This window comes from Vibrio owensii CAIM 1854 = LMG 25443 (assembly GCF_000817815.1).
GTDB classification, from domain to species: Bacteria; Pseudomonadota; Gammaproteobacteria; order Enterobacterales; family Vibrionaceae; genus Vibrio; species Vibrio owensii.
Map to the genome: position 1 here is coordinate 1 of NZ_JPRD01000017.1, position 111,232 is coordinate 111,232.

Genomic DNA, 111,232 nt, shown 5'->3' on the forward strand with positions numbered 1-111,232 from the left:
GTTTAACTGATCGGCATTAACCTCGTTGGCTCCCCTTTCTATTTCTTACATCAAAGATGCGTATATCTTACAGATGCTTAAGCCTTACTGAGCTTTCTTCTGTTCTGATTTGCAAACAACCGCAGTGAAGATAACATCTGTTGAGCTGTTTAGCGCTGTTTCAGCCGAGTCTTGAATCACACCAATGATGAAGCCAACCGCTACAACCTGCATTGCTACGTCGTTTGAGATACCAAACAGACCACATGCTAGTGGGATTAGTAGTAGAGAACCACCTGCAACACCTGATGCGCCACACGCTGATACTGCTGCAACAATACTTAGTAGTACCGCTGTCATTAGGTCAACGTCGATACCCATAGTGTGTACCGCTGCTAGCGTTAGGGTTGTGATAGTGATTGCTGCACCCGCCATGTTAATGGTCGCACCTAGTGGGATAGACACTGAGTACGTATCTTCGTCTAGGTCTAGCTTCTTACATAGGTTCATGTTCACTGGAATGTTCGCAGCGCTTGAACGCGTAAAGAATGCCGTTACGCCACTTTCACGTAGACATTGGAACACCAATGGGTATGGGTTTTCTTTCGTTTTGAAGTACACGATCGCCGGGTTAACCACTAGTGCAATGATAAACATTGAACCCAGTAGTACCGCTAGAAGATGAGCGTAGCTCGCTAGCGCGCCAAAACCAGTTGTTGCAAATGTAGATGCAACCAAACCGAAGATACCGAAAGGCGCAAGACGAATGATAAAGCGAACAATGTGAGAAACACTGTGGCTTAGATCTTCGAATACTGCTTTCGTCGTTGCTGATGCGTGGTGAAGTGCAAGACCAAGACCCACACCCCAAGCAAGAATACCGATGTAGTTCGCTTCTACTAGTGCGTTTACTGGGTTATCAACCAGCTTGAACAGCAAGGTTTGGATAACTTCTGCAATGCCTTGTGGTGGCGTTGCACCTTCAGCGCCCGTTACTAGCGTTAAATTGGTCGGGAAAAGGAAACTTAGTACTACTGCGGTTAGCGCCGCAAAGAAGGTACCCGCTAGGTAAAGAATGACGATTGGACGCATGTAAGTGTGTTGGTTTTTCTTTTGGTTGGCGATAGAAGCCGCAACCAAAATGAATACCAAGATAGGAGCAATCGCTTTAAGAGCACCGACAAACAGACTACCCAACATACCAACGCTTTCAGCGTGGCTTGGTGAGATAGTCGCAAGCAGAATACCCAAAACAATACCGACGAGGATCTGGAGAACGAGGTTACCGCGAGCGTATCGGGCAACGAGACTGTTGTGTTGCATTTGCATACATCATTCCTGCAATTTTTGCCTCAGCAGCAGCGCAAGTTTCAGTCATTACACGGCGTAATGTTCCCTCGTATGAAGGGGCTGAACCTTGTTGTTGTGTTGCTAAGACGTCCTGATTATCAATTATCCTGTTTTTATAAATCCAGCTATTTTCTTGCTGAATATCACATATCTTAGCTTGGTAATATTTTGTGTCTAGTTTTAGTTTGTTCTTAGTTTAAATGTTTGCACAATGTTGCTGTTATTGGTCTTTTATGTTGATTTGTGTCGCCAAGTATGAATGATGGTTTTTCACTAAGTTATTAAAAAAGGAGGCGTTAGCCTCCTTTGTTCTATTGATTACGCAAATGCAACAAGTTAATAACCTCGTTGGTGTTTGCGCTTTTCGCCAACGATACTGCGTACCATTTTTCCGAACTGTTTACTCTGAGCTCGTTGCTCTGCGAGAGTCGCGCCGTTGTGGGCTTGTTCTCGCAGTAGCTTTTGGTAGTTAGTAAAGCGGCGCATCTCTAATGTGCCATCTTCAATTGCGGCTTGAACCGCGCAACCCGGCTCCGTTTGATGCTGACAATCGCTGAATCGACAGTTTTCTGCTAACGCTTCAACATCAGCGAACGTTTCACTTACACCAGCTTCGCAATCTGCCAATTGGATCTCTCGCATTCCCGGTGTGTCCATTAAGATCCCACCGGAAGGCAATAGATGGATTGAGCGCGAGGTCGTCGTATGTCGACCTTTGCTGTCATCTTCACGAATTCCACCAGTTGCTTGTTCTTGCTCGCCAAGTAGGGTGTTGACTAAGGTCGATTTTCCTACCCCAGAAGAACCGATAAAGGCGACGGTTTGACCTTCACCACACCAACCCATCAACTTGGCAACGTCTGATTCGTCCAAGCCATTAACGCTCTCTACCATAAGCAGTGGATCGAGCTTTTGTACCTGAGCTTTGAGCTCGTCAGCGTCGTCACATAAGTCTGCTTTGGTCAGTACAATCACAGGTTCTACATCGGCTTCATTGATGAGTGCCAAGTAGCGCTCAATGCGGCTGAGATTAAAGTCGTGATTGAGTGAACAAACGATAAAGACCGTATCTACGTTGGCGGCAATAAGTTGTTCAGCGACCTTGCTGCCAGCGGCTTTACGGCTGAATAAGCTGCGGCGCTCAAGTAAACGAGAAAACTGCTGCTGGTGGTTGAGTATCACCCAGTCACCAACGGTCATGCTGGGTAACGAGGTATGGATAGGTAAGTGAGTTTCACCTTGTTCGCTAACCACAACGTAACCACTACGATGGTGAGCAATCACTCGCGCGAAAAGCGTGTTCTCGTAATCGTCTAACGTCAGTTGTTGTTGAAAAAACGGTTTCCAGCCTAATAGCTTTAATGGGTTAGGTTGAGTTAGTAGTGTTTCACAAAAAGAATGTGTTTTATTCATTGTTGAATTATCCCAGACGCAACAGAGCGCCTTAATACAAATCGCATTAGGGTCTAATTCGCATAGAGCTGACCCCGGTGAAAACCGGGCAAGGAAGGGAGGAGTTGTGGCTTAGCCACGAGAAAAAGTTGGACGTTTACCCTTTCACTGCCCAGTTAGTGTTATTCATTACAATCATCATATTTCCTCTTAGTTGGTGAGTTAACGGCCGGAGTATAGCGGCTGTGATTCGATTCTTACAACTCCTTCGCGTTTTATATGTGTTTTATTCGACGTTCTTCCATCTCTTGTGAATAGGTATTGGCTTTTACGCCGTAGATGATTTGGATATGGCGTTCATCGATGATCACCACGCCATGTGCTCCGTGTGCTTTCAATGCTTTTTGATTCACGATTGCAGTGTCTTTTAGTGTGAGGCGTAGCCTTGTCGCACAAGCTCCGGTTTCCACCAAATTATCCATGCCACCGATAGCGTCAATGATGGTGTCGACATCTTGTTCCAGATTTGGATTCACGTGCGTCAGCATTTTGAAGACGCGAGAAAGGACTTTTAACATCGCGAGAAACTCGTTTGGCAGCAAAGCCTTGTTTATATCTCAGCTTTGGCTGCTTCGCTCTGATTTAGGACACAAAATCGTGCATTGATAGCTTGGCGAATACTGCTTAGAGAAAAGAGAGAGGAATAAAAAAGCTCCTCACGTTGGAGGAGCTTTGAATCGATGAAGTGAAGAAGCATTAATGATGATGTTCGTGCTTTTTCATTCCAGCCATGACTTTTTTGACCGGAGCGGTAAAGCTTTGCTTTTGGCCGTTGTCGTAAGTCACTGTCACCTCGATTTCGTCGCCTTCATTAAGCGGCTTTTTAAGGTCGAATAGCATGATATGCAGGCTGCCCGGTTTTAGCTCGGTAGTCTCTTTTGCAGCTAGCGTGATGTGGTCTACCTGACGCATCTTCATCACATCGCCTTCTTTAATTACATCGTGCAGCTCGACTTTGCCTGCAGCAGTGGTTTCTGCTGCAACGATATTGATGTCTTCTTGGCTTCGGTTAGCAAACGTCACAAACACTGCGCTTGTTACAGCACCTGGCGCCATGGCTCGTGCATACGGCTCATGTGGCATGACATTGAGGTTTGCTTGTGCCAGAGGGCTTAGAAGTAGGGCGGAGAGGGCTAACGTTTTGATTGCATGCTTAGCTTTCATTGGTTTTTCCTTCTGCAGTCAGTTTGGTTATCGCCTCGACAATTGGCGCAGGCGTTAAGGTATGTGGCACTTTAGTGATGAGTGTGCCGTCAGGCTTCAAGAAATAAAAGTAAGAGCTGTGGTCGAGTGTGTATTTTAGCTCTGAGCCTTCTAGCTCCGTTTTACGGAAAATGACACCGTACTTGTGAGCAAGTGGGGTGGTCACATCAAGTGGCGCTGACAGACCTTCAATCATCGGGTGGAAGTAGTGGGCGTACTTGGCGGATGCATCTGCTTCGTCGCGTTCTGGATCAAGCGAGATGAACATCGGGCGCAACTGTGCTTTTTGCGCATCGTCGATTTGATTGAGTGCGCCTGCTAGCATGGCTAATGAGGTCGGACACACGTCTGGGCAACGCGTAAAGCCAAAGTAAACAATGCGAATGCGATCATCGCTGGTATCGAAGATATCGACAGGTTTATCGCCTTCGCCGAACAACACGCTTTGTTCGGTCGCGACTTGTTGTTTTTTCTCTACGTCTTTTTGTCCATCTAGATACGTTTTGGTACCAAAGCCGAGGACAAAAGCAACCACGAGAAAGAGAGACCAATTACGGCTCATATCAATTCCTTATCTTTGCATTTTGAGGGCTGGGTAGATGGTGTCTTTACCGTCGGAAAGCTCACCAACCCACGTCATCGAATCTTGTGTACAAACGGGCAATGTCACATCGCCCACGAATTTACCCGGCGCCACTTTCTTCAGCATGAATTTTGGCTCGCCCATTTCCATTTCTCGACCAACCAAACTTAATACAAGCTGATCGGCTTCGCTGTCTTGCCATTCGACTTCGAGCTGAGCTGGGATCAGAGGTTGAGCAGTATCGACGCTAAGCGTCATCGCAACATCATGTTGGATGCAAGGTTCAGTAGAGAGGAAACAGTACTCATCGAGCGACTTAGGCTCGGGCGCTGAAGAGAAGTTTTTGATCAGGGTAGGCGCGTAAAAGCCTGCAACCAGTGCAACGGCTATCCCTGCGATTTGTAACACTTTCATTAAGATTCAGTATTTATCACTTAACATTGTCTGCATCCTAGCACAGATGGAATGTACGAAAACTCGTAACTTCAACAAATTGTGCACTATACCCAAGTAACCTCGAGATGCTTGGTTCAGCGAGAATGATTTGGTTTGTAGACGCGGCGCCGATTTAAAGGTTTGGTGGGGCTAAATCAAGAATCGACAACAAAGTATACAAGCCAAAGCAACTCGCCCTTTGGGAGCGTGTCATTGACCCGATTGCTGCGTCAAACAACTTGGAAATAGCTGGCTATTACGCTGTGTTGTTTTCCTTGCCCTCGAATCAATGACAACGCTCTGAATCCTGCATCTTGAAGTCACTTGGGTATATTCCTATCTATTTGAAACCTATTGTTTGTAAAGCGTAAATAAAAAAAGCGGAGCCAATGGCTCCGCTTCTTAAATGATGGAATTGTGGTTCAGATTTACTTGTTTGAATCCGCAAACTTTTCTAAACCAAGTACCAGTACGATAGCAGCTAGCATCATGATCACAGCTAACACCAGTTGCGATGGCTGAGATGTGATGTGCTCAAACTCAAACGGTGACAGGTTTTGCTCTAGCAATGGCACTTGCTCGCCTTTCGAGTTCGTACGCCATGTCAATGTTTCCTTCCAAGGCCAGATCTTTGGTAGCGTACCGATCATCAAGCCTGTTAGGAACATCAATGTTAAATCGCGGAATTTGCGCAGTAACCAAGATAACAGGTGAGAGAAAGACAATAGACCAGCCACACAGCCAACAAGGAACAAGGCAAGGATATCAATTTGGAAACCTTTCACTGCGCCTAACACTGGAGCGTACATACCGATCAACAGCAAAATAAAGCTGCCTGAGATGCCCGGTAGAATCATTGCACAAATCGCAATCGCACCTGCAAGAATGGTGTTGATTGCAGTTGGCTCCATGTGAAGTGGTTTGAGTACCGTGATGCTGTAGGCAAAGCCAATACCAATCAAGAGGGCAACAACGCGAATCGCATCGCGTTTTTCTACTTGGCGAATGATGTGGTAGACCGACACCAAAATCAGGCCGAAGAAGAAAGACCAAATTGGAATCGGGTGAGTTTCTAATAGCCAACTGATCAGTTTTGCCAATGTTGCGATACTAGTGAAAATGCCCGCAAACAGTGAAATCAGGAAGAAGCCGTTAATATGGTTAAATGCGGCTTTGAAGCCATCTTTTTTCCAAATCGAGAAAAGTGATGGGTTAATACGTCGAATGCTTTCTAGCAGCGTGTCGTAAATGCCGGTGATGAATGCAATGGTGCCGCCTGATACGCCAGGGACAACATCGGCTGCACCCATGGCCATTCCTTTAAAGTAGGTGATTAGATAGTTCATTTCTCAAGTACTAAGTCATGTTGATGGCAGTGAGTATACAAACATTGATGTCAAAAAAGTATGAAATAGTGTTTCGGAAGATATCGAAATGATTGCTTATCAGAGAAGCAGAAGAGCTTTAGTGATTTCCTACAAATAAAAACAGGGCGATAAACGAGATTTGATAGGGTGAAGAGAGTGAAATATAAATCGCTCAACACTGTCTAAATTAACCTAATTAAACAATAAATCTCGTGAATCTGGCTAATTGATGATTTATTTATCACTTATGTGACTAGATTGCGTCTTGCAACTGCGTTTTGCATTCTGGCTTTGCATAATGCAAAAATTAAGGCTGTAACAAGATTTGATATGAGATCTTGTGCCCAAAAATAATGCTTTTCAAATTGGCATGATTAATGCATAATTCTTTTCGACCCTTCTTAAGCCGAGGGTCACCTAGCCAACTGACGTTGTTAGTGAATACACATTGTTCACATCATACATAAGCCAATCGCCTTAATTGCGGTTGGCTATTTTTTGTCTGTAATATATGTACAACGTTTCCTACGTGCTTTGCAATTTGCACTTTTCAACGATGAATTAGTAATAAAAAAGGGCTGACGCATGACGCCAACCCTAGTATTTAGCACTAATTTATTTAGCCAGCTCAGTAACCCATCAGCTGCAACAAGTTCTCTGCTGTGACGATTGCTTCCTTACGGTTGGCAATGTTGAGCTTCTGGTACAAGTTACGAATGTGAGTCTTAATCGTTGTGCCTGCGACATCCAGCTCTTGTGCGATTTGCTCGTTACTAAAGCCAGAGTAGATCAGACCAAGCACTTGCCATTCACGTTGAGTCAGTGGGCTAGTACGAACCAGCTCAGGCACATTCGGGTGATTGACTAGCTTCTCGATAAAGTCCTCATCGAAGTGAATAGAGCGGCTACGCTGATTAGATGAAATGTCTTTCATTAACTGCTGAGCACGGTGACGTTCCAAATCGCCTAACTCATGACGAAGGCTTAGCTTCTCTAACAACCCGCCAATGGTTGCACCATCGATTAAGAAGTTACCAACCATACCTGTTTGGTTGGTCATCACTAGTGCTTCTTTTAGCAATGCTTTGGCTTGCTCTTCATCTTTCTGACGCGCAGCAAATACCGCTTCTACGACTAAGTTGCGGTTTGTGTCTGTTACTAGGTTAGTACGTCTCGCTTCGCTTTGTAGGAAGTCCAAAGCTTGGCGTGCTTCGTCGTACTGACCAAGGTTGATATGAGCACGAGCAATGTTACGCCATTGCAGTTGCTGGAAGTGGTTACACGCTGATTCAGGACGAACGGCTGTATTCAACCATTCTTGAATCGCTTCTGTGTTCCCACGTGCTTGCCAGAACAAGATCAGAGAAAGTGAGGCATTGGCTGTCCAATCAACGTGGTAAGTCGATTGCTTCATCAAATGCTGGATGTGCTCAATAAACTTGCCTGCTTTATCCAGTTCACCACGACCAATCGCAATACGAGCCAACATTGAGTAGCTATGTAAGTGCTTGCTCGGCGAGTGGTTTTCTAGAATTTGCAGACCTTTGTACGCACACTCTTCTGCTTCATCCAAACGGTTCCAGCACCACAATACTTGAGCGCGAATGCGTAGCAAGAATTCGTGAAGAGGTACGTGCTGAAGCTGCTGGTCTTCGATCAAACGAAAGCCTGAATCTTGCAGTTCAAATGCTGCTTGAACGTAACCTTGCGCGATCATGATTTCGCTTTGCTGCAAGATGGCCCATAACGCTTGGTGGTAAACTTGATACTGGCGAGCCAGTTTTTCGGTTTGTTGCATCATCGGCAACGCGCGGTCGAGTTTACCCAATACGTGGTTAACTTCACCAACGACCGACGTAGCCACGATACGGCTGCGGTAGACGGTTGGGTCAAGTTGGCTAAGCGCGAGCTCGGCAAGTTCTAATGCGTGCTCTGGTTGGTTGCTGTTGATCGCGACCTGAGCGAGTAGGGCATTAGCTTGTCCTTGGTAACCAGTGTCGAGTTCGATATTACGCTTTTTATGCTCTTCTTCTGCTTCTGCTAATAGCTTACCAACTTGGTTGTAGCGGTGTTGGCTCTGTGCCAGCCAAGCTCTTAGCATCGACAATTTCGGATGGCTGAACAGCAGATCTTTATCAAGTTGGTTGATGGCAGACTCTAGCGTTGTTAACTCGCCTTGGTTGAACATCTTCCAACCGAACTCATTCAAAATTTCAACGATTAAATCGGTGTCGTTAGATTTCTGAGCGTGGTGGATTGCTTGATGTGGTGCTTTCTGCTTTAGCCAAGCAACCGCGGCATTGCGATGAAGGTCTTTTTCTTGTTGAGGAATACGCGCCTGACGCTCATGCGAAAGGAACTCGCCGAACAAGTTGTGGAAACGGAACCAGTTTTGCTCACCTTCCAGTGGGTAGATGAACAAACCGTAGCGGTTGAGTGATTCAATCATGCCCAGAGCGTCTTCACGCTGGGTTAGTGCAAACACTAACTCATCGTTGAAATGATCCAGTACCGAGACCTGCATCAAGAAGTGACGAGTCTCTTTATCCAAGAGATCAAAGACTTCCTCGACCAAGTAATCCCAAAGGTGAGCGTGATTGAATTGAGAAACAGATTCTACGGTTTGCGCCAATGTGCGGTTTTGATGCTGAGCTTGCAGCGCAATAAGCTGCAGCGCTGATGGCCAACCTTCCACATAGGTGCGTAGGTTGTTTGCCATGTCTTCATCGATGCCGTCGGCAATGCGTTGATTGAAGAAGCGCGTAGTTTCTTCAGTATCGAATGCCAACATTTCATTGCCAATTTCGATCATCAAATCGCGTACACGCAGGTTCGCCGTCCCCAGCGGCGGAGCTGCACGGCTTGTGACAACAACAGTTAGGTTGTCTGGCATGTGCTTTAAGAAGAAGCGCATCGATTCATGGATTTCGTCGTTGGTGATCAGGTGATAATCATCTAATACGACGTAACACTCGTGCTGAAAATCCGCCATCTCAGCGAAAACTTCGCTGAATAAAGAGCGTAAAGAAGAGAACTGACGTTTCTCAGCCAATTTCTGAGCGTTAGAGCAGTTGTAGTTGGTGGCTTTGTTTAAAGCTTGCAGCAAATAGTTAACGAAGCGAAAACCGTCGTTATCACTGTCATCAATGCTGTACCAACCTACGTTGGGTTTATCTGACAACCATTGTGCTGCCATGGTGGTTTTTCCGTAACCAGCAGGCGAGCGGAACAATACCAATTTGTAGTAAGGCGCTTGTTGTAGTAAGTCCAACACTCGCGGACGGACGATCGCATTATGCAAGCGGCCAGGGCGAGTAAGTTTAGATGGAATCCACATTATTAATTCTGTCCTTAAATTTTTTGAGCTAGCGAAACTAGAAACTGACTCACACCACTAAATTCTAGTTTGTGTAAAAAGTGTACAGGCTGGTGAGTCGTTTGCGATGTTACGACAACAGAATCGGTTGTTACTTTGATCCACTTCCTAATTCTCAAGGGTTGCTGCAAATGCCACCAACTACGCCCTGTATTTGTGATTTTGGTCACTTAAAAGCCGGTGGTATTGATTCCATGTAGAAAGAGTTGCACATCTATTACGGAAAATTTATCGATGTTAAAAGGCTTAATGTGATCACTAAGACAGTTTTTACATCAGATTAGAGTTGTCGAATAAAAAACGTCATGAACAAAATTTAACCTTTCTCAAAGTTGGCTGTGATCCGAATCACTAAGAATAGGGTTATAGGCTGCTGTGTTGCGATTTGGATCACTAAGTTTGCAACCTTACGCCCTCTACGCCCTACCCCCTCCTCCTTGTAGGGAGGATAAATGGGAGGATGTTTATTCACAGAGGGAAATGCACGATGTATGGCAGATGAATTACTAAAAGACGTGAGAATTTCTTAATGAAACCTACTCAACAGAAACAATTTGACAAGAAGTCGTTCCAAGAAAGCGTAAAGAAACATCTATCTGTGACTTACGCTCACACAGTTGAAAATGCAGATAGCCGCGCATGGTACCTAGCAATGGGTCGTGCATTGGCTGAGTTTACGACTTGTGATTTGCTTGCTACTGAAGCAGACGCTCGCATCCAAGAAGCGAAAAGCGTTAACTACCTTTCACTAGAATTCCTTATCGGTCGTTTGACTGGTAACAACCTAATCAGCATGGGTCTCTACGAAGAGATCACTGAAGCTATGGCTGAGCTAGGTCACAACCTAACAGACCTTCTAGAAGAAGAACGCGACCCATCACTGGGTAACGGTGGTCTAGGTCGTCTAGCAGCATGTTTCATGGATTCATGTGCGGCGCAAGAATTCCCAACTGTAGGTTACGGCCTACACTACGAATACGGTCTATTTAAGCAATCGTTCAAAGACGGCCGTCAACAAGAAGCACCAGACGCATGGCGTGGTGTTGAAGGTTACCCTTGGGAAGTAGCTCGCCCTGAGCTTGCGCAAGAAATCGGCTTCTACGGTCACGTTGAAGTGGTAAACGAGAACGGTAAAGAAGTTCGTAAATGGGTTCCTGGCATGTCTGTAAAAGCAATGCCTTGGGATCTGCCTATCGTAGGTTACGAATCAGACACGGTTTACCCTCTACGTCTTTGGGAATGTCAGGCTATCGCACCATTCTCACTAGAAAGCTTTAACAATGGTGATTACTTCGAAGCTCAGCACGCTCTGATCGACGCAGGCAACATCACTAAAGTGCTTTACCCGAACGATAACCACGAGAAAGGTAAAACACTGCGTCTAATGCAGCAGTACTTCCACTCAGCAGCATCTGTACGCGACATCCTACGTCGCCACGAAGCAGCAGGTTACTCGCTAGCGGATCTACCAAAGCAAGAGACTATCCAGCTTAACGATACGCACCCAACAATTGCTATCCCTGAGCTAATGCGCATCCTAGTGGACGAGAAAGGTCTTTCTTGGGAAGCGGCTTGGGAAATCAGTTCTCAGACATTCGCGTACACTAACCACACGCTACTTCCAGAAGCACTAGAGACATGGCCAGAGTCGCTAATCCAGCGTCTACTTCCACGTCACATGGAAATCATTTTTGAAATCAACCACCGCTTCCTACAAGAAGTTCGTAAGATGTGGCCTGGTGACGGTGAGAAGCAAGCGAAGCTTTCTATCATCCAAGAAGGTTTCAACCGCATGGTTCGCATGGCTAACCTATGTGTAATCGGTTCTTACGCAGTGAACGGCGTAGCAGCACTTCACTCTGAATTGGTTAAGAAAGACCTATTCCCAGAGTTCCACGAGATGTACCCAACTCGTCTACATAACGTAACGAACGGTATCACTCCTCGTCGTTGGCTGAAGTTCTGTAACCCAGGTCTATCTAAGCTAATTACTGAGAAAGTGGGTCCAGAATGGCCTGCGAAACTAGAGCAGCTAGAAGGCATCGCTAAATACGCAACAGACGCGAAATTCCAAAAAGAATTCATGGCTGTTAAGAAAGAAAACAAACAGCGTCTTGCTGATTGGGTTCTAGATAACATGGGTATTGAGCTAGATACTAACGCTATCTTCGACGTTCAAATCAAGCGTCTACACGAGTACAAGCGTCAGCATCTAGATCTGCTACACATTCTATCTCTATACCACCGCATCCTGAACGAACCTGGTTTCGAGTGTGAGCCACGCGTATGTTTCTTCGCAGCAAAAGCAGCACCGGGCTACCACCTAGCGAAAGAAATTATGTTCGCAGTGAACAAGGTTGCAGAGAAGATCAACAACGATCCTCGCATCGGTAACAAACTGAAAGTGGTATTCATCCCTGACTACCGCGTGAGCATGGCTGAGATCATCATCCCTGCGGCAGACGTTTCACAACAAATCTCGCTAGCGGGTAAAGAAGCATCTGGTACAGGTAACATGAAGATGGCTCTTAACGGTGCCCTAACTATCGGTACGATGGATGGTGCTAACGTTGAGATTCGTGAAGAAGTGGGCGACGAGAACATCTACATCTTCGGTCTTGATGTTGAAGGCGTGAAAGCGGTTAAAGCAGCTGGCTACAACCCTTACGACTACTACAACGCAGATCACCTACTGAAAGCGTCTCTAGACCTACTAACAGGTGAAGAGTTTACGCCAGGTCAACCAGGCCTACTACGCGCTACATTCGATAGCCTACTAGATGGCGGTGACCCATACCTATGTCTTGCTGACTTCGCATCTTATGTGAAAGCGCATGAAGAAATGGGCAAACAATACAAAGACCAAGCAGGTTGGGCTAAGAAAGCGATTCTTAACACTGCCCTAGTTGGTAAGTTCACATCAGACCGCTCTATCCGCGACTACGTGAACAACATCTGGAAACTTGAAGCGGTGAAACGCTAATAGAACCCAGTTAAGACCAAGGTAGCCGAGCGCTACCTTTGGTCATTTTCAAAGATTAGTTATTGATAACAATAAAACCCTACATGGAAGGTGTTGGTATTACCTTCGGAGAAAGCGATGAAAGAACAAACAGCACTAAAGAAAGTCGCAGACATGGCGCGATTAGCTGATAGCTACGTCAGCGCGTGGGGAGACGAGGCAAAAGTTTCTGAAGAAACACTGCGCCGCTTGCTCACTTCACTTGGCTACGATACTAGCAGCGATGAGAAGCTATTGGCTTCTGCTGAGAAAAAACATAAGAAAGACGTACTAGCCCCTGTTCTTGTTTTACGCGACGGCGAACCAGTCGAAGTGGAACTAAACCTAGGTACGAGTGCTCGCGAGAGCGAATTTAGCTGGCGTTTAGAAACAGAACAAGGAGAGGTACTTGAAGGCTATCTTCAGTCGCAAATTGTTCGTGATGAACGAGCTGAGGGTGGCCCTCTAGTGTTTGCATTGCCAAAGAACTTGGCATGGGGTTACCACAAACTGATCATCAGCCGTAAGCGTCGCAAGACCCCTTACGAAATGTCGCTGATCATCACACCTAAAGCGTGTTTCAAACAAGAAGACCTAAACCAACACAAAAAGCTATGGGGCCCAAGCATCCAGCTTTACACACTGCGTACTCAGCACAACTGGGGTATCGGTGACTTCGGTGACCTGAAGCAGTTGGTGAGTGACATCGCATCTCGTGGCGGTGACTTCATTGGTTTGAACCCAATTCATTCATTGTTCCCAGCGAACCCAGAAGGTGCGAGCCCATACAGCCCGTCTTCTCGTCGTTGGTTGAACATCATGTACATCGACGTAAGCTCTGTGCCTGAGTTCGCACTAAGTGCAGAAGCACAGCAACGTGTTGGTAGCGCTGAATTCCAACAACGTCTACAAAAAGCACGTGAATCACACTGGGTGAACTACACCGAAGTGTCTGAGCTTAAGATGAGCATTCTTCCGCTGCTATTTAGCGAGTTTAAAGCGCGTCATCTAGACAAGAACACAGACCGTGCTCGTGCGTTCCTAGAGTTCGTAGAAATTGGCGGCGAGAGCCTACTTCACCAAGCAGCATTTGATGCGCTGCACGGTGAGCTACACGCAGAAGATTCAAGCGTATGGGGTTGGCCGGTATTCCCTGAGAAGTTCCGCACGTTCGATGCAGCAGCAACTCAGAAGTACATCAAAGACAATGCAGACCGTGTTCACCTGTACATGTACCTACAGTGGATTGCAGACGATCAAATCAAAGAAGCGCAAGCGCTAGCTGAAGAAAAAGGCATGACAGTTGGTCTGTATCGCGACCTTGCTGTAGGTGTTGCAGATTCAGGCAGCGAGACTTGGGCTGATGACGGCGCGCTAGTATTGGATGCAAGCATCGGTGCGCCACCAGATGTTCTTGGTCCACTAGGTCAAAACTGGGGTCTACCACCGCTAAACCCACAAGTGTTGGAAGCAACTGGCTACGATGCATACATCAAGCTACTGCGTGCAAACATGAAACACTGTGGTGCGCTGCGTATTGACCACGTTCTTGGTCTACTTCGTCTATGGTGGATTCCAAAAGGCGAGAAAGCGACAGAAGGTGCTTACCTGTACTACCCAGTTGAAGACATGCTAGCAATCCTAGCGCTAGAATCTCATCGTCATCAATGTTCTGTAATCGGTGAAGATTTGGGTACAGTGCCTGATGAAATCGTAGATATCCTACGTGACGCAGGCGTTCACTCATACAAAGTGTTCTTCTTCGAAACATCGAAAGACGACGGCGGCTTTATTTCTCCGAAGCACTACGCTGAGCAGTCTATGGCGGCATTGTGTACGCATGATATGCCAACACTACGCGGTTTCTGGCACTGCGACGACTTGAAGATGGGTCGTGAGATTGGTCTGTACCCAGACGAGCAACAACTAGAAGGTCTGTTTGATGACCGTCTGAAGTGTAAGCAAGGCATCCTAGACAGCGTTCGTTGGCACGGTTACCTACCAGAAGGCATCGGCCATGACGCACAGTATGTTCCAATGGATTGCCACCTAAGCGAAGCGCTTCAATTGCACGTTGCTGCGGGTGACTCTGCACTACTGAGTGTTCAGCTTGAAGACTGGCTAGAAATGGACCAACCGGTCAACATTCCTGGCACGGTAGATGAGTATCCAAACTGGCGTCGTAAACTGTCGATGAACCTAGATGAAATCTTCAGCCGCGAAGACGTAAACCGTATTTCTAAGCGCCTCACTGAAGTGCGCGCGAAAGCGAGCAAATAAGGTGGAATGAGTGATGTAGGAATTCGCGAATTTAATTGCGCCAAGGTACGAAAGTACAGCCTAGGTCACTCATTAAATCGGCACAATCCGTTAGGATGAAGTACCGTTATTATGCCCGCAACAATAGCGGGCATTTTTGTTTTTTGACGCCGTTTTATTCAATGTTTGAATAGGATTGGGTCTTTTATAATTGTGTGAATTCACAACGTTTGGCTGAGGAAATCCGATGTTCAAAAACCATAAGGAGAATATCGGTGCTAGGGAGAAAGATTTGAAAACCAAGGTAAAGAAAAAATACGAACGCGCCTACGAATTATTAGCTGAGGCGGCTTACTCAGACCCGTTTGCGTCACTTGGTCCATTCATTGCTGACGGCGAAGGATCGTTACGTGTTTGGATGCCGGGTGCAGACAAAGTTGAATTGGTTATCAGCGGCGAACCTCGAATTGAGCTAGAGCGTGAAGATGAAAGCGGCTTCATCTTAAAAGACAAGCGCGATTTGCATCTAACGCATTACCAACTTGCAGTAGACTGGAATGGTGTAGAACAGCTCATTGACGACCCTTACCAATACCACAACATCTACCAAGAATACGAACACCTACACACACCAAAAGACATGTACCGCTACATGGGTTCACAATTTGTGACCATTGAGCGCGGTGGCGAAAACATCTCTGGTGTGCGTTTCCTTGTTTACGCACCTCATGCATCTGCTATCAGCCTAGTGGGTAGCTTTAACCAGTGGGATGGCCGTCGTCATCCAATGCAACGCCTAGACTATGGTATCTGGGGCCTATTCATTCCTGGTTTGGAAGAAGGCGTACAATACAAATTTGAACTCAAAGGTCCGAATGGGGAAGGGCTTCCTCATAAACAAGACCCTTGGGGCTTCTACTCAGAGCAATACCCGTCATTTGCATCGATCACATACGATCACAACCGTTACCAATGGCAAGACGCAAAATGGCAAAACCGTCCAGTGACGCAGAAACGTGATGAAGCGCTGTCTTTCTACGAACTGCACGCGGGCTCTTGGAAACGCAACGAAGAGGGCGACTTCCTAAACTACCGTGAACTGGCCGCTGAATTAGTACCTTACCTTGTAGACATGGGCTACACCCACGTTGAGCTTATGCCTGTTTCTGAACATCCGTTCTTTGGTTCTTGGGGTTACCAACCTGTTGGCTTGTTTGCGCCGACCAGTCGTTACGGCTCTCCGGATGATTTCAAGTTCTTCGTTGATGCGTGTCACCAAGCTGGCTTGGGTGTGGTACTGGATTGGGTACCTGCGCACTTCCCATCGGATGATCATGGCTTAGCGAATTTTGATGGTACGCCACTGTTCCACGATCCAGATCCTCGCCGTGGTTGGCACCAAGATTGGAACTCTTACATCTACGATCTAGGTCGTGAGCATGTGCGCCGTTTCCTAGTGTCTAACGCACTGTACTGGTTCGAGCAATTCCATATTGATGGAATCCGCGTTGATGCTGTTGCGTCGATGCTCTACCTAGATTACTCACGCAGCCACGATCAATGGATCCCGAACGCAGATGGTGGCAACGAGAACTATGATGCGATCGCAACACTGAAGTGGATGAACGAAGAAGTGTACAAACACTTCCCGAACGCAATGACCATTGCAGAAGAATCGACTGCATTCCCGGGTGTATCTGCGCCGACCTTTATGGGCGGTTTAGGTTTCGGCTTTAAGTGGAACATGGGGTGGATGCACGACAGTCTTTCTTACATCCAAGAAGATCCTATTCACCGCAAGTACCACCACAATACCATCACGTTCCCGCTTGTTTACGCACACAGCGAGAACTACGTACTGTCGCTTTCTCATGATGAAGTGGTGTATGGCAAAGGCTCTATCCATAACAAGATGCCGGGTGATGAGTGGCAACAAACGGCGAACCTACGTGCTTACTTTGGTTACATGTACGGTCAACCGGGTAAGAAGCTAAACTTCATGGGCGCAGAGCTTGGCCAGACAGCAGAATGGAACCACGATGACCAGTTGCAATGGTTCTTACTAGAGTTTGGACGCCACCAAGGCGTACAAGCGCTGATTCGTGACTTAAACCACTTGTACCGTAATGAAGCGGCGATGCACGACCAAGATTGTGTGCCTGCTGGCTTTGAATGGCGTCTGCAAGATGAAGCCGATTCGAGCATTCTTGCACATGAACGTATTAGCCAAGATGGTGAGCGTGTATTGGTGATCAGCAACTTCACACCAGTGCCGCATGAGCGTTTCCGTTTGGGTGTTCCGATGGAAGGTAAATACGAGCTTCTGTTGAATACTGATGATGTGAAATATGATGGAAGCGATTTTGAAGTGCTAACCAGCGTAGAAACAGAAGAAGTAGAGAGCGAATCGCTGCCTCAGTCTCTTGAGCTGCGTCTACCGCCACTATCAACCGTATTCTACAAACTGGCAAAGTAAGTTGAGTTCGTAAAACAAACTTAACTAGCCAAAACACACAATCAATACAAAGCCCGCTTTACAATGTAAATCGGGCTTTTTTTGACCAAGTTTTCACTAACGATAAACAGACTGCATACTCTATACTTGCATCATATTGTTTTATGAAATCAAGCTAGGTCGGACTTTGAGAAAGATTAAATCCCTTCTGTTCAATATCTTATTGGTGCTTTTGCTTTTACCAGTGATGCTCGTTGGCATAGTGAAATACGTCGATCCACCAATTTGGGGATGGAAGATCAGCCGCATGATTTCTCCTCCAGAGGGATTCCCTGAAGAGAGTCAAAATGAATGGGTGCCTTTGAGTGACATTTCTAAGCACATTCAATTGGCCGTGATTGCGACAGAAGATCAAAAGTTCCCGACTCATTACGGAGTGGATTTTGATTCATTATTTAAAGTGATCTCAGAGTCTGGCGAGAACGGCCCTTCTCGCGGTGCGAGCACGATTACTCAGCAAACTGCAAAGAACGTGTTTCTGTTTCCTTCACACTCTTATGTGCGCAAAGCGTATGAACTTTATTTTGCTCTGCTGATGGAAGCGATGTGGAGTAAAGAACGCATTCTCGAAGTGTATTTGAATGTGGTGGAGTTTGGCCCAGGTATTTATGGCGCGGAAGCCGCTGCGCAAAACTATTTTGGTATTCCAGCTAAACAACTTTCAACACGCCAAGCTGCAAGGCTTGCGGTGGTGCTGCCAAATCCGTATCGCATCAAAGTCTACCCTCAGACTTCTTACACCATCAGCCGCGTCAATTGGGCGATGAGACAAATGCGAAACCTTGGTAGCGTTCAGCTTTAAACTCCCTTTTACCCTGCTCATAAATAGAACTACGCCCCAATAAAAGCAAAATGTGAAGCGTCACAAGCTTTAGGGCGTAGCCTTTCAGAATGATGTGCTCAGTTTTTCATCCATTTACTATTAGTGTGAATAAAACTACAACACGAATACTGCGTCTATGCGCAACCAATGGACTGAACGATGAAACTGAATCTGATTACGACTACCTTACTGCTTGCATCGGCAAGTGCCATCGCCGAGCCAAACATCACCATTTCTACCACAACCAACAGCCGTGACTTTCCTTTAAGTACAGAGCAGCCTCTAGTTGTGCCCTTAACCAAAGATGGCTATACGCTTAAAATCACTGGCGTTGAAGGCGACTGTGTCGCGCCTGATGGTCAGAAGGTCAAATTCAACAAACCTATCGCGCTGAACTGCGGAAAACCAACAGAACTGCCGTTAAAAATCCGCTTTACCGGTGATTACTCTTTTGCTTTTGATGCGGAAGCGAAAACACTGCGCTTCAAGCGTGAACCTAAGAAAGCTGCTAAGACTGAATTCAAACGCCCAATCCCACAAGTGCAATGTGAGGTTTACCAAGGTGGTGAAGTCACCATTGCGTTAGGTGACAGTTTCCCCGATGGCACCAAGTTGCGTGATGCCTATTCTGGTCAAATTGTCGAAGTAAAAGATCAGCAAGTATCGCTGACACCAAGCAAAGATTCAGGCGGTTTGGTGCTACTAGAGCCAGTGAAGAAAACCAAAGAAGCAGTACCGTTTGATTACCGTAATGCCAACATTTACTTCGTGATGGTCGACCGTTTCAACAATGCCGATACCAGCAATGACAACAGCTATGGTCGCAAGAAAGACGGTAAAGAAGAGATCGGCACCTTCCACGGTGGTGATCTAAAAGGCGTGATCGAAAAGCTAGATTACATCAAGAGCCTAGGTACAGATGCGATTTGGTTATCGCCAATCGTTGAGCAAGTACATGGTTTTGTGGGCGGTGGCGATAGCGGCTCATTCCCATTCTACGCTTATCACGGTTACTGGACGCGTGACTTTACCAAGATTGATGAGAACTTTGGTAACGAAGATGACCTTAAAGTGCTGGTGGAAGAGGCGCATAAGCGTGGTCTCAAAGTCTTGATGGACGCAGTAATCAACCACACCGGTTACTCAACGTTAGCCGATTTGCAATTTGACGGTATTGAGGTGTTAAAACCAAACGTTGATTTACCGAAGAAGTGGGGCGACTGGCAACCAAAAGCGGGTGAAAATTGGCATAGCTACCACCAGAATATTGATTACCAGAGTTCAAACTGGGCGAAATGGTGGGGCGGTGACTGGGTAAGAACAGGTCTACCGGGATACCCAGCTCCGGGCAGCAGTGATATCACTATGTCATTGGCGGGTTTGCCTGACTTTATCACCGAATCAGACAAAGCCGTGAAGCCTGCGCAGTGGCTATTGGATAACCCTGATACTCGCGTAGAGGCGCGTGACAATTACACCGTCTCCGATTACTTGATTGAGTGGCAAACTGATTGGGTGAAACGCTTTGGTATTGATGGTTACCGTGTTGATACGGTGAAGCACGTTGAAGGCGATGTGTGGAAACGCTTGAAAGAAGAGGCTTCAAGCAGTCTTGAGCAGTGGCGTAAAGAGAACGGTAAGTCAGGTCAGCCATTCTGGATGATGGGTGAAGTATGGGGGCATACCGCTTATCGCAGCCCTTACTTTGACGATGGCTTTGATGCGTTGATTAACTTCGACATGCAGAAGAAGTTAGACAAAGGCGCGGCGTGTTTCAGCCAAATGGCAGACACCTACCAAAGTTACGCAGACACAATCGCCAACGAGAAAGACTTCAACCCAGTAAGCTACATGTCTTCTCACGATACCGAGTTGTTCTTCTCTCGCTTCAAAGACTATGGCATGCAGCGTAACGCCGCGAATGCACTGCTTCTAAGCCCAGGAGCGGTTCAGGTTTACTATGGTGACGAAGTGGGTCGTAACATTGGTCCTTACGCGGATGATTTCCATCAAGGCACACGGTCTGACATGGTATGGAAGCTATCTGATGAGAAGCAAGCGCTGCTCAAACACTGGCAAACTCTTGGTCAGTTCCGTAAAGCGCACCCGGCGATTGGTGCAGGTCAGCATCAAGTGATTGAACAAGAAGGCGCGTACGTGTTCTCTCGTTCGCTTGGCAATGACAAAGTCGTTGTAGCGTTTGTGGGGCGTGACAAGTAGTTAGAACTTCGTTTTAAGCTTAGATAGAAAAAGCCCTTCCTTGAGTTCTCAGGGAAGGGCTTTGTTGTTTTTGATGTTTACTTACTATTTCAATAGCTATCTATTTCGATAGTTATTTCTTTAGCTCTTGGTCGATAACTTTCTCAAGCTCCTCGAAAGGTACATAACCCGGAATGACTTGGTCATTAATAATGATCGCTGGTGTGCCTCGTAGACCTAAGCGAGTGAAGTACTCGTAGTTTTTATCCAACAACGCTTTGGTCTCTTTGTCGTCGACAAGCTGTGCTTCTGTGCCAGTCTTCTTAGCGATTTTTTGTAGTGAACTTGCATCATGTGGCCCCGGCTTCTTCACCAACAAGTCGTGCACTTCTTTGTACTTGTCATGTTGGTTCTGCCAAACATTCAATGCGTAACTTGCCGAGTTGTAACCGTTCTTCTCGTACTGTTCTTTGAACGATACCGTCATGTTCAGCACTTTCACCTGCGGGTATTCTTTCTCTACCTTCACTAACTCACCTTCAAGACGCTTACAGAAAGGACAGCTGTAATCAGTCACGTTGATGATCGTCAGTTCAGGGTTCTCTGCACCGAAGTAAGAGTGCTTGCCGTCGTTAAGATAGGCGCGCGCTTCATCCAAAGTCGCGTTAAACGTCTTTTGATAAGCGACGTAGTCTTGTAGGTTTTGATGCAGTGAATCTAGGATCTGCGGGTTTTCTTTCAGCAGTTGAGTAATTTCTTGCAGCTTCTCTTCTGACGTTTTTTCTGCTGCGTGTGAAAATAGAGGTACCAGCGCGATAGCCACAGTTAATAGTGTGCGTGTGAATTTCATGATATTTCCTAAAACTCTCTTTCTTCGCGGTTTTTGTCGCGAAGTGATTAAAAATAAAACAATTGATTTGGGGATGAATAGCAATCGGGTTTTATTCTCTAAACACACATAACTTGAGGTGCACCCGATATTTGTCGGGTATCGGCTCGGTATGATGGCGGAGAGCATTACGGTCGGTGCTGGTGATAGACAGCAAGACAAACGCAAATAGGAATAAGGGAACAATGAAGCTGTCGAGATGGTTTTGTGAAGCCTGAATCAGCTTTTCAGACAGTTCACACTGCTTAGTCAGCCCTTTCTCGCTCTTTTGTTGCTGCGCAGCAGCGTGTTCAGTTGTCACTTGCACGCCAATCAGAGGGCAAGATTGGTAGAAGCCTGCATTTTTACTTAAACAGATCACGATAACCCAAGCCACAAGGGCGAGTGTCCATCGAGCGATGTTGGATTGTGATCGAAGCAAAAGGCAAACCCTGAGTAAGTCTCTAAGTAATGACCGAACCACCCTAAAATAAATTACACAGAACTTTTGTTAATTTTTGGTCAAGAAATCTCAAATAAGCAACAAACCATGAAGCACGTCGAAGGTGTGGCTAATAACAAACTTGTTCATAATTTTGGTTTGTTTTGTTAACGGATGGGATTCGCTGATAGTTAGATAAATCTACCTTATCTTGGTCATAAATATTTATTATCTTTTAAATGTGATTCAAATCATAAAATAAAACTTCATAATTGAGTGACATGATTGTTCGGTAAATGGATTGATTTTGATCATCTCTCTAGCACGTCGTTCAAGGGATCATCTATGCGTTCTGTTCCACATACATAGGTGAATTTATGACAAGCCCTGTTCATGCTGAACGCAAGGTGACGATCGGGTGTTACATTGCACTCGCGTTTGCGGTTGTGTTCTTTTCTGGTCTGATGCAATCCAACGAATGGTACGGTGTATTCGACTTTACAACGCTTAATGGCTCTTTCGGTAAAGTGGCTTACGGCGTAACGGAAGGTGCGGATGGCGCGGTACAAGCTGCGACTACCTCTTTCCGTGGTACTGGCGGTAGCGGTGCTCGTGACGGTTTCATTTTCGCACTTACTTTGATTCCAACCGTTATGTTCGCATTAGGTATGATCAACGTACTTGAGCACTACGGTGCACTTGAAGCTGCTCGTAAGCTTCTTACTCCTCTTCTACGTCCTCTAATGGGTATCCCTGGTAACTCTGGTTTGGCTTTGATTGCTTCTCTACAAAGTACCGATGCCGGTGCGGCAATGACGCGTCAGCTAAAAGATGAAGGTCACCTAACTAAGCGTGAAACGGATGTATTTACTATGTTCCAGTTCACTGCGGGTGCAACCATCGTGAACTTCTTCTCATCGGGTGCTGTTCTGTTCACGCTGACGATGGCTGACGGCTCTCTAGCGGTAACGTCTTCTATTGGTTTAGCGGTTGTGGTGATGTTCGCATTTAAGATCATCGGCGCGAACCTGTTCCGTATCTACCTAAACATGACGGAAGGTAAAGAAGACAAACAAGACCAAAACAAATCAGAGAACCTAAAAGAGGAGACGGCATAATGGGTGACGTTAAAGCGAAAAAACCAATGGTGACGGATATCTTCGTCGAAGGTGCTAAGAAAGGTTGGGTAATTGCGACGACCTCTACGGTTCCTAACGTATTGATGGCGTTCGTTATCATCAAAGCGCTGCAAATCACTGGTGCGCTGGATCTGATGGGCACTGTGTTTTCTCCAATCATGGCGGTGTTTGGTCTTCCGGGTGAAGCAGCAGCGGTATTGATCGGCGCTTGGATGTCGATGGGTGGCGCGGTTGGCGTAGTAATCACGCTATTTGACCAAGGCATCCTGAACGGTACGCACATTGCGATTCTTGCGCCTGCTATCTACCTAATGGGCTCTCAAGTTCAGTACATGGGGCGTATCATGGGCCCAATTGGTACTGAAGGTCGTTACATCCCAGTTATGATTGCAATCTCAGTATTGAACGCGTTTGGCGCAATGCTGGTGATGAATCTGTTTGTCTAGGAGTGAGTCATGCAATTCTCTCTAAATGAATATCTAGAAGAGCTACGTCCGCTAATCAATGTGGATTGTGGCACTTACACGACTGATGGTATCGAGTTCATCGCTTCTCAATTTGAAGAGAAGTACCAAGCGATGTCAGGTTGGAGCGTAAAACGCATCGACTGTGGCAGGGCAGGCATCGGTCTTGAAGTTCGAAATAAGCCGGAAGCTGAGCAAATCGACGTGATGCTGATTGGTCATATGGATACCGTGTTCCCTGTGGGTACTGCTGAGCTTCGTCCGATGTCTCAAGATGCAGAGAAAGCTTACGGTCCGGGCGTCTCGGACATGAAATCTGGCTTGCTGAACATCGTATACGCGATGCGCAATCTAGACCAAGCGGTGTTGGATAAGCTGTCTATCGCTATCTGCATGAACCCAGATGAAGAAACGGGTTCTCTCGATTCTGTGGATTGGATTCAATCAGTTGCGAAAAACGCAAAGAATGTACTGGTTGCAGAAGCAGCACGTGCAGATGGCGGTTTAGTGAAAGCGCGCAAAGGCATGGCTCGCTACAAAATGACCTTTAATGGCGTTGCAGCTCACGCAGGTAACGAGCCAGAAAATGGTCGCAGCGCAATCACTGAGATGGCGAATTGGATTCTCGCAGTCAATGCAATGACCAACTTTGAATCTGGTACTACGTTGAATGTGGGTATTGTCTCTGGTGGTAACGGTGCGAACATCGTCCCGGAACATGCTGAAGCGATCGTGGATGTGCGTTTCTGGAGCAACGAAGAATACGATGATGTTGATAGCAAGCTAAATGGTATGCTGGAAACACCGTTCGTTGATGGTATGAGTATCGAATTGGTTCGTGAAGCTTATAAGCCTTCTATGGTGCCAAGCCCACAAACAGAAAGCCTGATGATGCTAGTTGAAGAAGCGGCAAGTGAACTGGCGATCGACATCAATTGGAAGGAAGTGGGTGGCGGCTCTGATGCAAACAACACGGCGATTCTTGGCGTTCCAACTTTGGATGGTCTAGGACCTATCGGTGCAGGCTTCCACAGTGACCAAGAGTACTTGTTGCTTGAGTCTATTGAACCACGTATCAAAATGCTGATGCGTGTATTGGAGAAGATTGCTCAATAAGGCATTCTGCTTCTAAAGCTTGGTTCTCAAAGCTGTTGGTTTCCAAGACTTCTGGTTTCAAAACCTTTTGGTATCCAAAGCAATAATCCCCGGACTTCGGTTTGGGGATTTTTTTATCTAGCCATTTTGTTTCCTTTCTTCATTATCATTACTCGCTATTAATCCTACGTTCAGGTTCATCGTCTTAATATCTTTGCCACAGTCATAAATTTAGGAGGCACGATGACCACAAGCATGTCTGTAAATTCGGCGTCCGATGACGTCTTAGACCAAACGATGCAAGCGCCAGATGAGAAAACCTTTTGGCGTAAAATGAAAAACTCCGTCAAGAAAGCAGGTGAAGAGATTGCGGTTATGGGCATTAAATCATGGCTCGCGATGGCAGATTCCAATACCTCCGTTCGCCACAAGGCTATCTTAGGTGGCGCGCTGGCTTACTTCGTCCTACCAACAGATATGGTGCCAGACGTACTCGCTGGTGTCGGCTTTACCGATGACATGGCAGCATTGACTCTAGCAGCGAACTCGGTCGGCAATGCCATCACTGATGAGCATGAAGAACAAGCGAGAGAAAAGCTGAGTTCGATGACGGAATAGGGTTATTACCTATTCTTCAGATTTCAAATAAAACAAAAGCCCCGATGTTTCCATCGGGGCTTTCATTTAGACAGGACAATTGAGTTTGGAAGGTTTAAGCTTCCGCGCGTTTCAGATGCACCTCTTCTTCTGCGACCCCAGCTTTTGGATCGTTGAAGCGAGTTTCATCCAGTGCACCTTCCGATTTCGCAACAATGATAGTCACTGCGCTGTCACCGGTGATGTTAACTGCGGTACGAATCATATCAAGTAGACGGTCAACACCCATGATAAGTGCAATACCTTCTAGCGGCAGACCTACTTGATTCAATACCATTGCTAGCATTACTAGACCAACACCAGGAACACCTGCGGTACCGATAGACGCCAATGTTGCCGTCATGATAACCATTAGGTAGTCACCCATAGTTAGGTCGATGTTGAATGCCTGTGCGATGAACGCTGTCGCCACACCTTGCATGATCGCCGTGCCGTCCATGTTCACGGTTGCACCTAGCGGTACTGTGAACGATGATACGCGGTTCTCAACACCCATGCGGTGCTTAGCCGTTTCCATTGTCACTGGAATGGTCGCGTTCGATGATGCTGTAGAGAAAGCAAACATGATTGCGTCTTCCATCTTACGTAGGAACGTAATTGGGTTTAGACCAGTGAAGCCTTTGAGCATCAGGCTGTAAGTCACAAGGCCGTGCAGTAATAGCGTACCTGCTAGTACAACGAAGTATTCAGCAAGGTTAAAGATTGCGCTTAGACCAAGACCTGTAAACAGCTTCGCCATTAGGAAGAACACACCGTAAGGCGCAAGGTTCATCAGAATCGCAACCAATTTCATGATTACTTCATTCAGATCAGAGAAGAATGCTGCGATACGCTCGCCTGGCTTACCTGCTGCACTGATCGCGATACCGAATAGGACGGCGAACACGATAACTTGCAGGGTTTTACCTTCTGCCATTGCGCTGATTGGGTTAGTCGGGAACATATCAATGATCACCTGACCCAAAGATGGCGCTTCTGCTGATTTGAATGAACTTGCTGCGGTTAGGTCTGCACCAGCACCTGGCTGGAATAGCGTCCCCATGGTTAGAGCAAGTGTGATTGCGATAGCGGTTGTTGCTACGTAGAAAGCAAGGGTTTTACCACCCATGCGACCCAATGTAGATAGGTCTTTTAGAGAGCTGGTACCACAAACTAGCGAAACAAATACTAGCGGTACAACAAGCATTTTTAAGCTGGCAACGAAGATCTGTCCACCAACTTCGAATAATCCATTAACAATGTATGCGTCGACAAATCCGTTGTCGGCAAAAAGTGTGCGAATTGCAAATCCTGTCAAGATACCCGCTACCATACCCAAAATTACGCGGCTGGTGAGCGACATCGGTTTCTTGGTATTCATGAGAACACTCCTTATAGTTATGCACCTTGAGTTCACTTCAAGGCGGCGTGCAGATTAGCAGCGGAGTGCGAAAATACGAAAGAATAATCCTCTGAATGGTCGATAGATGTGAAGTTAGTCACTTTAAAAAATAGAATATTAACCAAATTGTAACGATTTGGCTGGTTAAAAAGTTTGCTGATTAACAAATTTATCGAATTTACAACCGATAGAAATGATTTCTTACATTCTCAAATGGTAGAAAACTGGATGCATAACGATGAGATAAAAGACGCCAAGTGCATAACTAGGCATCTTTTATTCACTTGCTGATTGCGAAATTACTTCAGCGGTGGGCGAGTCTGTTCGTCGATGGCACGAGCAAAATCTGAAATCTGCTGATAATCTGCGGGTGTCCAAATTGATTTTGAGGTCAATGACTTAGGTAGTGCAGAAAACGCTTTTTCATTGTCGCTTGCTCTAAACTCGACACTCATCCATTGGTCGATTGCTTGTTGATCATCAAAGGTGTTAGACAATGAAAGTTCATGGTTTGCGCCTGGGTAGTTTGGCGTCAAACTCAATGCCATATGATAATCGCGGAAACGCACTACCCACTTATCCGGTAGGCGTCTTGAACTGTCCCACCAATCGCCATCAAGCTGCTGAATTTTCTGTTTAGCGACGGATTTCGGCTGTGCTTTTAACTCTTTTAAGGCTTGTTTAAAAGCGCTATCCATGGCTTGAGAAAAGCCCTTTTGATCGAGTTCTGGATTATCCAACAGTACTTGCTTGGCTAAGTTGGCACCAAGCATGTTGGAGTAGAGGTCTTCGGATGAGAAGGCGGACGCCAGTTCTTTAAAGCCACTCACCGACACCATGCCAAACCACTGCGCGATCTCGTGCCATTGAGCAAGACGAAATGCCGTTAGCGCTGCTGCCTGAGCGCTGCGGTCGAGCTTCTCTTCTTCACTGAGCTTCTCTTTTTGTTCATACCAACGAATGCGGCGAATACGAAGTTCTTCTGGTAAATCCAGATGCGCTGCGCGGCCGAGATAATGTTGGTTGAGAGTAAACAAATAGTAGGTGTAATCAGCCGTGTCACGAACGTGTGCCGTATCAATAAACCCACCAAGCTCAGTAAAGATTATTCCATTCGCTTCTTCATTTAATCCAAGCAGACTGCCTGGCACCGATTCACTGCCATCGTTATAGTGGTGAGTACCTACTTCGGTGCTGGACAAGACATTCTCAAGGGAGAAGAAAGGAACAGGTACGCTTCCTAGTTGCGCTTTGAGGTCTACACCGAAGGCACAGCATGGCCTGACGCCAACCGGTGCTTTCAATTCTTGTGCTTGGACAAACCCACTACAAAGGCTTAGTAGTAATAGTGCTGCTTTCTTCAAACCCTACTCCTAGAATGCTTCATTAATTTGGAAATAAAAACCGGTGCTGTCTTTACCTACCCCTAAATCGACGCGCACGTTAATACGTGCCTTAAAGGCAAATCGATAACCAACCCCGACAGTTGGTAGCCAACTGCTTACGAATAAGTCGTGATAAGTTGGTGCGATATTGCCTGCACCCAACCAACCCACAACACCATGACGACCAGCAATGGTGTGGCGGATTTCTATTTGTGTGGAGAGTTGATGTTTGTCGCGATATTGTCCTTGGTAGTAACCACGCATGCGTTGGTCATCACCTAACTGGGCGTAATCAAACCAAGGGGCATTACCAAAAATCGATTGCGAGTAAACTTCCATCGCGATGATGGTACTGTTTGACCATTGTTGATAGAGACGATAGTTGGCCACGAGATTGTCGTAGTCTTCATCACTACCTAGTGAATCGCGGTTGGCAATCCATTCAATATCAAGAAACTGCCCTCGCATTGGGTTCGGCTCGAAATCGCGCGTATCGTATTCCATCCCGAGTAACACACCGCTGCTGGTGGCATTGGTGACTTCTGAAGGCAGAATATCGCCATCGACACCGTCTACTTTATTGAATGATTGCCACTGCCAGCCGAGTTTGGCGTAAGTATTTGGCGCAATTTCTACGGCGACTTTTGGGCTCAGCTGTAATCGTTGGCCTTCGTATTGCACTTTTTTACTGTCGTTCTCAGCAGCTTGGCTGCCGATACCCCAATAGTATCCGGGAGTATGGCTGATCCACGCTTCACCAAGTAGACGTACTTTGTCACCCTTCAAATAGGTGCGGTTGTTTAACCCCAAGCCGTAAGAGCCGGAAGTTGAACCGTAAGATGTGACGGTGACGGTTGAGTACGGATCGCCTTTCTGCCAGTCATAAGGGGTATACAAGCCCACCGCGGCAACGCCGATGCCAAACCCTTGCTCTGGATTGACGAATGGTCCCGGTAAGATGCCCCAGTCGATCAATTTCGATTCATCCACGGTTTCGCTAGAGCCTAGTTTGGTTAGGATGTCATCCACCAAACTGCTTTCGTCTTGCTGCATAGCAAAAACGTGTGGTGTGCAAAACAGTGCTGCAATGACTAGGGGATAAGAAGCTTTCATCTTCTCTTTACCTTAGAAACGGCGATCGAGAGAGAAGAAGATACTTTGACGGTCGCCAAAGCCAGCTTCGCCCAATAAGTACCAGTCTTCATTAATCTGGTATTGCATGCCGGCAAGGGTGTTCCACTCAGATTCCAAGCGTTGCTTAACGTCAAAGCGACCAGAGAGATTGATGCCAGCTTGTTTTAATGTTCCCGATAATTCTTGTTCAACGTTTTGGTACATGGCACCGACCCAGAAACGCAAAGGGATGCCATTTTTATGGAAGTCGTAACCGACTCGTGGAGACACGACTATCGCATCGATAGCGCCATCGATAACATTCAAATTCGTTTGGGTGTAACTGGCATCAACAAGAGCAAACAGTTGGTCGTAGCCTCCCGCTAATACGAAGCCACCACCATAGGTGTAACCATCGAGATCGAGACGGAAAGGGAATTCGCCCAACTGCTTGCCAAGCAGGCTGACTTTAACATTGGTTTCTGAATAGCCATCTAGCGTACCCACCAAGCCATAAACATTTAAGAATGGGAACAACCAAACGTCACCACGAAGTGTCATGACATCGCTGGCTTGTTTACCCCCGCTGGCTTCCATTTTTAATAGTTTTTCTAAGCCATGTAATCCACTCAGAGAAATGGAGTCGACGTTGATGCCTTGTTCCATACTCATATAGCTCAGGTTGACGCCAAAGGGTTTTGGTAAGTCATAACCGAGTGCTTCTGCTTTATCTTTCCAGATTGGCAGAGAAATCGAATCAGCGTTTGCCGCACCACTAAGTATGCAGGAAACGGCAACGAGCAAGGAGCGTAATTTCATAAGTTACTTCATTAAACGTGACGATCACAACAACACCAGGGGCCTTGTAATAAGGGCATCGACTCTGGAGTTTGTGTCACGGAAAAATCACAGCTTTATCTGACAGACAAAGCGCCACAGCGTGAGTTAAGAGTGATTCTATTTTGAAATTTTTCTTAGGATCTTAACTTCGGCGAGCGCATCTTACTCCTAAAATTAAAAAAGTAAACTTCAAAGTATACTTTTGATTATTGTGCGCTATACTCTGCGTCCACTTACATGAGGTTGGTGAATCTAGAGCGATGAAACTGTCAGAAAAAAAACGCTTAGCGCTGATTGAAGCGGCTCAACAGGAGTTTATTGAGCACGGTTTCAGTTGTGCCAATATGGACAGAGTATGTGAGCGAGCAGGGACGTCAAAGCGCACCTTGTATCGCCATTTTGAAAGCAAAGACGTGTTGTTTATCGAGTCTATTCAAACTGTGCTCGAAACTCAGCGTGCGCGTTTACAGCTTAAGTACACATCAGACATTGATGTCGAAACCCAGCTTAGAACTTATCTGCATGCAAAACTGGATTCCATGTATGAGGACTTCGGCTTGCCATTGGCCAAAATGGTCATCAGTGAATTTATGCGCACACCAGAGCTGGCAGAGAACTACTTACATCAACTTCAACGCCAAGATGAGCTGTTGGAGAACTGGTTTACAGAGGCTATTGCGGATAACAAGGTCAAAGCGCTCGACCCAGCATTGATGAGCTGTATGTTGATGTGCTTATTAAAGGGGAACTGCTTGTGGCCACAATTGGTTGCCAATCAAGCAGTGCCTAGTGCCGAGCAGCGCAAGAAAATCGTCGAAGATATTCTCACGCTGTTTTTCGATGGTTACCGTTGCTAGCTTCTACGCTTCATTACCTAAGCCGTGATTAAGTGATGTAACGATGAGAGCTGGATGTGGTTCCATGTCCAGCCGCTATTCACTTGATTATGGATTCCGCCTACCCAGTAATCTTGTAAGAAAATTGAGTGTCCATTAAGGCATTCACGGCCGTTCTCGCTGATATTCACTTGTTGTTCCCACCAATTCTTATCCAATGAATCAACAGTAAACAGTGGGTTTTCTGCTTGCGCGAGTGGTAGCAGTAATGCATAGAACATGACATCACCAAGAGTGGGGATTGGTTCTTGTTGTTGGTACTTATGAAACCAATCTTTCACTTTGATTGGTTCATTTTGCTCGTTCAATATCTGCAAAGCCAAATGTTGTGTGAAGCTTAATCCTGATTCTGAGTGCGGCAGTTCTTGAAGATGTCGTTTCATCACTGCTTTGATGTTCGGCAAACAATCTAGTTCATGTTGTTCCAATAGATTAACGAGTGGTTGTGGTGTTGGCGCTTGCAAGGCTTGCCAGCAGCGTTTGGCTTGGCTAAAAAGCTTCGCTGTCACTGGCTTTCTATGCTGCCAACAGGAGCGAATCGCTTCAGCAGGGAGTTGCCCGAAGCCAATAAACCGCTCAGTTCCCGGAAACTGATTGAATTCGATGATCTCAATGATTTTGCTTTCGGTTTCCTCTAGCAGAGAGAGCCCTCGAAGTAGCATGAATTGGTCGTAGGCATCATGTTCGACCCAAAAAACGATACGTTCGTATTGCTGATCGAGCAGGGTATGGATGTTGCCTTGCTCAAACTGCGCCACCTCTTGCACCGAGTCTTTTCTCCCCATAACAGGCAGTAATGCGTCCACAACATATTGTGCTCGAATAGCGACAAAGCCTTTTTCATTGCTCGGAATGGGACCGATGCACAATGGATCAATCATGGGTAAAAAGTCACCTTCGAACCCACATGTCTTCAGTTGCTGCTGAATGTCGTGCCCCCAGCGGACATGCAGCGTGTTTAGTTCAGCATCAAGTGGATTTGCTTGGTTATTGATGGCGAGCTTGTGACTTTCTAGTTCTTCCACATGAGCTTTTAACTTGCTCCAACTGGGTAAGCCAAGCTCTCTAGCTAGGGCGTGTTGAACATCTGCAAGTTGGATAGACTCTGGCGTGAGGGCCTCTGGTTTGGAATGAAACTGTTTAACCTGTTCAAGCGCGTTGGTGTCATTGTGGCGAATTGCTTTTAAGCGCCTTTTCGCGACAGACTTTTGTTGGTTAAGGTTAATAGAGAAGCTATTGTGAGATTGCATTTTTCACCTTTCTTATCTCTTCCACACTCGCCTTATTAGAAGTTAAAAAGAAGGTAAAAACAGATTGTTCCAGCTAACGAAAGCAGGGAAGTTGAGTTGCCATGAACCGAGTTCTTTCCGCGAGTGTTGGGTGCTTTAGGCTTGAGCTGTTTCAATGGTATGTAATCGAAATGGGGTTCGCAACTTAGAATCATATAAACAAGCAAAACTGCTTTTGATCTCACATAAAAAAGCCCCAACGTTTATGTTAGGGCTTTAAAGGATTGTTTATGCAAGCTCAGTGCAAGCTGTTTGTTGAACTTGCTTGTTTTCGCGCTTATCTAACGCGCCGCTTAAGCGAGTCAATAGAAGTGCAGAGATAACAACTACACCACCGACCCATGGCGTATTCATTAAGCCAGCTCGCTCTACGATCAAACCACCACTCCATGAACCGAGCGCAATACCTACGTTAAAGGCGGCGATATTCAAACCTGAAGCAACATCAACGGCATTAGGTGTGTATTTCTCTGCCAGTTTTACTACATAAACTTGCAGCCCAGGTACATTACCGAAAGCAAATGCACCCCAAACCAAAATAGTAATCACAGCAGCAATTGGGTTGTATGCGGTAAAGTTGAGTACAAACAAGATCGCGGCTAAACCAGCAAAGATGATCGTCAATGCTTTTACGGGGCCAAATTTGTCTGCCATTTTGCCACCTTGGATGTTACCCACCGCTACGGAGACACCATACACCAGCATGATCAAACCAACCGCACTTGCATCAAAGCCCGATACCTGCTCCAAAATTGGCGCAAGATAAGTGAACGCGGTAAAGGTGCCGCCGTAACCTAGCGCAGTAATGGCATAAACCAATAACAAACGAGGTTGGGTGAGTACTTTAAGCTGATCTTTTAAAGAAGCCGTCGCGTCTTGCTTCAAGTTGTTTGGAACAAGTAAAGCGCTACCGACTAAGGCAATCAAACCAAGAATGGCCACAATCAAGAATGTGGTTTCCCAACCAAAATGTTGCCCGATGTAAGTACCCAGAGGCACACCAGTCACTAGAGCAACGGTTAGACCAGTGAACATAATTGCAATGGCACTTGCCGCTTTTTCTTTGGACACCAAACCAGTGGCGATCGTCGAACCGATAGAGAAGAACACGCCGTGAGCCAAGCCCGTTAAAATACGTGCGGCAATTAGAGTGTTGTAACCCGGAGCTTGCCAAGCCAACAGGTTACCGACAACGAACAAGCCCATCACAGCGAGAAGCACATGCTTGCGATTCATCTTGCTCGTAAGTGCAGTTAATACGGGCGCGCCAATAGCCACGCCCAATGCGTACAAACTCACCAGCAAACCAGCAGAAGGTAAAGAAACGTTAAGGTCTGCTGCCATGGTTGGAATTAATCCAACGATAACAAACTCAGTTGTCCCTATTGCAAAGGCGCTTAGGGTTAATGCTAATAATGCGATTGGCATAATTTACTCTCTCATTTTGTTCAAGCGCACGTCTCAGGAGCGCTATCAGTGAGGGAGAGTATGAGGAAGTTAGCCTTTGCGAAAAATAGCACTTAACACAAATGACTTTTGTGGTTTTGACAATAGTTATGTGGCCAGTTAAATGCGGTCTTTTGCACTATCAAGTAGTGTTTGATAGAGGGCAAGAGCGGCTGGTCCACTTTTCGCCCCTTTAGGTAGTGTGAGGTGCAGTGCGACTTGATATTGGTTTGAGTGTTCAAGGTCTAATACCTTAATGCCTGCACTGTGGCGATACTCTACGAGATGTTTAGGGAGTCGGCAGAAGCCAACGCCTTGTTCTACCGCTCTAAAAGCATGGTCGAAATTATCCACCGTGATTCTTTGACGTGCGCGCAACCAGCCCACGTCTCGTTTTGCCTTGTCTGACTCACCTAGATCTCGAACCACAATTTGGCTGGTGGTCGCAAAATCAGCCAGTGAAACGTGCTCTTTCTTTGCCAATGGGTGCTCAACTGCAATAACGGGCACCATGGTTGTTGTGCCAAATGCTTCGGCTGGGTGGTTGGTGATCGGAAGATTGATAATGGCGATATCTGCTAACTCATTGACCACCATATCGGTGGTTTTACTTAGCGAAGTTTCCACGACCTGAACGGAGGTAGTGCTGTTTTGTGCCAAAAATTTACTAAGTGGTGCATAGAGCCAACTTGGATCGCACAGATGATCGATCGCCACTGTAATTTGCGATTCCACACCATTACTTAACTGTTCACTGATCATTTCCAGTTCATGAGCTTGTTCGAGCATAGACTGCGCGCGGCGCAACATAGTCTTACCGTGTTCGGTTAATCCAGCCTTTCGACCCTTCACTTCTATCAGTTTGATGCCCAGTTGGTCCTCGAGCTTTTTCACTGAATAGATCAGCGTAGTGTGGCTTTTATTGAGCGTCACTGCGGCTGACTGAATACTTCCAGCTTGTTCAATCGCTTGTAATGTTTGCCACTGCTCTAGGGTTGTTTTGAGTCTCATTGGTCAGTTTTTTCGACAGGTAATGGCAAAATTATGAACTTTTTTGTCAGTTTTATAAAGGCAATAATCCTCTCATCGAAAGCGAGTCAAAAAAGAAGAGGAGACTCAAGATGGCGAAATTACTGCAAGTTGATTTTGAATTTCATGGCCCATTTGGTGAAGAGATGTCGAACGCACTGGTAGACTTAGCTCAGTCAATTAACCAAGAGCCAGGCATGATTTGGAAGATCTGGACGGAAAGCGAGAAAGACAAACTTGGCGGCGGCATCTATCTTTTTGAAGATAAAGCAACGGCGCAAGCTTATCTCGAAATGCACACTGCTCGTTTGAAACAGATGGGTGTTGAAGAAGTAAGAGGGCAGATATTTGATATCAACGCACCACTGAGCACTATCAACCAAGGTCCAATCGGAGAGTAACATTATGACTAACCGCACCTTTCTAACCGTTCATGGTGTCATATATACGGTATTCGCTTTTGCACTATTTTTTGTGCCAACCATGATGTGGCCGATGTATGGCGTACAAATTAACGACCAATATGCGCTGTTTTTATCGCAGCATACGTCGATCTTTTTAGGTGGGATTGCTGCGGTCAGTTTGATGCTGCGTGATGTTGAATCTGGCAACATGGCGAAACAACTGTTCAAAGCGCTGCTGGTCACGAATCTCTTAGGCGTGGTGATCACCACTTACGCTGGTATTACAGGCGTGTTCGTTGGTTTTGGTTGGAGTGACCCTGCTTTTTTCTTGCTATTGAGTGTGCTCACTTTTCTTCAATGGAAGAAGCAATAAGAATAAAATCGGTTCCTGCAGCACAAATAAAAAAGCCCCGCGATAATAGTGGGGCTTTGTGTTTCTATTTAATGGCTATACACAATTATGTTTAAATTATTTGAGCGTAACGCTATTACTCGCTCTTGTAGGCGTAGTTGTAATAACCATAACCGTATGAGCTTGCGGCTTTCTTCTCTATTGCATTTAGAATGACGCCTTTCACTTCGACACCCGATTGTTCAAATCGGCTACGAGCGACTTCTAGCTCTTTCGATGTCGTTTGGTCAAATCGAGCAACCATCAGAGTGGTACCTGCAATCGCACCAACGATACTAGGGTCAGTCACTGCCAATACTGGCGGTGTATCGATGATCACTAGGTCATACTCTTGCGACGCTTTTTCTACAAACTCAACAAATCGTGGGTGCATCAAAAGCTCGGAAGGGTTTGGTGGTACTTGACCACGAGTAATAACGTTCAAGTTTTCAACTTTAGTCTGTTTGATCACCGTCTCTTGAGCAATCTTGCCGCTTAAGAAATCAGAAAGACCGTTATCAGCCGTCAGACCAAAACATTGCTGCAAGTAACCTTTACGCATGTCTGCATCGACTAGCAGAACCTTTTGACCTGTCTTGGCCGCTACTGCTGCAAAGTTTGTCGATACGAATGTTTTACCAATTGAAGGCGCTGGACCAGAGATCATCAGTACGTTGTTTTTCGCTTCCATCATCGCAAAATGAAGGCTAGTACGAAGTCCCCGTAATGCTTCAATCGAAAGATCTGCGGGGTTTTCTTCTGCTAGTAGCAGTAGGTCTTTGTTACTCTTGCGCTTAAGCTTGTTAGCGACTTCCAGCTGTTGTACAGACTTAGGAACACTTGCGTAAACGGAAATCCCCGTTTGTTCAATCTCATCTGGGGAAGTGACGCCGCGGTGGAAAGCAGTTTTAACCAGAACGAAAGCAACGGCCACCATTCCGCCTAATAGTGTTGCTAGAACAACAATAAGAGGTTTCTTAGGCTTCACGGGAATGGCGTAAGACTGTGCACTGTCGATAATACGTACATTACCAACGGTACCCGCTTTGATAATGTTCAGTTCTTGAACCTTGTTTAGAAGCTGGATGTAAATTTGTTGGTTCACTTCGACATCACGCGTCATACGTAAGACTTCACGCTGTGTTTTTGGCAGCTTCTGAACTTGGCGGTTCAAATGATCTTTTTCTTGTAGTAATGTCTGGCGCTTATCCAGTAGTGACTTGTATGCTGGGTGATCCTGCGTGAACTTCTGGCTGATTTCACTTTCTTTGAATGTCAGTTCGTTCAGTTGCGCTTCAAGAGCGACCATCACTTTGAGTGTCGATTGTGCTTCAAGGTTTAAGTCGATAGACTCGTTTTCTTGTCTAAATCGATTCAGTACATCTTCTGAGCCATTTAGCTTATCTTTGATTTCAGGTAAGTGATCTTTGAGGAAGTTTAAACTTTGTTCGGCTTCTGCTGAGTTTCTTCTCACATTCTGCAGGAAATAGTTTTGAACAACATCGTTCAAGATTTGCTGGTTACGCTCAGGGTATTCGCCTTCGATACTCAGTGACACAATACCTGTTTTGGCACCACGCTCTGAAATTGATAGTTGTGAAGCGAGTCTGTTGATGGCATCAAGCTTGCTGATTTTACTGATTGAAAAAGTGTCTTCGTTTTGTGCAACTAACTCACGAACTTTTATGTGGTAACCATTCATTTCTATAGTCTGGCCAACAACGCCAGAAAGCGCCACTTGATCTTCAATCATCAGATCAAAAGTACCTTTCTTAGCATCCGTTACCACAAGGTGATGTTTGAAACCTTGTGCGGTTCGAGGGATGACGAAACTTGATACTGAAATGTAATTCTGAGTGCCATTGATTCGAGCGAGTCCTTTGCCTATAAAAGGAAGATATTCCGGAGTGGCAATCGTTGTTAAGTTAAACTTGTCAACGGTATCGCCCAAGATCATACGAGACTTAATGATTTCAATCTCTGTGGTCGCTGAAGATTCTGCTGCAAATAGGTCACCCATGTCCCCGACCATTGCAGAAATGCCACCAGAGCTTTTCTGTTCAATTTGAATCAACGCATCCGCTTTATAAATTGGCGTCGATAGCAACGCTACGGCAATACCCATCGTAGCAAAGAGAAGCGTAATGCCAATGATGAACCATTTCGCATCTATTAATATGCCAAACAGTTTACCGAGATCGATTTCATCATCGGTTGGTGCAGATGAACTTATAGTTTGGTTAGCCATTGTTTTTCTATTTCGCCAAATAATCTGAAGTTATAGTTTTTTTGCCCAAGCCTGAGCGGATTGCTCAATCAGAGAATATGCATGATCAAACGCTTCTCTACTTTGTCTGTATGGATCTGGAATGTCGACAGAGTTCATCCAATGCCCAAACAACATAGTTTTGCCTCTTGCTTCTGGAACGATCTCAGTTAATGCATCGATATGACCATGTTCCATTACCAAGATAAGATCTTGTTTTACACAGAGCTGCGCAGTAAGTTGTTGCGCTTGGTGATTCTCGAGAGAGAAACCTTTTTCTGACGCGATCAGTTTTGCTGTCTCATCCGCTGATTTTCCAGTCAGGCGGCTTTTCTCAACGGCAATACCTGCTGAAGAAATAGTTTTACTAGGAAGAAGTTGTTGAAGTACCCGCTCTCCCGTCGGAGAACGGCAAATGTTACCTACACACACAACAAGAATGTTTGAAAACATGATTAATTCCCTATCAATAATTTTTCGACAAGGCTTATCTGTTCGGGATAAGCCCTGTCAAGAATACTTGAACTAAGGCCAATTTCTTACACGAAGGACACCTTCTGTAAGCTCGTTGAAGCCTGAAATCGTCGGTACTAGTTGTGCAATGACACGGTTCCAACGGCTGACTGGTGCCGCAGTGACATAAACAATGTCATAAGGCTCTAGGTCGAATTCAGTACCAATCACTAACGCTGCTGCGTCAGAGACATCAAGTTGGTAAATGTCGCCCATTGCTTGATGGTCTTGAGATTTTCTGATGACAAAAACGCCAGTTGCATCCGCAGAAAGTTGGTTGATACCACCAACATTGCTCAAAGCTTCGGTCAAACTCATGCCTGCGCGATCCATTTTTAGTAGCTTCGGATCGTTGACTTCACCCATAACGAACACTTTTTGAGTGTCATTTCTTGGTACATGCACAATGTCACCAGGTTGAAGCAATCGGTTTTCAGTAAGGTCACCCTCTTGTATTAGTGCATAGAGAGAAATGTTTTCGACTTTGCCTTGGTGTGTCAGTGTAACGTTACGCCAATCCGCTTCTTCTGCTAGACCGCCTGCGCGGTTAACTGCATCAAGAAGCGTGAGTGGGATATTGGTGATCGGTTGTTGCCCTGGCTTGTTTACTTCGCCAGTGACGTAAGATTTTTTTGAACGAAATGCGGCAACACTGACATCGACTTGAGGACTCTCGATGTATTTAGCCAATTTTTTGGAGATATCTGTTCGAATTTGGCGAACGTTTTTTCCTGCGACTTCAACGATTCCTATGTAGGGGTAAAAAATGGTGCCATCTGTATGTACCCAGTTACCAGCTTCCGCAGAGCTGCGATAAGAACCAGCAGGAATAGTAAGTTCAGAGTGATCCCAAATAGTGATATTTAGAATATCGCCAGGACCAACTTCATACTCGTAAGCCGCGAGTTGATGGTCAAGCGTTGGGTTCGCTTTGGTTTCGATATCCGAGCTTTTTAACTGTGAGACTTTAACAAGAGTCAGTGGAAATACATTGAAGACGGCAGCTGCATTGGTGCTGCCGTCTTCAATGATGTGCTTACCACTCGTGGATAAGTGACTGCCCGGTACTGTACATCCAGTAAGAAGCACAGAGGAAAGGAGCAAACTGCCTAGCTTTGTATGGTTGACGTTCATTCGTTTTTTCATTCATCTGACGTAAAAGAGGATGTTGCTGAGGCAACAATGTTTTCATAGGAAATAACAACACGATTACTCATTAAGCTTTATTATTTATTTTAATTTATAGAATGCTCAATAGAAAACGGGTTGCATCCGGCGAGCGCACTCTAAGGAAATTCGTTTGTCGGGGCAATAGACGATAAATTGATAAAATGCTAGTGATATATAGCTATTTTTTATGTTTATGAGGTCTGGCGGGGTTTATTTGATGAAGAGCTTTATTAATTGGCTCTGATTTTTAATATCAGCTCACAAATTGCGTGTTTTCGTAAAATTCAATTAGTTATAAATGCGGTATATCTAAAGATAAAATTTATTTATTTTGTCGTGCATTGTGATTTAGATCTTGTTTTTTCTTCTCAGTCAATATGGGTTTGTTATGGTTTTGACAAAAATAAAACCGAAGATGGTCAGACTTCGATGCTAATGCCATGTGTGGAAAATGGCATGAATGGTTTCTAGTGAAAAAGGCCTCATTCGAGGCCTTTTTTGATCTTTGATTGATTAAACAAACTTTCTCATTATCGCTTAGCCAATCCCTTACTATTTAGATAAGGCAGGATGTGCGGGCGAGACTCACCAGATAGTTTTCCGGCGGTTTCTTGTGACCATGCACTCTGCTTTTGATTGCTTGTGCGGCTCGCGTAGTACTCTTGCATGGTTTGATCGTAGGCTTGCACATCGTCTACATTCAGCGCTTGGTATTGGTTTTCGTGGACAATAACGTTAACGGGTAGGCGTGGTTTTACTTCAGGGTTTTGATCTGGATGACCCAAACACATACCAAACAGGATCGCGACGTTTTTAGGTAAACCGAGTAGCTCATCGATCTGTGCAGCACTGTTTCTTAAACCACCAATGTATACGCCACCTAAGCCCATAGACTCGGCGGCTAATAAACAGTTTTGCGCCATGATGCCGGAATCTACAGCGCCAATCAGGGTTAGTTCAGTAAAGTCGGCTTGAACGTCTGGGTTGATGGTCGTGTGACGCTGGTAATCAATACAAAACACTAAAAATTCTGCGGCACTTTCAACATAAGCCTGATTGCCCGCGTATTGTGCTAGCAGTTTGCGCTTTTCTGCGTCTGTCACACGAATGACAGAGACCACTTGCAGCATGCTAGAAGAAGAGGCGGCTAATCCAGATTGGAGAATCGTTTGTAGTTGTTCACTTGCAATAGGCTCAGAGGTGAACTTACGAATAGAGCGATGACCGAGAATGGTTTCAATCGTACTGTTCATGATCAATCAACTTCCTTAGTTTGTTCTTAGTATTGGCTGAATCTTCACCATAACGCTATTTATATTGAGCGTAAACTAGCATGCGCTCCAAACCGTGGCGGTGAGCAAAAGGTGAGGCGCTTGGAAAGTACAGTGAACATAAAGTGACGTTATTTATAAAGTTGGGTATATAATGATTTTTAATAATCAATAACTTACCAAATGTAGAAAACATGAAAGAACTGATACTTCATACTGTCACTGTATTCATGGGCTTTTTTGCCATCATGAACCCAATCGCAAATATCCCTATCTTCTTAAGCCTGACAGCGGATGAAGACAAGCAAACCGTGCGCTCAATTGCGTTTCGCTCTGTATTTATCGCCTTTGTTATCGTTGCAGTGTTCGCTATTGCTGGCAAAGTCATCTTCGACCTATTTGGTATTACCCTTTACGCACTGCGCATTACTGGCGGTATCTTGGTATTCCTCATCGGCTTCCACATGTTGCAAGGGGAATCGACACACAAGAAGACCAAGGAAAAGGCTTATTCACCGGAGCAAGAACAAGCCGCGTTGAGCATTGCCGTTTCACCATTAGCAATGCCGATATTGGCGGGGCCAGGAACACTTGCGACGGCGATGAATTTTGCAACAACGGGTGGAATCACCGAAACCATCATTACCATTGCTTCATTCGCAGTCCTTTGTGTGATGACTTATGTTCTGTTTTTGTTTGGTGACAAATTAGTGAAAGCCGTTGGTCCAAGTGCACTGAATGTGATCACTAAAATGATGGGTTTGATCCTTGCGGTGATTGGCACACAAATGTTTATTGAAGGTGCTGCCGAGGCGTATAAAACCGTCTTTGCGTAATCTCTGATTGAACGACTAAAAATCCACATCAACGCTTTGGTTGATGTGGATTTTTTGATCCTAAGTTTCCACTTAAAGTGCAAGAAACACATAGACTTCGCCTATCTCAATAATAAGAATAACCGATTGTTGCTGTAGCACGAATTTCAGTAATCTTTTTAACGTCTTTATTGGGGGGGGAAACATGGCAACAAAAGCAATCGTAGTCGAAGGTGGCGCAATGCGTGGCGTCTTTGCCAGCGGCGTATTAGATGCATTCTTAGAGCAAGACTACAAACCATTTGATTTTGCGATTGGCGTATCAGCTGGGGCTTCAAACTTGATCGGTTATCTAACTGATTACCCGCACCGTAGCATCAACGTCATCACTAAATTAGCAACCAGCAAACGCTTTTTCGATCCTACCCGCTTTTTGAAAGGTGGAGATTTGATCGACGTGAAATGGTTATTTGAAGAGTCAAATCGTTTGTACCCAGTCGATGAAGCGAAACTGTTTGAAGGCATTCCTTTCTTAGCGGCAACGACGAACATCAATACAGGTAAAGCGGATTACTACCGAGTGAATCGTCATAACTTCCACAATGCGATGGAAGCAACAACCGCTCTGCCTATTGCTTACAAACATACTCCGTGTTTCTCCGGTGGTTGCTATACCGATGGTGGTGTGGCGGATTCCATTCCTGTACGAGAAGCCTATCGACGTGGTGCTCGTGATATCACGGTAGTTCTTTCTCATCCTTTGGCTTATGAGAAAAAGCCAGTGAAGACGCCTTGGTTAATGAAGAAGTTGTTTGCTGAACATCCTCAAATGGCAGAGGCTATGCTTCATCGCTCAGAGAACTATAATGAGTCGCTTGAGTTTACTCGCAATCCTCCCAAAGGTACTCGTGTTCGCGTGGTTGCTCCGCCAGATGAATTCAACGTTCAGCGATTGTCTATGCGTCAATCTGTCTTGCTCGAAGGCTATGAAATGGGGTTGGAAGCAGGACGCGCTCACCTTACCAACCGGGCTGGTGAACACGGCTTAGACAGAGAAAACTGCCATTTTTGTACTTAGTTCTCGAGTATGAGGAGTTAGTCCAAATCGACTTCAAGCGCTCCCCAAGATGAAGGTTCTCCTTCTCTTGTTAATGGGAACAGACGAGAGTCAGGTTTGGCATAACTTAACCGATGTAGGCGCTGTGTCACGTGGTAGCTGTCTAGCCCGGAAATGGTCACCAAGTCGAGCAGTTCCAAATCAAGATAACCATCTGGCATGATCGCTCTTTCCGGTGCGTGCACCATTAACACTTCACCGATCAGCATCTCTGTTTGATTACTCTCAATTCTGATGTGCTCTCTCAAAGCCAGGCCCATCTTGAGGTTACTTTCAAGAACAAAAGGCGCAGGAAATACATCATCGTAATAAGGTGTGAGGCCTACAGCTTCAAACTCTGAGATATGCTTTGGGTAGCGCGCGGAGGTTTGATGGGCTTTTTGCACAAAGTCGACGCCGATAGCGTTGATGGTGAAATGCTTGGTATCGAGGATGTTTTCTAGCGTGTGACGGCGACTTTTGCGTGGACGAACGATAAAGCCAAAGAGAGGTGGATGCGAGCCCAAATGAACCACCGAGCTCACCACAGCAAGGTTCTCTTGCCCCTGCCTGTCCCTTGTGCCGATGAGGTTAGCGCTTTTGTATCCCGCGAGAGAGTTAATCAATCGGGTGCGTTGGCGTTGCTCCATCGCTTGAATGTCGTGCTTCGAGAGTTTGATGTTTTCCATATCCTTGAAAGGGGCGGGTGAACCCGCCCTCCTTGTTGATTTTATTTCGGCATGATGACTTCATCAATTACATGAATCACGCCATTCTTTGCTTTGACGTCGGTAGCAATCACGGTAGCGTTATTGATCATCACGTTATCGCCCATGGTTTTGATCATCACGTCTTGCCCTTGGACTGTCGTCGCTTTATCCATTTTCACTACGTCTGCGGCCATCACTTTCCCCGGAACCACATGGTAAGTAAGAATCGCGACCAACTTGTCTTTGTTATCTGGCATCAGCAACATATCCACCGTGCCATCTGGAAGCTTAGCAAATGCTTCGTCAGTCGGTGCAAACACAGTAAATGGGCCTTCACCTTTCAGTGTATCCACTAAGCCTGCGGCTTTGACTGCTGCTACCAGAGTATTGAAAGAGCCATTTGCAACAGCCACATCAACGATGTCTTCTTTCATCATTCCGTGTTCGTGGGCTTTTGCTGGCAGTAAAAATGAAAAGGTGGCAAACAAAACCGTGGTCGTAACCAAAATACGTTTCAACATAGTGCATTCCTTTCGTTGTTTGGGTACCGCTCTCTCCCTGATAAAAGTCCCTGTTTGTACGCAAGCTTTTTTCTAGACGATCAACTGGCTTTCTTTTTGTTCGAAGGCCGAACGTGTTGTGCCAAAATTCTCGCCCCTTCTACTTTCACTTCTGTGCGTTTGCGCCATGCCCACAATCGCTCTCTTGCTGCTTTTGCGCTTGCCTCTACATTTACGACGGGCGCGAGATATCGGGAATCGGGATCCAGTTGGTACATGACGGTTTCCATTGCGGTCATTTTCCATGGTTCAAACAACAAGGGAGTAGGAACCATTGCAAGTTCTGGAATCCATTTATGAATGAACTCACCGTCAGCATCGTGCTCTTGTGCTTGTTTCGTCGGATTGTAGATGCGAATCGTATTGGTGCCGGTCACTCCTGCTTGCATTTGAAATTGTGGGTAATGGATACCCGGTTCAAAGTCGAGGAACAACTGAGCTAAGTGAGTGACGCCATCGCGCCAATCCATGTTCATATGATGCGTTAAAAAACTCACCAACATCGCGCGCATACGAAAGTTGATGTATCCGGTGTGATGAAGGCAACGCATGCAAGCATCGATGAGTGGAATCCCGGTTGTGCCTGACTTCCAAGCGTCCAAGAGTGTTTTATCTCTGACGCTTGCTTGCTGTAATAAAGGCTCATAAGCCTTATTGACACAACGAGACTCCATTTCGCATTCGGATTCAAACTTCTGCATAAAGTGACAATGCCAATGCAATCTCGAAGACAGTGCTATTAAGCTGCGACGAAACCCAGCCACTTGCCAATGTTGCAGCAGGTATTGGTACACTTCTCGAAGCGATATATTGCCCCATGCAAGATAGGGAGAGAGGCGAGTGCATGCAGTTCGAGATGCCGTCGGGCTGGAAATACTTCGGTAATAATCTCGTCCCCGACGTTGAAAAAAGTCTTCCATGGTTTGCCAAGCGAGCGAACTTCCGCCCGTTTGCATCCCTTTTATTTTTTCCAACCAAGAGGGTGGGGGCGTAAACGAATAACCAAGAGCTTCGGCATCGAGGGTAACAAGAGAAGCACTTTCAAGGTCTATATCTTCAATCTCTGCTCGCATAACCGTATCCCAATGCTTATCCCAGCCGAGTCGGTCTATTGCTCCTCGAATGACGGCGCCATGTTCAAATTCGCGCCACGGAACCCCTTGTGATTGAAGCCATTCTGATACTTGTTTATCTCGTTCAAACGTACAATCCAATCCGATTTCTTGGTGGGAGAAAATAGCATTGATGTTGAACTGGTTCTGAATCGCGCTGAGGCAATCTATTACGCTACCCGACATTACGGACACTTGATGGCCACGAGCCGAGAGTGTTTCGTTCATATCTTGGAGTGATTGCCAAATAAAACGCCAGTGACGAGCAGAGTAATGTGGGTCATCCAGTAACATGGGTTCGACAATATAAAGCAGCACAGTTGGATGTTCTGAAGATAAAGCGTGTTGTAAAGGCGTATGATCGGTCAGGCGTAAATCGCGTTTTAACCACACTAAGTTGATTGTTTGCATTGTGCCCCTCGCTTGTTTTTTCGATTTCTACGTATTTGCGGGGCATATTTCTCACTCAGTGATCGATTTTATTGATGTTGACGTAAAGGCACGGAGCAAGGAGGTGCTTTATGTCTATGCCACTCAGTAAATTGGAAAAATTCTTCTATATCGACAAGCTTGTTATCCACTCTCTCGATCTCGCTCTGTATCAAGTATCCGTCTTGGTCGATGGAGAGGAACACTTTGTTACCGACGATAAAGGCAAATTTTTAAGAGCGCATTCGATACTGGAGTTGCAAAAGCAATGTCGTCACTTGAAAGCGAAAAAGCAGGTGCTTCGCCAACAAAGTGCCTATGACGAAATGGTTGGACAGTCATCCAAAGATGGTACTAATGAATTAGAGGTTCCTCTGCGTGATAACCAGCTTTACTGACTGAGAAATAACCAAAAATTGAACTCGACGCCATGTGATGCTTGCTAGACTGACATAAAGCATCACACGGAAACGGCTATGCAGTATTACCCAACTCAAGACATTATCTCTGAGCAGCGGTTCGGTTTTGGGCCCCTTTATCAACACAGTTCGCCAAGTTTAGAAAAGCAACTAAGCAGTAAGACTTATTGGCATGAAGCAATAACCAAGTTACCGAGTACAAACGAAGTGTTGTTGGAACTGAGAAAGCTCAATGAAACCAAACGAGAGCTCAAACAATCCCCAACCAAAAAGCGTGAAGTGCAAAAGCAAATCGGTGCGTTTTTTCGTGAGCAATATTTGCGACAAGTCGAGGCTCGCAACCAACAGACGTTGCACACTCCATATGGATTTCAGGAACGCTTAATTCAATTTTGGAGCAACCATTTTGCTATATCGGCAGACACCCGAAAGGTACGTCCGATTGTGGCAAGCGTCGAAAATGAAGTGATTCGAGAACACTGGAATGGCAACTTTGTCGAGATGCTCTTAGCGGTGAGTCAGCACCCAACCATGCTGATGTTTCTGGATAACAACTTGTCGGTAGGGCCGAACTCCAAGCAAGGGCTCAAACAGGGTAAAGGGCTCAATGAAAATCTCGCGCGAGAAATCATGGAGCTGCACACGCTTGGTGTTGATAGCCAATATACACAACAAGACGTGATTGAACTGTCAAAAGCCATTACTGGCTGGAGTGTTGGATTCAAAGCACCAAAAGTTGGTTTCCAATTTAATTCAAGAACCCATGAGCCAGGCTCGATAACCCTGCTTGGCAAGCGCTATTCTCAGCAAGGTATTGAACAAGGACGAGCGTGTTTGAGAGATCTTGCGCTTCACCCTGATACCGCAAAACATATTGCACGTAAGTTGGCACAGCATTTCCTAGGGCCGTCCGGTGAAGGCTTGGTTGAACCGCTTAGCCAAGCTTACCTAAAAGGTAAAGGGGATTTGCTTCCGGTTTATCGATTGTTGATTCAAAGCGCTTTGAGCCAATCGGCAGAAGCGGTGCGTTTTCGCACTTCTCAAGAGTGGTTATTCGCGGTTTTGCGCAGTGCTGATGTCCGTTTTACCGAATCGAATGACATGCAAATGAGCAAATCGGGGAATAAATTACTTGGTGCGCAAAGAAGCTTAGGTCAGCCTCCTTTTATGGCGGGTTCTCCTGCTGGTTGGCCAGATAAAGACGCGGATTACAACAGTCCTTCGGCGCTAACTCAGCGGTGGCAGTTAGCGAATCGAATCGCTCGGTTGGCGGTTAAAAGTGCCAAGTCCCAAGGTGCGAAACCACAAGCTTTTGTTGAGCAAATTAGCCAACAACTCTACGGCAATGCGCTAGATGAACACACAAGGTTGGTGATGAACAAAGCCCCATCGGCAGAGATGAAGCTTTCTCTACTTTGGCTTAGCCCGCAATTTCAGTATCGATGAGGTGAGTGATGACAATAGATAAACAAACGAACTTAACATCGACTCGTCGACAATTTTTAAAATCCGCTTTAGCCGTGGGCGCAACAAGCTTGTTGCCTAATGCAGTCTTTGCTCAATCTAGCTCTCCAAATATCTTTGTTTGGATTACTCTGCGTGGTGCGATGGATGGGTTAAACGTTGTGGTTCCTTATGCTGATAAGCAGTATTTAGCTCTCCGTCCGACGATTGGTTTAGCAACAGAAAAACTGAATAAACTCGACGATTTTTATGGTTTGCATCCGGCGATGAAAACCAGCTTCGAGTGGTATCAAGATAAGCAGATGGCGATGGTGCACGCTTGTGCCACCGCGTATCGTGAGCGCTCTCATTTTGATGGGCAAAAGGTGTTAGAAAACGGTACAGACAATCCGTTACATCGTGATGGGTGGTTAAACCGATTGCTGCAACTGGATGTCAAGTCGAAAGGTTTGGCGATCGATTCAGGGTTACCTTTGATTGTTCAAGGAGAGAAGGCAGTCAGCAGTTGGTATCCAAACAATTTGCAAGCGAGAGACAGCCAAGTGGAGCTGCTAGAGGCGTTGTTTCAAAGTGATGAGAAGCTTGCGAGTAATTTTGAAGAAGCGCTGAAGATTGAAATGATGTCGAATCGAAATCGTCCCGGTAAGCAGTTTCCTGTGTTGGCGTCTCAAGCGGGAACTTTTCTCTCAGCTGAAGGCGGTCCAAACATCGCGGTATTGGAACTGGGAGGGTGGGATACTCATGCTGGCCAAGGCGCAGAAACAGGGAGGCTTGCCAATCAATTGCGTAAATTGGATAACGGTCTTGCCAACCTAAAGAAAGCGTTAGGGGATAACTGGTCGAAAACCGTGGTGATGGCGGCAAGTGAATTTGGACGCACCGCAGCGGAAAACGGAACCAAAGGCACCGATCATGGAACAGCAAACGCCATGTTTATTGCTGGTGGAGCCATTGAAGGAGGCAAAGTATTGGGAGAATTCCCGGGGCTTGCCCAAGCTGAGCTCTATGAAGGGCGTGACTTAGCCCCTGCTAATGATATGAGGGCGGTGATCAAAGCCGTTCTACAGCAACACATGAGCATAGAATCGAGTGCGCTAGAAAGCGTATTTCCTGACAGCGGCTCAGATAAAGCTTACGCAGGCCTAATCAGAACATCTTAGTTTTTACCTTCCAACGATAACAAAAACGCCCCCGTCTCTAAGCCAGAAACGGGGCGTTTTTGATTAATGTGTTTGAATCTTACGCTTGTTTGCGTTGCGCGTCTTTCTTTGCCAGTTTTTCTGCGCGTCGTTGCTCACGTTGTTTGGCACTCTCACCGCCGACGTGTTGCTCGCCACGAACCGCAGCTAACGACACTTGCTTTTCACGTTCGCGGAAGCGTGCTACCTGTTCTTCACTGTGTTTACCAAAACACTTCGGGCAGCTTACGCCTTGCTCAAACTGCTCTGATTGTTTGTCTTCTTCTGTGATGGGTAGTCGGCAAGCATTACACAAGTCGTAGTCCGCTTTTTCTAGTTGGTGGTTCACCGCAACGCGACCGTCGAATACATAGCAGTCGCCTTCCCACAAGCTTTCTTCTTCTGGTACTTCTTCAAGGTATTTCAGAATACCGCCTTCTAGGTGGTACACCTCATCAAAACCCTGCTCTTTCATGTAAGCGGTCGACTTTTCACAGCGAATACCACCCGTACAGAACATCGCGACCTTTTTGTGTTTCTCTGGATCCATGTTTTGTTTTACATAGTCAGGAAACTCGCGGAACGTGTCAGTATTTGGGTTAACTGCACCTTTAAATGTTCCGATCTCAATTTCATAGTCATTACGAGTATCAACCACAAATACTTCAGGATCAGCAATCAGATCGTTCCAATCTTGCGGCTTCACGTAGGTGCCAACGACATGGCGAGGATCGATGCCTTCAACGCCCAATGTCACGATCTCTTTCTTTAGCTTTACTTTGGTGCGGTTAAACGGCTGAGTATCTGAGTACGACTCTTTGTAAACAATACCAGTAAGGCGAGGCTCGGCATTTAGCCATGCAAGCAGTGTATCAATACCTTCGCGTTTCGCTGCTACCGTACCGTTAATACCTTCACTCGCCAGTAGCAACGTTCCATGTACACCGTGGGCTTCCATTAGGGCAAGCAATGGCTCGCGTAACTCTTGGTAGTTTTTCAGTTCCACAAACTTATACAGGGCGCAGACAACATACTGACTCATGATTATTCCTTACTTTAAAGGGTCAATGGTTCGACGGCTCGATACCTAACAATTTTAGCGGCTCGGAGTATACCTGAGTAATTTAGTCGGAAATACGGACAAACTATGCGGATATTTTTAGTCACGTTGCCCCAGCGATTTTTTCAACAAATTTCAGCGCGTAGCATTGGAAATTAAAGGGTATGAAAATTTGAACCAGATCACACTTGTTATTCTTTTCTAGAAATTAACTAAGTTAATGAAAATTAAAGCTTTGTGGAAAAATTCATCACTTTATCAGGTTTGTGGTGCTCGTCTCTGATTGCAGTTCCTGTCGAGCTTGGTGTCGGTGTCAATATGTTTCCTTACCCTCTCTATCGTCAGTTCTAACTTTTAAAAAACATACTTGTAATGATAACTATTATCATCTAGATCTATTGCGTACATATGGTGCTCAACATTTAAACTACACACAAGATATAGATTATGGACGTTACAAAACGAGATGGACGGAAAGAAAAAGCCAGTCTAGATAAGGTGACTCGAAGAGCCGAAGCGCTGGCTGATGGACTAAAAGTTGAACCTATTGCGGTTGCACAACGCGTGGTAAGCGGTTTGTACGACGGCATTAAGGTGACGGAAATCGATGTGTTCCTCGCTGAAACGGCAGCAAGCCTTGCGACGGAACATCCTGATTATGCCAAGCTCGCTGCTCGCGTGATGGTGAGTTCTCTGCAAAAAGAAACCAGCGGATACGCCACTGCAACACGTGAGCTCTCTGAAATCGGTATTCTTTCCGATGCTTACGTCGACTTTGTTGCCAAGAATCAGTTTGCGCTCGAAGACATGATTGACTACAAACGCGACTATCAGTTTGATTACTTCGGCTACAAAACTCTCGAGCGTTCCTACTTGTTGAAAGTAAAAGGTGTGGTGGTTGAACGACCACAAGATATGTTCATGCGTGTAGCGGTCGCTGTCGCGGGTGACGATCTTGAAGAAATTAGAGAGCTATACGATTTGCTCAGTCTTGGCTACTACACCCACGCTACACCAACGCTGTTTAATGCTGGCTGTAAGATGCAGCAACTGTCTTCGTGTTTCCTATTAGCGATGCAAGAAGACTCCATCAACGGCATTTACGACACCCTAAAAGATTGTGCGCTGATTTCTAAATCGGCGGGTGGCATTGGGCTACACATCCACAATATTCGAGCGACTGGGGCGCCAATTATTGGTACTAACGGTGTGTCGAATGGCATCGTGCCAATGCTGAAAGTCTTCAATGAAACTGCTCGCTATGTCGACCAAGGTGGCGGTAAGCGCAAGGGTTCGTTTGCGGTTTATCTGGAACCTTGGCATGCGGATATCGAATCCTTCCTCGATTTACGTAAGAACCACGGTAAAGAAGAGTTCCGCGCACGTGATTTGTTCCTCGCTCTATGGGTGCCAGACTTGTTCATGGAACGTGTCGAAAACGACGCGGAATGGACTCTATTTAGCCCTCACAATACCAAGGGCTTGTCTGATTTATATGGTGCTGAATTTACTCAGAAGTACCAAGAATACGAGCGTATGGGCTTGGGCGTGAAGACCATCAAAGCCCGCCAATTGATGACGCAAATCATTGAGTCGCAAGCTGAGACGGGAACACCGTACATGCTCTACAAAGACGCGTGTAATGAAAAGTCGAATCAGAAAAACCTCGGTACCATCAAGTCGAGTAACTTGTGTGCAGAGATCATGGAAGTCTCGACGCCAGATGAAACGGCGGCTTGTAACTTGGCGTCTATGGCATTGCCTAAGTTCGTTACAGACACGGGTTTTGATTTCGATAAACTTCACCAAGTCACCAAAGTCGCGATTAAGAACCTCGACCGCGTTATCGATGTGAACTATCACCCAACCGATAAGATTGAAAAATCGAACCACGCGCATCGTCCGGTTGGTTTGGGTATTCAAGGTTTGGCGGATGTGTTCTTCAAAATGCACCTTCCATTCGATAGCGAAGAAGCCTTGCAGCTAAACCGTGACATCGCGGAAACCATGTATCACGCCTCCCTTGAAGCGTCTTGTGAAATCGCGGTGCAAAAAGGCGCGTACTCCAGTTATGACGGCTCACCGATCAGTCATGGTCAGCTCCAATTTGATCTGTGGGGTGAACAACCAAGTAGCCGCTGGGATTGGTCACAGCTCAAGCGCGAAATCGCAGAGCATGGTGTGCGTAACTCGCTACTGATTGCTCAAATGCCAACGGCGTCGACAGCACAAATTTTAGGTAACAACGAAGCGTTTGAAGCGCAAACCAGCAATATCTACAAACGCCAAACCTTGTCGGGTGAGTTCATCATCATCAACAAACACTTGGTAAGCGATCTGGAACAGCGCGGTCTTTGGACGAGCAAAATCCGTGACGCCATTATTCTCAATAACGGTTCAGTACAAGGCATTGATGCCATTCCAGACGATCTTCAATCCGTGTATCGCACCGTGTGGGAAATCTCTCAGAAAGTGATCATTGATATGTCGGCAGCTCGTGCCCCGTTTGTTTGCCAATCGCAAAGCCTCAACTTATGGCTCGCATCACCAACATTCGCCCAAATCAATGCGATGCACTTCTACGCGTGGAAACATGGTCTAAAAACCGGCATGTACTACTTGCGCTCCAAGCCATCGACGAATGCGGTGAAAGTCACCGTTGGTCAGCAAAGCGAAGATGAAGAGTGCCTAAACTGCGGCGCATAAACCTACCTCGTCAATTAAAAGATTCACATCAACCGAAAGTAAGGAAACGGTATGATTGTTAAAAACAAATTTAGCTTGTTCCCCATTCAATACGAAGAGATTTGGCAAGCGTACAAAACGCACGAAGCGGCTTTCTGGACGACAGAAGAACTCGATTTTGCTCAAGATCTTGTTGATCTTGCCAAGCTTACCGAAGGCGAAAAGCACTTCATTCGACATGTGTTGGCGTTCTTTGCTCAGAGCGAGGGGATGATCAACGAGAACTTATTGACTCGATTTTATGGCGAAATTGAAATTGCAGAAGCACGCTGTTTCCTTGCTTTGCAGGCATTTAATGAAGTCATTCACGCAGAGACTTACGCACTGCAACTCGAAACTTACATTCCCGATGTTGAAGAGCGTGAGCGCTTGTTCAATGCGATTGAAAACGTCCCGACCGTGAAGCGTAAGGCGGAGTGGGTAATGAAGTGGATCTCTTCCGATAAACCATTGGCAATGCGCTTGATCGCCTTTGGTCTAGTGGAAGGCTTGTTCTTCGCTGGCAGCTTCTGTGCCATTTATTACTTCCGTAAACGTGGTTTGCTAGCTGGTTTGGCAGCAAGTAATGACTTGATTGCTCGTGATGAAGGGTTGCACTTTAGCTTCTCTGCGCTGCTATTCAAAACCTTAGGTCAAGGCAAGGTGACACAACAAGAGTTTGAAGAGATTTGCCGAGAAGCGGTTTCAATTGAGAAGGAGTTTGTAACGGAAGCCTTACCAGTGGACTTGATTGGTATGAATGCTGAGTTGATGTGCCAATACATTGAGCACACTGCCGATGTTATCGCTGGCTTGTTTGGTTTCAACCCGATCTTTGGTGCTGAAAACCCATTTGATTACATGCGTTTGCTGGACATGGAAGGAAAAACCAACTTCTTCGAAAAACGCGTTACTGAGTACAAACGACCTCAAGATCGCCAGTTGAGTTTTGATGCAGATTTCTAACGGTAAGGAATAGCAGAGAAGAGTGATGAAAATAGAAATGTACAGCAAGGAGCAGTGCTCCCAATGTGAAACCGCAGCAATGTGGTTACAAAATCAGGGCTTTAACGTGGCAACGCTCAAGTTAGATGTGGAGTTTGATCGGGAAACTTTGTTCGAGTTATTCCCAACCGCAAGAAGCTACCCACAGTTTATGCTTGATGGCGAACCGATTGGTGATTTCAGTCGCTTAAAATCGGCACTCGCTTTTGAGCAAAACGCTGCTTTCTAAATTAGGTATCGAATCCCCTTTTATTGAGAAAAGGGGATTTTTATTTCCACTTAAATTTTGTGGATGTTCAAATTATCAGTAAAAACTCGTAAAACTGTTGAAAACGTACTCGACATAAATGGTCGAAATTTGTACTGTTGATTCGCTTCACATTCCTAAAACTTCTTATCCGATAATCAGTTGAAGCAAAGATCTGTGCTTGATACAGGTCGGTTGGCAAAGGAATTCAACATGCAACAGTTTCATATCAGAAGACTAAGAGAAGAAGACGTCCCACTGTTGAAAACGCTCTTGGTCGAACTCGACACCTCTCATTATAATGCTGAGCCAGATTTCTACCGTTCTCCGGAAGAAATGGCGCAGTTAAGGGAAGATCGCAACATCTTCGATAAATATTTTGATGGCAGCATCACGGCTTTTATCGCGTGTTCTAACCGACAGGTGGTTGGTTTTATCTCTGGCACCGTGCGAGAGGTCAACTCGATTCTCTCTCCAGAAAGACGCGTCGGTTATATCAATGAATTGGTGGTGTCTGAAAGCCATCGTAACTTAGGTATTGGCTTGTCTTTGATGGATAAAATCGAGAGTGATTTGTGCAGCCAAGACATTGAAGAGCTCGGTTTAACCGTGGCGTCATTTAATCACGAAGGCGAAGATTTCTACCATAAGATGGGTTACCGCGTGATCACCAAAATGATGACTAAACGAGTCAAAGACTAGCGCTAATTTAAACCTGAATCGAACCAAGAACGCCTCTCTATCTTGTGATAAAGAGGCGTTTTTCTATCTAGGTTTTTAGCGAATTCTGAGCGCTAGCCGTTTATTTTAACGTTGCTGCGGTTTGTTTACCCATCGCAATTAACTTGTCGAGAATGCGCTCACCATCTGCACGAAGACCGTTATGCTCATATTCGTTGGTGATCCACGCTTTTGAGTTCGGCATTGCAGCGAGCGTTTCACGGCTAATGTCCATTTCTACAAACATATCGTCGGCATAGACCGCACAGCTCACAGGCACCTTATTGTTTGCCAGTTGCTGGGCATCGTATAACGGCGTCCAATCGGCTTTCTCTGCCAGTAATTCCGCGGCTTCTTTCAGTGGCTTTAAGTTTACGTATTGATCGAACATCCAAGGGAAGACCATTTCTCCAGTAAAGAAGAACGGCTTACCTTGTTCGTAATTGAATGCATCATGCTCTTGGTGCACTCTGTGAGCGCTCCATTGAGAAGCAAACCCTTGGCAGTAAATCGACTCGTGCAGAATCGCGTAAATTGGATTGGTCTGGAAGTTTTGCTGCGCCAGCATGTCGTTGAGGAATTCATAACGAAGCTGAGGCTTACCGTTCACTTCAATCAAGGCACTTTCTAGCCAGTAGTAAGTTGGCAAGAAGGTGTCACTGACACCAAAGTTAATCCCAATTTGTTGGAACTGTTCGATAGTAAAGCGCTGACCATTTGGCAGAAACTCTTCGTGCTCCAACAGGTGATCAGCAATGCTTTGGCATAGTTGCTGCGCTTGTGGGAATTGCTGGAAGAAGGCTTGGTTCTTCTCCATGGTGCGCTTAAAGGTTGCTTGATACACATCATCCGCATGACGAGAAACCGAAGGCACACCACCCGTAATGTAGCTTTGCAGAAGGCTGTTCGGGAACAGCGATAGATAAGTTAGTGAGCAGAAACCACCAAAGCTCTGACCCAAAATCGCCCACTTCTCAACGCCAAACTGTTCACGGATAAATTCCGCATCGCGAACAATGTTATCTGCGCGGAAGTGGCTTAAGTAGTCTGCCTGTTGCGTCGGCGTGAGGTGCGCAAGCGTCTGGTGATTAATCACGCTGCTGTTGCCAGTGCCGCGTTGGTCGAGCAGCAAAACACGATACTCACTCAGTGCGCGTTTGATCCAGCCGTTGTTTCCGTTTGGACGAGGAGAAGGGAAGCCCGGACCGCCCTGAAAATACACTAACCACGGTTTATCTGAGTCTTCATCGCCGACTAAATAAACGGAGCGAGCGAAGACGTTGATCGTGCCTTTACTTAGATCTTGGTAATCCAGTGGCACGGTGAACGAGTGGGGTGTGTAATGCAGTCCTGCGTCGATAAATGATTGAGCGTTCATTGTTATGGTCTGTCCTTGTTTATAGTCGCTTTACGATATCGAATTCCTTATTAGAAACAATAGATTTGTTGTAAGAACTCGATTTTTGAAGCCTGAAAGGCAAGTAATGGCACTCAAAACAGAAACTCTTCGATCTTTCCGTGTTGGTATGCACTGAGTGAACTATGATCTGATAGGTGCAGTTTAGACATCACTGTCTTACCGTTTTTATGAAACGAGACATTTGGCGGTCATTGACCATGGAGGATGCTTGATGAACACGTCACTAACCCGAATCACGCTCACTTGTTTATTACTACAGACCATAAGTGCCCCTGCATTGGCGGTCGTGACGCCGAATCCGCCTCAGTTGCAGGCGAAAGGCTATGTGTTAATGGACTTTCAGTCCGGTGCCATTATTGCGGAGCAAAACGCGCGTGCCGGATTAGCTCCAGCCAGTTTAACTAAGCTGATGACCGCTTATGTCGTAGGGCAAGAAATCAAATCCGGGCGGCTCCAATGGGATGATAAAGTGACGGTGAGTGAGAATGCGTGGTCAGCCAAATTCCCAGACTCCTCCAAAATGTTTATCCAACCCAAAGATGAAATCACCGTCGCCAACCTAATGCGTGGTGTGATCATTCAATCTGGTAATGATGCTTGTGTGGCGCTCGCCGAACACGTTGCCGGTAGTGAAGGGGCGTTTGTCGCCTTGATGAACGGTTGGGCAGATAAACTCAGCCTGAACGATACCTACTTCGTTAACTCGCATGGTCTGGATAGCGAGGGTATTCAAACTTCTCCTAATGATATGGCGACGCTGATGCAATCCATCATCAATGACGTGCCTGAAGTCTATGCGCTTTATAGTGAGAAGGTATTTAAGTGGAACAAGATCACCCAATACAACCGTAATAAACTGTTGTGGGACAAATCGATGGATGTCGATGGCGGTAAAACGGGCTACACCAGCAATGCAGGGTACAGTTTGGTGAGTTCCGCTAAGCAAGGAAAGATGCGATTGATCTCGGTAGTGATGGGAACGCCAAGCAAACAGTCGCGTATTAGCCAGTCTAAGAACCTGCTTAGCTATGGCTTCCGATTTTATGACACCAAACAAGTGGCAAAACAGGGAGAAGTTCAGGCGAGTGCAAAAGTCTGGAAAGGCGATGTCAGTGAGATTGATTTGGGCTTCGCTCAAGATGCGTACCTGACGCTGCCTCGCTCTCTAACCGCTGGTTTAGATAAAAGCGTGGTCGTGAATGAGCCGTTGATTGCTCCCATCGCAAAAGGGGATGTGGTTGGCAAAGTCGTGTGGAAGAGTGACGATAAAACCGTGGCGAGCTATCCGTTGGTAAGTAACCAAGCGGTGGAAGAGGGCTCGTGGATTGGGAAGTTATGGGACAGTTTAGTGCTGTGGGTGAAGTCGTTGTTTAACTAGCGCAAGGACAAGTTTCGCAATAGTGATTTCAGAATTTCAGAAAAAGAAAAGCAGCTCGAAGGTGAGCTGCTTTTTGTTTTTTATAGTTGAAACGACTTTTGCGTTTATTGCGGGTTCAGTGATTATTCAGACAAGGTGATGATTGGTAAGTCATCCCAAATCTTGCTTTCATCTGATGCGCCGCCAGAGAAATTCCAAGGACCTTTGTCTTGTTCAAGGGGACGGTAAGTGGCAGACAATCCATCCAAGTCCCAAGTTGTCACATAGAATCGAATGCCATCCAGTGAATCAGGTCGACCTAGTGCGTCACTCGCGAAGTCCATCGAAATGGTGTTGTTGGCTTTGTCTACCGTCACCATTGGTGCCGGTGTTACGGCTTCGCCCCATGTTGTCGCGTTTGCTCCTTGGGTGTTGTAAATCGAGCTTTGCCAGCCGAAGACTACAGCGTTGCGACTCCATGTTCCGCTTGGCATAGAAGCGTTGATCTTAGGCAGTTCCGTTAGGTTGGTTGCTGCTTCTTCCGGTAAATCAATGAAGATGGTGAAACCAACGTGGTCAAAGCCGTTTGGCGGCAGCCAAGTATCGGTGATCTTGTCCATAGTGAAGGTCAAGCGCACGTTACTGCCAACGGTAAATACCTCGGCTTTGTTGATTGCGAGTTGGCTGTTGTCTTTATCGAACGTTGGATCCGTTGGTAGCGAGTAGTTACCGTTAGGACCGCCCATACCATCTTGTGCATCACCTGCGTCATCAATAGTGTCGTCTGGCGTGTTTGACCAGCTTAAGTCCGACACAAAGTTCACATCTTCAATACCTGCTTTTTTCTCAGTGGAGTAAATCGCGAAGCGGTGTTGCTGTTCGCCAATCGCAAAGTGACGGGTAGATAAAGTCACGCTAAATTGACCGTCAGCACTTACGGTAATGGCTTGTGCGGTTTCTAGGTTACCGTCTACGACAAGGTTCAATTTCTCGTTTGCGTTAGCAGTACCAGCAATCACGATGTCATCAGTGATGGTTTGTCCTTCCCAATCTTGCGCCAGTTGGATGTTGAGGTCTGGTGTATCTACCGATTGGGTGTCGTTAGTTTTCGAGTAAATCACGGCAGCTTTGGCTGGTAGCTCAAGGGTTATGTGACCGTTTTCATCTGCGATTAACTGCTCCGGAGCGTCTGCCCAGTTCGACATGATTTGTTGTTGGAAGACGGTGCCGCCCGCTTGCTCTACATCGAGTTGGTTCATCAACATCGGGGAATTCGATGTGTTCATTACCACCAAGACTTCGTCGTTATCCAACGTTCGGGTAAAGGCGAACACACCGGCGCCAGCTTTATCGCTGCCAATCACTTTCATTTCGCCGCGAGTCATGACTTTGTTCTCGGTACGCAACTTAGCAAGCTCTTGGATGAACAAGTACATCTCGCTGTTTTGGTCGAATGAATCTACGTAATCGCCGTCTTCACGGTAACCGCCAGCAAACATTGCATCGCGCGCCGCTGACATTGCCTGTTCAGTACCTTGGTAAATCACAGGGATGCCCGGTACCGCCATCATGGTAATCAGCGCTTGTTTCATATCGTTGACGCTGCCTTGCGATAGAAAACGCGGCATATCGTGGTTATCAATGAAGTTCGGCATGATGTATGGATTCGGGAACATCTCCATCATTTTCTCAAGACGGAAGCGTAAGTAATCGGTCGGTTGTCCTGCTGCAAACACGCGCGTCATGGTAGCTTGCAATGGGAAGTTCAGCACCGAGGTTAACTGTTCCGGTGAGCCGCTTTCGCCGATGTAAGTCAGCATCTTCTCTTCGCCTTCGGTGTTGTAAGGCGTAGATGTTTCGAACACTTCACCAAAGGTCAGGAAGTTATCGCGACCGGTATCAACGGCTTGAGTCATCACACCATCGTCGGCATGCAGGAAGTCGTTCCAGAAATCGTGCTCAACAAACTTCACGGTATCGATACGGAACCCGTCAACGCCCACTTCGCGGATCCATTTACGGTAGCTCTCTTTTAGATAAGCGCGTACTTCAGGATCGGACGTATTCAGGTCATCCAGATCCGACAGTTGCCAGATTTTTTCTTGGACGGGATCGTTGTGGTCGGTGATGCTTGGTGTCCAGTGGTAAATGCCAGTACCGTCTTCTTTACACTCATTCATGTTGAGTGGATAAGGCAGTTCTTGCCCTGCTGGCAGCGCATTTTCAATCAAGCGAAAACCTTGGCAAGGAAGGCTAGGATCGTAATTGTATGGGTCATCGTAAGTGAAGAAGTTACCAACGTGGTTGGTCACGATGTCTTGAATCAAGAACATATTACGAGCATGTACTTCTCGTGCTAACGCTTGGTAGCTTTCCATGTCACCAAAGTGCTCATCCACTTTTTGGAAATCACGCGCCCAGTAGCCGTGGTAGCCGCCGTAGTTTTGTTCGGCATCCCACCATTGGTTTGCCACTGGCGGCGTAATCCAGATAGAGGTTGCGCCTAGGTCTTCGATGTAACCCAGTTTGTCACTGACACCAACAAGGTCACCACCACTGAATTTTTTGTCTGAGGTAGGATCGTATTCATTCTGACCTTGATCGTTAAGCGTGTTGTCGCCGTCGTTAAAACGGTCGATCATCAAGAAGTAAATGATCTGGTCTTGCCAATCAGGAGATGCCACGTGGTTTCCTGTATCTGCTGGTGTGGTTTCATCGCTACCACAGCCAGAAAGAGCTAAGGCGATCGCTAAAGGTAGTATTTTTATTTTATTCATAGGGTTAGGTAAGGTTTCAAACACGGTTTTTGTCTCCGTTATGCAGCAATGCGGAAACGATAAAGCAAAGGTTTGAAATTGAGAGTGTCATTTCGCGCCAAAAGAGACGTGAAATGATGTCACGAAGAGCTGAATTTGAACTGTGCTACATATTTAACTGAGTGGTTGCACAATTGGGTATTGAATCGGGTAATGATCTTTGGCTAACTCATTACCAGAATGATCATAGAGTCGGAATCGGCACTGTTTAACCGTTTGGGTTAGGGGCAGTTGCAGCGCCCAGCATGTGTAATCTTCTGCATTCTGAGTTTGCCTCATTGTGTGCGGAGATGGCGCGTCACCCACGTAGCAATCGATCTTCGCCACGTCTTTTAATCGACACGCGAGTTCCACAAACAAGGTGTACTGAGTGCCGAGTTGGATAAGTTGTCTTGTCGGGACAATGTATTCCGTTGCGCCAATTAAAAGCCCTTTAGAAACCACGTAATCGCGCTGGTGGTTGTTATCAATGTAGCGTTCACCTTCGACTTCATAACACAGTCTAAACGTCAGTGGATGAGCGACAGGAAGCTCTGTTGTCGCCCATAGTTCGGTGCCATTATTCAAAAAACGCTCGAAGAAGGCTGGGTAGCGACGCCATGCACCATCACGGTCTCGACACTCAACGGAGACCACTTTTTCAAACGCAATATTATCCACTTCCATCCAGATTTTACCGACGGGTTGGTCAATGTCGTGATCGGCTAGAGTATTGGCTTTGGCATAGTACAAGCGGATGGGGTGGTTATTGAGATGAGTGCGGTTATCCAAACACTGCTGGCGATATTGCATTGGCGAAAACGGATACCAACGGCGAAAGGTTCTATGGAAGTTGGAAGGCTCTTCATAACCCAACTGATAAGCGATTTGCTGCGTTGTGAGTTGAGTATCTGCAAGTAGGGCTAATGCGTGCTTTTTCTTGGCGAAGTCGACGCATTGCGAATAGCTCATTCGTTTTTCTTGCAGGCGACGTTGTAAGGTGCGCTTGGATACGCCCAGTTGTAGCGCGGCTTGTTCTAGTTTCAGTGCGTAATTGCTGTTTTTGACGAACAGAGCATTAAGCACGCTCAACAATTCTGGCTGTTCAATTGGCTGGTGAGACAGCAGCAAATAAACATGTTTTACCAAGTCGAACACGACCGAGTTCTGCTTCGGGTTGATGTCTTCTTCTAGCTCGAATTGAGCAGAGTAAAGGTCATGGTTGCGAAGATGAATGCGCACAGATTTATTTAAACCTAGCTGTTCCAATTGCATCAGCAGCAAGTCATAAACCGATTCTGCCCAGCTTGGCATTTCGGTAGCTCTGCACTCTAGCCGCATCTGAATCTGGTTATCACTGTGTTCGAAAACAATGTACAAGCGACGGTCGAATAGCGAAACACTTTTGCTCCACCACAGCAAACCTTCACGTAGCGTCGGTGCCTCTTGCAACATCATACATTGCAAGGCAACCAGCTTTTCAATGTGCCAATATTCGCCAGCAATTCTTAGGTGATTATGCCCAAGTTTTTTGCAGAGAAAGGGCGTGATGATGTTGTCTTGAGGCAGCATGAAAGTGGTTCGGTAACAGAGCAAAGGCGACATTATTGCTTAAACCAGGTGTTGCTTCAGTGAGAGTGCTCAAAGCTTGTTACATCGGCGATTTTCAAATTTATTTTGAAGATGTTTTTAACTGAAATCGGTTTTTCCCTGTAACTCATAAGGTTAAAGTGATAACCAGCATAAACTACTCGACTGGAGAACCCGATGGACATCGTTCAAGCTGCTAAATCCCGCTACTCAACCAAAGTCTTTGACCCAACTCGTAAGCTGCCGCAAGAAAAGATCGACGCAGTCAAAGAGCTGATTCGTTTTAGTCCATCGAGCGTGAACTCTCAGCCGTGGCACTTCATTCTGGCAAGCACAGAAGAGGGCAAGCAACGTATCGCAAAAGCAGCACAAGAGAACTACGCGTTCAACGCTGCGAAGATCTTGAATGCGTCACACGTGTTGGTGTTCTGTGCCAAAACGGGCATCGATAACGACTACATCGAAGCGCTATTGGCGCAGGAAGAAAAAGACGGTCGATTCCCAACCGAAGAGGCAAGAGCAGCGGTACGTGGCGGTCGTAGTTACTTTGTAAACATGCACCGTTTTGACCTAAAAGATGCTAATCATTGGATGGAGAAACAGGTTTACCTCAACGTGGGTACATTGTTGCTGGGTGCTTCAACGCTAGAAATTGATGCGGTGCCAATCGAGGGTTTTGACCCGAAAGTGTTGGATGAAGAATTTGGTCTACGTGAAAAAGGCTACACTGGTGTTGTGATTGTGCCACTTGGCTACCACGCGGAAGATGACTTCAATGCTAAGACGCCTAAGTCACGCTGGGAAGCAGAAACTGTATTTACTGAGATTTAATCAAGATGATCCATTTAGTTGCAGAAATTAAAGCCTACCCAGATAGTATCGACAACGTAACCAACTTACTTTCTGGTCTACTAGAACCTTCTCGTGAAGAAGACGGTTGTTGCCAATACGAACTGTATTTGGATCAAAAGATCGAAGGCTTGTTTATGTTCCAAGAAATTTGGGCATCGCAAGAAGCGTTAGATAAGCACCTACAAAGCCCACATATCGCACAGTTTATCTCGACGCTAGAAGATAACGATTGGGTTGAATATTCTCAGATTCGCCCAATGACGTTTGTCGGCTAACCTTCTGAGCAGAATGTTGCCAGCACTTTCTTACGTTGCTGGCAGCATTTTTCATGAATGAATTCACGGAAAGTACGAATGGTTGGCGTCAGCAAACGACGATCGGCGCACACCATGTATAGCGGTACCGGACCACAATCCCACTCAGGCAATACTCTTACTAATCTTCCCTCAATCAAATCTTGGCTGATGTCCATCAGTGATTTGTTGGCGATGCCTTTGCCTTTGATTGCTAAGCGATGGGATAAGTCACTGTCGTTGCTAAGTAGCTTGCCACTCACAACAACCTGTTCTGTTTCGTCACCGCGAGTCAGCGTCCATTTGTTGTAAACCGAATCCGCCACCATGTAACACAAACAGTTGTGTTGGTTTAGATCTTCCGGTTTGGTCAGCACAGGATTATTTGCGACGTATTCTGGAGAGGCACACAGGATTCGCTCATTTGCACCACACAACGCCAATACGACGAGGTTAGAGTCAGCAGGTTCACCGTAACGAATCGCGATGTCGACGGGTTTGGTGTACATATCGGTTAAGCTGTCAGACAGCTCTAACTTGATAGAGACGTTCGGGTAAACATCAATAAATTCATCAACCCAATCAAGCAGCATGTTGCGACCAAAATCAGATGGCGCAGTGATGTGCAGCTGACCTGATAACTCGCCACGCGCGCTTGATATCTGATCTAACCCTTCTTGCAGCATTGCGAGCGCTTGGGTGGTTTTGTCTAAGAACAACTCACCTTCCGAGGTTAGGCGAAGGCTGCGAGTGGAGCGTACAAACAGCGGAAAGCCTATTTGTCCCTCAAGACGTTTGATCGATGCACTGATGGCTGCTGGTGTCATGTCCATGCTGTTGGCGGCTTTCGAAAAACTGCCTTGGCGTGCGGTTTCGACAAAGATATTCAGATCGTTGAGGGCTTTCATAATGAAAAGGGCTTTTAAGAAGTTTGGGCTACTATAGGGGAGAGTCGCAGGGCAATTCAAGGTTAAAACATTAGGTTGCACGGCGAGTTTGAGTTAGATTAGCGCGCAACTTCACTTTACCGGATCAATAGCATGAGCCAACAGCAGCCGAATAACCCACTTCACGGGTTGAGTTTAGAGAAAATCCTTACCCGTTTAGTTGAGCACTTTGGGTGGAACGGAATGCATGAGCGCGTTCGTGTGAACTGCTTTAAGAAAGATCCTTCAATCAAATCTTCGTTGAAGTTCCTACGCAAAACGCAGTGGGCAAGAGATAAAGTAGAAGCGCTGTACATCGAAACGTTCTGCTAATCGGATTTGGTGCACGTTTAAATGAGAGATTCCGGATGGCTCGCTGAGGCTCGTCCGGAATGACGCTGATTTCTTGTTGCGTTGTCGGTTATTTAGACCTTAATCTCTCGCATCTCGCATCTCGCATCTCGCATCTCGCATCTCGCATCTCGCATCTCGCCTCTTTATTACTCCAAATGATGCGTACTGCCCACGGTACCTTCCAAGTCTAAAATCGACTGGCGGACGTGGTCTGGAATCGCGGCTTTCACATTGTTCTTAAAATCAAACATCACACCAGTAGCGGTCGCAATGGTCGCAATCTTGCCCCACTTCTTACTCAGCACTTGGTATTCCATCGTGATGCGATCTTCTTGCATGTCGATTACGCGTGAGCCAATTAAAAGCGTATCTGGAAACGTAACGGGTAGCTTATAGCGGCATTGGGTTTCACTTAGAACCGGACCGATGTGAGACGTCTGCAAATCTACCAACAGATTAATCTTGTTGAAGTAGTCCAAACGCGCAGTTTCGAAGTAACGAAAATACACCGCATTGTTGACGTGTTGCAGGGCATCCATCTCTCCCCAAGCGACTTTGATTTCCGTAATCACTGGGAATTCTTTTAATAACGTATCCATTACTCATGTTCCTTTTTCATCGACGTTGCCGCAATTTGCAAAGCGACTTATCACTTTGAGTATTTATTCTAGATGGAACTGATTAAAATGTAATAAAATTGTATGTAAAATGTGAAATGAATTAGATGCTTATTTTTGTAAGCTAAAAACTTTACATAGTCAGTTGTGAGGCGTAGGTTTAAGTAAGCGTAACCAAAAGGAGATGTCCAATGACAGAACTGAAAGGTTTCAATCTTGCCAAAGTAGAAAAACGAATCGACTGGACAGGTGAGCTGTTCAGTTTACGAGTTTCCGGTGCGCCTCTCTCCTTCAAAGCCGGACAATTTACCAAACTCGCCTTGCTCGACGAACAGGGCAATCCCATTAGCCGCGCATACTCGGTGGTGAATGCGCCCAGTGAGCAGTTCGAGTGGCTCGAATTCTTAGTCGTCGCGAACCCAGAAGGGCAATTGACCCCAAGGCTGCAACAGCTTCAAACTGGCGATAGCATTTATGTTGGTGAAACTGCTCATGGCGATCTTATCCACGATACCATTCCCAAACATGCAAACGATCTATGGCTGCTTTCCACGGGCACAGGCATTGGTCCATTTCTCTCTTTGTTAGACGACATTAATCTACTCCCACACAGCGATCACATTGTGCTGGTACATGGTGTGCGTTACGAAAGAGATTTAGTTTACAAATACCTGATTGAGCAACTCCAACAGCGATATGAAGGTCGTCTTCGTTATGTGCCGATTGTCAGCCGTGAGAGTATTCCGGGTAAGCTTCAAGGCCGCATTCCAGATCTGATTGCGTCGGGAGAGCTCGTTAATCGTGCGGACTTACCGTTTTCTAAAGAAAGCAGCTTTGTGATGATGTGTGGCAATCCTGAGATGATCAAAGATACCTCTCCAGTACTGCAAGATATCGGCTTGGAAAAGTATCGTGCCCGAACGGGTGGCAATATCATTTACGAGAGATATTGGTAAGCGCTGATCAATTTTTAGACCATCTCACTTCTGAGAGAGGGTCACAAATATGACTTCTCTTAATTGAGCACACTTACCCTCATCCCTAGAATGCATCAGCTTGCATTTGAGGGGATAAGGTATGTGGTGTTCAATTGCCAATAGAAAACGAAGGATGATTGGTGGTCTTATCGATCTGATGATCGTCACGGGGTTAGTACTGCTGATTGCGTTGACCATCAATTCATTTGTGAACGACTTTGAACTCTCTGTGAGTGAGAATCTTCAACTGGTAAAGGATACAAAGGCGAGCTACGTACTTACCATCCCCATGTTGATGCTAGTGAATTGGAATTTACTGCGCGAAGGGCAAACGATCGGTATGCGTTTAGTCGGGATTAAAGTGGTGATGAAGAACGGCCACGACACGACGAAAGTCACCGCTTCACTTCGATTGTGCATCAGCTACTTAATTGAAATGCTGATTCCATTTACGCCACTAGTGAACATCATTTTGCTCTTTTGTCACCCAGAACGTCGCTTGTTACACGACATGCTCTCTGGCACCAAAGTCGTCAACTGCTAAATTACTCGCTGTTCTTGTATTAAAGCTGTTGTTTCACTCAGAGTTGCGAGCGAGTCAACTTTCCATATTTCTCTTCTTACCACTACACTTACTTCAGACATAAATTCAATCGCTTAGGATTCAAGGATGATGAACAAAGCTGGTTGGACAGTGTGCCTTGCCACGCTTACTTCCTTTACCACTATCGCTGGTGAGTGGGAGATTGAAGCGGGCGGATTTTTCTCTCGCACTGACACCAAACTTAACGCTTACGACCCTTATCTCGATCAAATACGCACTATTGATTTCGAATCGGATCTCGATTTGAAAGAGTTTACTGTGCTGCCGTATGTAGAGGTTGAGTATTACTTCAATAAAAAACACAGCGTCTATGTGGATTGGCGAAGCCTACACCGAGAAGCGACCCGCACCGCAGTGACTAAGCCTTTTGAGGTTACGGTAGATGGAACGACTTACGCGGTTCAGGCGGGCTCAAAGCTGACTACAGAGCTCAATATCGATATTGTGCGCCTAGGTTATGGCTACCAGTTTTACACCAGTGACAAGTGGGCAGTCGATGTGTTGGCCGGATTACACGTGATGTGGCTGTCGCTGGGCTTGGACGGCAAGCTTGGCGCTAAGGCAAGTGGCGTTGATGAGTTTCCGGTGATGTTTGTGGACGAGACGGTACTGAGTGATGTTACGGCACCTTTGCCTGATTTAGGTATTCGGGCGGAGTATTCGCTTAATCAAGATTGGATTTTGAAAAGTCACGCCCAAGTCTTTTATCTAGCAGTAGACGATATTGAGGGATACTTGTTAGAAGTCGATTTTGGCGCGAAATACCTCTTCACCGACCAATTCAGTATGACTGGGTCATTCAACTATTACGAAGTCGGGGTGGATTATGAAAGCGACAATTCAGCGCTCGATGTTACCTATCGATTCTATGGACCGATGCTGACTTTGGCGTATAAATTCTGATAATAAAAAAGCCACACTTGAGTGTGGCTTTTTACATCTAGTCTTTACGACTAAACCAACGGGATTATTGCTGGTTGATGTAGTCTTTAAAGCGCGCTTGTGTCTCAGCGTCTGCTTTTTGGTACCAGAAATGCAGCATTTCTTCAGCCGTTGAATCTGCTTTCATTGTCGCAGGCTTAGTTTGCTTCATGTCTGCTGGGATCTTTGCAGGAAGTGTTGCTGGTTGGATAACCGCTGCACTTACAACGCCAACTGCCGCAACGCCGCCAGTCTTGTTGTAGTCTTCCACTTCACGTACGTAATCACGACCGATTTGCATGCCAGGCTTGATTAGCTTGTCTTGCTCTACCGCAATTGCGTTGCCAGAAGCATCAACCAGTTTCCAATCTAGGTCTTTGATTTTGTCTTCTGCTTGGCGAAGGTCGCGATATTCAGGAACTTGTAGGCTTAGTTCCGCGTCTGTTGCGTCAAAGCGAGTTACGATAACGTCACTCTCAACGCTTAGGCGATCATTACCTTGGCTGAAGTAAGGTGCGTAGCGAAACACAACTTGGTTTACGCCGTCAGGTAGCGTGAATGATTTTTCTGAAGCAAAGAAGCCGCCAGATAGTTTCACCTTCTCGCCGTTAGCCGCCAAAATAGAAACGTCGTCAGGAACGGTTACTGTCACATCCGCAAATGCCATGCCACTCATAGCCAAAGCAAGCGCGCAAGTTAAAGGCTTGATCAATTTCATTGTTTTTATCCTAAGCACTGAATTAGTGGTCATCGAGAGTGCATCGTTCATTGTCCGATTGCAACTCCCGAATGTAAGAAGATTGAAAATTTAACAAGAACGTCATTTTAATCGGATACCAAACTATGAAACTGTGAGCTAAATAGCTCAAACCGCTGCAAAGGGCAGCGGTTTGTTTCAATTGATAGAACGATTAGATACCAGCGCCATGTCCAGCTTCGTTTTGTTCTGAAGCTTGTTCGGCATTTTCCGCTAACGCTTCTTGCTGTTGTTGAGCTTTTTCAATGTTCAACCACCACACAAATAGCTCGTACCAAATCGCAAGAATAACCGCACCTAAGAACAGACCAACGATGCCGTAGAACAACATACCACCGATGGCACCTAGCAGAATGACTGGCATTGGTACATCAACACCACGACCCATTAACATTGGCTTGAATAGGTTTTCAGACAGTGCTGCAACCACAACCCAAACCGTAAACATGGTTGCTGTGCTGGTGTCTTGCGTCATGTACATGTAACCAATGACTGGCAGAACGGCCAATAGAGCAGGTAGCTGTGCGATACAAAGAATCATCAGCACTAGCGTTAGTAGGCCTGCAGCCGGAACACCAAAGATGAAGAAGCCCGCACCAATCAATAGTGCTTGAATGGCAGCTACACCAACTACGCCAAGTAACACACTCTTAATGGTCGCAGCAATAAGCGTTGTCCAACTCTTCGCGTTATCACCTGCCGTGCGAATAGCAACGGTTCGTAAGCCAGAAGCAATTGACTCCGAGTAAGTCATAAAGCCAGCAGCAATCGCTAGTGAAATGATAGAAAGTAGCAAGCTACCTAGAGCACCACCGACCATACCAAGTAGAGACGTTAGACCCGACTTGATTTGTGGCATAAAGGTTTGAATTGCCTTCTCTAAGTTAGTCGCAAACAGAGTCCATACTTCGTAAAGCTTATCACCGACAAGAGGCCAATCAGCAACAGAAGGTTTTGGACCAGGGATTTTGATGTCGCCACTTTGAAGAACGTCTAGTGCGTGAGTTGCACCATCTACGATAGAGCCCGAAACCATAACAAGAGGCGCTACCAGAAGTGCGATACCCAGCAAGGCGATTGTCGTCGCCGCGAGGCCACGTTTACCACCATACACTTTTGCCAGCTTCTTACAGATCGGCATCAGTGCAACGGCAATGATGGCACCCCAAATCACAGGAAGAATGAAAGGCTTTATGATGTCGTACGTAAACATCAGCAAGATTAAAATCAAGCCGATTCGTATAGCAGATTCCACCATGTTACTGATGAAAATCTTGCTCTCATTTTTTTCCGATTGTTTATCCATTTTTGTTTACCTGATGTTCAATGTTGGAACTGACGAGACTTGAAACAACAATCGCCATATAAAACACGCCTACAATGGCCTCTAAATACACAACGACTTGTGCCAATGGTGTTAGAGGGCTGATGTCGCCATAACCGAGAGTGGTTAAGGTGACGAAACTGAAATACGCTGCATTAGAGAAGTTCTGACCCCAAGAGATGGCTTCCATCCCGGTGAATGAGTTTGGAGAGAACTCAAGAAGAATGAGGTAGGCAATTGCCCACATCAGTCCCAGCAGCAAAAATAGAGCAACAGAGCCAATGACTTTGTTGGTGTTCACATGCCCAGTGAACAGAATCTGCCTTGCGATAGACTTAAATGTGCCGAAGAAGAACGCGAAGGTGAGGGCGAGCATCACTACGTCCATTTCTTTGATGCCTAGCACGGCTTTGATACCAATCACCACAACCCAAGTACCCAATAGGGTATAGAGGAAACGTGACCAATTTTTGTCAAAGCGCAAGCTCGCCATACAGACGATGAAGGTGATGATGGTGAAGCCTTGCAGCAAGTGCTCCATCGCACCTTCTCCAACGACCTGTACAAACGCACCGCCGATCAAAAGCCCGATGAGCGCTAAGGTCAGATAGAAGAAGTTGTTTTCTTCATTGATGTTTTTGAGTTTTTTTCCAATAACCATGGTTATGCCTGTTTAACTCCTACTCTTGTTCTTGTGATGAGTCCTTCATCACCATGATGGAAGCAGAAAGCCCGAATCGAAGATCGACACCTTCTGGCAGTTCATGCAGAGAAACGCGAACCGGAATACGTTGCGCTAGGCGAATCCATTGGAATACTGGATTCACGTTCGGCAGTAGGTTGTAGCCCACGGTGCCGTCTTTTGGTGCGATACCCCAACCAATAGAGTCCACCGTTGCATCGATTGGCGTATCTGGATGAGACATTAAGGTCACGCGCGCATCGCTACCCGGAGCAATTTGTGCCAATTGGTTTTCACGGAAGAAGCCAAAGACCCAGAAGCTATTTTTGTCGATAAGTGCCACTAATGGTTGGTTTGCAACTGCCTGTGTACCGTCACGGATATCTAGGTTTGACACAAAGCCATCAACCGATGCGTACACTTTGGTGTAACCAAGATTCAGGCGTGCGGATTTAAGTTGCTCTTCTGCTGATTTGATTTGCAGTAGTGACTCTTCGTAAGTGATCTCACGACGAATCAGATCTTTGTGAGAGACAGCTCCACGGTCTTTCGCTCGAATGTCTTTCAAGCGATCGTATTCGATCTTTTTACCGCGAGAGCTAACGATGGCTTTCTCTAACGCCACTTCGGCTTGTGATAGGGCAACTTCGTAAGTGGTTGGGTCGATCTCAAACAGCAGATCACCTTTCTTCACTTCTTGGTTGTCCATCACCGCAACATTGACGATAGGGCCAGACACACGAGGTGCGACCTTGATAACGTTCGCACGTACCTGGCCATCGCGGGTCCATGGGTTATTAAAATACTCTTCGAACTTCTGATAGCCGAACCACGCCGCGCCACCAAGAATGACAAGATTGAGTGCAATAACGAGTAGTTTTTTCATCTTGTTGGGCACCTAAAACTGTATATACAAACTGTCGATGGCCACCATGTAGAACACCATGATGGCAATGAATGTCAGAGACGGAAACGCAATGAAACGAGACAAACGTGTCTTGTTCAAAATGATCACCGTTATCCATGTAGCGGTGACTGCAAGAATCAGCACCAAGAGCAGCGGTGAGAAGTAAACGTCACCCCAAGAGAGTTCGTGTGGCATTACTGCACCTCCCCATTTTGCTCGGCATTGTTTTGCTCATCACTTATTTGCTCAGGACTGTCCGCTTGCGCTTTGTCTGATGTTTGCTCAAGAAGCAGTGGCGGCAGAACGCGTTCTTCTTCGTCTAGCAAATCATCCCAATCGCTGCGGTCTTGCATCTGTTTTGCAACGGTTTCTGATAAGAAAGGCTTACCAGTTTGGGTTTCCCAACCGCCACCGAGTGCTTTGTAAAGGGCAACCACTTGGTTTGCGACGTTACCTTTGATGGTGGCGTAGCTGTCTTCTGCGCGAGTCATCTTCTCTACTGAATTCAGTAGACGCTCAAAAGAAATCTGACCGTTTTCGTACTGGGTCATCGAGATGTTGAACGCACGGATGGATGAGTTCACCGATTGCAGACGCAACGACTTTTGCTCCAAGTACAAGTCGTAAGCTTCCAGCGCATTGGTTACTTCATTAACCGCTTGCAGCACCTTCTTGTTGTAGTTGGTGATGGTTTCTTGGAAGCGAGCATCTTCAAAGCGGATGTTGTTCTTCACTCGGCCGTACTGGAAAATGTTCCAGCTAAAGCTTGGCCCCGCGACCATGGTCAACGAGTCACTGAAGCTAAAGCTGCTGCCGTCCGGTACTGTGCTGTCGATACCAATCGAACCGAACAAGGTGAAGCTTGGGTACAGTGCTGTTTCTGCAACGCCAATCTGAGCACTTTGCGCTCGTGCTTGCATCTCTGAAACCTGCAAATCAGGTCGACGCATTACTAGATTCGCATCCACTTTGTCATCCAACAGAGGAGGGCGAGGTACGATGGAACGTTCATCATTCCCAGACAAAGCAGGTTTTCTGCCTGAGGATTTAAACTGGTTTTCGTAATCTGCCATACGCTGGGCAAAGCCATCAGATTGCAACAGCTTTTCAACGTCTTCTGGCAGGACACCCAACAGCAATGCCAATGCCGTGCGCGACTGCTTCATTGCAATTTCAAGCGAAGGTTGCGCCGCTTTAGTATTGAAGAGCTGGTTCTTCGCTTGCTGAACGTCGAGCTCGGTTACGTTACCCGAATCAAACTGCACCTGAGTAATATTCACCACGCGCTCTTGGATCTCGATGTTTCGACGAGAAAGCAAAATACGCTCTTGGAACGTGCGGTAGTTGATGTAGTTGCGTGCCACCTCAGAGGTGATGGTCACCATGATGTCGTGGTATGACGCAATCGATGCATAGTAACCAGCCTCAGCCGACTCAATGCCACGTGCGTATTTGCCCCAGATGTCCATCTCCCAGCCAGCGTCAAACGACAACGCAGCGTTATTCACACCTTGGTCGTTCACATAAGCCCTAGCTAAGTTACCGGAGACCGTTTGCACTTGTGGGTATTGCAATCCTGTGGAGATCCCCAATAACGAACGTGCTTGAACGATACGCAAACCCGCCGCCTCAAGATCGAGGTTTTGTTGGCTCGCCATCTCAACCAGTTGGTTCAGTGTTGGATCGTTGAACTGCTGCCACCACTGCTGCAGTTTTTGCTCGGATTGTTGTGTGTCTTGCGCCGCTTTTTCTACCGACCAATCACTTGGCAAGGCGGTTTGCTCTGGATGGACGTAGTCCGGACCCAAAGTCGTACACGCACTCAATCCGAGTACAGAGAGTATGGCGAGGCTTGGTTTAGTTAGTTTTAGAAGCATCATATCCTCACCTTTAAAACCGCTTCTGACGTAAGTTCACCCAATCGATATCCTCGTAGGTTTGCTTGCATTGGTTGATCGCTTCGAACACGTTCCGTTTTAAATTCAGCAAGATATAAAAACCAGCAATCTCTGAATAAGCGTAGTCAGATAAATCCAACTCACTAAAGAAATCTTCCAGTTTATTTTCAAAGGATTGGTAATCCTGGCTGTATTTTTCGAACACAGAATCGAGTTCGTCGGTCGCCTGATGGCTTGCGAGTGCGCCAGCCATCAGAGGTAATATGGAATCGGTATGCTTGCTGCGTAACTGCTTGATAAGGGGGTTACTTAATAGCTTTTGTTCGGCAGCAATCAGAATGTTGACGTGGTTGCTCAGGGCGTCACAAGACTTGCTGAATGCCCCAATCGCTTCTGGCGGTGTCTTGTCGAACAGCTTGTGGTTGATTTTAGAACCCCACACTTTGAGCTTTTTAGAAGAGACGTTCAGTGTGACCAAGTGCAGTGAACGTTTCATCTTCTTGTAAGTCGATTCAGACTGTTCGTAGTAACTGGAAAACAAATCGCCCACATGCCTGAAATACCGCTCCTTCATGGTCAAGAACAAGTGCTCCGGACGGGAGTTGAACGGGAAGTAGTGAGCGAAAATGATCATGAACACCACCATGTAGAACAAGGTCATGATCGTCATCAGAATGCCAAAGTGATAGGTCATGTTGTTGTCGAGGCCGAGGACAAACAAGCCAATCATGTAGAAGATGGTCACCGGCCCTTTAAACAAGTAGAAGCCGATAAAGGTGTAGATGAAGATGAACAACCCGAGCTCACCACCGAGTTCTAATCCCGGCAAGATGAAGACGTACGAAGGCACCGCAAATAGGAAGCCAAACGTAAACAAAATCAGCAACATGAATGGGTGAACAGGTACGAACGACAGCAGTGACATAAAGATGGTCGAGAAGGTAACAAACGAGTAGCCACCCGGTGGATTGAAGTAAATCCAAATCAACCCAGCCACCCAGTAGGTGGTGAAGGTTTTCACTGCGGTTTTGAAGTTTTCGGCATCCCACCAAAGGAACTTGCTCTTCTGCTTTGGTAATTCTTGTTTGAACGACACATTGTTGGTCACCGAATCAATACAGCTGATGCTCTCTGCTAAGCGAGATAAGCTCTGGTGCATTAATTTAAGCAAGTGACCAAGCGTGAGTGCGGAGCCTTTTGCAAGGTGTGGGGCGTTAGATAAAGCCTGCTGGTTGTAATCAACTTTAAATTCCTGTGCGCGATAGGCAGGGCCTTCGTTGTCCCACATCTCTTGGCAGGTTTTGAAAAGAGTTTGAATTTCTTCGACGGCTTGATCGAAGTTGTTGATGCAGCTTCGGTCTTGCTGGTGGCTAAAGTGACTGTGTGCTGCCACGCTGAGCTCTTGGGTGATTTGCTTGTTGAAGTGGACGGCAAGTTGCCACTCTTTCATGTAGGCCGAGACATCACTGCACTCGACACTCACGGTTGCGAAGCGTTGCTCTAACGCGTTTTGCGCGGCAAAGACTTTGTCTAGCAACTCATCGATAGTGGGCTTTGGTTCTTCGTCTTCCTCACCGTCCTGCGTGCCCGAAGCCGGAACTAACCCTTGGTGTTGAGCATGCCTTTGTTCGAAGTTCTGTAAAATCGCTGCGAACAACGCTTGCTGAGCTTGGTTAAGTTGTTCAATAAGCTGACGAAGGTTTTGCTCTGTCTTTGTTGGCCATAAGAATGTGCCTACCAAGGTGTAAAGCACCACGCCAAAGATGGTCATGTACGCTCGGTCAACGCCGTACATAAACGCGCCTTCTGCATCGCCACCGTTAGACATCATCAAAGTCATTACGCCGGTTAGGGCAAGCAGCGTTGGGTCTTTTTGGTAAGCGTTACGGAAATAGAAGATAAAGGACACAACCACAGAGACACTGAGCATGTACATGAAGCGGTCTTGAGCAAACATTCCAACTAGCAGCAAGCCAATCACAGCACCGACCAAAGTACCCAACACACGCAATGTGCCTTTCGCTAGCGATTCACGGCGGCTGCCTGTTGAAGCGATCAACATGACTGTCGTTGCTGCCGTCGACGCTTGCGGCCAACCCATGGCAAATGGGATCAGATAAGCCAGAGTCAGGCTAAGGGCTACTTTTGTGGCGAATTTGCTTTTATCGTTCATAGTCTCAAAGTTAGCTCAGGCTTATGTTTGTAAGTGGATGAATTTACTCAATCAATAGTCAGAATTTCGTTCTGAAAAAATTGCGGAGGCGGAATATAGCGATTGAAAAGAGGTGGTTTGTAAATCCTTTGTCAAAACCAAATTGGGTCAAAATGCTCAAATCGCCGTTCACACCCCGTTACCTATGGCGTGAGGGAAAAATGACCAAGAAAACGTTTAACTAGAAAATCTCATTACTGATACAGTTTTGCAGGAGTTACCAAACCAAATTTCTATTCAAGGCTCATCGCCAGCGTGTTAGGCATTGCTCACGTCCAAAGTGCTGTGAAAACAAGTGCCTAACAAAAAGCATAGATGATGGGAGATAAGTTGAGAGGAAAGTTTTTATTTTTTATTGGCTTGCTGGAGTCTTTGTCGGGTTTTGGGAGCGAGATAAAAATACTAAAGCGATACCACCAAGGATGATGGCACTGGTGATGATTGAATGGGTAGTGAGCGGCTCACTTAACAACGCACTTCCTAAGACTAACGCAATTGCAGGGACAGAAAGTTGGCTGACCGCTGCTTGCAGCAAGGTCAGTTTTTGCATCACTTGATACCAAAGGACGTACCCGCAACCAGAGGCGATGGCGCCGGATGCAACCGCGAGCATTACGCCTTGCAACGTAACGTGAATGGACTCTAGTAGAAGAGGAGAGAGTAAAAGCCCAAAGATAGAAGCGGTAATGAATCCACAAGTAATGCCGCTGCTAGGAGTGGGAGCTTGCTTACCCAAGGCGGTAAACCCTGCCCAACAAATGCCTGAAAATACCATTAACAAAGCTGACCAAACATCAGGACGTGTTGCCGATGGCAGCATTAACCACGCAAACCCAAGCAAAGAAACCGCAATACCAATCAGTTCGAGTCTTTTAAACCTTTGCCCTTGCCACCAGTAGAGTGCGACCAAAGTTAGCTGTACGGCACCAAAAAGTAACAAGGCTCCAGTTCCAGCTGCTAGTTTTACATAAGCGAAAGAGAACAGTGCCGCATATCCAAATAAGGCCATCCCAGCGAAAAGACTAAATCGAGTTGTTGGGATTTGGCTGCGCCAGTTGCCACGCAAAAGCATGATGGCGATGAGAGTCACGGCGCCAGAGAGTAAACGGATAAGAGTGAAGCTGCCCGCGTCAATCAAACCTGTTGCCAATGCCAAGCGGCACAACAGCGAATTGGCGGCAAACGCCAACATGGCAATCGCGGTCAGTAAAAATGTCGACATTCCTTATCCTCAAATCTCATTAAGAGTCGCAGTGTAGCGCTAAATCGAAAAGGCTAATTAGTTGATAAAGTGATTAGTTATAGCTGAAACCATAGCGCAACGCTGAGTGGAAAGAACATCACTTTGCGAAATTGAGCGAGAGCGGTAAGTGTTATAACATAACATTTTATTTTTAGACTCAACATAAAATGAGGAATTCAGATTGAATCTATTTGTTAACGATCTCACGGTTATTGATGCTTCGTACTTGTGTGAAACACGAGGCATGGTCGGCGAGAGTTGGATTCTGGACGTAGTAATGCACGGCGATCTCAATGAGATGAGCATGGTGCTGGATTTCTCGAAAGTTAAAAAACAAATCAAACAGTTGGTCGATCAGTACGTTGATCACCGCTTGCTTGTCCCTGTAAAAAATTCCGCAGTCGAAAGGGCGAATACTAAAGCCGGTTATACTCAAGTCGATCTCATGCGCGGAGAAAAGAGCATTCACCTGCATTGCCCAGATGAAGCCTTTTGCTTCGTGGATGCACAAGAAATCTCAATAGAGAGTGTAACGCAACACATCCACCAAGTTCTGCAAGGTCATTTACCAACTAATGTGGCATCGATTGACGTGACCTTGCGTCATGAAAAATTCGATGGCGCTTACTATCACTACACCCACGGTTTAAAAAAGCACGATGGCAATTGTCAGCGTATTGCACATGGTCATCGCTCGCCTATCCAAATTCTGGTTGATGGTCAGCGCGATGCCGCTCGTGAGGACGCTTTTGCGCAGCGCTGGCAGGATATCTACCTCGCTTCTATCGAAGATCTGGTTGAGATCAGTCATTTGGAACTGAGCGAACATGCGAGCCTCATCAACTGCGATACGCATTTTGGTTTCCGATACACCACTTCACAAGGTGACTTCCAACTTGCTATTGCGCACAGCGAAACCGAAGTATTGAACACCGATACGACGGTAGAGTTGTTGGCTGTGTTTATCGCCAATGAAATTGCTCCTTCACTGGAAGAAGGGCAGTCGTTACAAATCATCGCTTATGAAGGCGTGGGGAAAGGAGCAATGGCGTTTCGCTAAGAGGGCGCTGCTCAATCTCAATCAAAACTCACTTTTACTCAATATTTGGAATATCACTTTTATGGACAAACTTAATCGTGTTCTGCTCGTGGCAGGTACGCATGGTAATGAGCTTTCTGGCATTTATCTTCAAAAGCTGATCAAAGATCGTCTTTATGTTGCCGATCGTTCGACGTTCAATACTCATTGTGTGCTTGGCAACCCCGAAGCGGTAAAGCAAAACGTTCGTTATGTTGAAACCGACCTCAACCGTGAATTTGCCTTGGCGAATCAATCATTACCTGCGACTCAGCAAGAAACTGAAATCGCGCAGCAATTCACGCAAGTACATGCTCACCAAGAGAAGCAATTGATCGTTGATCTGCACAACACTACCAGTAACATGGGTGCGACCTTGATTTTGGTTTCTAATGACGTGTTCTATCGCAAGATGGGGGCGTATGTGAAGCAACGCATGCCAGAAGCCAACATCTTGTTTGAAGACAGAAAAGCGTGGGATGACCAACCTTATTTGTGCACCACAGGGCAGCATGGCGTGATGATCGAAGTTGGAGCTCAAGCACATGGCTCACTGAAGTACGACACGTTAGAGCTAATGAAGAAGATGCTGACTATGGTGCTCGATTACCTTGAGCAGCATAACCTTGGGCAAGTTGGTGAGTTGAACGACTACGATGCGTATTTTTACACTGAAGAAGTGATGATCCCTGTCGATCACGATGGTATGCGTGTCGCGACAGTACACCCTATGATCTGTGGACGAGATTTCGAGGTAGTCAAACCGGGCGAACCACTACTCGCGACCTTCTTTGGTTATGACATTTTCTGGGAAGGCAAACAGGATATCTATCCGCACTTCATCAATGAAAGTGCATACAGCAAAGCCAATATTGCCATGGCACTTGCTGAGAAAAAGGTTGTGAGCGCGGAGTGATTGAAACCGAGCTTAGCTTGAATGTTCGCCCTCAATTTTGAACTGTTTATAGTGCTCTTCAAATCGGTCACTTATCCAGTCCATGAGCATTTTGACTCTTGGCAGTTGATATTTGACTGGCGGACAGACGAGCGAAAGTAAGGTTTTTTCTGACCACTCAGGGAGCACTTCAATAAGTCTCCCTGATGTTAAATCAGCATGGCAGTACACATCGGTTAGTCGCGTTACCCCTAACCCAGAAATCGCCGCGTGGCGCATGGTTCTGCCAGTAGCTGCTTTAATACCTTGCCCTACGTTGATAATGCGTTGCTCTTTATGATTCTTCATGATCCAATGATCAACACTGCCATGAATCAAAGGCAAGGCTTTAAGATCTTCTGGGACGAGGATGTTCGGGTGTCGTTCCAGAAAATCTGGACTTGCGACATAGTGTGTGCGGAGTGTGGTGAGTCGGCGCGCGATGAGAGTGGAGTCTGGCATCTCGCCGACACGAAGCACTAAGTCGTAGCTATCTTCAATGAGATCGACGCGATGTTTTGAGAAATCGAGCTCTACTTCAACGTTCGGGTAGGTGGCTTGAAAACTCATCACCAATGGTGCAATAAGTTCTTCGCCAATCGGACCTCCAACACAATTCATATGAATCCTGCCCTTAATTTCGCTGGTGGCTTGCTGCGCCCACTCTGCGGCGGCATCCAGTTGTAGCATCGCTTCTTTGCACTTGCGAAAGTAACCATCGCCAATTTCAGTAAGGCGGAGCTGGCGTGTGGTTCTATAGAGTAACTGAACACCTAGCGAGGATTCTAATTCACTCACGAGCTGACTTACGTTTGCCTTTGATGCGCCCATCGCTTCGGCTGCGGAGGTGAAGCTTCCACATTCCGCGACATAAATAAACGCGCGAATGCCTCGCCAAGATAGATTGTTCATATAAACCTAACAGTGTTTTCATAATGCCTATATATATCCGAATAATAGCGCTCCTTATACTTGTTTAAAAGAGAAAAGCAGAGTGCAAATGTTTGTGAATGCTCGTCTTTATCGTCTAAAAAACCGTTAAACATAGAGAGTGAATCGAGTGACAGTAACAAGATATGAGGCTTCATTTTTCAGCAATGGCAACCGACTTGCAGCGGAAATTCATCGTCCATCCAAAGTCGAAAATCCTTTACCAGCGGTTTTGATTGCTGCGCCGCAGGCGGGAGTAAAAGAGCAGACGGTAAGAATCTACGCCGAGAAAATTGCAGCCAAGGGATTTGTGGTATTAACGTTTGATCATGCCAGTTTTGGCGCCAGTGAAGGTGCGCCAAGATTTCATGAGAACCCATACAATAAAGCGGAAGATTGCCGCAACGGGGTCACTTATTTACGTTCCTTAGCGTATGTAAACATTGAGCATATTTATGGGGTAGGTGTTTGTTCTGGCGGTGGATATTTAGCTCATGCCGTTGCGACAGATAGACGCGTAAAATCACTTGCGACCGTGAGTGCTTACTTTGACCACAGAGGCTTTTATCACAACGTAATTGGTCGAGAAGGTTTGTTAGATTTGCTACTTAAAGGTAATAAAGCGAGAGAACGATATCTTGCTACTGGGCAGATTGATTTTCTGCCTCACGCACCAGCTGAAGACAGTGAAGAAATGCCACGTCTGTTCCGAGAGTTCTACCAGTACTACATGACAGAGCGCGGAGCAAAAGGCTTGTACGAGAGCAAGTTTTTGCCTTGGTCTTATGAGACGTTAGCTAACTTTTCAGCTTTGGATATTGCTGCAAACTTGACGCCGACACCACTACTGATGATTGTCGGTACAGAAGCGGATTCTGCATACGAAAGCGAGCAAATGTTTGATGCCGCTTCGCAGCCTAAACAGCTGATTCGAATTGAAGGAGCGAATCACATCGCGCTGTATGATGAAGACGAATATGTTGATCAAGCAATCGAGCAGATCATCGAGTTTTTTCATTGATCATGCGTGGTACACATGAAGCCGCTCACATAATCTAAAATATAGGGAATGCGTAGCAACACAACAGCTAACATTGATATGAAAGCATAAACCTATAAAAGGGAGGTGGGTCGATGGCTTGCTCTAAAACGCATTCACATTCAAACCATGCTCATGGTCCAAATTGTGGGCATACGGCAATACGTCATGATGGTCATGTTGATTACTTAGTGGATGGAACCTTGCATCATCCACATGGTGATCACTGCGATGAACATGTTATTGGATTGAGTGATACCAATCCTGATGGATGTCATCCTGTGCACTCTTGCGGTGGGCATGTACATGGGCCGGGTTGTGGACATGAGGCAATACAACATGGCGATCATGTGGATTACATTGTCGATGGTCGGCTTCACCATCAACACGGCGACCACTGTGACGATCACGGACCGGTTGAGTTGGTTCATGCGTAACAAATGCAAATAGCGAAACACGAAAAAAGGGGCGAGAATATCGCCCCTTTTGCTATTGATAGCAGTGTCGCTCTAGCTTGGATTGGTCATTATTTATGACGAATCACCACCGCCATTTCGTCACCATCTACGAACGGCTTTCCGCGCAAGTCGCTGTAGGTTGCTTGAACTTCTAAACCATGCGGCGCAAGTTCTGCTTTAAGCATGTCTAAAGTGAAATGTTGCAGCCAGTTATAGACTGTCCATTCTCGTTGCGCTTCGGTTATCACGTACTTGTCTAGCGTGACAAGGTCAGTTTCGTATTTGAATGAAGACTGAATACACCAGTAATCTTCTGCACTCCAAAAACCGTTCATGGCATTTTTATTGAGTGTCAGCGCTTCAGCTTGCTTGTTAAAACGTGTTTGTGTGTACACGTCTAATGCAATCGCACCATTCTCAGCCAACAGTGTTTTGAATTTAGCAAACAATGTGGCTCGTTGAGTTGGATTGAGCGCGCAAAGGTCGCACATAACAAGCGTGATCAAATCAAACTGTCGTGTGTCACTGAACTCTAGGTAATTGCCTAAGTGATACTCAATAGCGAGGTTCGAAGACGCTGCTTGTTGAGTCGCATATTCCAGTGAGTTTTGCGAGAAATCCAATCCGAGCACAGTACCTACACCACGCGTTTTTAAACGTTGGGTGTAAAGGCCAGGGCCGCAACCAAAATCGATGGTTTTTGAATCTTGGTTGAGACCAAATTCAGACACCAGCCAGTCAACAGATTCATCAATGAAGTTGAATGAGCGCGACGCGGCTTCGATTTCTTGGTTTAGGTGGAAGCTGAGCATCTGTTTCGCAATGTGGTTATCTGTCCACAGTACGTCTGCAGTGTATGCTGACCAAACGGCTGGCTTGGCGGTTGCTTCATTCAGTTTTTTAAACATAGTTGTAATTCCGACAATAAGTTAGCTTGTCGTCCTTACTTGAATTTAGGGGTTTTAGTTATCCTAAAACAACGTAAGGACGTTGATTAAAATGAGTGTGTTGAAAACGAATCATTGGAAATACCTCCTTAATAATAGGGTTAAAAACGCGCGAAATTTATCAGTAATGTGTGGAAGAAGCAATCACGTATTGCTGCTACTTTTCTCTCCATACAGCGATTTCATGGTGTTTCTCAACCACACCAGTTTGGGATTGTACGCATTACGTTTGTGCCAAATCATGGTGAACGGGATCAGCAGCTTCTCTTGCTGTGGCTGTTCTAAAGGAATGGGTAAGCACACCAAATCTGGATGTAGCTTCTTGGTGTAACTCTCACAGTACTGCGGCGCAGTGGTCAGCATATTGTGGTGTGGTTGCGCGGCCATAAATAGAGACTGTTCGAAGCTCGACATAGTTAAGCCAATGGAGCGCTGTAAACCAAGTTCACTCAACACTTCGTCCAGTGCCCACGTCTCACTCTTTTCCCAAACAATATTGATGTGTTGGTAACTCAAAAAGGTCTCAAGGTTCCATTCCTGCTCCAAAGCGGGGTGATCCTTGTGCAGGTACACCATAGGTAAATCTGAGAACAGCACTTCGAAATCAAGAAAGTAGGGAAGCAGGTCGAGTGACTCTTTTGAGCGGGGATGGCTCTCTCTGCCGGTAAAGCCGATGTCTGCCTCTCCACGTACAATCGCGTCGAGTGAATCGTAATCCCAGTTACTGGTTTTGACTTTCGCATCTGGGTAGCGCTGGTGGATGGCAACAAGAAGATCATCAAGAATTGTCAGCACTAAAGGTGACTCAATGGTCAGATCAAAGCGTACGCCTTTGGGGGCTATGTCGCTGCGTTTCTCCGCAATTTGACTGCCAATTTGTAGCCATTCTGCCAGATCTTGCTCCATGCTTTGCGCTAAAGGAGTGGGTGCTAATCCCTTTGGTGTTTTCACAAACAGAGGATCATCAAACCAGTCACGAAGCTTATTAAGCGATTTACTTACCGTTGACGGCGTGACGTTTAATTTCTTCGACGCTTTGGAAACACTCTGCTCTTGCAGCAGCAATTGCAGAGTGAACAGCAGGTTGAGATCAAGACGGGCTAGTGATTTCTTCATAGTGGCTTTCATGAGCAGGCTTAGGAATAAATAGTATTAGAGCCAAGCTGATTGCGCCACCTATAGCTAACACAAACACCAACATATTCAGCGCATTAACGCCGATGAACCCCATAAACCAGATGTAGAGGGCAGAGCAACACACTTGAGCGATGCCCAGTAGTGAGCTTGCTACACCAGCACGCAGAGAGAAAGGGCTGAGCGCTTGACTCATGGCCACGCCAAAGCCAATCGAGAAGCCAGCGCAAATCAGCCCAAATCCGAATAAGTAAAATGGGATTCCCCATTGGTTTAGATGAGCAAAACCAATCACCATCGCGGCACTGACAAGCAAGGTTTGCGAAGTCAGCATCAGAGTACGTTGCTTAAAGTAAGACAAAGCCAATGGCGCAGAGAAAGAAGTGATCATACTGACTAATGCAGTGCCTGCCATGACAGAAGAATAGCCGCCACGGTCAAAACCAAGTTCGCCCATCACCAGCATTGGAGAGACATTCACGTAGGTAAGAATGGTGGTCACGCCGATGGATGTAATGATGAGTCGGCTGATGAAAAAGCGCTCCGCGAACGTTTCTTGGGTAGAAGCTGAAGCGGTGCTTTGTTGTGGCAATGCACTAGGCTTTGATTCTTTCAGCACCAAGGTCGAAAGCAAACAAACCACCACACCCATGCCTGCCATTGTGGTGAACAGGCTTGGCCAAGGGAATTTGAGCATAATGAGATGGCCAACAACGGGTGCGATGACAGGAATGATGCAGGTAATGCCGTTAAGCATCGACAGCACCTTAGCGCGGCGTTTGTCATCCAATGTGTCGCGCAAAATAGCAAAAGCAACCACATAGCAAGATCCAGCCCCAATACCTTGTGCAAAACGTGCGATTAAAAACGTGTTGGATTGTTCTGCCATTCCGCCAAGCAATGATGCTGCAATAAAAATGGCCGCACCTAGCATCGCCACCGGTTTACGGCCAACGGAGTCGGCGATCTTACCTGCAAACAGCATGGTGGTTGCCATACCAGCAAGGTAAATAGAAAACGCGATGTGTAATTGTGATTCACTGGCGTTTAAATCCGCGGCAATTTGAGGCAAACCTACAAGATAAAGATCAATGGCGGTAGGATAGAGTAAAACAAGAGAGAAACTACAAAGCAGAAAACGAAACATGACAACCTCACTAACAGTTGATGAGGATAATAGTGTGCTAAACGTTTGCCTGCGAGTGGGAAATACGACAGCAGGTTTTTCCATTTACGACATACCCTGTATGAAATGAGTATAAAAACAGCAAGGATGACTATGATTACCATTGAAAAGTACACGCCATGCCGTCATGAGCAAACCCTTGAGCTGCAAGTCTTAGAGAATCAAGTCCAATACACAGTCGCAAATATTCCTGAGTTATTGGAAAGTCTTAAACCGACAGAGCTAGCGCATTTGATCTTATTGGATGATCAAGTGGTCGGCTTTTTTGTCTTCGATGCCGGATACAGTGAGAATTACGACTTCTGTCCGGAAAAGAGCTTAGGCGTGCGTTGGTTATTGTTGGATCATCGTCACCAAGGCAAAGGCATTGCCAAGCGAGCCATCAGCCAGTTTGCTGATTATGCGAAATTGCATTTTCCGAGCTTTGATTTTCTCTATTTGACGGTTAATTGCCGCAATGTACCGGCTTATCAGTGCTATTTGAAAGCAGGTTTTGAAGACACTAATGAGCTGTATCATGGTGGTCCGGTTGGGCCTCAGCACATTATGCGACAAGCCTTGTAATCAGTTTTCCGGACACTAAAAAGCCGCCTAGTTCTACACTGGGCGGCTTTCTTTTAGGTGTATTGAGCGATTAGCGCACAAAGGCTTTGCGACCAGCGAACACCGCCATTGAGCCTAACTCGTCTTCAATGCGCATTAGCTGATTGTATTTTTCGACACGTTCACCGCGACATGGCGCACCTGTTTTAAGGTGACCAGTGCGAAGTGCAACAGTCATATCGGCAATGAAGCTGTCTGTGGTTTCACCCGAACGGTGAGAAACAAACGCGCCCCATGCAGCGTGATGACACATTTGAATCGCTTCAATGGTCTCGGTTAGCGAGCCAATCTGATTCAGTTTGATCAATGCTGAGTTAGCAGCATTCATGTCGATCGCTTTTTGGATGTATTTGGTATTAGTAACCAGAAGATCATCACCAACAATTTCGATCTTACCGCCGAGCTTCTCATTCAATAGTGGCCAGTTATCCCAATCGTCTTCGGCAAGTCCATCTTCGAGAAGAACCACAGGGAAGTCTTCTACCAACTTCTCATAGTATTCAATCATCTCTGCGGAGGTCAGTTCACGATTCTCTGAGCGTAGCTTATATTTACCATTCTCATAGAACTCACTAGAGGCTGGATCCATACAGATGCCGACATCGACACCGGGTTTCAGTCCGGCTCTCTCAATGCCTTTGACAATCAACTCTAACGGCTCGCGGTTGGACTTCACAGCTGGCGCAAAGCCACCCTCATCACCCACGCCAACCGAGTGATTGGACTCCAACAGAACTTGGCGCAATGCATGATACACCTCGCTGCCCCATTGCACCGCCTGTCTGAAGTTTTCAGCACCGTATGGCGCAATCATGTATTCCTGAAAATCCGGACCTTGCCAACGAGCATGCACGCCGCCGTTGAGGATGTTCATACAAGGCACAGGCAGTAGGTTAGCGCCTACACCACCGAGATACTGATACAAAGGTACGTCAGCAGTTAGTGCGGCTGCGCGAGCTACGGCGAGGGAGACACCAAGAATGCCATTCGCGCCGAGACGGGATTTGTTTTCGGTACCATCTAGCTCGATCATAATGCGGTCAATTAATGCTTGATCGCGCGAGTCCAAACCAACAATGGCTTCGAGCACTTCGGTATTGATCAGTTGAACGGCATTGAGTACGCCTTTGCCACCAAAGCGGGTGTCGTCATCATCTCGCAGTTCTACCGCTTCTCGTGAACCAGTACTGGCACCCGAGGGCACCGATGCTCTTGCTGCAATGCCACAGCCGAGCGTGACTTCGACTTCCACAGTCGGATTTCCGCGTGAATCCAAAATTTCGCGCGCCAGAATATCCTCAATCAAGAAATCCATAGTATGTCCTCAATGATCAGTTAGGTGGGGAAATGACTTTAAGAGTGTAGACACAGATTTTTGATTACGATGACTCTTGATATCTTTGATGTTGAAGACAGTTGTTTATGTGGCTGTTTTCACATAAATTCCAGAAAGGCCATTGGTTATCAAGGAAGAGTCGTGAAGATAGAAGTCGACAATTTAGAAAGAACGGCAGTCATTGCATTGCTAGAAGAACATTTGCAAGACATGTACGCCACGTCACCACCAGAGAGCGTGCATGCGTTAGATTTAGATAAGCTCAAAGCACCAGAAGTGACATTTTGGACCGGATGGAAGGGTGAACAACTGCTTGGGTGTGCTGCGATTAAAGAGTTGGATGGCCAACACGCGGAGCTGAAATCCATGCGCACCACGCCAGCGGCAAGAAACCAAGGTGTGGCCTCTCAATTATTGATTCATGTGATTGAGCAAGCGAAGCAAAAAGGCTTGCAGCGCTTGAGTTTAGAAACGGGCTCGATGGAATTTTTTAAACCTGCGCGCCTGTTGTATGAAAAGCATGGCTTTGTGTACTGCGAGCCGTTCGGGGATTACGAACTCGATCCAAACAGCCAATTCATGACCCTAGAACTGAGTTAGGGCCATGAATTTTTAGAAGCTAAATCCAATCGATTTAGAAATTCAGATTCAAGTTGATGGTTGGCGACAGGAGGTCTGAGCGCTCGTCAGCCAATCGCTTTCTCTTCTCTTTCAGACGTTTGGCATTGTCTTTGTCTGGGTTGCCATCAAGTTGATTATCGATGACCGAGATTTCAGTATCGATCTCTTGGATGCGTTGCTGGCGTTGATATTCTTGATGACCTAACTGGTAGTTTTCAATGAATTCTTTGCTGCTGCACACACCGTAGTATTCCTTGCCCTCGATACCGACAGTGTAACCATTGTCTGGTGAGCAATATTGGATAGTGCCTTTATCAAAACCTTCTTTCCATTTCGCTCGGTCTGGTGTCACACCCGCTTCACCACAGTCTTCGGTATAGCTATTGATAACGTTTGGAGCGTTGCCGTCTCGGCCATCTTGATAACCTACCTTGTACCAGTTCGCCGTCTTGCACTCATCCGGAGACATGCTGGCGCAACCAGAGAGCAAAGTGAGTAAAGCTAGGGGGATTAGCGCTCTTTTCATCAGTTACTGTCCTTTAAACAAAATCGAATTGATAACTCGAGTGTAAAATGAACACTGTTCATATCAATGGTTGAAATCATTGTATTCACAATTGTAGTGACTCATCAGTGTGAGTGATAAGTTCACCACGCTGAATGAGAGGGTGTTTGATTAATATTATTCACGGATTTTGCCTTTGTGGTATCAATTCGATAGCCTTTGCGCCAAAGTAAGTGAAAAAGATGTGCATCTAAGCAAGTATCGTCAGTGAGGTTAGAACATTGAGCGACCAATCAACCGTCGTCATTATTGAGGATGAATCTGCCATCGCAGAGAACCTGATTCATGTATTAGAGATGGATGGCTACCACGCAGAGTGGTTTGCAACGGCAGGAGAGGGCTTAGCTTTTTTGCAGCACAACTCCGCAGCGTTACTTGTGTTAGACGTAGGCTTGCCGGATGGCAATGGTTTTGAATTGTGCAAAACCATCCGTGAGTTTTCTGATATTCCCATTATCTTTCTAACCGCAAGAAGCGATGAAATTGACCGAGTGGTAGGCTTGGAGATTGGCGCGGATGATTACGTGACTAAGCCATTTAGCCCGCGTGAAATGTTGGCGCGCATTAAGCTTAGAATCAAAGCCAAAACGCCAATGAAGGAGCACAAGCCGGAACCTGTAGCTGTTCCAGAACAGCCTCAATTGAACCATGATTTGGTTGCGCAAAACTTCGATTATGGTGTTGGCGGGCAAATGCTTGGGTTAACGGCGGTCGAATTTAAGATTCTCGATAAACTGATTTCCGTCTCTTCCAATGTATTGAGCCGAGAGCAGCTCATGGTCGCGGCAGACATGGCACCAGAGGCTGCATACGAGCGCAATATCGATACCCACATCAAAGCTATTCGCCATAAGTTGAAGCCGTTTGAGATGTCTGAACGCATCTGTACCAAGCGTGGCTTTGGTTACTTTTACTGCATTAAAGGTGAATGATGAATCGCTGGCCGAAGATCCCACTTGGACTCAGACTGTTTTTTCTCTACTTCATCTTAGTCGGGATGACGGCTTACATGGTGAGCAAAACCGTTGTCCAAGAACTTAAGCCAACCGTACGTCAAACCACCGAAGAGACACTGGTGGATATGGCGAACTTGCTTGCGGTATTGGCGGAAGAAGACGTTGCAAACGGTAAGTTGTCTGAGAGTCGCTTCTCCAAACTATTAACGGCTTATGGACAGCGAGAGCCTCAAGCGCGCATTTGGGAAATTGGCAAAAAAGCGATTAATCATCGAATTTACATCACCGACAAACAAGGGATTGTGATTGCGGATTCTTGGCAGCAAGACGTTGGCAAAGACTACTCGCAATGGAATGATGTGTATCTCACGTTGCGTGGTCAATACGGTGCGCGCAGTACCATCGAAGACCCGAAAGATCCGCTTTCAACCGTCATGCACGTTGCTGCGCCCATCTACCACAAAGGCGAAATCATTGGCAGCGTGACGGTGGCAAAATCCAATCGCTCAGTACAACCTTTCATCGATCTTTCTAAACGCAATGTGCTGTTTTGGATGGTGTGGATGAGTGGTTTAGTGCTATTGGCAGGGGCATTGTTTGCTTGGCGAATTCACTCGGCACTGAACAAGCTAGAAGACTACGCGACCAAAATGGGTGAGGGTGAAAAGGTCTCTAAGCCGACATTTCGTATCTTCTATGAGTACGGCACGCTAAGCGACGCATTGGAGAAAATGCGCAACCAGCTCGATGGCAAACAGTATGTGGAAGAGTACGTACAGACGCTGACTCATGAGCTGAAAAGTCCGTTATCAGCGATTAAAGGCGCGAGTGAAATATTGCAAATGCCGTTGCCTGAAGAAAAGGTCACGCGCTTTGCTGGCAACATTGAGCGAGAAAGCGATCGCATGCAGTCATTGATTGATAAGTTGCTAGAACTTGCTCGTCTTGAAAAGCGCCCTGAGCTAGAGCAAGTCGAAGCTATCTCGCTAAAACAAATGGTCAATGAAGTGCTTGAATCGGCGGATGTGCGTTTGAGTGCTAAGTCGGTCACTGCCAACATTCAAATTGATGACCATCTCTCCGTGCTTGGTGATGCCTTCTTACTGAAACAGGCCGCTTTTAACCTGATGGACAATGCGCTGGATTTTGTTGATTCGGAGGGATGCATTGAATGGAAAGCTGAGGTCGCGAAAGAGAAAGCGTGCCTGTCGATTTTCAATTCAGGTCCTCACATTCCTGACTATGCGATGCCTCGTTTGACCGAGCGCTTTTATTCCCTCGCTCGGAAAAATGGTGTTAAGAGCACTGGGCTCGGGCTGAATTTTGTTGAGCAAGTGATCAAGCTGCACAAAGGTCAGTTACAAGTCGAAAACGTCGATTCTGGCGTGAAAGTGACCCTGATTTTACCAACTCCATAGAAACTCCACATTAGCTCCATTCGTTCTCCAAATTGCTGATTTAGATTACTCCCATCAGCAAATGGAGAATGAAACATGAAAAAGATCCTCAATAACCAACTCGGCACGAAGTTCGCCTTCGTGCTGTTTTTGTTTGTCTTACTGCAAATCCCGCTTTCAATGGTCACAGGGTTGATCTCAGAACGCTCATATCGCCAAGATGAAGTCAGAAACGACATCGCACGCAGCAGCAGCGGCGAACAGCGCATCATTGGTCCATTCATCATGGTTAACTACACCGAAACCAGTTACCGAGATGACAAAGTACAGATTAAAGAGCGTCGTAAATTTCTTTTACCTAGCACTTTTGATATGAGCGCGAATCTGGACAGTTTTGAAAAGTACCGAGGCATTTACCGTGCGCGTTTATACAAAGCACAAGTGGCGCTGAAAGGTACTTTTGATGCAGACGATCTCTCGGCATTGCAGGGGCTTGATATTGAAAACATGAGCCTAGTGGTTGGCATTGAAGACAGCCGTGGATTGATTCGTTTGGATGACATGACCATGGCGAGCTCTGATATCGACGTCGCACCGGGAACGGGGTTAAATCAGTTACCACAAGGCTTCCACAGTGATCTGACACTTGCAGACCTAAACCCAGCACAACCTTTGGCTTTCGATCTTAACTTCTTGCTGCAAGGGATGGGTCAGCTTCAAGTCACACCAATCGGTAGTCAAACAACGGTTGAGCTCTCTTCAACATGGGCTCATCCAAGCTTTATCGGTGATTACTTACCGGTGTCGTCAGAGGTATCCGAAGATGGATTTAATGCACAGTGGGCGAGCAATAATTTCTCTACCAATATCGCGCAGCTGTTCCAAAGCTGTTTGTCATCGAGTCACGCTTGTCACGAGCTTGAACAGCGACAAATGGGCGTAGATTTGATTGATCCCGTGGACCACTATTTGAAGTCTCATCGAGCTGTGAACTATTCACTGTTGGTTATCACATTAGTGTTTGCGAGTTTCTTCTTGCTGGAGCTGTTCCAAGCGCGTCCGGTTCACCCAGTACAATACGGTTTTATTGGTCTGGCTTTAGCGCTTTTCTATCTATTGCTGATTTCGATGAGTGAACACCTCGGCTTTAACTGGGCGTATGTGGTGTCAGCAGTCGCATCGACGGGGCTTTTAAGTGTGTACGTGAGCGGTATGTTGAGCAACACCAAACACGGCGCGATATTCGGAGCGTGTTTACTTACTCTCTACGGATTACTGTTTGGCTTGCTACAAGCAGAAAGCTACGCATTGGTGATGGGGACATTACTGTGTTTCGCGATTTTGAGCTTCACTATGGTCATTACACGCAACATCGACTGGTACGCACGAAATAAGAAAGCGGAAGAAAGCGCAAAGGCGAATCATGAAGATGTTTAAACGAGCAATTCTCACTGGGCAGCCAAGCAATATGGTGGAAGAAACGTCCGCTATCCACCTGCGAGTATCTGCAAAAAATGGACTGAAAAGCTTGGTGTGTTTTATCGCATTGGTCGTTATTGCGCTCTATGTTCGAGACAGCTTTATTCGTCCGACATTTGGCGATGTTCTCGTTGTGGTTTGGCTCTACTACTTTCTTGCAAGCTTGTTCTCCATGCCTGTTAACTGGCTGGTTTCACTGGTGGTGTTGATTGCGTTTGCTGTTGAGTTAGGGCAACTGTTACAGGTTGCAGTTTGGCTTGGTATCGAATCTTCATCGCCTCTAGCTGTAATTTTGGGCGCTACATTTGATTGGAAAGATCTGCTGGCTTACTGCATCGGAGGTCTACTGTGTTGGTGGATGGAAAAGAAATGAAAAACGAGATGAAAGCCATTGCGCTACCAAACCGACTCCGCCATTCCAAACGAGGTATTCGTAAAAGGATCAAAATCAGTTTACTCAAGCGCGTGTACCTTTGGTCACTGACCAATAGAGAACTACTGTAGCGCTACTTCTCTATCTGAAATACAAAAGGGAATCTTAACTCACCGGCGCACAGGTGAGTTAAGACTCCCTTTATTATTCATTGAGACGTCTAGCTGCTACTTTTAATTAGCTTTCAAATGAAAGTTTCTCGCCGAACGTCTCTTTCCAGTCTTTATCGAACTGCTCAACCGCCGGTTTTACTGCTGGATGTGCGAACATTTGTGCTGCCACATCGGTTGGCAATGTAATGGCTTCGATGCCTAGCTTCATCACTTCCATCGCTTGTTGAGTGTTCTTGAAGCTGGCTGCCAAAATCTTCGCTGGTAGTTGGTTTTGATCGAGCAACAATTGAAGATCCGCGACCACTTCAACACCGTTGCCGTTCATCGCATCAATGCGGTTTACGTAAGGTGCTAGGTAGTCAGCACCGCACAGTGCCGCTAGGAAACCTTGTTGAGCTGAATAGATAGCGGTAGCAAGAACCTGAATTCCCTCTTTTTTCATTAGCTTAATTGCAGCTAAGCCTGTTTCTGTTGCTGGCACTTTTACCACCATATCGTAAGGCAATTCATTCAATTGGCGTGCTTCTGCCACCATGCCTTCGACGGTTGAACTCACGACTTGAGCATGAAAGCGAGGTGTACCGCCAAGTGCTTCTTGCATGCCTGCTAGGGTTTCATTCAGTCCCTGTTTTGACTTCGCCAAAATGCTTGGGTTTGTCGTCACGCCTTTTAGCGGTAGGCACTGGTTAAAGCGTTTTACTTCTGCCACATCAGCAGTATCTAAATAAAGTTCAATCATGGTTTCTACCTTAAACAAAATCTTCGTTTTGATGATGGGATCACTATAGATCTGACAATCGAACGAGATCTTGATTTTGATCAATTGAAATTTCATTTGAAACCATAATAATTTCATTAAATGAAAGTTAAGTGAAACTTGTAAACGCTCAAATGAAGCTTTCAGTTAGAAAACACAAAAGCTGTTCATAAGACTCAACGAGCAAAAGAAACGAATTAGGTACACAGCGGTAGCACAGACCAAGAGGCAAGCAGAGATGTATTTCAATATCCAACGATTCTCTACCCATGATGGCGATGGCATTCGTTCCATTCTTTTTCTTAAAGGATGCAGCTTGTCTTGCCCTTGGTGTCAAAACCCAGAAAGCCGCAGCGAAAAGCATTCACTGTTGTTTGATCAGCGAAGCTGCATGGAAGATTGCCAGCTGTGCGTTTCTACGTATCAAGCTACAACTCAAACCACGGCGGGTAGTGAAACGGCGAGCGATGGTATTCAACGCATCGACAATCAAATCATCATCAATCGCAAAGCCATCAAAGAAGACCAACTGATCGCGCTGCGAGACGTCTGTCCTACGCAAGCACTGACTGTCTGCGGTGAAGAGGCAAAATCAGACATGCTGTTCGACACCTTGATGAAAGACAAACCTTTCTACGATCAAAGCCAAGGTGGTGTGACCTTCTCCGGTGGTGAGCCACTCATGCAAGCGGATTTGGTAGCAGAACTCGCACAGCGTCTGCATGACAACCAAGTCTCTACCGCTATTGAATCGTGCATGCATGTGCCGTGGAAGAACGTCGAAAAAGCCGCGCCGCATATTGATTGCTGGTTGGCGGATTTAAAACACACCGATGAAGAGAAGTTTCTTAGCTGGGCGAAAGGTTCACTAAAACGCATCAAAGACAATTTCCGAAAACTGGCACCTATCGCGAAACGCATTGTGATTCGCGTTCCAGTGGTGCCGGGGTTCAATGACACCATCGAAGAGTTGAAAGACATCATCGATTTTGCGGCTTCACTAGAAAGCTGCCAAGAACTTCACTTGCTGCCGTACCACACGCTCGGCATCAATAAATACCGTTTGCTCGATATGCCTTACGAGTGTTCTGACAAGCCACTAAACAAACCAGAACTGCTAGAAAGCGCCATGCAATACGCAAGCGAAAACACCCAACTTAACGTGATTGTAAGAGGTTAACTATGGACCTGAATTACCTTCCTGAGCGTATCAAAGCGCACAAATTGGCACTGGTAAATATCGTAACGCCACCCGTCTGTACCGAGCGTGCAGAGGCATACACTCGTGCTTATCAAGCAAACGAAGACAAACCTGTGATTGTCCAACGTGCGCTAGCACTGCAAGAGCATTTACGCACTCGTACTATTTGGATTAAACACGATGAGTTGATCGTCGGTAACCAAGCGAGCAAAGTGCGCGCTGCACCTATTTTCCCAGAATACACTGTACGTTGGATTGAAGCGGAAATTGATGATCTAGCCGACCGCCCAGGTGCAGGCTTTGCCGTTACCGAAGAAGATAAGCAAAGCATTCACAGCATCACACCGTATTGGCGTGGTAAAACCGTTCAAGACCGTTGTTACGGCTTGTTCACTGATGAGCAGCAAGAAATCTTAGCCAGCACCATCATTAAAGCTGAAGGCAACATGACTTCGGGTGACGCGCACCTTGCGGTGGATAACGAGAAAATCCTTAAGCTAGGCATGAACGGTTTGTTAGAGGATGTTCGTCAGCACCGTGTTAACAATGATGTTTCGACCTTTGAAGGCTTGAAGAAAGAGCAGTTCTACAAGTCGGTCGAAATCGTGCTGCTTGCGATTCAAGACCACATAGTGAGCTACTCTGAATTGGCGGCAAAAATGGCGTTAGAAGAGACGCGCCCGCTACGCAAAGCTGAGTTAGAAAGCATTGCGGCAAACTGTCGTCATGTCGCGAGCCACGCACCAGAAAACTTCTGGCAAGCACTGCAATTGAGCTACTTCGTTCAATTGATGCTACAAATCGAATCGAATGGTCACTCGGTTTCTTTCGGTCGTATGGACCAGTTCCTAAACGAATTTTATGTTCGTGATATCGAAAACGGCACAATTGAGAAAGACTTTGCATTAGAGCTTTTACAAAGCTGTTGGTTGAAGCTGCTTGAAGTTAACAAGATTCGCTCTGGTGCGCACTCTAAAGCCTCCGCAGGTTCTCCGCTGTACCAAAACGTGTGTATCGGCGGTCAGAAGTTGAATGAAAAGGGTGAGCCTGAAGATGCAGTGAATCCACTTTCTTGGGCGATTCTGGAATCTTGTGGTCAGTTACGTTCGACGCAACCTAACTTGAGTGTGCGTTACCATGAGGGTTTAAACCAAGAATTCCTGATGGGTTGTGTTGAAGTGATTAAATGTGGCTTCGGTATGCCAGCGTTCAACAACGATGAGATTGTTATTCCTGAATTCATCAAGCTTGGTGTAGAGAAAGAAGACGCTTACAACTACGCATCTATCGGCTGTATCGAGACCGCAGTTCCGGGCAAATGGGGTTACCGTTGTACGGGCATGAGCTTCATTAACTTCGCTCGTATCTTGCTAGCTTCATTGAACGAAGGTGTGGATGCAACAACGGGTAAAGCTTTCTTGCCACACGATAAGTCATTAGCAAAAGGCAACTTTGAGAACTTTGAGCAAGTGACCGCTTCTTGGGCAGAGCAAATCCGCTACTACACCCGTAAATCGATTGAGATTGATACAGTCGTCGACAGCGTGCTTGAACAGCAGGCACAAGACATTTTCTGTTCAACGCTGGTGGATGATTGTTTAGCTCGCGGTAAAACCGTGAAAGAAGGTGGTGCGAAATACGATTGGGTATCTGGTTTGCAAGTCGGTATCGCCAACTTGGGTAACAGCCTAGCAGCAATCAAACACCTTGTTTTCGATGACGCGCAGATTACTCAGCCAGAGCTGGCAAAAGCATTGGCAGAAGATTTCGATGGTATGGAGAACGAACAGCTTCGCCAACGTCTTATCAACTTTGCACCAAAATACGGTAACGATGATGACGCGGTAGACCAACTGCTCGCAGACGCGTACCAAGTGTACATTGATGAGCTAGAGCAGTTCGTTAATACGCGTCATGGGCGTGGTCCAATTGGCGGCGGTTACTACGCAGGTACATCAAGTATCTCGGCAAACGTCCCATTCGGTGCTTCAACCATGGCAACGCCGGACGGTCGTAAAGCGAAAACGCCATTGGCAGAAGGTGCAAGCCCGTCATCTGGCTCAGACCGTTTAGGTCCAACGGCGGTGTACAACTCGGTCGGTAAGATCCAAGCGAATAAGATCCTTGGTGGCGTGCTGCTTAACCAGAAGTTAAGCCCGGCAGCGGTTGAGTCTGAAGGGGATAAGCTCAAGCTTTCTATGTTGATCCGTACCTTCTTCAACCACCACAAAGGTTGGCACGTGCAGTACAACATCGTTTCTCGTGAGACCTTGTTAGCCGCGAAGAAGAACCCAGAGCAATATCGTGATCTTGTTGTGCGAGTTGCAGGCTACTCAGCCTTCTTTACCGCGCTATCACCAGATGCGCAAGACGACATCATCGCACGTACTGAGCACGAGCTGTAAGTAGACTGACTAAGTAAAATAAAAAGGCACCGGTTGGTGCCTTTTTCATTATTAAATCAATCAGTAAGTACAAAAACAGAGCAACTGGATTCGAGATAACGGTTTTGTTTTATAAAACACAGCAAGGCTCGCATTATAAATAACGCTTTTCATATAGTTTCACGTGATATTACTGGGAGTTTACATAAACTTAGCGAAAAAACTGGTTTTAAGGTTGAGATAACAAGAAGTGGAAGCTTTCAAGTAAGAGGGTAATCACTTTATATAACAATGACCTTTCTAGTGTGAGAAAGCTAGCAAATAGATACGTATAGAGAATTACGATGGAATTGATACAGAAGAAAGGATCGAATAAACATACGTTTACTTTCCATGATGATTATTTCAACTACGCCATAAAAGACAAAAATGGGTCTTGTGACGAAAACTTTCGGTATGTCGATTTCCCTAAAAAGTCATCGGTTGTCATTGAACGCAATGAGTGGTTGAGAAATGTAGGCGCGTTGTGGATTGTGATTGGTCTCTTTCAAATTGGTCACGCTATGTATGCCGGCGCGCCTTTGAGTGGTAAAGGCTTTTGGATGGTAATTGGTCTTCTGTGTATCGGTTGGTCATACTTATCCACGGTAAGATACAGTGTGTTTTCAATGGAACCGTTGAAAGTCTATGTGATTCAAGAGCGGTATCATGATGTCATCATCGAAGAGATCAAAGGCAGACGTATTCAACAGCTTTTGAAATACTACGGTGACGTTGACCCAGAGAATGACCCGGAAAACGAGATTGATAAATTTCATTGGTTACAAAAGGAAGGCGTGATTAACGAGCAAGAGTTAGAGCAGAAATTAGCCGAGATTGAGTTTCTAAAACATGATGTCCAACCTCAATATTTTAACTGATTCCTCTCAATTTGGTGTTGAAATATGAATACTAAAAAATTTCAAAAATGGAAGAAAACGAGGGAAAAAGGATTTGTTCGGTTTACCACAATTTATGGTTCAACCTTCGGGCTTGTATACTTTGCAGGAATAAAGTTATTTTTCGAATCTGACCGTATCGCTTATTTGACTGCCAGTTGGCAAACGCAATTAATTCAGTTTTTAGGCTGTATGTTGATGGGGTTTGTTATTGTGTGTGGAGGTTGGTTCGGCTTTGAACGCAAATACCAAATAGCACTGAGATCAGAGTAGAAACAAAAGGCACCGATTGGTGCCTTTTTGCGTTTTGGTCTGAGTTTATTTACCCATATGCTCGTGGCGCATTTTACCGCAAGATCGGTTACGCCCTTTCAGTCTTGAGATTAGCTTTCTTGCTGTTTGACGAATTGTCCCGGCGTCATGCCGAAATGGTTTTTGAACGCTCGAGTAAAGTGGGATTGGTCATTAAAGCCAAGCTCGTGCGCCGTTAAAGCAATATTGACTGAACCAGAAGAAAGAGCCACTCGTGCTTGTTCCAAACGCTTGTTCATCAGGTACTGATAAGGCGTTACGCCGATGAGCTTTTTGAATTCCCTCAGAAAGTAAAACTTACTGCAACCGAGCAAGTCTGCGAGATCATCGACCGCGATGTTGTTGCCGATGTTTTCTTCTATGTATTGGTCAATCTTATCGACTTGGTGTTGGTCGAACTTAGAGGCAGCAAGCTGGTTGTTCTTAAGGTCAAAGTAGTTGGAGTAGTTTTGAATGTAGTGGGTTGCAAGGAGTGAAACCAAGTTATTGAGGTAGATTTTGCCATTTCGTCCTTTGGCTTTCGCTTCCAACATAAATAGTTCAATGATGCCTTTGATGGTCTCATCCAACACGTTGTAGTTGTTCAAAAATTGCAGCTCAATTCCCTCTAAATTGAGCGGGCAGTGTGAGAAAAACTCTTGTTCTTCAATCGCCAAAATCACGAAGTAACAAGGCTCTGCCACATCATGGGTAAACGGGGTTTTAGGCGGATTAATCCAAATGTTGCCCGGGCTGGTTTTTAGATCGGCGAACGTGCCATCTTTTTCAACACTCCAATTCAAATCTTTTTCTAGTGCCAATGCAAAGTAGAAGTAAGGGGTGTAGACATTCTTCGGATAGAAATAAGGGGACGTGCCTTTTTCTACCAATACGCCCGACCAATCTAATCCATGGTTTGAAAACTCAATATCCAGCACGTCGCCACAGCTTGATAGCACATTAGATTCAGAGTCATAAAACTTAAGCTCGGACTTCATTTTCTTTCCTTTGTTCTCTTCCACTTGCTAGCTGAAATTAGCCGAGTTTTGCACATTTCGTCAACTTATAGAGGGGGCAATAAAGTACAAAAACTTGGGCAGGAATGTTCAATCTTCTCTCGCGGTGCAGCGCTAATCTATACCCAAGTTAGCCGGACAGTTAGACAAAACATAAGACAGAGAGGATGCCATGTTTAAGAAATCGCTTTTACTACTATTAGGTAGTTTGCCGTTCACCACCTTTGCTCACTCAGTTTCTGCAAATGACAACAACACGAATCTAGCTTTAGAGGACACCACCATGAAACACATCGAACTCAATACTCAAGTTGGTCAACTAGCTGCAAACCTTTACCTACCAAAAGGTGCGAAAAATGCCCCAGTTGTTATCGTGACGGGCGCGTGGACAACAGTGAAAGAGCAGATGTCGGCGGTTTATGCTCAAGCATTGGTAGAGTGAGGTTACGCTGCATTGACGTTGGATTTCCGTGGTTGGGGTGAAAGCAAAGACCAAGTGATGTACTTAGAAGATCCTGCACGTAAAACCGCAGACATTCGCGCAGTGATTGAAGCAGTGGGTCAACTCGATGGTGTTGATGCATAACGCATCGGTGGTTTGGGTATCTGTGCATCGGCGGGCTACATGCTAGATGCGGTTGCCGGTAATGACAAAGTAAAAGCCGCGGCAGTGGTTGCTCCTTGGTTGCACGATAAAGCGATGGCGACTGAAATTTATGGTGGCGAAGAAAGCGCGAAAAACTTACTCGCAGCAGCGGAAGAGGCCGCACATTCAGCGACTCCGGTTTACATTGAAGCGGCAAGCACAACCAATGAGAACGCATTGATGTTCCAAGCGCCTTACTACACGGAGACTGATCGTGGTTTGATTCCTGAATATGACAACCAATACAACGTTGCATCATGGTCTGGTTGGTTGAACTACGACGCTCAAGCGAGTGCAGCAACACAAGATAAACCAGTGCTAATGGTGGCATCTGAAGCCATGGCTCTGCCTGCTGGTGCGCATCGTTACATCGAGAATGCTGGTAGCAACGTTAACGCAGTATGGCTATACGGCATCAATCAATTCGATTTCTATGACCAACCAGAAGCAGTAAAACTGGCTGTCGATGAAGTTGTAGAGCACTTCGAAGCGAACCTATAAGGAATCACGTGATGAAGCTTAAACAACTGTGGTTGCTGTTTATCGGAGTGATTGCCATGAATGTGAATGCTCAAACCATGTCCTTGGACGAAGCGAAAATTCGTAGCAACATTAACAGCTTCTCGGCTTTGGCAGACCAAGGCGCATTTGAATACTTAGGTCGACTGTTCGCTCCAGAATTAACGGTGGATTACACCACGCTGTTTGGCGGTGAAGCTCAACAAGTCAAACGCCAAGATTTAATGCAGCAGTGGGCGGGATTCCTGCCTGGGTTTGATGCGACATTTCATGACTTGAGCAATCTGAACGTCTCTATTGATGGCGATAAGGCGAGTGCGACAGTGGATTTCACTGCAAGTCATTGGCTCGGTAAAGAGGGTTTCTGGGCGGTTTCGGGTGAATACGAGTTTGGGTTGCAACGAGCAGGCGATAACTGGCAAATCACCTCAGTGAAACTGAATCGAAAAGCAGAGCAAGGTAGCCGAGATATCCTGGCAGAAGCGCCCAAGCATGCGGCGCAAAACCTAAAAGCGCGCGAAGCACTTAAAGTAACGTACTAATAAACGCGTCAGAGCGTCACAAAGGCACCAATTGGTGCCTTTTCTGTTTGAGCTTTATCGTGTTTGGCAACATAACCATTTGATTAATCGAGTGGTTTCAATAGGGTAGGAGAAAGTTTCAAAAAGAAGGGTAGAAGAACGGATGTTTTTACTCGTCGCAGTCTTTGCTGGTTTGGCAGCATTAGTTTGGTTTTTCCGAGAAGGGCAATCCATCGGTTTGCACCGTATTCTTGGTACACTTTATTTCATTGTTTATACCGTGGTGTATTTGTACGTCCCGCCATTTCTTGAAGTGGGGCATCAATACATTGCTAAAACCTACGAACTCATTCCCATCGTTTGTTATTACTTCATCCTGCAACCAGATCCAGAAGAAGCCAGTGCAGAGCAAAAAGCGAAGATCTTTTTCGCATGGTGCGGCTTAATTTTTATTACCTGCTTCTTGTTGTATTTCAAAATGAATGTCTGGTGAGGAGAGCGAGCATGCAAGTAGTTAAAGCCAACCTCAGCCATTTAGAAGCATTTGAGCAGTATGTTGAAAAGTGTGCTCAGGTGGGAATGGAAATGTACGTCGCCGCCCAAAGTGACAGTGAAGCGCTGCTGAAAAAACGAATTGGATACGCGAAAGGCGAAGGTTTGCCGGAAGATTGGACGCCGTCTTCGACATACTTCTGTATCGAAGAAGGGGTGATACTTGGTTCGATTCGAGTTCGTGAAGGGAACAACGACTACCTTGAAAATGTGATTGGGCACATTGGTTACGAAACCGCACCAGATGCTCAAGGTAAAGGCATCGCCACATTCATGTTGAATTGGGTGAAAACCGAAATCATTCAGGACTTTGCTATCGTCACTTGTGATGTGAACAATACCGCATCAAGACGCGTGATCGAAAAAGCGGGTGGCGAGTTTCTCAATACATTTTATTCAGAACAAGACCAATACGAAGTGCGCCGCTATCGATTGCTGCCGGGTGATACCTCGTTGTCCCTACTTAACAACGTAAGGATTACGGAGTGATTGAAAGAAAGCGCGGTATTTATAACTAAGTAACCTCGAGGTTCTTGGGGCTGCGAGAACAAGAATTAAATGAATCTGGTTAAAAGTGTTTTCGGCCTGCTCTACAAGAACAATCAGGGCATGCATTGTCGCTTTACCATGAAACCGATAAGCTGTTTGGCATCTTGTCAAAATAGCAGTATTAGGAAGCGCATCATGGATCTCGATATCTACCAAGTGGACTCTTTCACCACCGAACCTTTCAAAGGAAACCCTGCTGGAGTCTGTCTCTCACAAGAACCGTTACCAGAAGCATTGATGTTCTCTATCGCTGAAGAAATGGCGGTATCAGAAACCGCTTTTCTCTGTTTGAAAGACATGCGATTGCGCTGGTTCACACCTAAGGTAGAAGTGGCGCTATGTGGTCATGGCACATTAGCCACAGCGCAAACCTTAAAAGAACAAGGATTAGCGAAGGTTGGCGATACCATTGCCTTTCAAACTCTCTCTGTTGAGCTTCATGCAAAAGTAAACGAGTCGACAATTGAGCTCGACTTTCCTTCAACTCAGCTTGAAATGGGTGTTGAACAAGATGCTACATTGCTAGCGGCACTTGGATTGAAAGCAGAGCAGGTGGTTTCTTACGCTCAGTTTGACAGCAAAGGTTTTATTGAAGTCGACAGTGAACAAACCGCGCTGGATCTCGAGCCTAACTTTGACGCATTAAAGAACATTCAAGGGCGTGGCGTGGTGGTCACTGCTCAATCGAATTCCCCAGACCTCGACTTTATCTCGCGCTACTTCGCCCCTTGGGTGGGCGTGAACGAAGACCCTGTAACAGGCTCAGCCCATTGCGCACTGACTCAGTTTTGGGCGCAGAAGCTCGGTCAAAATCAGTTTAAAGCTTATCAAGCCTCAGCACGTGGCGGCCACTTACAAACCGAACTACTTGAAAATGGGCGCATTAAACTAATTGGCTCCGCAAAGACGGTAATCAGCGGAAAACTAAAGGTATAACGCGATGAAACAATCCATTATCCATATTGCTTTGGTCGTAAAAGATTACGATGAAGCGATTGATTTTTATGTGAATAAGCTGAGGTTTGAGCTGGTGGAAGATACTTACCAACCAGAGCAAGATAAGCGCTGGGTTGTGGTTTCTCCACCGGGTTCCAATGATGTGACATTATTGCTAGCCAAAGCGTCTAAGCCAGAGCAACGTGACTTCATCGGTAATCAAACCGGTGGACGTGTATTCCTATTTTTGAATACCGATGACTTCTGGCGTGACTACAACCGAATGGTAGAGCAGGGCATTAAATTTGTTCGCCCGCCAGCAGAGCAAGACTACGGCACAGTCGCCGTATTTGAAAATCTCTATGGCAACCTGTGGGACTTGCTAGAGATGAGTCCGAGTCACCCAATGGCTGCGCGTTATTAAGTTGGTATTGATTGGTGAAGGGTATGATTCTCTCTAGCAATGATATTGTAATTTAATTGTTATAAATCAATTAATTATGCACATTTCATTTTCCAGGATAATAGTGACATTTGTTTTGAGATAATCGTATACATCTTTTATAAAATTTTATTGAACCAATTGCTTATCAGTTTACTTTGATTAATGAACTTGTTTCATAAACCAGAGGAAAAGCAAATGGATATCTATCCTGTAAGTGTTCCAGAACAAAGCTACTACTCACCAATTCCGAGTTCTATAACTATTTTTGAGCAACAAATAAATACCAGTTGCTAGTGTTGAACGACAGGTATTAACAGGTGTCTCAGCTATTGAGTCGGGTAACGGCTACTTTGTTATGTATCTTAATGATGTCGAAATAGGCAGGTTTGTTTTTGATGGCTCAAGAGCTTTTTTCATGTGTCCCCAATGGGGCGCCTCACTCGCTGCAAACATTCCTCACACTCTAAGACTAGAGTTTATTCACACAGCAACGGGTGTTACGACAGAGGTTCACATCCAATCTCACACGGTCGCTAACATCGTATTCTAAGCTAAATACTCAATCGTGTTTAAACAGTAACAAGTATACTCGGTGGTGCAAAACTCTTTGCATCATCGAGTTCTAGTTAGAATATCTAATCGTGTCTATTTAATTTTTACTGTTTTCATTAATCACTTTGCCTATCAGCTTAATTCTCAAAATGAGAATGATATTTAAATCAATATAACTCTATGTTTTTAAATGAGCTAATTTCGGCATCATATTTGCGTTAACCCTCTACGACCAACGATTCAGTTGATGAGGGGAATAACATGAAAGCAGGGAAACTTATTGCGCTAACCAGTTGCTGCGTATCGATGTCCGGATACGCGCTCACTACCAGTGATTTATCGTTCGAATCAGGCAGTGACAATGCAAACTACACCATCAAAGGTAAACCATTAGAGACCACTTCTATAGCGGAAACCTTACCTCAGGATACGCTGACCAATGTGTACTCGATGCTTCCTGAAGGGACTTACGTTAACAGTGCGTTTATTGCACCGGAACGCTATTCAAATATTGATATCGATGACGAGCTTGATGGCGCTGAGTACGCGACGGCCTCAGTGACGTTTCTTAATGAGGGGGCTGGCTATCGAAATTCGCTAGGCTATTTTGTCTACGACACTAACAATCCACCAACTAGCAAAGACGATATCGAAACGCACATGGTTATTTTCCCAAATGTTTCGAAAGCGCCAGATGGTGACATGCAGGAAGGTGACACTATCGATCTCGATGTGCAGTTAACCGCCGGTCAGACGCTTGCGTTTTTCGTCATCCCGAATGGTTGGTATGTCAGTACCTATAACAACATTCCTTACCTTGGTCCTTGGAACACACCTTTTTACAGCTTATCCAGTTTGAATCCAGAGACGACCGCTAATTACCGCCGCCACAACGTTGCGTTCTTGGATACCGAGAATGAATTTTTGGTGCTTGGTTTTGAAGACATTCGCCGTCCGAGTGGCGATAACGACTTCAACGACTTGATTTTTACCGTGGACATTTCACCTTTCTCGGCGGTGGATGGTGTGAACACCGATGGCACTACCGACTCGAAATACGAAGTGTTGGTCCAAGAGAACAACCCAGAGGTCACAGTGACGTCGGTTTACCCAAGTTCTGATACGTATGCGACGATGGCATTCGAAGACCGATGGCCGTTAATGGGTGACTACGACTTCAACGATGTGGTGTGGCGCTATCGTGTGACCGAACTTTTGAATGGTCAACGTGAATTGAAGACCATTACTGTTGATTACACCCTACAAGCAATGGGGGCGGGTTATTCCAATGGTTTTGCGGTGAAGCTGCCTAATGTGGATTCGTCCAACGTTGCATCGGTAACGGTGACCAAAAATGGTCAAGCAGTGGAACATACCGTGCTTCAATCTGGCAGCGAAACTGTGTTGGTGGTATCGGAGGATTTAAGAGCAGAACTGGATGCGCTTGGTGTTCTGACGTCTGGTTGTACTTATTACCGTACTCAGAGCAATTGTTTGAATCAGCAAGCGACCGACATCCTCAGCTACCAGATGGTCGTCGAACTGACCACGCCAGTCGCACGAGATCAAATCGGCTACCCGCCATATGACTCATTCATCTTTGCGGCAGAAGGTACCTACCACGGGGACTTTGTTGCGACTTTCCCTGGCATGACATGGCAAACCCACTTTAAGACATTCTCAGGCACTGGGGATATGAATAACGCATTGTTCAATCTGCATGATGATGACACAGGCGGCTCGGAATACTTCCTAACCAGCAACAACATGCCATGGGCAATCAACATTCGTGATGAATGGGATCACCCAACCGAGAACACAGATATCAGCCATGCCTACACAGGGTTCCCAACTTGGGTAACCAGCAGTGGCGAAACGGACACCAGTTGGTACAACGCGCCAGCGAGTGGCAAAGTTATCTCAGCAACGGAATAGCAAGGAGCATCACATGAATACTTCGACAAAACTACTGACCATCATGTTTGCTTCAACCCTAGTCGCTGCTTGTGGAGGCGGTGGCGGCGGAGGTGGCGGCTCTTCAACCCCAGCTCCTGCGCCAGTGGTGGATGAGACTGATGACACACAAGACATTGTGGCACAACGTGACTTTTCCTTTGATGTTGGCGAGACCATTACCTTGTCTATGAACTACCAAGGGGCTTCTGATGGGGCATTGCATCTCTACACCAAAGAGGCATTTACGGCGGAAAACGGCGATGTGATTGCAGACCCAATGTCACGCATCACTACCATTTATCCAACCCGAACCAATCAGGTTGAGTTAGAGGTGAATGGCAATTGGACCAAGTTGTACGCGCAATGGGTCCCAATGAATGCTGGTGAATCTGAGAAGAACTGGGTGATTTCGTTGAATCAATCCAACAACAATTACCATCTCGATTTTTAATCCAAGATGTCGTTAATAAGCAAAGCGTGGTTAAAGCCACGCTTTATTTTTGATAAAAATCCTTCGCAACATTAGCGTGATCTATATCACCTATTGAACGAATCAGATAGAATGGCGGCCACTTTCAATATGCCCTTTTCTAACCGTATCTCGAAAGTGAATTAACAACTTGTTATTTAAAAGAAATTTCCTTCGAGGACGCCGCTATCATTAGTACAAACAATATCACCATGCAATTTGGTGCCGAGCCACTGTTCGAAAATATCTCTGCTAAATTTGGCAACGGCAACCGTTATGGTCTGATTGGCGCAAACGGCTGTGGTAAGTCGACATTTATGAAAATCCTGAGTGGGGCACTTGCGCCAAGCTCGGGCAACGTTTCTATTACTCCGGGGCTGAAACTGGGCGTATTGAGCCAAGATCAGTTTGCGTTCGAGCAATACAGCGTAATTGATGCCGTGATCATGGGCGACCGCAAGCTTTGGGAAGTGAAGCAGGAACGTGACCGCATCTATTCATTACCAGAAATGAGTGAAGAAGACGGCATGAAAGTCGCTGAGCTGGAAAGCGAATTCGCAGAAATGGACGGCTACACAGCAGAAAGCCGTGCTGGCGATATTCTGCTTCAAGCGGGTATTGAAGAAGAGCTGCATTTTGGTTTGATGCAGCAAGTTGCTCCAGGCTGGAAACTGCGTGTACTTTTGGCGCAAGCTCTGTTTGCTAACCCAGATATTTTGCTGCTCGACGAACCAACCAACAACTTGGATATCCACACCATCAACTGGTTGGCGGAAGAGTTGAACCAACGTAAGTGTACGATGATCATCATCTCGCACGACCGTCACTTCCTAAACTCTGTGTGTACGCACATGGCAGATATCGATTACGGTGAGTTGCGCATTTACCCTGGTAACTATGAATACTTCCTTGAAGCATCTGGTCTTCGTCGTGAGCAGTTATTGGCTTCTAACGCGAAGAAAACCGCTGAAATCAACGAACTTCAAGAATTCGTAAACCGTTTTGGTGCGAATGCATCGAAAGCAAAACAGGCCAGCTCTCGCGCTAAGAAGATGGAAAAAATCCAACTTGACGAAGTGAAAGCAAGTAGCCGTGTTAGCCCATCGATTGATTTCGGTGAGGGCAAAAAACTGCACCGTTTAGCCTTGGAACTGCAAGACCTTGGTCACTCGTTTGGTGATGAGCTGTTGTTTGAAAAAGGCAACTTGTTACTCGAAGCAGGCACTCGCCTTGCGATCATCGGTGAAAACGGTGTGGGTAAAACGACCTTACTGCGTTGTCTAGTGAACGAACTAGAGCAAACTCAGGGCGTCGTAAAGTGGTCTGAAAACGCTTCAATTGGTTACTGCCCACAGGACAGCAGTGCAGACTTCGATAACGATCTGACCATCTTTGAGTGGATCTCTCAGTGGCGTACCGTGAAGCACAATGACCTAATGGTGCGTGGCATTCTAGGTCGCTTGTTGTTTACCGCTGATGATGCCAACAAAAAAGCGAAAAACTGCTCGGGTGGTGAGAAGAACCGCCTGCTGTTTGGTAAGCTAATGATGCAAGACATCAACGTTTTGGTTATGGATGAGCCAACCAACCACATGGATATGGAAGCGATTGAAGCGTTAAACAGCGCATTAAAAGACTACACGGGCACTTTGATCTTTGTTAGTCATGATCGTGAGTTTGTATCGTCATTGGCGACTTCAATCATTGATGTAAAAGACAAACAGTTGGTGAGTTTCCAAGGTACATTTGAAGAGTACATGGCACACCAACGAAAGGTGCTTAGCGCTGCGTAACCAAGCGCCGATCATCGTGAATAATTGGACGTAAAGTTCGTCTTTGAGACGAAGAAAACAACAGATTATTTGCAATAGTGATTTAATCTAAACCTAATAGAGGTAAGGTGGTGAGTACAACGCTCGCCACCCACAATTAAGGAGCCGTTCATGAGCCATGAATTTATGACCGACGAAGAACGTATTGAACTGCAGAAGAACAACCCTCTGCACGGTCTTAAATTAGAAGACATGTTGCAGCAGCTTGTTGACCATTACGGTTGGGAAATCCTCGACACAGCAATGCGTATGAACTGTTTCAACACTAAGCCAAGCATTGCGAGCAGTGTTAAGTACCTGAAGAAAACAGAATAGGCTCGCGAGCGTGTAGAGAACTTCTACCTATACCGCTACAAGCGCATGCCAAAGGCATCTGAATACGAGTACAACCTGCCACCACGCGCACGTACCTTCCGTCATGGATTGGAACCGCGTGAGCCAATGGAACTGACGGTTGAATCGATTCTGGCTTCACAAGCTAAGGCTGCGTCTGCGCACAAAGAGCGTTCAGCAAAGCAACGCACAGATCGTGCTCGCTTTAATAACCGTCGTCGATAAACTTTCAATTCTCTTGTTCCTGTAGGCTTGATGCCTAGGTACAAGAGTGATTTTGATGAAAAGCCAAACTACCCAGTTTGGCTTTTTTATTGTCTTTTCTTTGGCTAAACCTCGTTATCAAGACCCTAGCTTGATAATCGAAGAGTACATCTGCTGCGGATCGGACTGATGGCTGAATCGTGCTTGGAAGCTCTCCACCACATAGTCAATAAAGGCTCGTAACTTTTGCGATTGCTCTTTGTGGTAAGGGTAAACGATATACAGCGCGTGCTTTTCCATCTGCCATTCAGGGGTAATCTCAACCAATTCACCTGAAGCTAATTGAGGCTCAACAAAGAAATCCGGTAGTAGTGCGACACCGAGTCCGGCACATGCCGCTTGGGTAAGCGCAAGACCACTGTTGACCATATAAACACAAGGCGGAATCGCAACATCTAAAATCTGATTGCCGTTATTGAAAGTCCAACGACGTGAGGCTGATGACAAGCTGTAACTCAGCAGTCGATGATTTACCACATCGCTAGGAGTGAGGAAGGGCGCTGATGCCTCCAAGTAATTCGGAGAGGCACAAAGCACACGTCGAATGTCTAACAGCTTTCTCGAACGTAAAGTTGAATTTCCAAGCTCTTCTCCACCACGAATGGCAATATCGACCCCTTGTTCAATCAAATCGAGGTGCTCGTCACTCATGATTACCTCTATGGAAAGTTCTGGATGCAGCTTCATAAACTCGCAAATGATAGGGTTTAGCTCAATCAACCCCAATGACATCGGCATGCTGACTTTTAGCGTGCCCTTTAATGTGTGCGAAGACTCGATCACTGAACGATCGGCATTGTTGAGTGCATCGAGAACCTGACACACTTGCTGATAATAGAGCTGACCATTATCGGTAATGTGTAAATTGCGTGTAGTACGGTTAATCAAAGGGCTTTTCAAATAGCTCTCTAATTCATTGATGTTCTTACTTATTGCGGCTTTTGAAAGATTTAAATCTTCTGCAGCCGCGACGAAGCTACCGAGCTCCACCACTCGACGAAATACGGTTAATGCTCTGATCTTATCCACGCATTAGTTTCCTCATGTTTTTATTGTTCACTCATGGTGAACTATATAGCCACTATTATAGTGTTTATTCACTGGTGGGAGTTAATTAATATCACCTCATTCACTGAGTGCCCGACATAAGTAGGGGCAAACGTAATTAGGATTCCACTATGAAAAAGATCGTCGCATTTACTGGTAGCAACAACAGCCAATCAATCCACAGCCTGTTGGTTCAAGCGTTGGCAAACCAAGCTACACATACAGAAGTAAACACCATTGACCTAAATGACTTTGAATTGCCAATGTACGGTTTGGACGTTGAAGGTCAGGGCGTCCCAGAAAACGCACACAAACTGCGTGCAACGTTAAACGAATACGATGCGATCATCATCGCATCACCAGAGCACAACGGCTCAATGCCAGCATTTCTGAAAAATGCGATTGATTGGCTATCGCGTGTCGCACCTCAAGGTACGTCTTTCTTTGGCGACACTAAGAAACCAGTTCTACTGGTGAGCACATCTCCAGGTGCAAACGGTGGCGCAACTAATATCAAAACCATGGCTGAGTTGATGCCTTGGTGGGGCGGCGATGTAAAAGGCACTTACAGCTTGGGTGGCTTCTACGACAAGTTCCAAGACGGTGAATTTGACGCTGCGACCTCGGCAGAACTGAGCGAGTTAATGGCCTCTTTCGAACATGCTATTAATTAGTTTTATTATATTTCTATACAAACTATTTAATTACTAACTTAGTTGCTATTAAATTAGTAATAGCAACAGGTTGTTCCTTAAATTCTACATTTTAAATTTGAAGTTATATCTTGCTATAAAAATTTATAGTGAGTGGTGTTTTTTGTTCGTAAATATAAAAATAATATAAAGGTGTATACTATGAATATTATTAAATATCCTATATTAGCGCTAAGTGTTTTAGCCTCTATTCCTGCTGTCTCTCAAGAAAATAAAGATGAAAAACTGCAAGATATGTCTGATCCACTTGCGGTATATACACAAGCTGGTTTTGGTATCAGTGATAAAGGCATTAACATTAAAGTCGGCCAAGCCTATGACTCAAATAAGCCAAATACGCTTGCTATGAATGTTATTGAAGTGAAGGGTATTGGTGGTGACTTATTGGGTATCAGAGACAACGATGATCCACTATACAAGGGAGTAGATGATAGTATTGACTCACTTCGACTTCGTAACTTTCAATCCGACTTAACTACAGGTCGAGGCCGTCAAATCGATATCAATTATGATGTTGATAACGACAGACTTGATGCTTCTTATAGCTATGTCCAATCGCTTCCTAAATTTGGTATTGTACAACTCTACCCTCTTGGTGGTGTCGGTGTGACGGTCGCGAACGATTACAGTGGTGAAGACAATGGTTATGAAATTCCGGGCACGTTTATGGTGGTTGGTATGTACTCTAAAATCGACATCACAGATAAAATCTGGATTAACTACAACCCAATGTACATGCACACATTATCTGGCTCGAGTGATTACAAAGATAATTATTATGCTGAAGAGAAAGATATTCTAACCCATGAGTTTACGCTTTCTTACCAATTAAATAAAAGATCGAATATTCGTTACTATGCAAACTGGAGTGAAAACGTTGACTTTAATGATGGTGATCATCGCATCGAATACAACTATCAATTTTAACTAATAGTTTTTATTGGTAATAGTTTAAAGTTGATTATTGAAGTAAATATATATATGGATATTCTCTTTTTATCATTAATGTTGTTGCTTGGGCTGTACGCTAGGATAGAAATCCAAGCAACGTTCAGTAAGCCACTGCATAACAGGACCTGCTTCTTTTGCTTTACCCGTCACACGGTCAATTTGTAAAAGCCAATCTTTCTCTTCCCCTTGTAGCTTAAGGGGAACGATATCTGAGTGTTTTTGAAACAAGTGGTCAGGTATCAAGCTCCAGTTATTATTCAGTTTAATCAACTCTACTAGGGTTTCTAAATCGTTCACTTTGGTCAGTGAGTTCGATAAGTTTGCGTTGTAGTGAGCAGGGTAGTCTTTTAATACGATTTGCCGATACGCCTTAAGTTCTTCAAAAGAAACGGAGCCTTCAGCCAATAATGGATGTGATTGATGCACCGCGATAGAAAACGGCACGTAACCAATCGAACCTAAAAGCACGTTCTTAGGCTGTGTGCTGCCCCACAACATAAAACCGATATCCATTTCATTACTCGCGACAGCATCAGCAATGTCATTGTTTTTCAAGACATTGAGATTGAGCTCGGTGTGCGGGAATTGCTGATAGAACTCCTCAATCACGCCAAAAAACTGCGGTGTTAGTAAAAGCGCATTGATTCCTATCGAGATCCTCTCTTCTATTCCCACATTGAACGTTTGCAGCATATTTTGTACGTGTTGTGCGTGCTCTAACAAGGAGATGGCTTGAGCATGCAGTCGCTCGCCTTGTGCCGTTAAGGTAGGCAATCGAGAAGTACGATCAAAGATGGTCAGCCCTGTGTCTATTTCCAAGTTCGAAATCGTAGTACTGACCGCAGACTGTGCCTTACCAAGCTTTCTTGCCGCCGCAGAAAACGAACCACACTCCACGCACATGACTAACGTTTCAAGTTGTTGAAGATTGAACATAACGATGTATCTAATTTTTAGATGGCATCCAACTATATCTTATAAAAAGTTTAGATGACAATCGCTCCATTAATCGTTAAGTACAAGTAGAGAATAAGATAAGTAACAATCAATCTGCGGAATTATCGGATACACAAAAGGAACTTGAAGCATTGCGTAAACGCTTGCGTCAAAACACTCAGACCATGCAAAGTTCGACTAAGAAATCAGACGCTAACGAAATGATGTCTGGCGTGATTAAGACCGTAGCGACGTTCGAAAAAGACTAATAAGCCCCTTCCTAGAAAGTAGAAAGGCACCAATTAATGGTGCCTTTTGTTTTCAGTCCTAAACCACCTACTTCAGT

At 45.9% G+C, this 111,232-nt stretch carries 101 protein-coding genes and 2 pseudogenes; 55 read left to right on the top strand and 48 right to left on the bottom strand.

Annotated elements, in window-relative coordinates:
• Positions 1–84: 84 nt before the first annotated feature.
• The 8 genes from sstT to malT all read right to left on the bottom strand — a co-directional run bounded on the left by sstT (position 85) and on the right by malT (position 9,706).
• Positions 85–1,302, bottom strand: a complete 1,218-nt coding sequence (sstT, locus tag H735_RS11230) for a serine/threonine transporter SstT (protein WP_027726631.1) — start codon at positions 1,300–1,302, stop codon at positions 85–87.
• 363 nt (positions 1,303–1,665) lie between these two features.
• Positions 1,666–2,742 (bottom strand): ribosome small subunit-dependent GTPase A, encoded by a 1,077-nt coding sequence (gene rsgA, locus H735_RS11235; RefSeq protein ID WP_009706510.1) that lies wholly within the window; start codon positions 2,740–2,742, stop codon positions 1,666–1,668.
• A 254-nt stretch (positions 2,743–2,996) separates the two neighbouring features.
• Entirely contained in the window at positions 2,997–3,299 is a 303-nt protein-coding gene (locus H735_RS11240; protein WP_020195406.1) for a PTS sugar transporter subunit IIB, read from the bottom strand.
• A 178-nt stretch (positions 3,300–3,477) separates the two neighbouring features.
• On the bottom strand, positions 3,478–3,945 hold the full coding sequence (locus H735_RS11245) for a copper chaperone PCu(A)C (RefSeq protein WP_020195405.1): 468 nt from the start codon (positions 3,943–3,945) through the stop codon (positions 3,478–3,480).
• Positions 3,935–4,546 (bottom strand): SCO family protein, encoded by a 612-nt coding sequence (locus H735_RS11250; RefSeq protein WP_009706507.1) that lies wholly within the window; start codon positions 4,544–4,546, stop codon positions 3,935–3,937. Before H735_RS11250 ends, H735_RS11245 begins: the two co-directional genes overlap by 11 nt.
• A 9-nt stretch (positions 4,547–4,555) precedes the next feature.
• The gene (locus tag H735_RS11255; RefSeq protein WP_005437869.1) at positions 4,556–4,981 is read right to left on the bottom strand and encodes a hypothetical protein; all 426 of its coding nucleotides are present in this window, start codon (positions 4,979–4,981) and stop codon (positions 4,556–4,558) included.
• Between the two features lie 449 nt (positions 4,982–5,430).
• Positions 5,431–6,348 carry a polyprenyl-phosphate transporter gene (locus H735_RS11260; protein WP_027726630.1) on the bottom strand — a complete coding sequence of 306 codons (918 nt, stop codon included), beginning with the start codon at positions 6,346–6,348 and terminating at the stop codon, positions 5,431–5,433.
• A 649-nt stretch (positions 6,349–6,997) separates the two neighbouring features.
• Complete coding sequence (gene malT, locus H735_RS11265; RefSeq protein ID WP_009706506.1) at positions 6,998–9,706, bottom strand: HTH-type transcriptional regulator MalT; 2,709 nt, start codon at positions 9,704–9,706, stop codon at positions 6,998–7,000.
• A 568-nt stretch (positions 9,707–10,274) separates the two neighbouring features.
• Between malT and H735_RS11270 the strand changes: the two genes are divergently transcribed.
• The 5 genes from H735_RS11270 (at position 10,275) to H735_RS11290 (ending at position 20,563) form a co-directional block, all read left to right on the top strand.
• The gene (locus H735_RS11270) at positions 10,275–12,728 is read left to right on the top strand and encodes a glycogen/starch/alpha-glucan phosphorylase (protein WP_020195403.1); all 2,454 of its coding nucleotides are present in this window, start codon (positions 10,275–10,277) and stop codon (positions 12,726–12,728) included.
• 117 nt (positions 12,729–12,845) lie between these two features.
• Positions 12,846–15,026 (top strand): 4-alpha-glucanotransferase, encoded by a 2,181-nt coding sequence (malQ, locus tag H735_RS11275; RefSeq protein WP_009706504.1) that lies wholly within the window; start codon positions 12,846–12,848, stop codon positions 15,024–15,026.
• Positions 15,027–15,252: 226 nt separating this feature from the next.
• Positions 15,253–17,481 carry a 1,4-alpha-glucan branching protein GlgB gene (glgB, locus tag H735_RS11280; RefSeq protein WP_020195402.1) on the top strand — a complete coding sequence of 743 codons (2,229 nt, stop codon included), beginning with the start codon at positions 15,253–15,255 and terminating at the stop codon, positions 17,479–17,481.
• Positions 17,482–17,647: 166 nt separating this feature from the next.
• Positions 17,648–18,322 (top strand): monofunctional biosynthetic peptidoglycan transglycosylase, encoded by a 675-nt coding sequence (gene mtgA, locus H735_RS11285; protein ID WP_027726629.1) that lies wholly within the window; start codon positions 17,648–17,650, stop codon positions 18,320–18,322.
• 180 nt (positions 18,323–18,502) lie between these two features.
• Complete coding sequence (locus H735_RS11290; RefSeq protein ID WP_020195401.1) at positions 18,503–20,563, top strand: alpha-amylase; 2,061 nt, start codon at positions 18,503–18,505, stop codon at positions 20,561–20,563.
• A gap of 112 nt (positions 20,564–20,675) precedes the next feature.
• On the opposite strand, the gene H735_RS11295 is transcribed toward H735_RS11290, so the two are convergent.
• Together H735_RS11295 and H735_RS11300 are read right to left on the bottom strand one after the other, a co-directional pair.
• Positions 20,676–21,392 carry a DsbA family protein gene (locus H735_RS11295; RefSeq protein WP_020195400.1) on the bottom strand — a complete coding sequence of 239 codons (717 nt, stop codon included), beginning with the start codon at positions 21,390–21,392 and terminating at the stop codon, positions 20,676–20,678.
• 91 nt (positions 21,393–21,483) lie between these two features.
• Positions 21,484–21,807 (bottom strand): hypothetical protein, encoded by a 324-nt coding sequence (locus tag H735_RS11300; protein WP_020195399.1) that lies wholly within the window; start codon positions 21,805–21,807, stop codon positions 21,484–21,486.
• Between the two features lie 422 nt (positions 21,808–22,229).
• Here H735_RS11300 and H735_RS11305 point away from each other — a divergent pair, with 422 nt between their 5' ends.
• The 4 genes from H735_RS11305 to H735_RS11320 all read left to right on the top strand — a co-directional run bounded on the left by H735_RS11305 (position 22,230) and on the right by H735_RS11320 (position 25,168).
• On the top strand, positions 22,230–22,970 hold the full coding sequence (locus H735_RS11305; protein WP_005437881.1) for a nucleoside recognition domain-containing protein: 741 nt from the start codon (positions 22,230–22,232) through the stop codon (positions 22,968–22,970).
• Positions 22,970–23,437 carry a YjiG family protein gene (locus H735_RS11310; protein ID WP_005374849.1) on the top strand — a complete coding sequence of 156 codons (468 nt, stop codon included), beginning with the start codon at positions 22,970–22,972 and terminating at the stop codon, positions 23,435–23,437. Before H735_RS11305 ends, H735_RS11310 begins: the two co-directional genes overlap by 1 nt.
• A 9-nt stretch (positions 23,438–23,446) precedes the next feature.
• Complete coding sequence (locus H735_RS11315; protein WP_020195398.1) at positions 23,447–24,571, top strand: M20 family metallopeptidase; 1,125 nt, start codon at positions 23,447–23,449, stop codon at positions 24,569–24,571.
• Between the two features lie 222 nt (positions 24,572–24,793).
• Positions 24,794–25,168, top strand: coding sequence for a YkvA family protein (locus H735_RS11320; RefSeq protein WP_009698021.1), 375 nt, complete (start codon positions 24,794–24,796; stop codon positions 25,166–25,168).
• Positions 25,169–25,262: 94 nt separating this feature from the next.
• On the opposite strand, the gene H735_RS11325 is transcribed toward H735_RS11320, so the two are convergent.
• From H735_RS11325 to H735_RS11340, 4 genes are all read right to left on the bottom strand, one after another.
• A complete protein-coding gene (locus tag H735_RS11325; protein ID WP_005437888.1) occupies positions 25,263–26,567 on the bottom strand; it encodes a dicarboxylate/amino acid:cation symporter in 1,305 nt (434 codons plus the stop codon).
• A gap of 320 nt (positions 26,568–26,887) precedes the next feature.
• Complete coding sequence (locus H735_RS11330) at positions 26,888–27,952, bottom strand: DUF4056 domain-containing protein (protein ID WP_020195397.1); 1,065 nt, start codon at positions 27,950–27,952, stop codon at positions 26,888–26,890.
• Between the two features lie 9 nt (positions 27,953–27,961).
• Positions 27,962–29,086 carry a BamA/TamA family outer membrane protein gene (locus H735_RS11335; RefSeq protein WP_020195396.1) on the bottom strand — a complete coding sequence of 375 codons (1,125 nt, stop codon included), beginning with the start codon at positions 29,084–29,086 and terminating at the stop codon, positions 27,962–27,964.
• 12 nt (positions 29,087–29,098) lie between these two features.
• Entirely contained in the window at positions 29,099–29,905 is an 807-nt protein-coding gene (locus H735_RS11340; RefSeq protein WP_020195395.1) for a hypothetical protein, read from the bottom strand.
• A 281-nt stretch (positions 29,906–30,186) separates the two neighbouring features.
• Here H735_RS11340 and H735_RS11345 point away from each other — a divergent pair, with 281 nt between their 5' ends.
• Positions 30,187–30,783: a TetR/AcrR family transcriptional regulator gene (locus tag H735_RS11345; protein WP_020195394.1), complete on the top strand. Its 597-nt coding sequence runs from the start codon at positions 30,187–30,189 to the stop codon at positions 30,781–30,783.
• A 17-nt stretch (positions 30,784–30,800) separates the two neighbouring features.
• Here the strand turns inward: H735_RS11345 and H735_RS11350 are convergent, their stop codons facing one another.
• The 3 genes from H735_RS11350 to H735_RS11360 form a co-directional block, all read right to left on the bottom strand.
• Positions 30,801–32,072: a DUF1835 domain-containing protein gene (locus tag H735_RS11350; protein ID WP_020195393.1), complete on the bottom strand. Its 1,272-nt coding sequence runs from the start codon at positions 32,070–32,072 to the stop codon at positions 30,801–30,803.
• A 267-nt stretch (positions 32,073–32,339) separates the two neighbouring features.
• The gene (locus H735_RS11355; RefSeq protein WP_020195392.1) at positions 32,340–33,539 is read right to left on the bottom strand and encodes an MFS transporter; all 1,200 of its coding nucleotides are present in this window, start codon (positions 33,537–33,539) and stop codon (positions 32,340–32,342) included.
• A 138-nt stretch (positions 33,540–33,677) separates the two neighbouring features.
• Positions 33,678–34,568 (bottom strand): LysR family transcriptional regulator, encoded by an 891-nt coding sequence (locus H735_RS11360; RefSeq protein WP_020195391.1) that lies wholly within the window; start codon positions 34,566–34,568, stop codon positions 33,678–33,680.
• A gap of 110 nt (positions 34,569–34,678) precedes the next feature.
• Between H735_RS11360 and H735_RS11365 the strand changes: the two genes are divergently transcribed.
• Both H735_RS11365 and H735_RS11370 read left to right on the top strand, forming a co-directional pair.
• Positions 34,679–34,987: a monooxygenase gene (locus tag H735_RS11365; RefSeq protein ID WP_020195390.1), complete on the top strand. Its 309-nt coding sequence runs from the start codon at positions 34,679–34,681 to the stop codon at positions 34,985–34,987.
• A gap of 4 nt (positions 34,988–34,991) precedes the next feature.
• The gene (locus H735_RS11370) at positions 34,992–35,363 is read left to right on the top strand and encodes a hypothetical protein (RefSeq protein WP_020195389.1); all 372 of its coding nucleotides are present in this window, start codon (positions 34,992–34,994) and stop codon (positions 35,361–35,363) included.
• A 115-nt stretch (positions 35,364–35,478) separates the two neighbouring features.
• On the opposite strand, the gene H735_RS11375 is transcribed toward H735_RS11370, so the two are convergent.
• The 4 genes from H735_RS11375 to nfsA all read right to left on the bottom strand — a co-directional run bounded on the left by H735_RS11375 (position 35,479) and on the right by nfsA (position 40,583).
• Entirely contained in the window at positions 35,479–37,629 is a 2,151-nt protein-coding gene (locus H735_RS11375; RefSeq protein WP_020195388.1) for a polysaccharide biosynthesis tyrosine autokinase, read from the bottom strand.
• A 30-nt stretch (positions 37,630–37,659) separates the two neighbouring features.
• The gene (locus tag H735_RS11380; protein ID WP_020195387.1) at positions 37,660–38,100 is read right to left on the bottom strand and encodes an arsenate reductase/protein-tyrosine-phosphatase family protein; all 441 of its coding nucleotides are present in this window, start codon (positions 38,098–38,100) and stop codon (positions 37,660–37,662) included.
• 72 nt (positions 38,101–38,172) lie between these two features.
• Positions 38,173–39,294: a polysaccharide export protein gene (locus H735_RS11385; RefSeq protein ID WP_020195386.1), complete on the bottom strand. Its 1,122-nt coding sequence runs from the start codon at positions 39,292–39,294 to the stop codon at positions 38,173–38,175.
• A gap of 566 nt (positions 39,295–39,860) precedes the next feature.
• Positions 39,861–40,583: an oxygen-insensitive NADPH nitroreductase gene (gene nfsA / locus H735_RS11390; protein ID WP_020195385.1), complete on the bottom strand. Its 723-nt coding sequence runs from the start codon at positions 40,581–40,583 to the stop codon at positions 39,861–39,863.
• 212 nt (positions 40,584–40,795) lie between these two features.
• Here nfsA and H735_RS11395 point away from each other — a divergent pair, with 212 nt between their 5' ends.
• Complete coding sequence (locus H735_RS11395) at positions 40,796–41,437, top strand: MarC family protein (RefSeq protein WP_005437917.1); 642 nt, start codon at positions 40,796–40,798, stop codon at positions 41,435–41,437.
• Positions 41,438–41,621: 184 nt separating this feature from the next.
• The gene (locus H735_RS11400; RefSeq protein WP_020195384.1) at positions 41,622–42,494 is read left to right on the top strand and encodes a patatin-like phospholipase family protein; all 873 of its coding nucleotides are present in this window, start codon (positions 41,622–41,624) and stop codon (positions 42,492–42,494) included.
• Between the two features lie 17 nt (positions 42,495–42,511).
• On the opposite strand, the gene H735_RS11405 is transcribed toward H735_RS11400, so the two are convergent.
• The 3 genes from H735_RS11405 to H735_RS11415 form a co-directional block, all read right to left on the bottom strand.
• On the bottom strand, positions 42,512–43,201 hold the full coding sequence (locus tag H735_RS11405; RefSeq protein WP_020195383.1) for a flavin reductase family protein: 690 nt from the start codon (positions 43,199–43,201) through the stop codon (positions 42,512–42,514).
• 41 nt (positions 43,202–43,242) lie between these two features.
• Positions 43,243–43,743: a fasciclin domain-containing protein gene (locus tag H735_RS11410; RefSeq protein WP_020195382.1), complete on the bottom strand. Its 501-nt coding sequence runs from the start codon at positions 43,741–43,743 to the stop codon at positions 43,243–43,245.
• 80 nt (positions 43,744–43,823) lie between these two features.
• Positions 43,824–45,305 (bottom strand): cryptochrome/deoxyribodipyrimidine photo-lyase family protein, encoded by a 1,482-nt coding sequence (locus H735_RS11415; RefSeq protein ID WP_020195381.1) that lies wholly within the window; start codon positions 45,303–45,305, stop codon positions 43,824–43,826.
• Positions 45,306–45,415: 110 nt separating this feature from the next.
• On the opposite strand from H735_RS11415, the gene H735_RS11420 reads away from it, so the two are divergent.
• The 3 genes from H735_RS11420 to H735_RS11430 all read left to right on the top strand — a co-directional run bounded on the left by H735_RS11420 (position 45,416) and on the right by H735_RS11430 (position 48,366).
• On the top strand, positions 45,416–45,721 hold the full coding sequence (locus tag H735_RS11420) for a DUF6482 family protein (RefSeq protein ID WP_020195380.1): 306 nt from the start codon (positions 45,416–45,418) through the stop codon (positions 45,719–45,721).
• Between the two features lie 78 nt (positions 45,722–45,799).
• Positions 45,800–47,188, top strand: a complete 1,389-nt coding sequence (locus H735_RS11425; protein ID WP_020195379.1) for a DUF1800 domain-containing protein — start codon at positions 45,800–45,802, stop codon at positions 47,186–47,188.
• Positions 47,189–47,196: 8 nt separating this feature from the next.
• Positions 47,197–48,366: a DUF1501 domain-containing protein gene (locus tag H735_RS11430; protein ID WP_020195378.1), complete on the top strand. Its 1,170-nt coding sequence runs from the start codon at positions 47,197–47,199 to the stop codon at positions 48,364–48,366.
• 79 nt (positions 48,367–48,445) lie between these two features.
• On the opposite strand, the gene trhO is transcribed toward H735_RS11430, so the two are convergent.
• Complete coding sequence (gene trhO / locus H735_RS11435; RefSeq protein ID WP_020195377.1) at positions 48,446–49,426, bottom strand: oxygen-dependent tRNA uridine(34) hydroxylase TrhO; 981 nt, start codon at positions 49,424–49,426, stop codon at positions 48,446–48,448.
• 465 nt (positions 49,427–49,891) lie between these two features.
• On the opposite strand from trhO, the gene H735_RS11440 reads away from it, so the two are divergent.
• The 4 genes from H735_RS11440 to H735_RS11455 all read left to right on the top strand — a co-directional run bounded on the left by H735_RS11440 (position 49,892) and on the right by H735_RS11455 (position 54,122).
• Complete coding sequence (locus H735_RS11440) at positions 49,892–52,150, top strand: ribonucleoside-diphosphate reductase subunit alpha (protein ID WP_020195376.1); 2,259 nt, start codon at positions 49,892–49,894, stop codon at positions 52,148–52,150.
• Between the two features lie 51 nt (positions 52,151–52,201).
• Positions 52,202–53,134: a ribonucleotide-diphosphate reductase subunit beta gene (locus H735_RS11445; protein WP_020195375.1), complete on the top strand. Its 933-nt coding sequence runs from the start codon at positions 52,202–52,204 to the stop codon at positions 53,132–53,134.
• Between the two features lie 25 nt (positions 53,135–53,159).
• The gene (locus tag H735_RS11450; protein WP_005529518.1) at positions 53,160–53,402 is read left to right on the top strand and encodes a glutaredoxin family protein; all 243 of its coding nucleotides are present in this window, start codon (positions 53,160–53,162) and stop codon (positions 53,400–53,402) included.
• A gap of 231 nt (positions 53,403–53,633) precedes the next feature.
• A complete protein-coding gene (locus H735_RS11455; protein ID WP_005441955.1) occupies positions 53,634–54,122 on the top strand; it encodes a GNAT family N-acetyltransferase in 489 nt (162 codons plus the stop codon).
• 100 nt (positions 54,123–54,222) lie between these two features.
• Here H735_RS11455 and H735_RS11460 read toward each other — a convergent pair whose 3' ends face one another.
• The gene (locus H735_RS11460) at positions 54,223–55,518 is read right to left on the bottom strand and encodes an alpha/beta fold hydrolase (protein WP_020195373.1); all 1,296 of its coding nucleotides are present in this window, start codon (positions 55,516–55,518) and stop codon (positions 54,223–54,225) included.
• A 253-nt stretch (positions 55,519–55,771) separates the two neighbouring features.
• Between H735_RS11460 and H735_RS11465 the strand changes: the two genes are divergently transcribed.
• Positions 55,772–56,938 (top strand): D-alanyl-D-alanine carboxypeptidase family protein, encoded by a 1,167-nt coding sequence (locus H735_RS11465; RefSeq protein ID WP_005436203.1) that lies wholly within the window; start codon positions 55,772–55,774, stop codon positions 56,936–56,938.
• A 122-nt stretch (positions 56,939–57,060) separates the two neighbouring features.
• On the opposite strand, the gene H735_RS11470 is transcribed toward H735_RS11465, so the two are convergent.
• Positions 57,061–59,718, bottom strand: a complete 2,658-nt coding sequence (locus H735_RS11470; RefSeq protein WP_020195372.1) for an alpha-amylase family glycosyl hydrolase — start codon at positions 59,716–59,718, stop codon at positions 57,061–57,063.
• Between the two features lie 129 nt (positions 59,719–59,847).
• The gene (locus tag H735_RS11475) at positions 59,848–61,284 is read right to left on the bottom strand and encodes a helix-turn-helix domain-containing protein (RefSeq protein WP_020195371.1); all 1,437 of its coding nucleotides are present in this window, start codon (positions 61,282–61,284) and stop codon (positions 59,848–59,850) included.
• Between the two features lie 195 nt (positions 61,285–61,479).
• Between H735_RS11475 and nfsB the strand changes: the two genes are divergently transcribed.
• Together nfsB and H735_RS11485 are read left to right on the top strand one after the other, a co-directional pair.
• On the top strand, positions 61,480–62,133 hold the full coding sequence (gene nfsB / locus H735_RS11480) for an oxygen-insensitive NAD(P)H nitroreductase (protein ID WP_020195370.1): 654 nt from the start codon (positions 61,480–61,482) through the stop codon (positions 62,131–62,133).
• A 5-nt stretch (positions 62,134–62,138) separates the two neighbouring features.
• Positions 62,139–62,429, top strand: coding sequence for a putative quinol monooxygenase (locus H735_RS11485; protein WP_020195369.1), 291 nt, complete (start codon positions 62,139–62,141; stop codon positions 62,427–62,429).
• On the opposite strand, the gene H735_RS11490 is transcribed toward H735_RS11485, so the two are convergent.
• Positions 62,426–63,355 carry a LysR family transcriptional regulator gene (locus H735_RS11490; protein WP_020195368.1) on the bottom strand — a complete coding sequence of 310 codons (930 nt, stop codon included), beginning with the start codon at positions 63,353–63,355 and terminating at the stop codon, positions 62,426–62,428. The two genes, H735_RS11485 and H735_RS11490, sit on opposite strands and share 4 nt — an antisense overlap.
• A 132-nt stretch (positions 63,356–63,487) precedes the next feature.
• Between H735_RS11490 and H735_RS11495 the strand changes: the two genes are divergently transcribed.
• The gene (locus H735_RS11495; RefSeq protein WP_005436214.1) at positions 63,488–63,706 is read left to right on the top strand and encodes a VF530 family protein; all 219 of its coding nucleotides are present in this window, start codon (positions 63,488–63,490) and stop codon (positions 63,704–63,706) included.
• Between the two features lie 167 nt (positions 63,707–63,873).
• On the opposite strand, the gene H735_RS11500 is transcribed toward H735_RS11495, so the two are convergent.
• Positions 63,874–64,326, bottom strand: a complete 453-nt coding sequence (locus H735_RS11500; protein ID WP_005453229.1) for an acyl-CoA thioesterase — start codon at positions 64,324–64,326, stop codon at positions 63,874–63,876.
• 209 nt (positions 64,327–64,535) lie between these two features.
• Between H735_RS11500 and H735_RS11505 the strand changes: the two genes are divergently transcribed.
• From H735_RS11505 to H735_RS11515, 3 genes are all read left to right on the top strand, one after another.
• Positions 64,536–65,300, top strand: a complete 765-nt coding sequence (locus H735_RS11505; RefSeq protein ID WP_009706466.1) for a ferredoxin--NADP reductase — start codon at positions 64,536–64,538, stop codon at positions 65,298–65,300.
• 121 nt (positions 65,301–65,421) lie between these two features.
• Positions 65,422–65,865, top strand: a complete 444-nt coding sequence (locus H735_RS11510; RefSeq protein ID WP_027726627.1) for an RDD family protein — start codon at positions 65,422–65,424, stop codon at positions 65,863–65,865.
• Positions 65,866–65,991: 126 nt separating this feature from the next.
• On the top strand, positions 65,992–66,828 hold the full coding sequence (locus tag H735_RS11515; protein WP_020195366.1) for a DUF481 domain-containing protein: 837 nt from the start codon (positions 65,992–65,994) through the stop codon (positions 66,826–66,828).
• A 64-nt stretch (positions 66,829–66,892) separates the two neighbouring features.
• Here the strand turns inward: H735_RS11515 and H735_RS11520 are convergent, their stop codons facing one another.
• The 8 genes from H735_RS11520 to H735_RS11555 all read right to left on the bottom strand — a co-directional run bounded on the left by H735_RS11520 (position 66,893) and on the right by H735_RS11555 (position 75,848).
• Positions 66,893–67,564: a DUF2057 domain-containing protein gene (locus H735_RS11520; RefSeq protein WP_020195365.1), complete on the bottom strand. Its 672-nt coding sequence runs from the start codon at positions 67,562–67,564 to the stop codon at positions 66,893–66,895.
• A gap of 193 nt (positions 67,565–67,757) precedes the next feature.
• Positions 67,758–68,909 carry an AI-2E family transporter gene (locus H735_RS11525; RefSeq protein WP_020195364.1) on the bottom strand — a complete coding sequence of 384 codons (1,152 nt, stop codon included), beginning with the start codon at positions 68,907–68,909 and terminating at the stop codon, positions 67,758–67,760.
• Complete coding sequence (locus tag H735_RS11530; protein ID WP_005436230.1) at positions 68,902–69,588, bottom strand: potassium channel family protein; 687 nt, start codon at positions 69,586–69,588, stop codon at positions 68,902–68,904. Before H735_RS11530 ends, H735_RS11525 begins: the two co-directional genes overlap by 8 nt.
• Before the next feature lie 19 nt (positions 69,589–69,607).
• A complete protein-coding gene (locus tag H735_RS11535; RefSeq protein ID WP_005436231.1) occupies positions 69,608–70,495 on the bottom strand; it encodes an HlyD family secretion protein in 888 nt (295 codons plus the stop codon).
• A gap of 12 nt (positions 70,496–70,507) precedes the next feature.
• The gene (locus tag H735_RS11540; RefSeq protein ID WP_020195363.1) at positions 70,508–70,711 is read right to left on the bottom strand and encodes a DUF1656 domain-containing protein; all 204 of its coding nucleotides are present in this window, start codon (positions 70,709–70,711) and stop codon (positions 70,508–70,510) included.
• Positions 70,711–72,396: a TolC family protein gene (locus tag H735_RS11545; RefSeq protein ID WP_020195362.1), complete on the bottom strand. Its 1,686-nt coding sequence runs from the start codon at positions 72,394–72,396 to the stop codon at positions 70,711–70,713. Before H735_RS11545 ends, H735_RS11540 begins: the two co-directional genes overlap by 1 nt.
• Before the next feature lie 10 nt (positions 72,397–72,406).
• A complete protein-coding gene (locus H735_RS11550) occupies positions 72,407–74,587 on the bottom strand; it encodes an FUSC family protein (RefSeq protein ID WP_020195361.1) in 2,181 nt (726 codons plus the stop codon).
• A gap of 391 nt (positions 74,588–74,978) precedes the next feature.
• Positions 74,979–75,848 (bottom strand): DMT family transporter, encoded by an 870-nt coding sequence (locus H735_RS11555; protein ID WP_020195360.1) that lies wholly within the window; start codon positions 75,846–75,848, stop codon positions 74,979–74,981.
• Positions 75,849–76,050: 202 nt separating this feature from the next.
• Here H735_RS11555 and H735_RS11560 point away from each other — a divergent pair, with 202 nt between their 5' ends.
• Both H735_RS11560 and H735_RS11565 read left to right on the top strand, forming a co-directional pair.
• The gene (locus H735_RS11560) at positions 76,051–76,929 is read left to right on the top strand and encodes a 6-carboxytetrahydropterin synthase (RefSeq protein ID WP_020195359.1); all 879 of its coding nucleotides are present in this window, start codon (positions 76,051–76,053) and stop codon (positions 76,927–76,929) included.
• Between the two features lie 61 nt (positions 76,930–76,990).
• The gene (locus H735_RS11565) at positions 76,991–77,863 is read left to right on the top strand and encodes an aspartoacylase (RefSeq protein WP_020195358.1); all 873 of its coding nucleotides are present in this window, start codon (positions 76,991–76,993) and stop codon (positions 77,861–77,863) included.
• Positions 77,864–77,875: 12 nt separating this feature from the next.
• Here the strand turns inward: H735_RS11565 and H735_RS11570 are convergent, their stop codons facing one another.
• Positions 77,876–78,793 carry a LysR family transcriptional regulator gene (locus H735_RS11570; RefSeq protein ID WP_020195357.1) on the bottom strand — a complete coding sequence of 306 codons (918 nt, stop codon included), beginning with the start codon at positions 78,791–78,793 and terminating at the stop codon, positions 77,876–77,878.
• A gap of 148 nt (positions 78,794–78,941) precedes the next feature.
• On the opposite strand from H735_RS11570, the gene H735_RS11575 reads away from it, so the two are divergent.
• Entirely contained in the window at positions 78,942–79,832 is an 891-nt protein-coding gene (locus H735_RS11575; protein WP_020195356.1) for an alpha/beta hydrolase, read from the top strand.
• Positions 79,833–80,174: 342 nt separating this feature from the next.
• Positions 80,175–80,300: a hypothetical protein gene (locus H735_RS31860; RefSeq protein WP_265100868.1), complete on the top strand. Its 126-nt coding sequence runs from the start codon at positions 80,175–80,177 to the stop codon at positions 80,298–80,300.
• A 76-nt stretch (positions 80,301–80,376) separates the two neighbouring features.
• On the opposite strand, the gene H735_RS11585 is transcribed toward H735_RS31860, so the two are convergent.
• From H735_RS11585 to H735_RS11595, 3 genes are all read right to left on the bottom strand, one after another.
• Positions 80,377–81,216: a class I SAM-dependent methyltransferase gene (locus tag H735_RS11585; RefSeq protein WP_020195354.1), complete on the bottom strand. Its 840-nt coding sequence runs from the start codon at positions 81,214–81,216 to the stop codon at positions 80,377–80,379.
• A 183-nt stretch (positions 81,217–81,399) separates the two neighbouring features.
• Positions 81,400–82,371 (bottom strand): HTH-type transcriptional regulator YidZ, encoded by a 972-nt coding sequence (gene yidZ / locus H735_RS11590; protein ID WP_020195353.1) that lies wholly within the window; start codon positions 82,369–82,371, stop codon positions 81,400–81,402.
• Complete coding sequence (locus H735_RS11595) at positions 82,346–83,536, bottom strand: MFS transporter (RefSeq protein WP_020195352.1); 1,191 nt, start codon at positions 83,534–83,536, stop codon at positions 82,346–82,348. The genes yidZ and H735_RS11595 overlap by 26 nt, the downstream gene beginning before the upstream one ends.
• Before the next feature lie 132 nt (positions 83,537–83,668).
• On the opposite strand from H735_RS11595, the gene H735_RS11600 reads away from it, so the two are divergent.
• Positions 83,669–84,139: a GNAT family N-acetyltransferase gene (locus H735_RS11600; protein WP_020195351.1), complete on the top strand. Its 471-nt coding sequence runs from the start codon at positions 83,669–83,671 to the stop codon at positions 84,137–84,139.
• A gap of 70 nt (positions 84,140–84,209) precedes the next feature.
• On the opposite strand, the gene eno is transcribed toward H735_RS11600, so the two are convergent.
• Positions 84,210–85,493, bottom strand: a complete 1,284-nt coding sequence (eno, locus tag H735_RS11605) for a phosphopyruvate hydratase (protein ID WP_020195350.1) — start codon at positions 85,491–85,493, stop codon at positions 84,210–84,212.
• Positions 85,494–85,655: 162 nt separating this feature from the next.
• Here eno and H735_RS11610 point away from each other — a divergent pair, with 162 nt between their 5' ends.
• Positions 85,656–86,114, top strand: coding sequence for a GNAT family N-acetyltransferase (locus tag H735_RS11610; protein WP_020195349.1), 459 nt, complete (start codon positions 85,656–85,658; stop codon positions 86,112–86,114).
• A 34-nt stretch (positions 86,115–86,148) separates the two neighbouring features.
• Here the strand turns inward: H735_RS11610 and H735_RS11615 are convergent, their stop codons facing one another.
• Entirely contained in the window at positions 86,149–86,661 is a 513-nt protein-coding gene (locus tag H735_RS11615; RefSeq protein WP_020195348.1) for a DUF2799 domain-containing protein, read from the bottom strand.
• A 260-nt stretch (positions 86,662–86,921) separates the two neighbouring features.
• Between H735_RS11615 and H735_RS11620 the strand changes: the two genes are divergently transcribed.
• The 5 genes from H735_RS11620 to H735_RS31865 all read left to right on the top strand — a co-directional run bounded on the left by H735_RS11620 (position 86,922) and on the right by H735_RS31865 (position 91,036).
• Positions 86,922–87,632, top strand: a complete 711-nt coding sequence (locus tag H735_RS11620; RefSeq protein ID WP_020195347.1) for a response regulator — start codon at positions 86,922–86,924, stop codon at positions 87,630–87,632.
• Positions 87,632–89,074, top strand: coding sequence for a two-component system sensor histidine kinase CreC (gene creC, locus H735_RS11625; protein ID WP_020195346.1), 1,443 nt, complete (start codon positions 87,632–87,634; stop codon positions 89,072–89,074). The genes H735_RS11620 and creC overlap by 1 nt, the downstream gene beginning before the upstream one ends.
• 75 nt (positions 89,075–89,149) lie before the next feature.
• Entirely contained in the window at positions 89,150–90,490 is a 1,341-nt protein-coding gene (gene creD, locus H735_RS11630) for a cell envelope integrity protein CreD (protein WP_020195345.1), read from the top strand.
• On the top strand, positions 90,477–90,905 hold the full coding sequence (locus tag H735_RS11635) for a ribosomal maturation YjgA family protein (RefSeq protein WP_020195344.1): 429 nt from the start codon (positions 90,477–90,479) through the stop codon (positions 90,903–90,905). The genes creD and H735_RS11635 overlap by 14 nt, the downstream gene beginning before the upstream one ends.
• Positions 90,902–91,036, top strand: coding sequence for a hypothetical protein (locus H735_RS31865; protein WP_005453163.1), 135 nt, complete (start codon positions 90,902–90,904; stop codon positions 91,034–91,036). Before H735_RS11635 ends, H735_RS31865 begins: the two co-directional genes overlap by 4 nt.
• A 106-nt stretch (positions 91,037–91,142) precedes the next feature.
• Here the strand turns inward: H735_RS31865 and H735_RS11640 are convergent, their stop codons facing one another.
• Positions 91,143–91,817, bottom strand: coding sequence for a fructose-6-phosphate aldolase (locus H735_RS11640; protein WP_027726626.1), 675 nt, complete (start codon positions 91,815–91,817; stop codon positions 91,143–91,145).
• A gap of 256 nt (positions 91,818–92,073) precedes the next feature.
• Here H735_RS11640 and H735_RS11645 point away from each other — a divergent pair, with 256 nt between their 5' ends.
• The 4 genes from H735_RS11645 to H735_RS11660 all read left to right on the top strand — a co-directional run bounded on the left by H735_RS11645 (position 92,074) and on the right by H735_RS11660 (position 96,631).
• The gene (locus H735_RS11645; RefSeq protein WP_020195342.1) at positions 92,074–93,015 is read left to right on the top strand and encodes a glycyl-radical enzyme activating protein; all 942 of its coding nucleotides are present in this window, start codon (positions 92,074–92,076) and stop codon (positions 93,013–93,015) included.
• Between the two features lie 2 nt (positions 93,016–93,017).
• Positions 93,018–95,441, top strand: a complete 2,424-nt coding sequence (locus tag H735_RS11650; RefSeq protein ID WP_020195341.1) for a formate C-acetyltransferase/glycerol dehydratase family glycyl radical enzyme — start codon at positions 93,018–93,020, stop codon at positions 95,439–95,441.
• Positions 95,442–95,764: 323 nt separating this feature from the next.
• A complete protein-coding gene (locus H735_RS11655) occupies positions 95,765–96,340 on the top strand; it encodes a hypothetical protein (protein ID WP_020195340.1) in 576 nt (191 codons plus the stop codon).
• 24 nt (positions 96,341–96,364) lie between these two features.
• Positions 96,365–96,631, top strand: coding sequence for a hypothetical protein (locus H735_RS11660; RefSeq protein WP_020195339.1), 267 nt, complete (start codon positions 96,365–96,367; stop codon positions 96,629–96,631).
• A gap of 110 nt (positions 96,632–96,741) precedes the next feature.
• Here H735_RS11660 and H735_RS11665 read toward each other — a convergent pair whose 3' ends face one another.
• Entirely contained in the window at positions 96,742–97,647 is a 906-nt protein-coding gene (locus H735_RS11665) for a helix-turn-helix transcriptional regulator (protein WP_020195338.1), read from the bottom strand.
• A gap of 301 nt (positions 97,648–97,948) precedes the next feature.
• Here H735_RS11665 and H735_RS32020 point away from each other — a divergent pair.
• From H735_RS32020 to H735_RS11715, 10 genes and pseudogenes are all read left to right on the top strand, one after another.
• A pseudogene (locus H735_RS32020) lies at positions 97,949–98,812 on the top strand (alpha/beta hydrolase).
• A gap of 11 nt (positions 98,813–98,823) precedes the next feature.
• A complete protein-coding gene (locus H735_RS11675; RefSeq protein WP_020195334.1) occupies positions 98,824–99,372 on the top strand; it encodes a nuclear transport factor 2 family protein in 549 nt (182 codons plus the stop codon).
• Positions 99,373–99,514: 142 nt separating this feature from the next.
• Positions 99,515–99,844, top strand: coding sequence for a hypothetical protein (locus H735_RS11680; protein ID WP_020195333.1), 330 nt, complete (start codon positions 99,515–99,517; stop codon positions 99,842–99,844).
• Positions 99,845–99,855: 11 nt separating this feature from the next.
• Positions 99,856–100,392, top strand: a complete 537-nt coding sequence (locus tag H735_RS11685) for a GNAT family N-acetyltransferase (protein ID WP_020195332.1) — start codon at positions 99,856–99,858, stop codon at positions 100,390–100,392.
• 195 nt (positions 100,393–100,587) lie between these two features.
• Positions 100,588–101,388 (top strand): PhzF family phenazine biosynthesis protein, encoded by an 801-nt coding sequence (locus H735_RS11690; RefSeq protein WP_020195331.1) that lies wholly within the window; start codon positions 100,588–100,590, stop codon positions 101,386–101,388.
• A 4-nt stretch (positions 101,389–101,392) separates the two neighbouring features.
• Positions 101,393–101,812, top strand: a complete 420-nt coding sequence (locus H735_RS11695) for a VOC family protein (protein ID WP_020195330.1) — start codon at positions 101,393–101,395, stop codon at positions 101,810–101,812.
• 834 nt (positions 101,813–102,646) lie between these two features.
• Positions 102,647–104,320, top strand: a complete 1,674-nt coding sequence (locus H735_RS11700; protein ID WP_020195329.1) for an LruC domain-containing protein — start codon at positions 102,647–102,649, stop codon at positions 104,318–104,320.
• Between the two features lie 13 nt (positions 104,321–104,333).
• A complete protein-coding gene (locus tag H735_RS11705) occupies positions 104,334–104,792 on the top strand; it encodes a hypothetical protein (RefSeq protein WP_009702257.1) in 459 nt (152 codons plus the stop codon).
• Between the two features lie 206 nt (positions 104,793–104,998).
• On the top strand, positions 104,999–106,603 hold the full coding sequence (locus tag H735_RS11710) for an ABC-F family ATPase (protein WP_080641570.1): 1,605 nt from the start codon (positions 104,999–105,001) through the stop codon (positions 106,601–106,603).
• 165 nt (positions 106,604–106,768) lie between these two features.
• Positions 106,769–107,200: pseudogene (locus H735_RS11715) on the top strand (VF530 family protein).
• A gap of 117 nt (positions 107,201–107,317) precedes the next feature.
• Here H735_RS11715 and H735_RS11720 read toward each other — a convergent pair.
• On the bottom strand, positions 107,318–108,268 hold the full coding sequence (locus tag H735_RS11720; protein WP_020195325.1) for a LysR family transcriptional regulator: 951 nt from the start codon (positions 108,266–108,268) through the stop codon (positions 107,318–107,320).
• A gap of 149 nt (positions 108,269–108,417) precedes the next feature.
• On the opposite strand from H735_RS11720, the gene H735_RS11725 reads away from it, so the two are divergent.
• The gene (locus H735_RS11725; RefSeq protein ID WP_020195324.1) at positions 108,418–108,960 is read left to right on the top strand and encodes an NADPH-dependent FMN reductase; all 543 of its coding nucleotides are present in this window, start codon (positions 108,418–108,420) and stop codon (positions 108,958–108,960) included.
• Between the two features lie 180 nt (positions 108,961–109,140).
• The gene (locus H735_RS11730) at positions 109,141–109,926 is read left to right on the top strand and encodes a hypothetical protein (RefSeq protein ID WP_009706425.1); all 786 of its coding nucleotides are present in this window, start codon (positions 109,141–109,143) and stop codon (positions 109,924–109,926) included.
• 75 nt (positions 109,927–110,001) lie between these two features.
• Here the strand turns inward: H735_RS11730 and H735_RS11735 are convergent, their stop codons facing one another.
• Entirely contained in the window at positions 110,002–110,886 is an 885-nt protein-coding gene (locus tag H735_RS11735) for a LysR family transcriptional regulator (protein ID WP_020195323.1), read from the bottom strand.
• Positions 110,887–111,232: the final 346 nt, after the last annotated feature.

Coding starts and splice junctions, on each gene's coding strand:
- H735_RS11660 (WP_020195339.1), top strand. CDS start 96,365: ATGAATACTAAAAAATTTCAAAAATGGAAGAAAACGAGGGAAAAAGGA.
- H735_RS11260 (WP_027726630.1), bottom strand. CDS start 6,348: ATGAACTATCTAATCACCTACTTTAAAGGAATGGCCATGGGTGCAGCC.
- H735_RS11245 (WP_020195405.1), bottom strand. CDS start 3,945: ATGAAAGCTAAGCATGCAATCAAAACGTTAGCCCTCTCCGCCCTACTT.
- H735_RS11515 (WP_020195366.1), top strand. CDS start 65,992: ATGATGAACAAAGCTGGTTGGACAGTGTGCCTTGCCACGCTTACTTCC.
- H735_RS11525 (WP_020195364.1), bottom strand. CDS start 68,909: ATGGATAAACAATCGGAAAAAAATGAGAGCAAGATTTTCATCAGTAAC.
- H735_RS11465 (WP_005436203.1), top strand. CDS start 55,772: ATGAACACGTCACTAACCCGAATCACGCTCACTTGTTTATTACTACAG.
- malT (WP_009706506.1), bottom strand. CDS start 9,706: ATGTGGATTCCATCTAAACTTACTCGCCCTGGCCGCTTGCATAATGCG.
- creC (WP_020195346.1), top strand. CDS start 87,632: ATGAATCGCTGGCCGAAGATCCCACTTGGACTCAGACTGTTTTTTCTC.
- yidZ (WP_020195353.1), bottom strand. CDS start 82,371: ATGAAGAAATCACTAGCCCGTCTTGATCTCAACCTGCTGTTCACTCTG.
- H735_RS11650 (WP_020195341.1), top strand. CDS start 93,018: ATGGACCTGAATTACCTTCCTGAGCGTATCAAAGCGCACAAATTGGCA.
- H735_RS11690 (WP_020195331.1), top strand. CDS start 100,588: ATGGATCTCGATATCTACCAAGTGGACTCTTTCACCACCGAACCTTTC.
- H735_RS11705 (WP_009702257.1), top strand. CDS start 104,334: ATGAATACTTCGACAAAACTACTGACCATCATGTTTGCTTCAACCCTA.
- eno (WP_020195350.1), bottom strand. CDS start 85,493: ATGGATTTCTTGATTGAGGATATTCTGGCGCGCGAAATTTTGGATTCA.
- H735_RS11585 (WP_020195354.1), bottom strand. CDS start 81,216: ATGTTTAAAAAACTGAATGAAGCAACCGCCAAGCCAGCCGTTTGGTCA.
- H735_RS11430 (WP_020195378.1), top strand. CDS start 47,197: ATGACAATAGATAAACAAACGAACTTAACATCGACTCGTCGACAATTT.
- H735_RS11520 (WP_020195365.1), bottom strand. CDS start 67,564: ATGAAATTGATCAAGCCTTTAACTTGCGCGCTTGCTTTGGCTATGAGT.
- H735_RS11550 (WP_020195361.1), bottom strand. CDS start 74,587: ATGAACGATAAAAGCAAATTCGCCACAAAAGTAGCCCTTAGCCTGACT.
- creD (WP_020195345.1), top strand. CDS start 89,150: ATGAAAAAGATCCTCAATAACCAACTCGGCACGAAGTTCGCCTTCGTG.
- H735_RS11555 (WP_020195360.1), bottom strand. CDS start 75,848: ATGTCGACATTTTTACTGACCGCGATTGCCATGTTGGCGTTTGCCGCC.
- H735_RS11540 (WP_020195363.1), bottom strand. CDS start 70,711: ATGCCACACGAACTCTCTTGGGGTGACGTTTACTTCTCACCGCTGCTC.
- H735_RS11290 (WP_020195401.1), top strand. CDS start 18,503: ATGAAACTGAATCTGATTACGACTACCTTACTGCTTGCATCGGCAAGT.
- H735_RS11410 (WP_020195382.1), bottom strand. CDS start 43,743: ATGTTGAAACGTATTTTGGTTACGACCACGGTTTTGTTTGCCACCTTT.
- trhO (WP_020195377.1), bottom strand. CDS start 49,426: ATGAGTCAGTATGTTGTCTGCGCCCTGTATAAGTTTGTGGAACTGAAA.
- H735_RS11635 (WP_020195344.1), top strand. CDS start 90,477: ATGAAGATGTTTAAACGAGCAATTCTCACTGGGCAGCCAAGCAATATG.
- H735_RS11415 (WP_020195381.1), bottom strand. CDS start 45,305: ATGCAAACAATCAACTTAGTGTGGTTAAAACGCGATTTACGCCTGACC.
- H735_RS11355 (WP_020195392.1), bottom strand. CDS start 33,539: ATGCCAATCGCATTATTAGCATTAACCCTAAGCGCCTTTGCAATAGGG.
- H735_RS11455 (WP_005441955.1), top strand. CDS start 53,634: ATGCAACAGTTTCATATCAGAAGACTAAGAGAAGAAGACGTCCCACTG.
- H735_RS11725 (WP_020195324.1), top strand. CDS start 108,418: ATGAAAAAGATCGTCGCATTTACTGGTAGCAACAACAGCCAATCAATC.
- H735_RS11350 (WP_020195393.1), bottom strand. CDS start 32,072: ATGCAATCTCACAATAGCTTCTCTATTAACCTTAACCAACAAAAGTCT.
- H735_RS11565 (WP_020195358.1), top strand. CDS start 76,991: ATGGACAAACTTAATCGTGTTCTGCTCGTGGCAGGTACGCATGGTAAT.
- H735_RS11305 (WP_005437881.1), top strand. CDS start 22,230: ATGACAAGCCCTGTTCATGCTGAACGCAAGGTGACGATCGGGTGTTAC.
- H735_RS11360 (WP_020195391.1), bottom strand. CDS start 34,568: ATGAGACTCAAAACAACCCTAGAGCAGTGGCAAACATTACAAGCGATT.
- H735_RS11425 (WP_020195379.1), top strand. CDS start 45,800: ATGCAGTATTACCCAACTCAAGACATTATCTCTGAGCAGCGGTTCGGT.
- H735_RS11335 (WP_020195396.1), bottom strand. CDS start 29,086: ATGAAAGCTTCTTATCCCCTAGTCATTGCAGCACTGTTTTGCACACCA.
- H735_RS11380 (WP_020195387.1), bottom strand. CDS start 38,100: ATGTTTTCAAACATTCTTGTTGTGTGTGTAGGTAACATTTGCCGTTCT.
- H735_RS11325 (WP_005437888.1), bottom strand. CDS start 26,567: ATGAATACCAAGAAACCGATGTCGCTCACCAGCCGCGTAATTTTGGGT.
- H735_RS11570 (WP_020195357.1), bottom strand. CDS start 78,793: ATGAACAATCTATCTTGGCGAGGCATTCGCGCGTTTATTTATGTCGCG.
- H735_RS11370 (WP_020195389.1), top strand. CDS start 34,992: ATGACTAACCGCACCTTTCTAACCGTTCATGGTGTCATATATACGGTA.
- H735_RS11345 (WP_020195394.1), top strand. CDS start 30,187: ATGAAACTGTCAGAAAAAAAACGCTTAGCGCTGATTGAAGCGGCTCAA.
- H735_RS11500 (WP_005453229.1), bottom strand. CDS start 64,326: ATGGATACGTTATTAAAAGAATTCCCAGTGATTACGGAAATCAAAGTC.
- H735_RS11450 (WP_005529518.1), top strand. CDS start 53,160: ATGAAAATAGAAATGTACAGCAAGGAGCAGTGCTCCCAATGTGAAACC.
- H735_RS11645 (WP_020195342.1), top strand. CDS start 92,074: ATGTATTTCAATATCCAACGATTCTCTACCCATGATGGCGATGGCATT.
- H735_RS11695 (WP_020195330.1), top strand. CDS start 101,393: ATGAAACAATCCATTATCCATATTGCTTTGGTCGTAAAAGATTACGAT.
- H735_RS11395 (WP_005437917.1), top strand. CDS start 40,796: ATGAAAGAACTGATACTTCATACTGTCACTGTATTCATGGGCTTTTTT.
- H735_RS11535 (WP_005436231.1), bottom strand. CDS start 70,495: ATGAAAAAACTACTCGTTATTGCACTCAATCTTGTCATTCTTGGTGGC.
- H735_RS11320 (WP_009698021.1), top strand. CDS start 24,794: ATGACCACAAGCATGTCTGTAAATTCGGCGTCCGATGACGTCTTAGAC.
- H735_RS11340 (WP_020195395.1), bottom strand. CDS start 29,905: ATGAAATTACGCTCCTTGCTCGTTGCCGTTTCCTGCATACTTAGTGGT.
- H735_RS11405 (WP_020195383.1), bottom strand. CDS start 43,201: ATGGAAAACATCAAACTCTCGAAGCACGACATTCAAGCGATGGAGCAA.
- H735_RS11505 (WP_009706466.1), top strand. CDS start 64,536: ATGACAGAACTGAAAGGTTTCAATCTTGCCAAAGTAGAAAAACGAATC.
- malQ (WP_009706504.1), top strand. CDS start 12,846: ATGAAAGAACAAACAGCACTAAAGAAAGTCGCAGACATGGCGCGATTA.
- H735_RS11600 (WP_020195351.1), top strand. CDS start 83,669: ATGATTACCATTGAAAAGTACACGCCATGCCGTCATGAGCAAACCCTT.
- H735_RS11315 (WP_020195398.1), top strand. CDS start 23,447: ATGCAATTCTCTCTAAATGAATATCTAGAAGAGCTACGTCCGCTAATC.
- H735_RS11735 (WP_020195323.1), bottom strand. CDS start 110,886: ATGTTCAATCTTCAACAACTTGAAACGTTAGTCATGTGCGTGGAGTGT.
- H735_RS31865 (WP_005453163.1), top strand. CDS start 90,902: ATGAAAAACGAGATGAAAGCCATTGCGCTACCAAACCGACTCCGCCAT.
- H735_RS11495 (WP_005436214.1), top strand. CDS start 63,488: ATGAGCCAACAGCAGCCGAATAACCCACTTCACGGGTTGAGTTTAGAG.
- H735_RS11675 (WP_020195334.1), top strand. CDS start 98,824: ATGAAGCTTAAACAACTGTGGTTGCTGTTTATCGGAGTGATTGCCATG.
- rsgA (WP_009706510.1), bottom strand. CDS start 2,742: ATGAATAAAACACATTCTTTTTGTGAAACACTACTAACTCAACCTAAC.
- H735_RS11640 (WP_027726626.1), bottom strand. CDS start 91,817: ATGATTGAACTTTATTTAGATACTGCTGATGTGGCAGAAGTAAAACGC.
- H735_RS11440 (WP_020195376.1), top strand. CDS start 49,892: ATGGACGTTACAAAACGAGATGGACGGAAAGAAAAAGCCAGTCTAGAT.
- H735_RS11595 (WP_020195352.1), bottom strand. CDS start 83,536: ATGTTTCGTTTTCTGCTTTGTAGTTTCTCTCTTGTTTTACTCTATCCT.
- H735_RS11375 (WP_020195388.1), bottom strand. CDS start 37,629: ATGGCTAACCAAACTATAAGTTCATCTGCACCAACCGATGATGAAATC.
- H735_RS11240 (WP_020195406.1), bottom strand. CDS start 3,299: ATGTTAAAAGTCCTTTCTCGCGTCTTCAAAATGCTGACGCACGTGAAT.
- H735_RS11400 (WP_020195384.1), top strand. CDS start 41,622: ATGGCAACAAAAGCAATCGTAGTCGAAGGTGGCGCAATGCGTGGCGTC.
- H735_RS31860 (WP_265100868.1), top strand. CDS start 80,175: ATGAGGCAATACAACATGGCGATCATGTGGATTACATTGTCGATGGTC.
- H735_RS11475 (WP_020195371.1), bottom strand. CDS start 61,284: ATGCTGCCTCAAGACAACATCATCACGCCCTTTCTCTGCAAAAAACTT.
- glgB (WP_020195402.1), top strand. CDS start 15,253: ATGTTCAAAAACCATAAGGAGAATATCGGTGCTAGGGAGAAAGATTTG.
- H735_RS11615 (WP_020195348.1), bottom strand. CDS start 86,661: ATGAAAAGAGCGCTAATCCCCCTAGCTTTACTCACTTTGCTCTCTGGT.
- H735_RS11295 (WP_020195400.1), bottom strand. CDS start 21,392: ATGAAATTCACACGCACACTATTAACTGTGGCTATCGCGCTGGTACCT.
- H735_RS11685 (WP_020195332.1), top strand. CDS start 99,856: ATGCAAGTAGTTAAAGCCAACCTCAGCCATTTAGAAGCATTTGAGCAG.
- H735_RS11270 (WP_020195403.1), top strand. CDS start 10,275: ATGAAACCTACTCAACAGAAACAATTTGACAAGAAGTCGTTCCAAGAA.
- H735_RS11510 (WP_027726627.1), top strand. CDS start 65,422: ATGTGGTGTTCAATTGCCAATAGAAAACGAAGGATGATTGGTGGTCTT.
- H735_RS11530 (WP_005436230.1), bottom strand. CDS start 69,588: ATGGTTATTGGAAAAAAACTCAAAAACATCAATGAAGAAAACAACTTC.
- H735_RS11420 (WP_020195380.1), top strand. CDS start 45,416: ATGTCTATGCCACTCAGTAAATTGGAAAAATTCTTCTATATCGACAAG.
- H735_RS11545 (WP_020195362.1), bottom strand. CDS start 72,396: ATGATGCTTCTAAAACTAACTAAACCAAGCCTCGCCATACTCTCTGTA.
- H735_RS11255 (WP_005437869.1), bottom strand. CDS start 4,981: ATGAAAGTGTTACAAATCGCAGGGATAGCCGTTGCACTGGTTGCAGGC.
- H735_RS11665 (WP_020195338.1), bottom strand. CDS start 97,647: ATGAAGTCCGAGCTTAAGTTTTATGACTCTGAATCTAATGTGCTATCA.
- H735_RS11310 (WP_005374849.1), top strand. CDS start 22,970: ATGGGTGACGTTAAAGCGAAAAAACCAATGGTGACGGATATCTTCGTC.
- H735_RS11445 (WP_020195375.1), top strand. CDS start 52,202: ATGATTGTTAAAAACAAATTTAGCTTGTTCCCCATTCAATACGAAGAG.
- H735_RS11385 (WP_020195386.1), bottom strand. CDS start 39,294: ATGAACGTCAACCATACAAAGCTAGGCAGTTTGCTCCTTTCCTCTGTG.
- H735_RS11460 (WP_020195373.1), bottom strand. CDS start 55,518: ATGAACGCTCAATCATTTATCGACGCAGGACTGCATTACACACCCCAC.
- sstT (WP_027726631.1), bottom strand. CDS start 1,302: ATGCAACACAACAGTCTCGTTGCCCGATACGCTCGCGGTAACCTCGTT.
- H735_RS11680 (WP_020195333.1), top strand. CDS start 99,515: ATGTTTTTACTCGTCGCAGTCTTTGCTGGTTTGGCAGCATTAGTTTGG.
- H735_RS11655 (WP_020195340.1), top strand. CDS start 95,765: ATGGAATTGATACAGAAGAAAGGATCGAATAAACATACGTTTACTTTC.
- nfsB (WP_020195370.1), top strand. CDS start 61,480: ATGGACATCGTTCAAGCTGCTAAATCCCGCTACTCAACCAAAGTCTTT.
- H735_RS11700 (WP_020195329.1), top strand. CDS start 102,647: ATGAAAGCAGGGAAACTTATTGCGCTAACCAGTTGCTGCGTATCGATG.
- H735_RS11730 (WP_009706425.1), top strand. CDS start 109,141: ATGAATATTATTAAATATCCTATATTAGCGCTAAGTGTTTTAGCCTCT.
- nfsA (WP_020195385.1), bottom strand. CDS start 40,583: ATGAACAGTACGATTGAAACCATTCTCGGTCATCGCTCTATTCGTAAG.
- H735_RS11485 (WP_020195369.1), top strand. CDS start 62,139: ATGATCCATTTAGTTGCAGAAATTAAAGCCTACCCAGATAGTATCGAC.
- H735_RS11490 (WP_020195368.1), bottom strand. CDS start 63,355: ATGAAAGCCCTCAACGATCTGAATATCTTTGTCGAAACCGCACGCCAA.
- H735_RS11365 (WP_020195390.1), top strand. CDS start 34,679: ATGGCGAAATTACTGCAAGTTGATTTTGAATTTCATGGCCCATTTGGT.
- H735_RS11250 (WP_009706507.1), bottom strand. CDS start 4,546: ATGAGCCGTAATTGGTCTCTCTTTCTCGTGGTTGCTTTTGTCCTCGGC.